Annotated in this window: 109 protein-coding genes and 1 other RNA gene (2 of these 110 only partly in view); 75 read left to right on the top strand and 35 right to left on the bottom strand. The window is 62.9% G+C overall.

From position 1 onward, the window contains the following. The 42 genes from JYG36_RS19595 to JYG36_RS19390 all read left to right on the top strand — a co-directional run. Positions 1-732, top strand: the 3' end of a protein-coding gene (locus JYG36_RS19595; RefSeq protein ID WP_213602063.1) for a glycosyltransferase family 2 protein. 2853 nt of this gene lie to the left of the window's left edge; only the last 732 of its 3585 coding nucleotides appear in the window; its start codon lies off the left edge, out of view; its stop codon occupies positions 730-732. 329 nt (positions 733-1061) lie between these two features. Then, entirely contained in the window at positions 1062-1991 is a 930-nt protein-coding gene (locus JYG36_RS19590) for a ketoacyl-ACP synthase III (protein ID WP_093385623.1), read from the top strand. Between the two features lie 256 nt (positions 1992-2247). Beyond that, positions 2248-3096: a flagellin domain-containing protein gene (locus tag JYG36_RS19585; protein ID WP_045200267.1), complete on the top strand. Its 849-nt coding sequence runs from the start codon at positions 2248-2250 to the stop codon at positions 3094-3096. A 71-nt stretch (positions 3097-3167) separates the two neighbouring features. Next, positions 3168-3533, top strand: coding sequence for a flagellar protein FlaG (locus tag JYG36_RS19580; protein ID WP_093385619.1), 366 nt, complete (start codon positions 3168-3170; stop codon positions 3531-3533). A gap of 71 nt (positions 3534-3604) precedes the next feature. After that, entirely contained in the window at positions 3605-5005 is a 1401-nt protein-coding gene (fliD, locus tag JYG36_RS19575; RefSeq protein WP_213602062.1) for a flagellar filament capping protein FliD, read from the top strand. A 133-nt stretch (positions 5006-5138) separates the two neighbouring features. Further along, positions 5139-5534: a flagellar export chaperone FliS gene (gene fliS / locus JYG36_RS19570; RefSeq protein WP_045200275.1), complete on the top strand. Its 396-nt coding sequence runs from the start codon at positions 5139-5141 to the stop codon at positions 5532-5534. Between the two features lie 9 nt (positions 5535-5543). Further along, positions 5544-5840 carry a flagellar protein FliT gene (gene fliT / locus JYG36_RS19565; RefSeq protein ID WP_045200277.1) on the top strand — a complete coding sequence of 99 codons (297 nt, stop codon included), beginning with the start codon at positions 5544-5546 and terminating at the stop codon, positions 5838-5840. Positions 5841-6010: 170 nt separating this feature from the next. Next, positions 6011-7486 carry a transcriptional regulator FleQ gene (fleQ, locus tag JYG36_RS19560; protein WP_038996385.1) on the top strand — a complete coding sequence of 492 codons (1476 nt, stop codon included), beginning with the start codon at positions 6011-6013 and terminating at the stop codon, positions 7484-7486. Between the two features lie 204 nt (positions 7487-7690). Next, positions 7691-8902, top strand: coding sequence for a sensor histidine kinase (locus tag JYG36_RS19555; protein WP_045200279.1), 1212 nt, complete (start codon positions 7691-7693; stop codon positions 8900-8902). Next, positions 8902-10281: a sigma-54-dependent transcriptional regulator gene (locus tag JYG36_RS19550; RefSeq protein WP_045200281.1), complete on the top strand. Its 1380-nt coding sequence runs from the start codon at positions 8902-8904 to the stop codon at positions 10279-10281. The genes JYG36_RS19555 and JYG36_RS19550 overlap by 1 nt, the downstream gene beginning before the upstream one ends. Positions 10282-10401: 120 nt before the next feature. Continuing rightward, entirely contained in the window at positions 10402-10728 is a 327-nt protein-coding gene (gene fliE, locus JYG36_RS19545) for a flagellar hook-basal body complex protein FliE (protein ID WP_045200283.1), read from the top strand. Positions 10729-10743: 15 nt separating this feature from the next. Then, a complete protein-coding gene (fliF, locus tag JYG36_RS19540; RefSeq protein WP_045200285.1) occupies positions 10744-12525 on the top strand; it encodes a flagellar basal-body MS-ring/collar protein FliF in 1782 nt (593 codons plus the stop codon). Then, positions 12518-13537, top strand: a complete 1020-nt coding sequence (gene fliG, locus JYG36_RS19535) for a flagellar motor switch protein FliG (protein WP_045189054.1) — start codon at positions 12518-12520, stop codon at positions 13535-13537. Before fliF ends, fliG begins: the two co-directional genes overlap by 8 nt. 84 nt (positions 13538-13621) lie before the next feature. Continuing rightward, positions 13622-14383: a flagellar assembly protein FliH gene (fliH, locus tag JYG36_RS19530; protein ID WP_093385609.1), complete on the top strand. Its 762-nt coding sequence runs from the start codon at positions 13622-13624 to the stop codon at positions 14381-14383. Next, on the top strand, positions 14373-15737 hold the full coding sequence (fliI, locus tag JYG36_RS19525) for a flagellar protein export ATPase FliI (protein ID WP_093385605.1): 1365 nt from the start codon (positions 14373-14375) through the stop codon (positions 15735-15737). Before fliH ends, fliI begins: the two co-directional genes overlap by 11 nt. 6 nt (positions 15738-15743) lie before the next feature. Further along, positions 15744-16196: a flagellar export protein FliJ gene (gene fliJ / locus JYG36_RS19520; RefSeq protein ID WP_045200290.1), complete on the top strand. Its 453-nt coding sequence runs from the start codon at positions 15744-15746 to the stop codon at positions 16194-16196. A 93-nt stretch (positions 16197-16289) separates the two neighbouring features. Beyond that, complete coding sequence (locus tag JYG36_RS19515; RefSeq protein WP_045200292.1) at positions 16290-16595, top strand: STAS domain-containing protein; 306 nt, start codon at positions 16290-16292, stop codon at positions 16593-16595. Then, the gene (locus JYG36_RS19510; protein ID WP_213602059.1) at positions 16592-18307 is read left to right on the top strand and encodes an ATP-binding SpoIIE family protein phosphatase; all 1716 of its coding nucleotides are present in this window, start codon (positions 16592-16594) and stop codon (positions 18305-18307) included. Before JYG36_RS19515 ends, JYG36_RS19510 begins: the two co-directional genes overlap by 4 nt. A gap of 25 nt (positions 18308-18332) precedes the next feature. After that, complete coding sequence (locus JYG36_RS19505) at positions 18333-18680, top strand: Hpt domain-containing protein (RefSeq protein ID WP_045200296.1); 348 nt, start codon at positions 18333-18335, stop codon at positions 18678-18680. Between the two features lie 79 nt (positions 18681-18759). Then, a complete protein-coding gene (locus JYG36_RS19500; RefSeq protein ID WP_213602057.1) occupies positions 18760-20058 on the top strand; it encodes a flagellar hook-length control protein FliK in 1299 nt (432 codons plus the stop codon). Positions 20059-20165: 107 nt separating this feature from the next. After that, complete coding sequence (gene fliL / locus JYG36_RS19495; protein WP_045200300.1) at positions 20166-20660, top strand: flagellar basal body-associated protein FliL; 495 nt, start codon at positions 20166-20168, stop codon at positions 20658-20660. A gap of 9 nt (positions 20661-20669) precedes the next feature. Continuing rightward, positions 20670-21638, top strand: coding sequence for a flagellar motor switch protein FliM (fliM, locus tag JYG36_RS19490; RefSeq protein ID WP_045200301.1), 969 nt, complete (start codon positions 20670-20672; stop codon positions 21636-21638). 46 nt (positions 21639-21684) lie between these two features. Further along, positions 21685-22155: a flagellar motor switch protein FliN gene (gene fliN, locus JYG36_RS19485; protein ID WP_093385593.1), complete on the top strand. Its 471-nt coding sequence runs from the start codon at positions 21685-21687 to the stop codon at positions 22153-22155. Continuing rightward, on the top strand, positions 22156-22608 hold the full coding sequence (fliO, locus tag JYG36_RS19480; RefSeq protein ID WP_082075484.1) for a flagellar biosynthetic protein FliO: 453 nt from the start codon (positions 22156-22158) through the stop codon (positions 22606-22608). Beyond that, on the top strand, positions 22608-23360 hold the full coding sequence (gene fliP / locus JYG36_RS19475) for a flagellar type III secretion system pore protein FliP (protein WP_038996372.1): 753 nt from the start codon (positions 22608-22610) through the stop codon (positions 23358-23360). Before fliO ends, fliP begins: the two co-directional genes overlap by 1 nt. A 21-nt stretch (positions 23361-23381) precedes the next feature. Continuing rightward, a complete protein-coding gene (fliQ, locus tag JYG36_RS19470) occupies positions 23382-23651 on the top strand; it encodes a flagellar biosynthesis protein FliQ (RefSeq protein ID WP_038996371.1) in 270 nt (89 codons plus the stop codon). Between the two features lie 7 nt (positions 23652-23658). Next, positions 23659-24435, top strand: coding sequence for a flagellar biosynthetic protein FliR (fliR, locus tag JYG36_RS19465; RefSeq protein WP_045200306.1), 777 nt, complete (start codon positions 23659-23661; stop codon positions 24433-24435). 2 nt (positions 24436-24437) lie between these two features. Continuing rightward, positions 24438-25574 carry a flagellar biosynthesis protein FlhB gene (gene flhB / locus JYG36_RS19460; protein ID WP_045200308.1) on the top strand — a complete coding sequence of 379 codons (1137 nt, stop codon included), beginning with the start codon at positions 24438-24440 and terminating at the stop codon, positions 25572-25574. Positions 25575-25706: 132 nt separating this feature from the next. After that, entirely contained in the window at positions 25707-27836 is a 2130-nt protein-coding gene (gene flhA / locus JYG36_RS19455) for a flagellar biosynthesis protein FlhA (RefSeq protein WP_045200310.1), read from the top strand. Positions 27837-27847: 11 nt separating this feature from the next. After that, entirely contained in the window at positions 27848-29158 is a 1311-nt protein-coding gene (gene flhF / locus JYG36_RS19450) for a flagellar biosynthesis GTPase FlhF (RefSeq protein ID WP_213602055.1), read from the top strand. A gap of 120 nt (positions 29159-29278) precedes the next feature. Beyond that, complete coding sequence (gene fleN, locus JYG36_RS19445) at positions 29279-30112, top strand: flagellar synthesis regulator FleN (protein ID WP_016393812.1); 834 nt, start codon at positions 29279-29281, stop codon at positions 30110-30112. Further along, complete coding sequence (gene fliA / locus JYG36_RS19440) at positions 30109-30849, top strand: RNA polymerase sigma factor FliA (RefSeq protein WP_010225024.1); 741 nt, start codon at positions 30109-30111, stop codon at positions 30847-30849. Before fleN ends, fliA begins: the two co-directional genes overlap by 4 nt. A 103-nt stretch (positions 30850-30952) precedes the next feature. After that, complete coding sequence (locus JYG36_RS19435) at positions 30953-31327, top strand: chemotaxis response regulator CheY (RefSeq protein ID WP_036990294.1); 375 nt, start codon at positions 30953-30955, stop codon at positions 31325-31327. 19 nt (positions 31328-31346) lie between these two features. Beyond that, complete coding sequence (locus JYG36_RS19430) at positions 31347-32135, top strand: protein phosphatase CheZ (protein WP_045200319.1); 789 nt, start codon at positions 31347-31349, stop codon at positions 32133-32135. 12 nt (positions 32136-32147) lie between these two features. Then, complete coding sequence (locus JYG36_RS19425; RefSeq protein WP_195883375.1) at positions 32148-34379, top strand: chemotaxis protein CheA; 2232 nt, start codon at positions 32148-32150, stop codon at positions 34377-34379. 45 nt (positions 34380-34424) lie between these two features. After that, positions 34425-35543: a protein-glutamate methylesterase/protein-glutamine glutaminase gene (locus tag JYG36_RS19420; RefSeq protein ID WP_045200324.1), complete on the top strand. Its 1119-nt coding sequence runs from the start codon at positions 34425-34427 to the stop codon at positions 35541-35543. After that, positions 35543-36283: a flagellar motor protein gene (locus JYG36_RS19415; protein WP_045200326.1), complete on the top strand. Its 741-nt coding sequence runs from the start codon at positions 35543-35545 to the stop codon at positions 36281-36283. Before JYG36_RS19420 ends, JYG36_RS19415 begins: the two co-directional genes overlap by 1 nt. Before the next feature lie 3 nt (positions 36284-36286). Then, the gene (motD, locus tag JYG36_RS19410) at positions 36287-37174 is read left to right on the top strand and encodes a flagellar motor protein MotD (protein ID WP_045200328.1); all 888 of its coding nucleotides are present in this window, start codon (positions 36287-36289) and stop codon (positions 37172-37174) included. 45 nt (positions 37175-37219) lie between these two features. Further along, positions 37220-38008, top strand: coding sequence for a ParA family protein (locus JYG36_RS19405; RefSeq protein WP_045200330.1), 789 nt, complete (start codon positions 37220-37222; stop codon positions 38006-38008). Continuing rightward, positions 38008-38865, top strand: coding sequence for a CheW domain-containing protein (locus JYG36_RS19400; RefSeq protein ID WP_213602053.1), 858 nt, complete (start codon positions 38008-38010; stop codon positions 38863-38865). The genes JYG36_RS19405 and JYG36_RS19400 overlap by 1 nt, the downstream gene beginning before the upstream one ends. A gap of 64 nt (positions 38866-38929) precedes the next feature. Further along, positions 38930-39409 carry a chemotaxis protein CheW gene (locus JYG36_RS19395; protein WP_010225041.1) on the top strand — a complete coding sequence of 160 codons (480 nt, stop codon included), beginning with the start codon at positions 38930-38932 and terminating at the stop codon, positions 39407-39409. A 1-nt stretch (position 39410) separates the two neighbouring features. Then, positions 39411-39803 (top strand): DUF2802 domain-containing protein, encoded by a 393-nt coding sequence (locus tag JYG36_RS19390; protein ID WP_038996358.1) that lies wholly within the window; start codon positions 39411-39413, stop codon positions 39801-39803. A 75-nt stretch (positions 39804-39878) separates the two neighbouring features. Here the strand turns inward: JYG36_RS19390 and JYG36_RS19385 are convergent, their stop codons facing one another. Next, entirely contained in the window at positions 39879-40211 is a 333-nt protein-coding gene (locus JYG36_RS19385) for an EscU/YscU/HrcU family type III secretion system export apparatus switch protein (RefSeq protein WP_045200334.1), read from the bottom strand. Continuing rightward, positions 40208-41776, bottom strand: coding sequence for a flagellar hook-length control protein FliK (fliK, locus tag JYG36_RS19380; RefSeq protein WP_213602051.1), 1569 nt, complete (start codon positions 41774-41776; stop codon positions 40208-40210). Before fliK ends, JYG36_RS19385 begins: the two co-directional genes overlap by 4 nt. Before the next feature lie 214 nt (positions 41777-41990). Here fliK and ccmA point away from each other — a divergent pair, with 214 nt between their 5' ends. From ccmA to JYG36_RS19320, 12 genes are read left to right on the top strand one after another with little or no spacing between them, the layout of a single operon-like run. Further along, a complete protein-coding gene (gene ccmA / locus JYG36_RS19375) occupies positions 41991-42572 on the top strand; it encodes a cytochrome c biogenesis heme-transporting ATPase CcmA (protein WP_249744446.1) in 582 nt (193 codons plus the stop codon). After that, a complete protein-coding gene (gene ccmB / locus JYG36_RS19370; protein WP_213602049.1) occupies positions 42569-43237 on the top strand; it encodes a heme exporter protein CcmB in 669 nt (222 codons plus the stop codon). The genes ccmA and ccmB overlap by 4 nt, the downstream gene beginning before the upstream one ends. A gap of 43 nt (positions 43238-43280) precedes the next feature. After that, on the top strand, positions 43281-44057 hold the full coding sequence (locus JYG36_RS19365; RefSeq protein WP_038996353.1) for a heme ABC transporter permease: 777 nt from the start codon (positions 43281-43283) through the stop codon (positions 44055-44057). After that, the gene (gene ccmD / locus JYG36_RS19360) at positions 44054-44230 is read left to right on the top strand and encodes a heme exporter protein CcmD (protein WP_038996352.1); all 177 of its coding nucleotides are present in this window, start codon (positions 44054-44056) and stop codon (positions 44228-44230) included. The genes JYG36_RS19365 and ccmD overlap by 4 nt, the downstream gene beginning before the upstream one ends. Then, positions 44227-44682, top strand: coding sequence for a cytochrome c maturation protein CcmE (gene ccmE / locus JYG36_RS19355; protein WP_045200340.1), 456 nt, complete (start codon positions 44227-44229; stop codon positions 44680-44682). The genes ccmD and ccmE overlap by 4 nt, the downstream gene beginning before the upstream one ends. Positions 44683-44693: 11 nt before the next feature. Then, entirely contained in the window at positions 44694-46667 is a 1974-nt protein-coding gene (locus JYG36_RS19350) for a heme lyase CcmF/NrfE family subunit (protein WP_176794336.1), read from the top strand. Further along, positions 46664-47197 carry a DsbE family thiol:disulfide interchange protein gene (locus tag JYG36_RS19345; protein ID WP_045200344.1) on the top strand — a complete coding sequence of 178 codons (534 nt, stop codon included), beginning with the start codon at positions 46664-46666 and terminating at the stop codon, positions 47195-47197. Before JYG36_RS19350 ends, JYG36_RS19345 begins: the two co-directional genes overlap by 4 nt. Then, entirely contained in the window at positions 47194-47670 is a 477-nt protein-coding gene (locus tag JYG36_RS19340) for a cytochrome c-type biogenesis protein (protein WP_045200346.1), read from the top strand. Before JYG36_RS19345 ends, JYG36_RS19340 begins: the two co-directional genes overlap by 4 nt. Then, complete coding sequence (gene ccmI / locus JYG36_RS19335) at positions 47663-48865, top strand: c-type cytochrome biogenesis protein CcmI (protein ID WP_045200348.1); 1203 nt, start codon at positions 47663-47665, stop codon at positions 48863-48865. The genes JYG36_RS19340 and ccmI overlap by 8 nt, the downstream gene beginning before the upstream one ends. Before the next feature lie 10 nt (positions 48866-48875). Then, positions 48876-49289 (top strand): lipoprotein, encoded by a 414-nt coding sequence (locus JYG36_RS19330; RefSeq protein ID WP_045200350.1) that lies wholly within the window; start codon positions 48876-48878, stop codon positions 49287-49289. A 47-nt stretch (positions 49290-49336) separates the two neighbouring features. After that, positions 49337-50275 carry a 2-hydroxyacid dehydrogenase gene (locus JYG36_RS19325; protein ID WP_045200352.1) on the top strand — a complete coding sequence of 313 codons (939 nt, stop codon included), beginning with the start codon at positions 49337-49339 and terminating at the stop codon, positions 50273-50275. A 46-nt stretch (positions 50276-50321) separates the two neighbouring features. Beyond that, entirely contained in the window at positions 50322-50729 is a 408-nt protein-coding gene (locus JYG36_RS19320; RefSeq protein ID WP_093385570.1) for a GFA family protein, read from the top strand. Here the strand turns inward: JYG36_RS19320 and JYG36_RS19315 are convergent. After that, positions 50722-51615 (bottom strand): LysR substrate-binding domain-containing protein, encoded by an 894-nt coding sequence (locus JYG36_RS19315; protein ID WP_093385566.1) that lies wholly within the window; start codon positions 51613-51615, stop codon positions 50722-50724. The genes JYG36_RS19320 and JYG36_RS19315 overlap by 8 nt on opposite strands. A gap of 153 nt (positions 51616-51768) precedes the next feature. Between JYG36_RS19315 and JYG36_RS19310 the strand changes: the two genes are divergently transcribed. The 3 genes from JYG36_RS19310 (at position 51769) to JYG36_RS19300 (ending at position 53997) form a co-directional block, all read left to right on the top strand. Further along, a complete protein-coding gene (locus JYG36_RS19310) occupies positions 51769-52707 on the top strand; it encodes a DMT family transporter (RefSeq protein ID WP_213602047.1) in 939 nt (312 codons plus the stop codon). A gap of 79 nt (positions 52708-52786) precedes the next feature. Continuing rightward, positions 52787-53125 carry an FKBP-type peptidyl-prolyl cis-trans isomerase gene (locus JYG36_RS19305; RefSeq protein WP_045200360.1) on the top strand — a complete coding sequence of 113 codons (339 nt, stop codon included), beginning with the start codon at positions 52787-52789 and terminating at the stop codon, positions 53123-53125. 209 nt (positions 53126-53334) lie between these two features. After that, positions 53335-53997 carry a hypothetical protein gene (locus JYG36_RS19300; protein ID WP_045200362.1) on the top strand — a complete coding sequence of 221 codons (663 nt, stop codon included), beginning with the start codon at positions 53335-53337 and terminating at the stop codon, positions 53995-53997. Positions 53998-54000: 3 nt separating this feature from the next. Here JYG36_RS19300 and JYG36_RS19295 read toward each other — a convergent pair whose 3' ends face one another. The 3 genes from JYG36_RS19295 to JYG36_RS19285 are packed head-to-tail and all read right to left on the bottom strand — an operon-like array spanning position 54001 to position 56401. Next, the gene (locus tag JYG36_RS19295; protein WP_213602045.1) at positions 54001-54687 is read right to left on the bottom strand and encodes a hypothetical protein; all 687 of its coding nucleotides are present in this window, start codon (positions 54685-54687) and stop codon (positions 54001-54003) included. Next, the gene (locus JYG36_RS19290) at positions 54684-55433 is read right to left on the bottom strand and encodes a hypothetical protein (protein ID WP_093385553.1); all 750 of its coding nucleotides are present in this window, start codon (positions 55431-55433) and stop codon (positions 54684-54686) included. Before JYG36_RS19290 ends, JYG36_RS19295 begins: the two co-directional genes overlap by 4 nt. Positions 55434-55477: 44 nt before the next feature. Then, the gene (locus JYG36_RS19285; RefSeq protein WP_213602043.1) at positions 55478-56401 is read right to left on the bottom strand and encodes a LysR family transcriptional regulator; all 924 of its coding nucleotides are present in this window, start codon (positions 56399-56401) and stop codon (positions 55478-55480) included. A 105-nt stretch (positions 56402-56506) separates the two neighbouring features. Here JYG36_RS19285 and JYG36_RS19280 point away from each other — a divergent pair, with 105 nt between their 5' ends. Both JYG36_RS19280 and JYG36_RS19275 read left to right on the top strand, forming a co-directional pair. Next, a complete protein-coding gene (locus JYG36_RS19280) occupies positions 56507-57748 on the top strand; it encodes a D-amino acid dehydrogenase (protein ID WP_213602041.1) in 1242 nt (413 codons plus the stop codon). 35 nt (positions 57749-57783) lie between these two features. Then, on the top strand, positions 57784-58695 hold the full coding sequence (locus tag JYG36_RS19275) for a transporter substrate-binding domain-containing protein (RefSeq protein WP_213602039.1): 912 nt from the start codon (positions 57784-57786) through the stop codon (positions 58693-58695). A gap of 14 nt (positions 58696-58709) precedes the next feature. Here the strand turns inward: JYG36_RS19275 and JYG36_RS19270 are convergent, their stop codons facing one another. Continuing rightward, the gene (locus tag JYG36_RS19270) at positions 58710-59147 is read right to left on the bottom strand and encodes an Lrp/AsnC family transcriptional regulator (RefSeq protein ID WP_045200368.1); all 438 of its coding nucleotides are present in this window, start codon (positions 59145-59147) and stop codon (positions 58710-58712) included. Between the two features lie 131 nt (positions 59148-59278). Here JYG36_RS19270 and JYG36_RS19265 point away from each other — a divergent pair, with 131 nt between their 5' ends. Beyond that, entirely contained in the window at positions 59279-60184 is a 906-nt protein-coding gene (locus JYG36_RS19265; protein WP_045200370.1) for a DMT family transporter, read from the top strand. Here JYG36_RS19265 and JYG36_RS19260 read toward each other — a convergent pair. Continuing rightward, positions 60171-60863 carry an alpha/beta hydrolase gene (locus tag JYG36_RS19260; protein ID WP_045200372.1) on the bottom strand — a complete coding sequence of 231 codons (693 nt, stop codon included), beginning with the start codon at positions 60861-60863 and terminating at the stop codon, positions 60171-60173. The two genes, JYG36_RS19265 and JYG36_RS19260, sit on opposite strands and share 14 nt — an antisense overlap. 101 nt (positions 60864-60964) lie before the next feature. On the opposite strand from JYG36_RS19260, the gene JYG36_RS19255 reads away from it, so the two are divergent. After that, a complete protein-coding gene (locus tag JYG36_RS19255) occupies positions 60965-61870 on the top strand; it encodes a LysR family transcriptional regulator (RefSeq protein WP_213602038.1) in 906 nt (301 codons plus the stop codon). Here JYG36_RS19255 and JYG36_RS19250 read toward each other — a convergent pair. Further along, positions 61867-62511 (bottom strand): DsbA family oxidoreductase, encoded by a 645-nt coding sequence (locus JYG36_RS19250; RefSeq protein WP_213602037.1) that lies wholly within the window; start codon positions 62509-62511, stop codon positions 61867-61869. The genes JYG36_RS19255 and JYG36_RS19250 overlap by 4 nt on opposite strands. A gap of 167 nt (positions 62512-62678) precedes the next feature. Here JYG36_RS19250 and JYG36_RS19245 point away from each other — a divergent pair, with 167 nt between their 5' ends. After that, the gene (locus JYG36_RS19245) at positions 62679-63608 is read left to right on the top strand and encodes a class I SAM-dependent methyltransferase (protein WP_045200376.1); all 930 of its coding nucleotides are present in this window, start codon (positions 62679-62681) and stop codon (positions 63606-63608) included. A 61-nt stretch (positions 63609-63669) separates the two neighbouring features. On the opposite strand, the gene JYG36_RS19240 is transcribed toward JYG36_RS19245, so the two are convergent. The 12 genes from JYG36_RS19240 to gcl form a co-directional block, all read right to left on the bottom strand. Beyond that, positions 63670-65133, bottom strand: a complete 1464-nt coding sequence (locus tag JYG36_RS19240) for a PepSY domain-containing protein (RefSeq protein ID WP_213602036.1) — start codon at positions 65131-65133, stop codon at positions 63670-63672. 10 nt (positions 65134-65143) lie between these two features. Next, positions 65144-67312: a TonB-dependent receptor gene (locus JYG36_RS19235; protein ID WP_213602035.1), complete on the bottom strand. Its 2169-nt coding sequence runs from the start codon at positions 67310-67312 to the stop codon at positions 65144-65146. A gap of 101 nt (positions 67313-67413) precedes the next feature. Continuing rightward, positions 67414-67800 carry a DUF2946 domain-containing protein gene (locus JYG36_RS19230; RefSeq protein WP_093385520.1) on the bottom strand — a complete coding sequence of 129 codons (387 nt, stop codon included), beginning with the start codon at positions 67798-67800 and terminating at the stop codon, positions 67414-67416. Positions 67801-67841: 41 nt separating this feature from the next. After that, positions 67842-69869: a mechanosensitive ion channel family protein gene (locus JYG36_RS19225; protein ID WP_213602034.1), complete on the bottom strand. Its 2028-nt coding sequence runs from the start codon at positions 69867-69869 to the stop codon at positions 67842-67844. A 137-nt stretch (positions 69870-70006) separates the two neighbouring features. Then, positions 70007-71008, bottom strand: coding sequence for a sulfate ABC transporter substrate-binding protein (locus tag JYG36_RS19220; protein WP_123568109.1), 1002 nt, complete (start codon positions 71006-71008; stop codon positions 70007-70009). A 93-nt stretch (positions 71009-71101) separates the two neighbouring features. Next, the gene (locus JYG36_RS19215; protein WP_045200389.1) at positions 71102-71926 is read right to left on the bottom strand and encodes an ion transporter; all 825 of its coding nucleotides are present in this window, start codon (positions 71924-71926) and stop codon (positions 71102-71104) included. 44 nt (positions 71927-71970) lie between these two features. Next, complete coding sequence (locus JYG36_RS19210) at positions 71971-72855, bottom strand: urea transporter (RefSeq protein ID WP_093385510.1); 885 nt, start codon at positions 72853-72855, stop codon at positions 71971-71973. 122 nt (positions 72856-72977) lie between these two features. Further along, a complete protein-coding gene (pyk, locus tag JYG36_RS19205) occupies positions 72978-74393 on the bottom strand; it encodes a pyruvate kinase (RefSeq protein ID WP_045200392.1) in 1416 nt (471 codons plus the stop codon). Between the two features lies 1 nt (position 74394). Beyond that, positions 74395-75663 (bottom strand): glycerate kinase type-2 family protein, encoded by a 1269-nt coding sequence (locus tag JYG36_RS19200; RefSeq protein WP_045200395.1) that lies wholly within the window; start codon positions 75661-75663, stop codon positions 74395-74397. Positions 75664-75835: 172 nt separating this feature from the next. Then, complete coding sequence (locus JYG36_RS19195) at positions 75836-76729, bottom strand: 2-hydroxy-3-oxopropionate reductase (protein WP_045200397.1); 894 nt, start codon at positions 76727-76729, stop codon at positions 75836-75838. A gap of 32 nt (positions 76730-76761) precedes the next feature. Continuing rightward, the gene (gene hyi / locus JYG36_RS19190; RefSeq protein WP_093385501.1) at positions 76762-77544 is read right to left on the bottom strand and encodes a hydroxypyruvate isomerase; all 783 of its coding nucleotides are present in this window, start codon (positions 77542-77544) and stop codon (positions 76762-76764) included. 57 nt (positions 77545-77601) lie between these two features. Then, positions 77602-79377, bottom strand: a complete 1776-nt coding sequence (gcl, locus tag JYG36_RS19185) for a glyoxylate carboligase (RefSeq protein ID WP_045200404.1) — start codon at positions 79375-79377, stop codon at positions 77602-77604. Positions 79378-79633: 256 nt separating this feature from the next. Between gcl and JYG36_RS19180 the strand changes: the two genes are divergently transcribed. After that, a complete protein-coding gene (locus JYG36_RS19180) occupies positions 79634-80074 on the top strand; it encodes a GlcG/HbpS family heme-binding protein (RefSeq protein ID WP_045200407.1) in 441 nt (146 codons plus the stop codon). Between the two features lie 111 nt (positions 80075-80185). Here JYG36_RS19180 and JYG36_RS19175 read toward each other — a convergent pair whose 3' ends face one another. Next, the gene (locus JYG36_RS19175) at positions 80186-80794 is read right to left on the bottom strand and encodes a TetR/AcrR family transcriptional regulator (protein WP_010225109.1); all 609 of its coding nucleotides are present in this window, start codon (positions 80792-80794) and stop codon (positions 80186-80188) included. Between the two features lie 147 nt (positions 80795-80941). Between JYG36_RS19175 and JYG36_RS19170 the strand changes: the two genes are divergently transcribed. Further along, positions 80942-81850 carry a DUF808 domain-containing protein gene (locus tag JYG36_RS19170; protein ID WP_213602033.1) on the top strand — a complete coding sequence of 303 codons (909 nt, stop codon included), beginning with the start codon at positions 80942-80944 and terminating at the stop codon, positions 81848-81850. Positions 81851-81865: 15 nt separating this feature from the next. Here the strand turns inward: JYG36_RS19170 and JYG36_RS19165 are convergent, their stop codons facing one another. Continuing rightward, positions 81866-83812 carry an LTA synthase family protein gene (locus tag JYG36_RS19165; RefSeq protein ID WP_213602031.1) on the bottom strand — a complete coding sequence of 649 codons (1947 nt, stop codon included), beginning with the start codon at positions 83810-83812 and terminating at the stop codon, positions 81866-81868. Between the two features lie 186 nt (positions 83813-83998). On the opposite strand from JYG36_RS19165, the gene JYG36_RS19160 reads away from it, so the two are divergent. Continuing rightward, entirely contained in the window at positions 83999-84316 is a 318-nt protein-coding gene (locus JYG36_RS19160; RefSeq protein WP_213602029.1) for a hypothetical protein, read from the top strand. Between the two features lie 104 nt (positions 84317-84420). Here JYG36_RS19160 and JYG36_RS19155 read toward each other — a convergent pair whose 3' ends face one another. The 7 genes from JYG36_RS19155 to puuE all read right to left on the bottom strand — a co-directional run bounded on the left by JYG36_RS19155 (position 84421) and on the right by puuE (position 91404). Then, complete coding sequence (locus tag JYG36_RS19155) at positions 84421-85209, bottom strand: outer membrane protein OmpK (RefSeq protein WP_045200414.1); 789 nt, start codon at positions 85207-85209, stop codon at positions 84421-84423. A 361-nt stretch (positions 85210-85570) separates the two neighbouring features. Continuing rightward, complete coding sequence (locus tag JYG36_RS19150) at positions 85571-86356, bottom strand: outer membrane protein OmpK (protein ID WP_045200416.1); 786 nt, start codon at positions 86354-86356, stop codon at positions 85571-85573. 133 nt (positions 86357-86489) lie between these two features. Continuing rightward, a complete protein-coding gene (locus tag JYG36_RS19145; protein ID WP_045200418.1) occupies positions 86490-87845 on the bottom strand; it encodes a nucleobase:cation symporter-2 family protein in 1356 nt (451 codons plus the stop codon). A 133-nt stretch (positions 87846-87978) separates the two neighbouring features. Beyond that, positions 87979-89304 carry a urate hydroxylase PuuD gene (locus tag JYG36_RS19140; RefSeq protein ID WP_045200420.1) on the bottom strand — a complete coding sequence of 442 codons (1326 nt, stop codon included), beginning with the start codon at positions 89302-89304 and terminating at the stop codon, positions 87979-87981. Between the two features lie 50 nt (positions 89305-89354). Further along, positions 89355-89858, bottom strand: coding sequence for an ureidoglycolate lyase (locus JYG36_RS19135; RefSeq protein WP_045200421.1), 504 nt, complete (start codon positions 89856-89858; stop codon positions 89355-89357). Positions 89859-89962: 104 nt separating this feature from the next. Continuing rightward, positions 89963-90478 (bottom strand): 2-oxo-4-hydroxy-4-carboxy-5-ureidoimidazoline decarboxylase, encoded by a 516-nt coding sequence (gene uraD, locus JYG36_RS19130; protein WP_045200422.1) that lies wholly within the window; start codon positions 90476-90478, stop codon positions 89963-89965. Beyond that, positions 90478-91404, bottom strand: coding sequence for an allantoinase PuuE (puuE, locus tag JYG36_RS19125; RefSeq protein WP_045200424.1), 927 nt, complete (start codon positions 91402-91404; stop codon positions 90478-90480). Before puuE ends, uraD begins: the two co-directional genes overlap by 1 nt. A gap of 398 nt (positions 91405-91802) precedes the next feature. On the opposite strand from puuE, the gene uraH reads away from it, so the two are divergent. Next, complete coding sequence (gene uraH / locus JYG36_RS19120) at positions 91803-92156, top strand: hydroxyisourate hydrolase (RefSeq protein ID WP_010225132.1); 354 nt, start codon at positions 91803-91805, stop codon at positions 92154-92156. A gap of 180 nt (positions 92157-92336) precedes the next feature. On the opposite strand, the gene JYG36_RS19115 is transcribed toward uraH, so the two are convergent. Then, complete coding sequence (locus tag JYG36_RS19115; protein ID WP_045200426.1) at positions 92337-93686, bottom strand: NCS2 family permease; 1350 nt, start codon at positions 93684-93686, stop codon at positions 92337-92339. A 360-nt stretch (positions 93687-94046) separates the two neighbouring features. Here JYG36_RS19115 and JYG36_RS19110 point away from each other — a divergent pair, with 360 nt between their 5' ends. Together JYG36_RS19110 and aqpZ are read left to right on the top strand one after the other, a co-directional pair. Then, positions 94047-94814 (top strand): GntR family transcriptional regulator, encoded by a 768-nt coding sequence (locus JYG36_RS19110; RefSeq protein WP_036994364.1) that lies wholly within the window; start codon positions 94047-94049, stop codon positions 94812-94814. 169 nt (positions 94815-94983) lie between these two features. Next, positions 94984-95676: an aquaporin Z gene (aqpZ, locus tag JYG36_RS19105; protein ID WP_401288245.1), complete on the top strand. Its 693-nt coding sequence runs from the start codon at positions 94984-94986 to the stop codon at positions 95674-95676. Here the strand turns inward: aqpZ and guaD are convergent. The 4 genes from guaD to xdhA all read right to left on the bottom strand — a co-directional run bounded on the left by guaD (position 95673) and on the right by xdhA (position 101792). Next, on the bottom strand, positions 95673-96977 hold the full coding sequence (gene guaD / locus JYG36_RS19100; protein ID WP_045200430.1) for a guanine deaminase: 1305 nt from the start codon (positions 96975-96977) through the stop codon (positions 95673-95675). The two genes, aqpZ and guaD, sit on opposite strands and share 4 nt — an antisense overlap. 10 nt (positions 96978-96987) lie before the next feature. Further along, the gene (gene xdhC, locus JYG36_RS19095) at positions 96988-97833 is read right to left on the bottom strand and encodes a xanthine dehydrogenase accessory protein XdhC (protein WP_045200432.1); all 846 of its coding nucleotides are present in this window, start codon (positions 97831-97833) and stop codon (positions 96988-96990) included. A gap of 115 nt (positions 97834-97948) precedes the next feature. After that, positions 97949-100345, bottom strand: coding sequence for a xanthine dehydrogenase molybdopterin binding subunit (gene xdhB / locus JYG36_RS19090; protein WP_213602027.1), 2397 nt, complete (start codon positions 100343-100345; stop codon positions 97949-97951). Beyond that, the gene (gene xdhA / locus JYG36_RS19085; RefSeq protein ID WP_093385476.1) at positions 100338-101792 is read right to left on the bottom strand and encodes a xanthine dehydrogenase small subunit; all 1455 of its coding nucleotides are present in this window, start codon (positions 101790-101792) and stop codon (positions 100338-100340) included. Before xdhA ends, xdhB begins: the two co-directional genes overlap by 8 nt. Before the next feature lie 272 nt (positions 101793-102064). Between xdhA and JYG36_RS19080 the strand changes: the two genes are divergently transcribed. From JYG36_RS19080 to JYG36_RS19050, 7 genes are all read left to right on the top strand, one after another. Beyond that, positions 102065-102724 carry a GntR family transcriptional regulator gene (locus JYG36_RS19080; protein ID WP_045200438.1) on the top strand — a complete coding sequence of 220 codons (660 nt, stop codon included), beginning with the start codon at positions 102065-102067 and terminating at the stop codon, positions 102722-102724. Positions 102725-102726: 2 nt separating this feature from the next. Then, entirely contained in the window at positions 102727-106215 is a 3489-nt protein-coding gene (gene smc, locus JYG36_RS19075; RefSeq protein WP_213602026.1) for a chromosome segregation protein SMC, read from the top strand. Positions 106216-106419: 204 nt separating this feature from the next. After that, positions 106420-107289 carry a cell division protein ZipA gene (gene zipA, locus JYG36_RS19070; RefSeq protein ID WP_045200443.1) on the top strand — a complete coding sequence of 290 codons (870 nt, stop codon included), beginning with the start codon at positions 106420-106422 and terminating at the stop codon, positions 107287-107289. Between the two features lie 80 nt (positions 107290-107369). Then, entirely contained in the window at positions 107370-109724 is a 2355-nt protein-coding gene (gene ligA, locus JYG36_RS19065) for an NAD-dependent DNA ligase LigA (RefSeq protein ID WP_213602025.1), read from the top strand. Between the two features lie 60 nt (positions 109725-109784). After that, positions 109785-110957 carry a zinc-binding metallopeptidase family protein gene (locus JYG36_RS19060; RefSeq protein WP_093385461.1) on the top strand — a complete coding sequence of 391 codons (1173 nt, stop codon included), beginning with the start codon at positions 109785-109787 and terminating at the stop codon, positions 110955-110957. A 116-nt stretch (positions 110958-111073) separates the two neighbouring features. Beyond that, an RNA gene (gene ffs / locus JYG36_RS19055) (signal recognition particle sRNA small type) lies at positions 111074-111170 on the top strand. A gap of 323 nt (positions 111171-111493) precedes the next feature. Next, a protein-coding gene (locus JYG36_RS19050; RefSeq protein ID WP_213602024.1) for a dermonecrotic toxin domain-containing protein crosses the window boundary here: on the top strand, positions 111494-112955 show its 5' end (the start). The gene runs 2864 nt beyond the window's last position; the window shows 1462 of its 4326 coding nt (coding positions 1-1462); the start codon lies at positions 111494-111496; its stop codon lies beyond the right edge, outside the window.

Here is a 112955-nt window from a genome sequence, read left to right as displayed (position 1 = left end):
GACTACCTGCCGGATCTGCCGGTGGGCAGTGCCCGCCGTGAGGGCCTGGGCGAGGATGTGTTCCACAGCCTGCAGCAAGCCCTGGGGTGCGTCGACCGCCTGGTGGTGCCGACGGCGGCGCTGGCACAGGCGTTTGCCGGCCTGCATGGCGATATCCGGGTGGTCGAGACGCGCTTGTCGATCGACGCCTGGCGCCATGTAAAGGGGCAGCGCCGAACGGCTGGCCGGCCTCGCCTGGGGTGGGTCGGCAGCAGCGAGCAGGCAAGTGACCTGGAGGTTATCGCGCCCGTTATCAAGGCCTTGACTGCGGATGTCGAGTGGGTTTTCTTCGGCTTCTGCCCCAATAGCCTGCGGCCCTATGTACACGAGTACCACGAGGGTGTCGAAGTTCAGCAGTACCCACAAAAGCTGGCAGGCTTGAACCTGGACCTCGCTCTGGTGCCGCTGCAGCAGACCCTGTTCAATGTTTGCAGAGGTAACCAGCGTCAACTGGAGTTCGGCGCATGCGCCGTGCCGGTGATCTGTAGCGACATCGGCCAGGAGCAGGACGACTTGCCCGTGTCCCGTGTGCACAACAGCTACGAGCACTGGATCGAGGCTATTGGCCTGCACCTGGCCAATCTTGATGCTGCCCAGCGCCGCGGTGATGAGCTCAGGGATGCCGTTCATCGGTGCTGGATGCTCGACGAGGATCATCTGCAGCGTTGGCGCAGCGCCTGGTTGCCCGCCTGATCCCCAGCTGACCCCGCGTCCACCGCGTTGCCCGAGTCGATCGGCAGCCCGGTGGATGGCGTGCTCGTCCCGTGTCGCCAGCCTCCCGGGGTGCCTTTCGCAGCGTCGACACCCGCCAAACTAGCAATCTTTGATAGTCACAAAGTGCCAATGGCTGACATTTGTGATGGGTAATCTTTGTGCAACAGTGACTTGGCAGTCGAAACGGGCATCTTTAATCTATTGAGTCGTCGGGCGGTACTGGCGGGCGGGGTGCGCGCAGGCTCGCAAGCCCTTGGTTACCAGGTTCCAGTGCCCGTGAAAATCCGCATATCTATCGGGAAGCCACAATGATTGGCATCAAAAGCATTGCGAGTTACGTACCTGTCGAGGGTGTGGACAACTACGCCCAGGGTGCGAAATTCGCCAAGGACCAGGAATTCATTCTCGGCAAGATCGGTTCGACCTTCCTGCCGCGCAAAGACGCAGGCCAGGAAACCTCCGACCTGTGTGTGGAGGCGGTAAAGGCCCTGTTCGCTGCCAATCCGAGCCTGGTGCCTGAGTCCATCGACGCCCTGATTGTCGTTACCCAGAACGGCGACGAAGAAGGTTTGCCGCACACTGCAGCCATCGTCCAGGACAAACTGGGCCTGCCGACCCACGTGGCGGCCTTCGATATTTCCCTGGGCTGCTCGGGCTATGTCTACGGCTTGTATGCCATGAAAGGCTTCATGGAGGCGGCGGGGCTGAAAAACGGTCTGCTGATCACCGCTGACCCTTACTCGAAGATCGTCGACCCTGAAGACCGCAACACCACCATGCTGTTTGGTGATGCCGCGACTGTTACCTGGATGGGCGAGGGCGCCCAGTGGCAGCTGGGCAAGGCCAAGTTCGGTACTGACGGCGGCGGCGCTGCGCACCTGAAGGTCAGTGACGGGGTGTTCTTCATGAACGGTCGCCAGGTGTTCAACTTTGCCTTGCTCAAGGTGCCGGCGCACCTGCATGAGCTGTTGGGCGAAAGCCAGTTGGCACCGGCTGACATCGACCTGTTCTGTATCCACCAGGGCAGTGCGGCGATTGTCGACGCCGTCGCCCGGCGCTTCGAAGATGACCCGGACAAATTCGTCAAGGACATGGTCGAGACGGGTAACACCGTGTCGTCGAGCATTCCCTTGCTGCTTGAGAAGCACGTGCTCGGTTCGCGCCACCAGCGCGTTGCCTTGAGCGGTTTCGGTGTAGGTCTTTCGTGGGGCTCGGCGATTATCGAGCGCAACGACTGATTTCTGCACCAGCCTGAAAATAGAGCGCTGCCGGTTGCCCGGTGGCGCTTTTTTTTATCTCCAGCATTTATGGGTAAGTGTTTTTTTGGCGTCAAACCCTTGATTTCATTGGGGTGGCAGGGTGCCATTAAAAAATTTGCAAAAACCCCTAAAGCAACCGCGCCAGACGACGATAACTATTACGAAGGTTCTCTAGGCCACACCCGGCGGATGCCAGGGCCGGAAGCCGCAGTATCCCAAACACGAGGAATTCGTCATGGCATTAACCGTTAACACCAACACTACCTCCCTGGGCGTTCAGAAGAACCTGAACCGCGCTTCCGACGCTCTGAGCACCTCGATGAGCCGTCTGTCCTCCGGCCTGAAAATCAACAGCGCCAAAGACGACGCCGCCGGCCTGCAGATCTCTACCCGTATGACCTCGCAGATCCGCGGTCAGACCATGGCAATCAAAAACGCCAACGACGGTATCTCGATCGCCCAGACCGCTGAAGGCGCGATGCAAGAGCAGGTCAACATCCTGCAGCGTATGCGTGAACTGGCTCTGCAATCGCGAAACGACTCGAACGATTCGACTAACCGTACCTCGCTGGACAACGAGTTCAAGCAGATGTCTGCGGAACTGACTCGTATCGCCCAGTCCACCCAGCTGAACGGCAAAAACCTGCTGGACGGTTCGGCTAGCACCATGACCTTCCAGGTTGGTTCCAACACTGGCGGCGAAAACCAGATCAGCATCGACCTGAGCGCCAAGTTCCTGGCCAGCGACCTGGGTATCACCAGCGCCATCACCATCGCCGGTAGCGACAGCACCACTGCCCAGACCAACTTCTCGGCTGCCATGGGCGCGATCGACTCCGCTCTGGCGAAGATCGGTACCGCTCGTGCTGACCTGGGTGCGGTGCAGAACCGTATGACCAGCACCATCAACAACCTGCAAAACATCAACGAGAACGCTGAAGCTGCTCGTGGTCGCGTACAAGATACCGACTTCGCCGCTGAAACTGCTCAGATGACCAAGCAGCAAACTCTGCAACAAGCTTCGACTTCGGTTCTGGCCCAGGCCAACCAACTGCCGTCGGCTGTACTGAAGCTGCTGGGCTAATCACTCGGTAGTTGTCGGCGGGGGAGTGCATCTACGGCACTCCTCCGCCTTTTGCATTGAGAGGTGGTGACATGGATATGAGCGTCAAGCTGAACCTGTCTTACCCGACGGTGAAGCCGGTCGAGCCGACCACCGAACGCCCTGCGGCCAAGCCTGTAGCGGCAGTTGAAGCCATCACGCCAGTCAAGGAAGCTACCGACAAGGGGCTGTCCGAAGCTGAGAAGGTCAAGAACGCGGTCAAGGATATCGAGAAATTCCTTGCTTCATCGCGACGTAACCTTGAATTTTCCACGGATGAAGAATCCGGCCGAATTATAGTTAAAGTCATCGCCAGCGAGACCGGAGAGCTGATCCGCCAACTTCCTTCGGAAGAGGCGTTGAAGATCGCTCACAGTCTGAGCGATGTAAACAGCCTGCTGTTCAACGCCAAGGCCTGATGCTGGCGGCTGAGCGGCAAGTTCGCTAGTCTGGCAAGGCTAGGGCGGCGCGCAACCATGAGGGAGTAGCAATGGCGAGTACAATTTTACCGAGTGTCGGTCTGGGTTCCGGGGTAGACATCAACAAGATCGTTGATGTGCTTGTCAAGGCGGACACCGGTCCCAAGGCGAACCAGATCAAACGCCAGACCGCCAACAACACGGCCATGCTTTCCGGGGTAGCGTCGCTCAAGAGTGCGCTTTCTGTTTACCAGGAAGCGATGAAAAAGCTCAACGATCCGAAGGCGCCAGCCTTCAGTGCCTACACCGCGACCTCCAGCAGTGACACCACGGTCAAGGCCACGTCGAACAACAAGGCGGTGCCCGGTACCTACACCGTTCTGGTCGACAAGCTGGCGACCGCGTCCAAGGTGGCCAGCCAGAACTTTACCGGCGGGGCCAGCACTTCGATCCCTGAAGGCGACCTGACCATTACCCAGGATGGCGTGGTCCACACTGTGAAGGTGGGGGCGGGTGCGACCTTGCAATCGGTTCGCGACTCGATCAACTCATCGCTTGCCGAGCAGGGCATCACTGCCAACATCGTCAATGGCAAGGACGGCTCGCGCCTGGTCTTCAGCTCGACCAAGACCGGTAAAGGTACCGATATTTCGGTCGACGGTATCGCCGAGCTGAAGATCAACGGTACTACCAAAATGAACGGTGATGGGGCCGGCTACATCGACGGCCTCGCCCAGGACGCCGAGCTGAGCATCGACGGCCTGAAGGTTACCAGCAAGTCCAATACCGTCGACGGCGCAATCAGTGGCATGAGCCTGGAGCTGCTGCAGGTTACTGCCGCAGACAAGCCTATCAAGGTAACGGTCGGTGAAAACACTGCCGGCCTGAAGGCCTCGGTGCAGAACTTTGTCGATGCCTACAACACCCTGGTCAAGGCGGCCAACAGCCTGACGGCGGTGTCCAAGGACGCTGATGGCAAGACTGTGCTCGGGCCGCTGACCAACGATCCGACCACGCGCTCGATGCTGTCGGACTTGCGCAAGCAACTGGCGACCGAGTCGGGCAGTGGTCGTCTGACCACCCTCAGCCAGCTGGGCATTAACACGGCAAAGGACGGTACCCTGGAGTTCAACTCCACCAAGTACGATGCCGCGATGAAGGACAAGAAGCTCGGCCCGGACGTGCAGGAGCTGTTCACCGGCACTGAAGGCGTGTTCGCGCACATGACCAAGGCGGTCGAGCCGTACCTGCAGACAGGTGGCATCCTCGACACCCGCAAGGCTGGCCTGGACAAGCTGCAAAAGGACCTCGACAACCAGCAGCTGGCCCTGGACCGGCGCATCACTTCGCTGACCGAATCCCTGACCAAGCGCTACGTGGCCATGGATACCCTGGTGGGCAAGCTCGAAGCCCAGCGCAAGAACATCGCCTCGATGTTCGCCTCGATCGAGGCGCAGCAGAAAAACTCCTGATTCGGCGTTGTGCCAGAAGCCCGGCAGTACCCCTAGGGGGACTCCGGGCTTTTTGCTGTACGCGCTAAAGTTTTTTGACGCGCAGGCGATACAAGCGGTATATGAAACCTTTTTTGCGGTGACGAGGTAGAACATGAATCCGATGTTGGCCCTTCGGCAGTACCAGAAAGTCAACGGCGTGGCCCAGACCTCCGTGGCCAGCCCGCATCGTCTGGTGCAGATGTTGATGCAGGGCGGTCTTGATCGCATTGCCCAGGCCAAGGGTGCCATGGCGCGTAACGACGTGGCCCAGCGCGGCATCCTGATCGGCAAGGCAATCGGTATTGTCGGCGGTTTGCGTGAAGGCCTGGACCTGGAAAACCACGCCGATTCGCTGACCGACCTGGATAACCTGTATTCGTACATGAGCAAGCGCCTGGTCGAGGCGAACGTGCAGAACGATCCGGAAATCCTCAACGAAGTGGCGCGCCTGCTGATTACCGTCAAGGAAGGCTGGGACGCGATCGGCGATCAACTCGCCGACGCCTAGGAGATTGCAATGAGTGTCGTGCTCGAACGTATCGAACAAACCCGCGAGGCATTGCTGGGTGCCCTGGCCAGTCGTGACTGGGAGGCGATCAGCGAGCTCGACGTCAGTTGCCGTCTGTGCGTGGACGATGTGCTGGCCGAAGCGTCGGTGGATGAGCTGACGCTGCGCAGCAAGCTCGAGGAGTTGCTGGGCGTCTACAAGGAATTAATTGAAGTTGCAAGTGGGGAGCGTCAATCAATAGTCGATGAGATGACGCAGATCCGACAAGCCAAAAACGCGGCAAAGGTATACCATTTGTTCAGCTGAAACTGGGCAAAACAAAAAGCAGTGCGCCATAAATTTGACTATGTACGGTTTTTTGACTTAACTAGTGGCTGTTTTCTAATTTCAGACGTCCGAACACTGACCGTTCAGTCGGAATGATGTCGAGCTTGCCCTTACAAGGGCGCCGAGATGACTAGGGAAGTTGTTATTGCATGTGGCGTGAAACCAAAATTCTCCTGATCGATGACGATAGCGCTCGCCGCCGTGATCTGGCGGTAGTGTTGAATTTTCTTGGCGAAGAAAATCTGCCCTGCTCGAGCCATGACTGGCAGCAGGTTGTCGAGTCGTTGTCATCCAGTCGTGAAGTGCTCTGTGTCCTGATCGGGACCGTGAATGCTCCGGCAAGTCTGATGGGCTTGCTTAAGACAGTGGCTGGATGGGATGAGTTCCTTCCGGTTCTGCTTCTGGGCGAAATTTCTTCTGCCGAGCTGCCGGACGACCTGCGCCGTCGCGTACTCTCCAACCTCGAAATGCCGCCGAGCTACAGCAAATTGCTCGATTCGCTGCACCGTGCCCAGGTCTATCGCGAGATGTACGACCAGGCCCGCGAGCGCGGCCGCCAGCGCGAACCCAATCTGTTCCGCAGCCTGGTCGGCACCAGTCGGGCGATCCAGCACGTGCGCCAGATGATGCAGCAAGTGGCCGATACCGACGCCAGCGTGCTGATCCTCGGTGAGTCGGGCACCGGCAAGGAGGTGGTTGCGCGTAACCTGCACTACCACTCCAAGCGCCGCGAAGCGCCGTTCGTGCCGGTCAACTGCGGGGCGATTCCGGCCGAGCTGCTGGAAAGCGAACTGTTCGGCCACGAGAAGGGTGCCTTTACCGGGGCGATTACCAGCCGTGCCGGGCGTTTCGAGCTGGCCAACGGCGGCACCCTGTTCCTCGACGAGATCGGCGACATGCCGTTGCCGATGCAGGTCAAGCTGCTGCGCGTGCTGCAGGAACGCACCTTCGAGCGCGTGGGTAGCAACAAGACCCAGAGCATCGATGTACGCATCATCGCCGCGACCCACAAGAACCTCGAAAGCATGATCGAGGTGGGGACCTTTCGCGAAGACCTGTACTACCGCCTCAACGTCTTCCCTATCGAGATGGCCCCGCTGCGCGAGCGCGTCGAGGACATCCCGCTGCTGATGAACGAGCTGATCTCGCGCATGGAGCACGAGAAGCGCGGTTCGATCCGCTTCAACTCGGCCGCGATCATGTCGCTGTGCCGGCACGGCTGGCCGGGCAACGTCCGCGAGCTGGCCAACCTGGTCGAGCGCATGGCGATCATGCACCCGTACGGGGTGATCGGCGTGTCGGAGCTGCCGAAGAAATTCCGCTACGTCGACGACGAAGACGAGCAACTGGTCGACAGCCTGCGCTCGGACCTCGAAGAGCGCGTGGCCATCAACGGCCATACGCCGAACTTCGCCAGCCACGCGATGCTGCCGCCTGAAGGCCTGGACCTCAAGGACTACCTCGGTGGCCTGGAGCAGGGCCTGATCCAGCAGGCGCTGGATGATGCCAACGGTATCGTCGCCCGCGCTGCCGAGCGCCTGCGCATTCGTCGCACCACCCTGGTGGAGAAGATGCGCAAGTACGGCATGAGCCGCCGCGAAGGGGATGAACAGGCGGAGGATTGACGCCTGGGTGGTCATGGTGAGTCGCGCAATGCGCTCATCATGGCTAATAACCCTATCTTTCAAAGGGCTGTAACGCCCGTCCCATCGGCTCTTGCAGCCATCGCACGGCCTTCCTGGCAAGCGCCCCCAAACTATCCGGCACGGCTATTGCTATATCGCTGGCAACACACCGTTTTATGACGGTCAGCCACGCGAGAGAGCATGATGCCCCAGGTCGCCACCATCTCCTGTGTCCCTGAACCGAAGGGGCCGAACGCCGCCGAACAGGAAAGCCGCCTTGGTCTTGAGCAGGCCTTTGCCATGTTCGACCAGGTTTCCAGCCAGCTTAGTGAGTCCTATAGCCTGCTCGAAGCCCGGGTTACCGAGCTCAAGGGCGAGCTGGCGGTGGTCAGCGCCCAGCGCATGGCCGAGCTTGCCGAGAAGGAGCGCCTGGCCAACCGCCTGCAGAACCTGCTGGCCCTGCTGCCGGGCGGGGTGATCGTTATCGATGGCCTGGGCCGGGTGCGTGAGGCCAACCCCGCCGCCAGCGACCTGTTGGGCGAACCGCTGGTGGGTGAGTTGTGGCGTGAAGTGATCGCTCGCAGCTTTGCTCCGCGCGAGGATGACGGTCATGAAGTGTCGCTGCGTGATGGCCGGCGCCTGTCGATTGCCACCCGCTCGCTGGATGCCGAGCCCGGGCAGTTGGTACTGCTCAATGACCTGACCGAAACCCGTCACCTGCAGGACCAACTGGCCCGCCACCAGCGCTTGTCGTCGCTGGGGCGCATGGTTGCGTCGCTGGCCCACCAGATCCGCACGCCTTTGTCGGCGGCCATGCTCTACGCCAGCCACCTGGCCGAGCAGAACTTGCCGGTGGAAACCCAGCAACGCTTTGCCGGCAACCTCAAGGAGCGCCTGCACGAGCTCGAGCACCAGGTGCGCGACATGCTGGTGTTCGCCCGCGGCGAGTTGCCGCTGACCGATCGGCTGACACCCAAGGCATTGTTCCAGGCCCTGCAGCAGGCGGCGCAGACCCATGTTCAGGGTCATGCGGTGCGCTGGCAGTGCGACAGTCACCTGGGCGAGTTGCTGTGCAACCGCGACACCCTGGTCGGCGCCATGCTCAACCTGATCGAAAACGCCCTGCAGGCCAGTGGCGAGCCTGCGCGGCTCAAGGTTCACCTATACCGGCGCGAGCAGGTCTTGCACCTGTGTATCAGTGATGCCGGCGCCGGTATCGACAGTGCCTTGCTGGCGCGCCTGGGCGAGCCATTCCTGACCACCAAGGCTACCGGCACCGGGCTCGGTCTGGCGGTAGTCAAGGCGGTGGCAAGGGCCCACCAGGGCAGTTTGCAATTACGTTCGCGACCCGGTCGCGGCACCTGCGCCCGGATCAGCCTGCCGCTGATCGGCGCGCAGTCGGTGGAGGCAGAGTAATGAAAGCAATCAAGGTGCTGCTGGTCGAAGATGACCGCGCCCTGAGGCAGGCACTGGCCGATACCCTGGAGCTGGGCGGCTTTGCCTACCAGGCCGTAGGTTCGGCCGAAGAAGCACTGGAAGTGGTCGCTGGCGAGGCGTTCAGCCTGGTGGTCAGTGACGTGAACATGCCTGGCATGGACGGCCATCAGTTACTGGCCCTGCTGCGCGCGCGCCAGCCGCAGTTGCCGGTGTTGCTGATGACCGCGCATGCCGCCGTCGAGCGCGCGGTCGAGGCCATGCGCCAGGGCGCGGCCGATTACCTGGTCAAGCCATTTGAGCCCAAGGCATTGCTTGAGCTGGTGGCACGCCACGCTCTGGGAGTGGCTGCGGCGGGCGAAGGCGACGGACCGGTGGCGCGCGAGCCTGCCAGTGCGCAGTTGCTGGAGCTGGCAGCGCGGGTTGCGCGCAGCGATTCGACCGTGCTGATCTCGGGCGAGTCCGGTACCGGCAAAGAGGTGCTGGCGCGCTACATACATCAGCAGTCCCTGCGCGCCGAGCAGCCGTTTGTGGCGATCAACTGTGCGGCGATCCCCGACAACATGCTCGAAGCCACCCTGTTCGGTCATGAGAAAGGCTCGTTCACCGGCGCCATCGCCGCCCAGGCCGGCAAGTTTGAACAGGCCGATGGCGGCACCTTGCTGCTCGACGAGATTTCCGAAATGCCCCTGGGCTTGCAGGCCAAGCTGCTGCGGGTGTTGCAGGAGCGTGAGGTGGAGCGGGTTGGCGGGCGCAAGCCGATTGCCCTGGACATTCGCGTGGTCGCCACCACCAACCGTGACCTGGCCGGCGAGGTGGCGGCGGGGCGTTTTCGTGAAGACTTGTTCTATCGCCTGTCGGTGTTCCCGCTGGCGTGGAAGCCGCTGCGCGAACGTAGCGCCGATATTCTGCCGCTGGCCGAGCGATTGCTGGCGCGCCACGTCAATAAAATGAAGCATGCCCCGGTTCGACTCTCGCCTGATGCTCAGGCGTGTCTGCAAGGTTATGCCTGGCCGGGCAACGTACGCGAACTGGACAACGCCATTCAGCGTGCCTTGATCCTGCAGCAGGGTGGGGTGATCGAAGCGGCGGATTTCTGTCTCGCCGGGGTCCTGCCGATGTTCGCTGCAGCGCCGGTCGCCGCAGTCGTGCCGAATATTGAAACCGAGGCGGCGGGCGGTCTGGGTGATGACATGCGTCGCCATGAGTTCCAGATGATCATCGACACCTTGCGCGCCGAGCGCGGTCGTCGCAAGGAGGCCGCCGAGCGCCTGGGCATCAGCCCGCGCACCCTGCGCTACAAGCTGGCGCAGATGCGTGATGCCGGCATGGATGTCGAGGCCAGCCTGTACGCCAGCTGAGCCATTAATGAATTAGAGTTTTTGTTCGGGCCGCGGGCAGAGCTGGCACTCTTGTTGCTATGTCCTGCCTATCCGCTGCGTGAGTGTCAAAAAAATGCGGGCCGTCGGAGAGAGAAGTCCATGAGCCAAGGTGTTGAATTTAATCGATTGATGTTGGACATGCGGGCCATGCAAATGGACGCCATGTCGATGCCGAAGGCTGCCGCTGCGCCTGAGGTCGGCTCCAGCAGTTTTGCCGACATGCTCGGCCAGGCCGTCAACAAGGTCAACGACACCCAGCAGGCTTCCTCGCAGCTGGCCAGCGCCTTCGAGATCGGCAAGAGCGGGGTTGACCTGACCGACGTGATGATCGCTTCGCAAAAAGCCACTGTGTCGTTCCAGGCCTTGACCCAGGTGCGTAACAAGCTGGTGCAGGCCTATCAAGACATCATGCAGATGCCGGTATAAGGGCGAGATTGAGTCATGGCCGAAGCAGTCGTCGATAACGTGCCCGCGAAAAGCAGCGCAGCAGCGCCCAAGCCGCCGTTGTTCGGCATGTCGTTCCTGGAAAACATCTCGCAGATGCCCATGCTGCGTCAGGTCGGCCTGCTGGTCGGTCTGGCCGCCAGCGTGGCGATCGGTTTTGCCGTGGTGCTGTGGTCGCAGCAACCGGACTACCGGCCGCTGTACGGCAGCCTGGCCGGCATGGACACCAAGCAGGTCATGGAGACCCTGGCCGCTGCCGATATCCCCTACAACGTCGAACCCAATTCCGGCGCCTTGCTGGTCAAGGCCGACGATATTTCCCGTGCCCGCCTGAAGCTGGCAGCCGCCGGCGTGGCGCCGAGCGATGGCAATGTCGGTTTCGAGATCCTCGACAAGGAGCAGGGCCTGGGCACCAGCCAGTTCATGGAGGCCACCCGTTACCGTCGTGGCCTGGAAGGCGAACTGGCGCGGACCATCTCCAGCCTCAACAACGTCAAGGGTGCACGCGTGCACCTGGCGATCCCGAAGAGTTCGGTGTTCGTCCGTGACGAGCGCAAGCCAAGTGCTTCGGTACTGGTCGAGCTGTACCCGGGCCGCGCCCTGGAAGCCGGTCAGGTGATGGCCATCGTCAACCTGGTGGCGACCAGCGTGCCGGAACTGAACAAGTCCCAGGTCACCGTGGTCGACCAGAAGGGCAACCTGCTCTCCGATCAGGTCGAGAATTCCGAGCTGACCATGGCCGGCAAGCAGTTCGACTACAGCCGCCGCATGGAAGGCCTGCTCACCCAGCGTGTGCACAACATTCTCCAGCCGGTGCTGGGCAACGACCGCTACAAGGCCGAAGTATCGGCGGACGTTGACTTCAGCGCGGTCGAATCCACCTCCGAGCAGTTCAACCCTGACCAGCCGGCGCTGCGCAGCGAGCAGTCGGTCAACGAACAGCGCTCCAGCAGCATGGGCCCGCAGGGCGTGCCTGGTGCGCTGAGCAACCAGCCGCCTGGCCCGGCCTCGGCGCCGCAAACCACCGGTGGCACGCAAACCGCCGCCAGCGCCATCCAGCCTGGCCAGCCGCTGCTCGATGCCAACGGCCAGCAGATCATGGACCCGGCCACCGGCCAGCCGATGCTTGCACCGTACCCGGCCGACAAGCGTCAGCAGTCGACCAAGAACTTCGAGCTTGACCGTTCCATCAGCCACACCCGCCAGCAGCAGGGCCGCTTGACCCGCCTGTCGGTGGCGGTGGTGGTCGATGACCAGCTCAAGGTCGACCCGGCCACCGGCGATGCCGCGCGCACCCCGTGGGCTGCCGAAGACCTGGCACGCTTTACCCGCCTGGTGCAGGACGCGGTGGGCTTCGATGCCAGCCGTGGTGACAGTGTCAGCGTGATCAACGTGCCGTTCGCCGCCGACCGTGGCGAGGTAATTGCCGAGATTCCGTTCTATTCGCAGCCGTGGTTCTGGGACATCATCAAGCAGGTCATGGGCGTACTGTTCATCCTCGTCCTGGTGTTCGGCGTGCTGCGTCCGGTACTTAACAACATCACCGGCAATGGCAAGCAAGGCGCCGGTGCCGATGGCGACATGGAACTGGGCGGCATGCTCGGTCTGGATGGCGAGCTGGCCAACGACCGCGTCAGCCTGGGTGGTCCGCAAAGCATTCTGCTGCCAAGCCCGAGCGAGGGTTATGACGCACAGCTCAACGCAATCAAGAGCCTGGTGGCCGAAGACCCGGGTCGCGTGGCCCAGGTCGTGAAAGAGTGGATCAACGCCGATGAGTGATAACCGAGCCCTTACCGCCAAACTGACCCGTGTCGACAAGGCTGCGATCCTGCTGCTGTCGCTGGGTGAAACCGATGCCGCGCAGGTGCTGCGGCACATGGGCCCCAAGGAAGTGCAGCGGGTCGGCGTGGCCATGGCGCAGATGGGCAACGTCCATCGCGAGCAGGTCGAGCAGGTGATGAGCGAGTTTGTCGAGATCGTCGGCGACCAGACCAGCCTTGGCGTCGGTTCCGACGGCTATATCCGCAAGATGCTCACCCAGGCCCTGGGCGAGGACAAGGCCAACGGCCTGATCGACCGCATCCTGCTCGGTGGCAACACCAGCGGCCTGGACAGCCTCAAGTGGATGGAGCCGCGCGCGGTTGCCGATGTCATTCGCTACGAGCACCCGCAGATCCAGGCCATCGTCGTGGCTTACCTGGACCCGGACCAGGCCGGTGAAGTGCTGGGCAACTTCGACCACAAGGTGCGTCTGGACATCATCCTGCGCGTCTCGTCGCTCAATACCGTCCAGCCGGCGGCGCTCAAGGAGCTGAACCAGATCCTCGAGAAGCAGTTCTCGGGCAACTCCAATGCCGCGCGCACCACCCTGGGTGGTATCAAGCGTGCCGCGGACATCATGAACTTCCTCGACAGCTCCGTCGAAGGCCAGCTGATGGACGCGATCCGCGACATCGACGGCGACCTCTCCGAGCAGATCGAAGACTTGATGTTCGTCTTCAACAACCTGGCCGATGTCGACGACCGCGGTATCCAGGCGCTGCTGCGCGAAGTGTCTTCCGACGTGCTGGTGGTGTCGCTCAAGGGCGCCGACGAGAAGGTCAAGGAGAAGATCTTCAAGAACATGTCCAAACGTGCCTCCGAGCTGCTGCGCGACGACCTCGAGGCCAAGGGGCCGGTGCGCGTCAGCGACGTCGAGACGGCGCAAAAGGAAATCCTCACCATCGCCCGCCGTATGGCCGAAGCCGGAGAAATCGTGCTCGGTGGCAAGGGCGGCGAAGAGATGATCTAAGACCTTATCGCGGGTCAAGCCCGCTCCCACAGCGCTCCTGTGGGAGCGGGCTTGACCCGCGATGCTTTACGAGTGCGTGCAATCATGTCAACCAACGAGCACCTGAGTGAACTGATTCGCGCTAACGACGTCGAGGGCTTCGACCGCTGGGCGCTGCCCAGTTTCGACCCGGAACCAGAGCCTGAGCCTGAACCGGAGCCCGAAGCGGTTCAGGACGAAATCGAAGAAGTGCCGCTGGAAGAAGTCCAGCCACTGACCCTCGAAGAGCTTGAAAGCATTCGCCAGGAAGCCTACAACGAAGGCTTTGCCACCGGCGAGCGCGAGGGTTTTCACAGCACTCAGCTCAAGGTTCGCCAGGAAGCCGAAGAGGCCCTGAGCGCCAAGCTGGCCAGCCTCGAACAGGTGATGACCCACCTGCTCGAACCCATCGCCGAACAAGACAGCCAGATTGAAAAAGCTGTGGTCCATTTGGTCGGGCACATCGCCCGCGAGGTCATCGGTCGCGAGCTGCGCAGCGATTCCAGCCAGATCGGCCAGGTACTGCGTGAAGCCCTGAAGTTGCTGCCGATGGGTGCCGAGAACATCCGCATCCATATCAATCCGCAGGACTTCGAGCAGGTCAAAGCCCTGCGCGAGCGTCACGAGGAGCGCTGGAAGCTGCTCGAAGACGAAGCCCTGCTGCCAGGAGGCTGTCGCATCGAGACTGATCACAGCCGTATCGATGCCAGCATGGAAACCCGTATCGAAAAGGCCATGGCGCAATTGTTCGATCAGCTCCATGACCAAAGCCTGCACCCGGCAGCGGCGGATGTGCAGGTTGAGCTGGATGCCCCTGATGCGCCTTGAACGAACCAGTTTCGGCAAGCGCCTGGGGGCGTATGCCGACGCCGTCAATTTGCCGTCTCAGCCGGTGGTCGAGGGCCGCCTGCTACGCATGGTCGGCCTGACCCTCGAGGCCGAAGGCCTGCGCGCGGCGGTTGGTAGCCGCTGCGTGGTGATCAATGACGACAGCTATCACCCGGTGCGGGTCGAGGCCGAGGTCATGGGTTTTGCCGGCGGCAAGGTGTTCCTCATGCCGGTCGGCAGCGTTGCCGGCATCGCCCCTGGGGCGCGCGTGGTGCCATTGGCTGACAGTGGACGCCTGCCCATGGGCATGAGCATGCTTGGCCGGGTGCTTGACGGCGCCGGTCGTGCCCTGGACGGCAAGGGCGGGATGAAAGCCGAAGACTGGGTGCCCATGGACGGCCCGACCATCAACCCGCTCAACCGCGACCCGATCAGCCAGCCGCTGGACGTCGGCATCCGCAGCATCAACGGTTTGTTGACGGTTGGCCGCGGTCAGCGCCTGGGCCTGTTCGCCGGTACCGGCGTGGGCAAGAGTGTGCTGCTGGGCATGATGACCCGCTTTACCGAGGCGGACATTATCGTCGTCGGCTTGATCGGTGAGCGCGGCCGCGAGGTCAAGGAATTCATCGAGCATATTCTTGGCGAAGAAGGCCTCAAGCGCTCGGTGGTGGTGGCCTCGCCCGCCGACGATGCGCCGCTGATGCGCTTGCGCGCGGCCATGTACTGCACGCGCATTGCCGAGTACTTTCGCGACAAGGGCAAGAATGTCCTGTTGCTGATGGATTCGCTGACCCGTTTCGCCCAGGCCCAGCGGGAAATTGCCTTGGCTATTGGTGAGCCGCCAGCGACCAAGGGCTATCCACCGTCGGTGTTCGCCAAGCTGCCCAAGCTGGTTGAGCGTGCGGGTAATGGCGAAGCCGGTGGTGGCTCAATCACCGCGTTCTATACCGTATTGTCCGAGGGCGACGATCAGCAGGATCCGATTGCCGACTCGGCGCGGGGCGTGCTCGACGGCCACATCGTGCTGTCCCGGCGCCTGGCCGAGGAGGGGCATTACCCGGCCATCGATATCGAAGCTTCGATTAGCCGGGTCATGCCACAGGTGGTCAGCCCCGAGCAGATGACCGAAGCGCAGCAGTTCAAACAGCTGTGGTCGCGCCTCTCGCAAAGCCGCGACTTGATCAGCGTCGGCGCTTATGTCGCCGGTGGAGACGCCGAGACCGACCTTGCCATTACCCTGCAGCCGCGCCTGGTGCACTTCCTGCGCCAGGGCCTGAACGACAACGTCGGCATGCAGCAAAGCCGCGAGCACCTGGCTGGCGTGTTTGCCCCCTTGCCTGCGGCAGGCGGCTGATAGGCCATGGCCCAGCCAAGCCGTGCCGCGCGTCTGGCGCCGGTGGTGGAGATGGCGGAAAACGCCGAGCGCCAGGCCGCCCAGCGCCTGGGGCAATTCCAGCAGCAAGTGAACATGGCCCAGGCCAAGCTCAGCGAACTTGACCGTTTTCGCGAAGACTACCAGTTGCAGTGGATCAACCGCGGTGGGCAGGGCGTGTCCGGTAGCTGGCTGGTCAACTACCAGAGCTTTCTCGGCCAGCTGGAAACTGCCATGACCCAGCAGCGCCAAAGCCTGGCCTGGCACCAGAACAATCTGAAGAACGCCCGCGGCACCTGGCAGCAGGCCTATGCCCGGGTCGAGGGCTTGCGCAAGCTGGTGCAGCGCTACATCGACGAGGCGCGCATGGTGGAAGACAAGCGCGAACAAAAACTGCTCGATGAACTGTCCCAGCGCCTGCCGCGCCACGACCGCTACTGATCTGCCCGTTGCTCGACAGCGCTTGCCGCCGGGGGGTGGGGCTGCTAAACCTTCTAGATGTCTGCAATCGTCGCAATGGAAGGAATCATCGACATGGCAGTTGTATCTGAAGTATCCCCGGATGGGAAAAAGCTGACGATCAAGGTCAGGGGGCGTTTTGACTTTGGCAAGCACCTGGAATTTCGCCAGGCTTACGAGCTCAAGCAGAACATGCCGGACTCAGTGGTCGTCGACCTCAAGGAGGCCACCTATCTGGACAGTTCGGCCCTGGGCATGCTGTTGCTGCTGCGTGACCACGTCGGCGGCGACGACTCGGAAATCCGTGTGGTCAACACCAGCTCCGATGTGCGAAAGATCCTCGCCATTTCCAACTTTGACAAGCTGTTCGACATCAGTTGAACCAGCCAGCCCATGTTTTCGAGGCGCTCACCATCCTGATCGCCGAGGATGGTGCTGCTGATCGTTTGTTGCTGGCCACCCTTGTGCGCAAACAGGGGCATCAGGTGCTCACTGCCGAAAATGGCGAGCAGGCGCTGGCGCTGTTCGCCGCGCAGCGCCCGCACATGGTCCTGCTCGATGCGCTGATGCCGGTCATGGATGGTTTCGAGGCGGCGCGCCAGATCAAGGCGCTGGCCGGTGAAGCGCTGGTGCCGATCATCTTTCTCACTTCGCTTAGCGAAGAACAGGCGCTGGTCCGTTGCCTGGAGGCAGGTGGCGACGATTTTCTGGCAAAACCCTACAGCCCGGTGATCCTGGCCGCCAAAATCAAGGCGATGGAGCGTATGCGCCGGCTGCAGGCCACGGTGCTGGAGCAGCGTGACCAGCTTGCCCGCCATCACACTCATCTGCTCAACGAGCAGCGGGTCGCCAAGGCGGTGTTCGACCAGGTGGCCCATGCCGGTTGCCTGAGTGCGCCGAACATCCGTTACCTGCAGTCACCTTATGCCCTGTTCAATGGCGACTTGCTGTTGGCCGCCTTCACGCCGGCAGGTGACATGCATGTGCTGCTCGGCGACTTCACCGGCCACGGCTTGCCGGCGGCGGTGGGGGCGATGCCCCTGGCCGAGGTGTTCTATGGCATGACAGCCAAGGGTTACGGCCTGGCCGAAACCCTGCGCGAGATGAACGCCAAGCTCAAGCGCATCCTGCCGGTGGACATGTTCTGTTGTGCATTGTTGCTCAACCTGAGTTTTCAGCGGCGGGTGGTCGAGGTCTGGAATGGTGGCATGCCCGACGGCTATCTGTTGCCCGCCGGTGGGGGTGAGCCTGTGGCGTTGGTGTCGCGCCATTTGCCCTTGGGTATCCTGGCGCCGGAGCGCTTTGATGATGCCACCCAGGTGCTGCCGTTGGCCCTGGGCGAGCGCCTGTTTCTGTTGTCTGACGGCGTGGTCGATACCAGTGATGACAATGACCAGCTGTTCGGTGTCGAGCGCCTGCGTCGGGTGCTGAGTGCCAATCGACAGCCGGCACTGTTGTTCGAGGAGGTGCTGCAGGCGCTGGAAGCGTTTCGTGGTCGCTCGCGCGATGATGTCAGCCTGCTGGATATCGAGGTGGTCGAACCGCAACTGTTGTCGCCGCTGCCGGTGATCTATTCTGACAGTGGGCAGTCCAGTCCGCTGGACTGGTCGCTGCAGTTCGAGTTTCGCGCCGACACGCTAAAACGTTTCAATCCATTACCTTATTTGCTACAGCTGTTGCAGGAAATACACGGTTTGCGGGCTCAGAGCGGGGCGTTGCACAGTGTCCTCACCGAGCTGTATTCCAATGCCCTGGAACACGGCGTGCTGGGGCTGGACTCGGCGTTAAAGCGCGATGCGCAGGGCTTTGCCGCCTACTATCAGATGCGCGACGAGCGCCTGCAGGCGTTGAACGAGGGCTTCATCCGCGTGTTCCTTCGGGTCGAGCCGGATCGCCAAGGCGGGCGTCTGAAGATTGAAGTCGAAGATAGCGGCAAGGGCTTCAATGTGAGTAAAGTGCTGGCCAGGCCTGTGTCCGAACAAGGGTTGTGCGGACGCGGTCTGACCCTCATACGCCGGTTGAGCCGGCGTGCCGAATGGGCCGACGAGGGGCGCCGCGCATGCGTGGAGTTCGCCTGGGAGGCTCTGGCATAATCCAACTTGATCAAGGAGTGAGCAAGTGTCCGACATTCACATCGATCGCAAGGTGCTCAGCGACTTGCAGGAGGTCATGGAAGATGGCTACCTGTACTTGCTGGAAACCTTTCTTGAAGATTCCGAAAAACGCCTCAGTCAATTGCATGAGGCGAAGAACGCCGACGAGCTGGCGCATGCCGCGCACAGTTTCAAGGGCAGTAGCAGCAATATGGGGGCGGTAGCGTTGGCCGAGTTGTGCAGGCAGCTCGAAGACCGCGTCAATCACGGCCCGCTGCAAGGCATCGAAGACCTGATCAACCAGATCGATCGCGAGTATGCGGCCGTTCGTGACCTTTACCACGACGAACGCCAGCGAGTATCGATTGGTTGAGCGCGAGGGCAAACCTGGCGCGAGTTTTGCGTAGTCTTCGCTAATTCACGATTACGACTTCTGTAGCGGAGACTCCTGCATGCCTGTCGCCTCCAACCCCCTGTTGCAAGCCAGTGCCGTGGCGAAGCCGTCGCGCGCCACTGCCGGTGCGCCGGATAAATCGCTGCAGGCCTCTAACGACAAGGCGTCTGGCTTTTCCGATGTGTATGCCAAGCAGTCTCGCGAGACGACTGCAGGCACCAAGGACGCGCCTGTGCCTGAGAAGGTCGTCACCGCCCCGGGCAGCGGCAATAAAACGGCCGCTGATTCGTCGAAGGTTGCCGACAGCGGCAATAGTTTGCCTGAGGAGCAGGACAGCACCGAGGTCGATCCGGCGCTGGTGGCTGATCCCACCCTGCTTGACCCCAGCCTGGTGGCGGGTCAAGTGACCGACGCCCAGCCCGGCGCGCAATTGATCCAGGCCCAGGCTGAAGCCGTGGCGCCGGTGATTCAGGCTGCGGCAGCACAATTGCAGGTGGCTGCGGCGCCGGCCCAGCCGGTAGCCGAAGCGCCCGAATTCGATCCTGAGGCCGATCCGCTGTCTGACCTGCCAGCCTTGCGCCTGGCCCTTGAGCAAAGTGCCCAGGCCCAGGGCACTACGTCTGCCCATGCCGCTGGCAAGGCCGGCAATGCCCAGCCTGAAGCGCCGACGGCGCAGCCTGCCGTCAATACACTGGCGGCCCTGCTGGACAAGCCAGGTGCCGATGCCGAATCAGGCGAGCCGGGTGAAAAAGCCTTCAGTGGCCTGCTCGATGATGGCCTCAAGGACCTCAAGAGCGCCTCCAGCGATACGCGTGTCGACAACTTTGCCGAGCGCCTGAGCAACCTGACCCTGGCCGCCACGGCCAAGACCGCCAATGCCGTGCCGGTGGCCACGCCGCTGCAGCAGCCGTTGGCGATGAACCAGGGCGGCTGGACCGAAGGCCTGGTCAACCGGGTCATGTACCTGTCCAGCCAGAACCTGAAATCGGCCGATATCAAGCTTGAGCCGGCCGAGCTCGGGCGCCTGGACATCCGCGTCAACCTGGCGCCGGAACAGCAGGCCCAGGTGACCTTTGTCAGTGGTCACGCCGGGGTGCGCGAGGCGCTGGAAAACCAGGTGCACCGGCTCAAGGAAATGTTTGCCCAGCAGGGGCTCGGCCAGCCGGACGTCAACGTCGCTGACCAGTCCCGTGGTGGCCAGCAGCAGGGCGCCCAGGATACGCCGAAACTCAGTGGCGTGGCCGCACGGCGTAATGAAGCTGGTGAATCCGCTGAGTCCGCTGAAATCGCTCCAGGTGCAATGCCGGTCGAGCAGCAGTCGGTTGTGGGTTCCAGCGCGGTGGATTACTACGCCTGATTGGCTGTGCTCTTTGTGCTGGCCGACCTTGCTTTTCCAGGTTGGCATAACACTTGCTCAACCCTCGCCATGTGACTGAAATCTCCGATGAATGACGGATTATTGGCATGGCGAAGAGCGAAGCAGAGAAAGACCCCGCCGCTACAGGCAAACTCAAGCTGATCCTGCTGTTGGTGCTGGCATTGCTGCTTGCCATCGGCCTGTCGGTCGGCGCCACCTGGTTCTTCCTGCACAAGTCCGAGGATAAGCCTGCGGTCGATCCGGCCCTGGCCAACCTCAAGCCGGCAGCGATCTACGAGCCGCTGGCACCGGCCTTCGTGGTCAACTTCAACCAGAACGGCCGCCAGCGCTACATGCAGGTGAGCATCACCATGCAGGGGCGTGACCAGGCAGCGCTGGATGCCCTCAAGGTGCATATGCCGGTGATTCGCAACAACCTGGTCATGATGTTCTCGGGCCAGGGCTTCGACACCCTGTCCAGCCCGGTCGGCCAGGAAATGCTGCGCCAGAAGGCCACTGCCAGTGTCCAGGAAGTGGCGCAGAAGGAAGTCGGCAAGCCGGTCATCGACCAGTTGCTGTTCACCAATTTCGTATTGCAGTAGGAGCCCCAGATGGCCGTGCAGGACCTGCTGTCCCAGGATGAAATCGATGCTTTGCTGCATGGCGTCGACGATGGTCTGGTGCAAACCGAAAGCAATGCCGAGCCCGGCAGTGTCAAAAGTTATGACCTGACCAGCCAGGATCGGATCGTCCGCGGTCGCATGCCGACCCTGGAAATGATCAACGAGCGGTTTGCCCGCTATACCCGCATCAGTATGTTCAACCTGCTGCGCCGCTCTGCGGACGTGGCGGTCGGCGGCGTGCAGGTGATGAAGTTCGGCGAGTACGTGCATTCGCTGTACGTGCCCACCAGCCTCAACCTGGTGAAGATCAAGCCGTTGCGCGGTACCTCGCTGTTCATCCTCGACGCCAAGCTGGTGTTCAAGCTGGTGGATAACTTCTTTGGTGGCGACGGTCGTCACGCCAAGATCGAAGGTCGCGAGTTCACCCCGACCGAGTTGCGCGTGGTGCGCATGGTCCTCGACCAGGCCTTCGTTGACCTCAAGGAGGCCTGGCAGGCGATCATGCCGGTCAACTTCGAGTACATCAACTCCGAGGTCAACCCGGCCATGGCCAACATCGTCGGGCCGAGCGAGGCGGTGGTGGTTTCGACCTTTCACATCGAGCTCGATGGCGGTGGCGGCGACCTGCACGTGACCATGCCGTACTCGATGATCGAGCCGGTGCGCGAGATGCTCGATGCCGGTTTCCAGTCCGATCTGGACGACCAGGACGAGCGCTGGATCAAGGCCCTGCGCGAAGACGTGCTGGACGTCAGCGTGCCGCTCAGCGCCACGGTTGCCCGTCGCCAGCTGAAGCTGCGCGACATCCTGCACATGCAGCCGGGCGATGTGATTCCGGTCGAGCTGCCGGATGAGCTGATCCTGCGGGCCAACGGCGTGCCGTCGTTCAAGGCCAAGCTGGGTTCGCACAAGGGCACCCTGGCCCTGCAGATTATCGATCCGATCGAGCGCCGCTGAGGCGCTCGTGGTTCCAACTCCGAATTGATTGCCCGTCGAGGACAAAATGGCTAACGAAAACGACATCACCTCCCCGGAGGACCAGGCCCTGGCCGATGAATGGGCTGCGGCCCTGGAAGAAACCGGCGATGCCGGCCAGTCCGACATCGACGCCTTGCTCGCTGCCGATAGCGCCGCCAGCGCACCGGCGTCCAGCCGCCTGGCCATGGAAGAGTTCGGCAGTTCGCCGCGCAGCAACGAACAGGTCACCCTCGATGGTCCGAACCTGGATGTGATCCTGGATATTCCGGTGAGCATTTCCATGGAGGTCGGCAGTACCGAGATCAACATCCGCAACCTGCTGCAACTCAACCAGGGTTCGGTGATCGAGCTCGACCGCCTGGCCGGCGAGCCGCTGGACGTGCTGGTCAACGGCACTCTGATTGCGCACGGCGAAGTGGTGGTGGTCAACGAAAAGTTCGGCATCCGCCTGACGGACGTGATCAGCCCGAGCGAACGCATCAAGAAGCTGCGCTGAGTGAGCAAGCTCCTGCGCAACGGCCTGGGCCTGGCCTGCGGCCTGTACGTGGATGTCGCCCTGGCTGCCACGCAGCCGGCGGCTGCGGTAGTGGCACCGGCAAGCAGTGGCAGCGCGGCAGGGCAGTTGACCCAGCTGGTGCTGGGGCTGCTGCTGGTGCTGGGGTTGATCTTCGTCCTCGCCTGGCTGCTGCGCCGGGTGCAGAACGCCGCGCCCGGCAGTGGCCAGGTGATCGAGATCCTCGGTAGCCGTTCGCTGGGGCCGCGTGATCGGCTGTTGCTGATCCAGGTCGGCAAGGAGCAGATCCTCATCGGCCATTCGCCAGGCACCATCGAGGCCTTGCATGTCATGGCCGAGCCGGTTGAAGTGCCCGCCAGTGCGCGCCAGGCAACACCAGAATTCGCCCAGCGGCTGATGGAGCTGATGGGCAAGGATCAGAAGGGAAGGTCGTGATGGGCGCGTTGCGCATGATGTTGACGCTGCTGCTGATGCTGGCGGCGCCGCTGGCCCTGGCGGCTGATCCACTGTCGATCCCGGCGATCACCCTGTCCAGCGGGGCCGACGGCCAGCAGGAGTATTCGGTCAGCCTGCAGATCCTGCTGATCATGACCGCGCTGAGTTTCATCCCGGCGTTCGTCGTGCTGATGACCAGCTTTACCCGCATCATCATTGTCTTTTCCATTCTGCGCCAGGCCCTGGGCCTGCAGCAGACGCCGTCGAACCAGATCCTCAACGGCATGGCGCTGTTCCTGACCCTGTTCATCATGGCGCCGGTGTTCGACCGCATCAATCAGGAGGCCGTGCAGCCCTACCTGGCCGAGAAGCTCAGCGCCCAGGATGCGATCAGCAAGGCCCAGGCGCCGTTGAAGAACTTCATGCTGGCGCAGACCCGCGAAAGCGATCTGGACCTGTTCATGCGCCTGTCCAAGCGCACCGACATCGCCAGCCCCGATCAGGCGCCATTGACCATCCTGGTGCCGGCCTTCGTCACCTCGGAGCTCAAGACCGCGTTCCAGATCGGCTTCATGATCTTCATCCCGTTCCTGATCATCGACCTGGTGGTCGCCAGTGTGCTGATGGCCATGGGTATGATGATGTTGTCGCCGCTGATCATCTCGTTGCCGTTCAAGATCATGCTGTTCGTCCTGGTCGATGGCTGGGCGCTGATCATGGGTACCCTGGCCGGCAGTTTCGGCGGCGTCTGACGCCGCGAGGAGAAGAAGTCCATGACCCCTGAAGTGGCTGTCGACCTGTTTCGCGATGCGTTGTGGCTGACCACCTTGATGGTTGCCATCCTGGTGGTGCCGAGCCTGCTGGTGGGGCTGATCGTGGCGATGTTCCAGGCTGCCACGCAGATCAACGAACAGACCCTGAGCTTCCTGCCGCGCCTGCTGGTGATGTTGGTGACGCTGATCGTGGTCGGCCCGTGGCTGGTGCAGAAATTCATGGAATACATTCTGTCGTTGTACGGCAGCATTCCGCAGCTGATCGGCTGACCCGGCGATGCTTGAGCTGACCGACGCGCAGATCGGCGCCTGGGTGGCCAGTTTCATTCTGCCGTTGATTCGCGTCACGGCGGTGCTGATGACCATGCCTATTTTCGGTACCACCCTGGTGCCGACACGTATCCGCATGTATTTCGCTCTGGCAATCACCGTGGTCATCGTTCCCGGCCTGCCGCCGATGCCGGTGGTCGAATCGCTGGATCTCAGGGCAATGTTGCTGGTGGCCGAGCAGATCATCATTGGCGCCGTGTTTGGTATGGCGCTGCAACTGTTCTTCCAGATTTTCGTGATCGCCGGGCAGATCGTCGCAATCCAGATGGGCATGGCCTTCGCCTCCATGGTCGATCCGGCCAACGGTGTCAACGTGGCGGTGGTCAGCCAGTTCCTGACCATGCTGGTGACCTTGCTGTTCCTTGCCATCAACGGCCATCTGGTGGTCTTCGAAGTGCTGACCGAGAGCTTTACCACCTTGCCGGTGGGCGGCGGTGTGCTGGTCAATCATTTCTGGGACCTGGCCGGGCGCCTGGGTTGGGTGCTGGGTGCAGCCATGCTGTTGGTATTGCCGGCGGTGACCGCGTTGCTGGTGGTCAACATTGCCTTTGGCGTGATGACCCGGGCGGCGCCGCAGTTGAACATCTTTTCCATCGGTTTTCCGCTGACCCTGGTGCTGGGGATGGTGATCTTCTGGATCACCCTGGCCGATATTCTTCCTCACTATCAGTCACTGGCTTCCGAAGCCTTGCAGTGGCTGCGTGAACTGGCACGGGCGCGCTGAGCATGGCAGAAAGCGAAAGCGGTCAGGACAAAACAGAAGACCCCACCGACAAGCGCAAGAAGGACGCGCGCGAGAAGGGCGAGATTGCCCGTTCCAAGGAGCTCAACACGGTCGCGGTGACCCTGGCGGGCGCTGGAGCGCTGCTGGCGTTTGGCGGTGGCCTGGCGCAAACCCTGATGGAGCTGATGCGCATCAATTTCAGCTTGTCCCGCGAGGTGCTCATCGATGAGCGGTCCATGGGCATTTTCCTCATGGCCTCCGGCAAGATGGCCTTGCTCGCGACTCAGCCGGTATTGCTGGTGCTGCTGATTGCGGCAATCATCGGCCCGGTGTCGCTGGGGGGGTTCCTGTTTTCCAGCAGCTCCCTGGCACCGAAGTTCAGCCGCATGAACCCGCTATCGGGGATCAAGCGGATGTTCTCGGTCAACGCCTTGTCCGAGCTGCTCAAGGCGCTGGCCAAGTTCTTCATGATTCTGATCGTCGCCCTGACGGTGTTGTCGGCTGATCGCGATGACCTGCTGGCGATTGCCAACGAGCCGCTGGAGCAGGCGATCATCCATAGCGTCCAGGTAGTTGGCTGGAGTGCGCTGTGGATGGCAGCGGGGCTGTTGATCATTGCCGCGGTGGACGTGCCGATCCAGCTCTGGCAGGCGCACAAGAAGCTGCTGATGACCAAGCAAGAGGTGCGCGACGAGTACAAGGACTCCGAAGGCAAGCCCGAGGTCAAGCAGCGCATTCGCCAACTGCAGCGCGAGGCTTCGCAGCGGCGGATGATGGCGGCGATTCCCGAGGCTGACGTGATCATCACCAACCCGACCCACTATGCCGTGGCGCTCAAGTACGACCCGGAGAAGGGCGCGGCGCCGCTGCTGCTGGCCAAGGGTGCCGACTTCATAGCCCTGAAAATTCGCGAGATCGCCAACGAGCACAAGATCCAGGTGCTCGAATCGCCGGCGCTGGCGCGTTCGATCTACTACTCCACCGAGCTTGAAGAAGAGATTCCTGCCGGTTTGTACCTGGCAGTGGCCCAGGTGCTGGCCTACGTCTACCAGATCCGCCAGTATCGCGCCGGCAAGGGCAAGCCGCCGGAGCCGCTCAAGGATCTGCCGATCCCGCCGGATTTGCGTCGCGATTCCTGATCGGCGCTGCCTGCGCGGCAGCCCTGAGCCACTCAAACCACCTCGTTTGGCAAAGTTGGAAAGCTTCTTGCAAAGGCAGCGCTGCGCGCCTCAAACGCGTCAAAGTTTTGCTTGAGCTAACGAGGAATACCGGTGGATCGCTCTCAGTTAATCAACAGTGCCCGTAGCAACCTGGTCGGTCTAGGCCGGGGTAACCTGGGTGTGCCGCTGTTGCTGCTGGTGATGCTGGCAATGATGATGTTGCCGATCCCGCCGTTTTTGCTCGACGTGTTCTTCACCTTCAACATCGCCTTGTCGATCGTGGTCCTGCTGGTCTGCGTCTACGCCCTGCGCCCGCTGGACTTCGCCGCGTTCCCGACCATCCTGCTGGTGGCGACGCTGTTGCGCCTGGCGCTCAACGTGGCGTCCACGCGGGTGGTGATGCTCCACGGCCATGACGGCCACGAGGCCGCCGGTAAGGTGATCCAGGCCTTCGGCGAGGTGGTGATCGGCGGTAACTACGTGGTCGGTATCGTCGTCTTCGCGATCCTGATGATCATCAACTTCGTGGTGGTCACCAAAGGTGCCGGGCGTATTTCCGAAGTGAGCGCGCGCTTCACCCTCGACGCCATGCCCGGCAAGCAGATGGCCATCGACGCCGACCTCAACGCCGGCCTGATCGACCAGGCCCAGGCCAAGGCGCGGCGCGCCGAAGTGGCCGGCGAGGCCGAGTTCTATGGTTCGATGGACGGTGCCAGCAAGTTTGTTCGCGGTGACGCCATCGCCGGCCTGTTGATCCTGTTCATCAACCTGATCGGCGGCATGGCCGTCGGTATGTTCCAGCACAACATGACCTTTGCCGACGCCGGCAAGGTCTATGCACTGTTGACCATCGGTGACGGTTTGGTGGCGCAGTTGCCCTCGCTGTTGCTGTCCACCGCGGCGGCGATCATGGTTACCCGCGCCTCGGGCTCCGAGGACATGGGCAAGCAGATCAACCGGCAGATGTTCGATTCGCCCAAGGCCCTGGCGGTGTCGGCTGGCCTGATGATCGTCATGGGCCTGGTGCCGGGCATGCCGCACATCGCCTTCCTGAGCCTCGGCCTGCTGGCCGCCGGCGGCGCCTACCTGGTGTGGCGCAAGCAGAACCAGGCCAAGCTCAAGGCCCTGGAAGAGGTGCAGCGCCAGCAGGACCTGCTGCCATCGCCACAGCGCGCGATGGAAACCAAGGAGCTGGGCTGGGATGACGTCACCCCGATCGACATGATCGGCCTAGAGGTCGGCTACCGGCTGATTCCGCTGGTCGATCGCAACCAGGGCGGCCAGTTGCTGGCGCGGATCAAGGGCGTGCGCAAGAAGCTGTCCCAGGACCTGGGTTTTCTTATGCCCACGGTGCACATTCGCGACAACCTCGATCTGGCGCCCAGTGCCTACCGCCTGACCCTGATGGGGGTGATCCTGGCCGAGGCCGAGATCTACCCGGACCGCGAGCTTGCGATCAACCCGGGGCAGGTGTTCGGTACCCTCAATGGTATTGCCGCCCGCGATCCGGCCTTTGGCCTGGAAGCGGTGTGGATCGACGTCAACCAGCGCAGCCAGGCGCAGTCGCTGGGCTACACGGTGGTGGACGCCAGTACGGTGGTCGCCACCCACCTCAACCAGATTCTGCACAAGCACTGCCATGAGCTGATCGGCCACGAAGAAGTGCAGCAACTGCTGCAGGTGCTGGCCAAGGCTTCGCCCAAGCTTGCCGAAGAGCTGGTGCCGGGCGTCATTTCCTTGTCGGGCCTGCTCAAAGTGCTGCAGGCATTGCTCGCCGAGCAGGTTCCGGTGCGTGACATTCGCAGCATTGCCGAAGCCATCGCCAACAACCCGGGCAAGAGTCAAGATACCGCCGCGCTGGTGGCGGTGGTGCGCGTCGGATTGTGTCGCGCTATCGTGCAAAGCATTGTCGGCGTTGAGTCCGAGCTGCCTGTGATCACCCTTGAGCCAAGATTGGAACAGATTTTGCTCAATAGTTTGCAAAGGGCTGGGCAAGGCCAGGAAGACGGTGTTCTTCTGGAGCCGAGCATGGCCGAAAAGCTTCAGCGTTCGTTGATCGAAGCCGCCCAGCGTCAGGAGATGCAAGGGCAGCCGGCGATCCTCCTGGTCGCAGGACCGGTACGAGCCATGCTGTCGCGCTTCGGTCGCCTGGCTGTACCGAATTTGCATGTTTTGGCGTATCAGGAAATACCTGACAACAAGCAAGTTACCATCGTCGCCACAGTGGGCCCGAACGGCTGAGGTAGTGGGTTATGCAAGTTAAGCGTTTTTTCGCCGCCGATATGCGTCAGGCCATGAAGCTGGTTCGCGATGAGCTGGGGGCCGATGCCGCCATCATTGGCAACCGACGGATTGCTGGCGGTGTCGAGCTGACGGCTGCGCTGGACTACAAGCTGTCCGCCCTGGCGCCACGGGTGCCGAATGTCGAGCTCGAAGACGAGCTGCGCAAGACCCAGTCGCGCATCGTCACCGCCCAGGCCGAGCTGAGCAGCCGTAGCGAGAGCGAAGATGGCAATCGCCAGCTGTTTGCCGGCTTGCCGCTGACCGCTTCCGAGCCGCTGGTCGACCCGCAGGTCGAAGCGCCGGCCGTGCCTGCTGCACCGGCCGCGGCACCCATCGACCCGCGCCTGTTCGACTCGATGCGCTCGGAGCTGTCGGGCCTGCGCGAACTGCTTGAAGTCCAGCTCGGCTCGCTGGCCTGGAGCCAGTTGCAGGGCAACAAGCCGCAGCAGGCCAACCTCTGGCGCCGCCTGCAGCGCATCGGCCTGTCCGGGCCGATTGCCCGCGAACTGCTCGAGCTGACCACCGAAATCGAAGAGCCGCGTCATGCCTGGCGCATGCTCCTGGCGCACCTGGCGCGGATGATCCAGGTGCCGGAAATCGAACCGATCGAAGAAGGCGGTGTCATTGCCATGGTCGGTCCGGCCGGCATGGGCAAGACCACCACCCTGGCCAAGCTCGCCGCGCGCTACGTGCTCAAGTACGGCGCGCAGAACCTGGCCCTGGTGAGCATGGACAGTTTCCGTATCGGCGCCCAGGAGCAGCTCAAGACCCTGGGGCGGATCCTCAACGTTTCGGTTACTCACGTCGACCCGGGCCAGTCGCTGGCCCAGGCCCTCGACCCGCTGCTGCGCAAGCGCGTGGTACTGATCGATACCGCCGGCCTGCAAGCCAGCGACCCGGCGCTGCGCATGCAGCTGGAAACCCTTGCCGGGCGCGGGATTCAGGCCAAGAATTACCTGGTACTGGCAACCACCAGCCAGAAACAGGTGCTGACCGCCGCCTACCACAGCTACAAGCGCTGCGGCCTGGCCGGTTGCATCCTGACCAAGCTAGATGAAACCGCCAGCCTCGGCGAAGTATTGAGCCTGGCAATCAGTCACGAACTGCCGGTGGCCTATCTTACCGATGGCCCGCGCATTCCTGACGACCTGCACCTGCCGCGCCGGCACCAGTTGGTCAGCCGCGCAGTGAGCGTGCAGATGCAGGACGAGCCCAGCGAAGAGGCCATGGCCGACATGTTCGCTGATCTCTACCACAGCTCCGGCAAACGCGTGGGCTGAGGGGAATATGAATACGTTGCAAAGTACCTACATCAATGGTCTGCCAGGCATTTTTCAGGTGTTGAAAGCGCAGCCCAGTCATGTGGCCTCGGTCTAAGTAAGACAAGGTAAAGAACAAACATGGGTAGCATGCATCCCGTACAGGTGATCGCCGTGACCGGCGGCAAAGGTGGCGTTGGCAAGACTAACGTGTCAGTGAACCTGTCATTGGCGCTGGCTGAGCTTGGCCGTCGGGTCATGCTGCTGGACGCCGACCTGGGCCTGGCCAACGTTGATGTGCTGCTGGGCCTGACGCCCAAGCGCACCCTGGCCGATGTCATTGAAGGCCGTTGCGAACTGCGCGACGTGCTGCTGCAAGGCCCCGGCGGTGTGCGCATCGTGCCGGCGGCCTCGGGCACGCAGAGCATGGTGCACCTGGCTCCGGCCCAGCACGCCGGCCTGATCCAGGCCTTCAGCGAGATCGGCGACAACCTCGATGTGCTGGTGATCGACACCGCTGCAGGTATCGGTGACTCGGTAGTCAGTTTTGTCCGCGCCGCCCAGGAAGTGCTGCTGGTGGTGTGCGACGAGCCCACTTCGATCACTGACGCCTACGCGCTGATCAAGCTGCTCAACCGCGATTACGGCATGAACCGCTTCCGCGTCCTCGCCAACATGGCCCAGAGCCCTCAGGAAGGGCGCAACCTGTTCGCCAAGTTGACCAAGGTCACTGATCGCTTCCTCGATGTCGCCCTACAATACGTCGGTGCGGTGCCTTACGACGAATGTGTGCGCAAGGCGGTGCAGAAGCAGCGAGCGGTCTATGAAGCCTTCCCGCGTTCCAAGTGCGCGCTGGCATTCAAGGCCATTGCCCAGAAGGTCGATAGCTGGCCGCTGCCTGCCAACCCACGGGGGCACCTGGAGTTCTTCGTCGAGCGCCTGGTGCAACCGACGAGTGCGGGTCCGGTGCTATGAACGCCAGTGGTTATCGGATGTACAGCAAGGCTTCGCGTGACGCCCAGTACGAACTGATCGAGCGTTACGCGCCGCTGGTCAAGCGCATCGCCTACCACTTGCTGGCACGTCTGCCGGCCAGTGTGCAGGTGGAGGACCTGATCCAGGCCGGGATGATCGGCCTGCTCGAAGTCGCCAACAAGTATGACGCCAGCAAGGGGGCCAGTTTCGAGACCTACGCCGGCATCCGCATCCGTGGCGCCATGCTCGATGAAGTGCGCAAGGGCGACTGGGCGCCGCGTTCGGTACACCGCAATACCCGCATGGTCAGTGACGCGATTCGTGCAATTGAAGCAAAAACCGGCCGTGACGCTAAAGATCACGAGGTTGCTGCCGAACTTCAATTGAGTCTCGATGATTATTACGGGATTTTGAATGACACCCTGGGCAGCCGCCTGTTCAGTTTCGACGACCTGTTGCAGGACGGCGAACATGAAGGCCTGCACGAGGACGGTGCCAGTGCCCAGCTCGAGCCTTCGCGCGATCTGGAAGACGAGCGTTTTCAGGCAGCCCTGGCCGATGCCATCGCCAACCTGCCGGAACGCGAGCGTCTGGTCCTGGCGCTGTACTACGACGAAGAGCTCAACCTCAAGGAGATCGGTGAGGTCCTGGGGGTGAGCGAGTCGCGTGTCAGCCAGTTGCACAGCCAGTGCGCGGCACGTTTGCGTGGTCGCCTGGGGGAATGGCGGGCGCGTTGAACGCAGGTTCGATGCAGTCGTGAAATGTAGTGCCGAATTGATTGAATGCGCGTTCCGCGCTGAACGCGTTAAAGACTGCTTGGAGGTCTAATTGAACAAAGACATGAAAATCCTCATCGTGGACGACTTTTCGACGATGCGGCGGATCATCAAGAACCTGTTGCGTGATCTGGGCTTTACCAACACCCAGGAAGCCGACGACGGCAACACCGCACTGCCGATGCTCGAAAGCGGTCATTTCGACTTTCTGGTGACCGACTGGAACATGCCTGGCATGTCCGGTATCGACCTGCTGCGCAAAGTGCGTGCCGATGAGCGCCTCAAGCACCTGCCGGTGCTGATGGTGACTGCCGAAGCCAAGCGCGAGCAGATCATCGAAGCCGCCCAGGCCGGGGTCAACGGCTACGTGGTCAAGCCGTTCACTGCCCAGGTGCTGAAAGAAAAGATCGAAAAGATCTTCGAGCGCGTCAATAGCTGAGGTACGCCACGGGGGCGCTATGGAGCAAACACAATCATCCTTGGGCGAGTTTGAGTCGACACTCAAGAAACACGCCCGGGAACTGGTCGACAGCCTTGAACGAGGCAAGTTCGGCGACGCGGTGCAACTGATCCATCAGCTGAACCAGACCCGTGACCTTGGCCTGTATCAGGAAGTCGGCAAACTCACCCGCGAGCTGCACAGCGCGATCGTCAGTTTCCAGATCGACCCGCACATGCCGCAAGCCGAGGAAGTGTCGCAGATCACCGATGCGACCGAACGCCTGTCCTACGTGGTCAAGCTGACCGAGGGCGCGGCCAACCGCACCATGGACCTGGTCGAAGCCAGCACGCCGGTACTCAACGAACTGAGCGACGAGGCCAAGGCGCTGAGTGTCGACTGGCAGCGCTTCATGCGCCGCGAAGTGGCGGCACCGGAGTTCCGTGAGCTGGCCAAGCGTGTCGACAGTTTCCTGACGCGCAGCGAGGAGGGCAACCGCAAGGTCGCCAGCCACCTCAATGACATTCTTCTGGCTCAGGACTACCAAGACCTGACCGGCCAGGTGATCAAACGCGTCACGGCGCTGGTCACCGAAGTAGAAAGCAATCTGCTCAAGCTCGTGCTGATGGCAAGTCAAGTTGACCGTTTTGCCGGTATCGAACATGACCACCAGCAGCTGCGCGCTGAAAAAGATCAAGAAAAACATCCGACTCGGGGTGAAGGTCCGCAGATTCATGCCGATAAGCGTGAAGACGTTGTGTCCGGTCAGGACGATGTCGACGATCTGCTGTCCAGTCTGGGTTTTTAGGGAGCACGTTTAATGAGCTTCGGCGCCGATGAAGAAATCCTTCAGGATTTCCTGGTAGAAGCCGGCGAAATTCTTGAGCAACTGTCCGAGCAATTGGTCGAGCTGGAAAGCCGACCGGATGATGCCGACCTGCTCAATGCGATCTTTCGCGGTTTTCACACTGTAAAAGGGGGCGCCGGCTTCCTCCAGCTCAACGAGCTGGTGGAGTGCTGCCATATCGCCGAAAACGTGTTCGACATCCTGCGCAAGGGTGCCCGACGCGTCGACTCCGAACTGATGGACGTGGTCCTGGAAGCCCTGGACACGGTCAACAGCATGTTCGGCCAGGTTCGCGAGCGCAGCGACATCACCCCGGCGACCCCAGAGCTGCTGGCGGCGCTGTCGCGCCTGGCCGAGCCTGCCGGGGAAGACGAGGCGCCAGCCCCTGCCGCTGAGCCCGAGGTGCTTGAAGCGCCGGCGGCCGAGGCCGAGGCGGACATCACCGACACCGAATTCGAGCAACTGCTCGACTCGCTCAATGCAGTCAAGGCCGAGGCACAAGCCCAGGACGCCGAGCCTGCCGGTGACGAAATCACCGACGCCGAGTTCGAGTCGCTGCTTGACCAGTTGCACGGCAAGGGCCAGTTCGCCGCCGACAACCTCGGCGGCGCGGCTGAAGCACCGGCTGCTGCAGCTGCCGCTGGCGATGTCAGTGGCGACATCACCGACGATGAATTCGAAGCGCTGCTCGACCAGTTGCACGGCAAGGGTACTTTTGCCGTCGATGCACTGCCGGGCGCTGCTGCCGCGCCTGTGGAAGCCTGCGCGCCTGCCGCGGCTGGCGATCACATCTCCGAGCACGAGTTCGAAGCGCTGCTCGACGAACTGCACGGCAAGGGCAAGTTTGCGCCGGACGCAGTAGCCACGGCTGCACCAGCTGCCAGCGCAGCACCTGCGAAAGCGGCGGCCAAGCCTGCGCCAGCACCTGCCGCCAAGCCAGCTGCTGCGCCAGCCCCTGCGGCCAAAGCAGCGGCTGCGGCGCCTGCACCTGCACGCCAGGCCGCTCCGGCTGCCGAAAAGCACCCTGCCAGCGAAACCGAAACCACCGTACGGGTCGACACCGCGCGGCTCGACGAGATCATGAACATGGTCGGCGAGCTGGTGCTGGTGCGTAACCGCCTGGTGCGTCTGGGCCTGAACAGTGGCGACGAGGCCATGTCCAAGGCCGTGTCGAACCTCGACGTGGTGACCGCCGACCTGCAGACCGCGGTGATGAAAACCCGCATGCAGCCGATCAAGAAGGTCTTCGGACGCTTCCCGCGCCTGGTTCGCGACCTGGCCCGGCAGTTGAAGAAAGAAATCAACCTGGAGCTGGTCGGCGAAGAGACCGACCTCGACAAGAACCTCGTCGAGGCCCTGGCCGACCCGCTGGTGCACTTGGTGCGCAACGCCGTCGACCATGGCGTCGAAACCCCGGAAGAGCGCGAAGCCTCGGGCAAGTCCCGCGGCGGCAAGGTAGTGCTCTCGGCCGAACAGGAAGGCGACCACATCCTGCTGTCGATCTCCGATGACGGCAAGGGCATGGACGCCGACGTGCTGCGCGCCATTGCGGTCAAGCGCGGAGTGATGGACAAGGACGCCGCCGATCGCCTGAGCGAGACCGAGTGCTACAACCTGATCTTCGCCCCGGGCTTCTCGACCAAGACCGAGATTTCCGACGTGTCCGGGCGTGGCGTGGGCATGGACGTGGTGAAAACCAAGATTTCCCAGCTCAACGGCTCGATCAACATCTACTCGACCAAGGGCCTGGGCTCGAAGATCGTCATCAAGGTGCCGCTGACCCTGGCGATCATGCCGACGCTGATGGTCATGCTCGGCAACCAGGCGTTCGCCTTCCCGTTGGTCAACGTCAACGAGATCTTCCACCTCGACCTGTCGCGCACCAACGTGGTCGACGGCCAGGAAGTGGTGATCGTGCGTGACAAGGCCTTGCCGCTGTTCTACCTCAAGCGCTGGCTGGTCAGCTCGGCCGCTCATGAAGAGCAGCGCGAGGGCCATGTGGTGATCCTTTCGGTGGGTACCCAGCGGATCGGCTTCGTCGTCGATCAACTGGTGGGCCAGGAAGAAGTGGTCATCAAGCCGCTGGGCAAGATGCTCCAGGGCACCCCGGGCATGTCGGGCGCCACCATTACCGGTGACGGGCGCATTGCGCTGATCCTCGACGTACCGAGCATGCTCAAGCGTTACGCCGCCCGGCGTATTTGATTCTGGTGGCGCGGCTCACATGCCGCGCCCCCTAATGGAGTGTTTATGGCAGTCAAGGTCCTGGTGGTGGATGATTCCGGTTTCTTCCGCCGCCGCGTCTCGGAAATTCTTTCAGCGGACCCGACTATCCAGGTCGTCGGTACCGCGACCAATGGCAAGGAAGCGATCGACCAGGCGCTGTCGCTCAAGCCCGATGTCATCACCATGGACTACGAAATGCCCATGATGGATGGCATCACCGCCGTGCGTCACATCATGCAGCGTTGCCCGACCCCGGTGCTGATGTTCTCCTCGCTGACCCACGAAGGCGCCCGCGTCACCCTCGATGCGCTGGATGCCGGTGCGGTCGACTACCTGCCGAAGAACTTCGAAGACATCTCGCGCAACCCGGAGAAGGTCAAGCAACTGCTGTGTGAAAAGGTTCATACCATTTCCCGCAGCAACCGTCGTTTCAGTGCCTACGCAAGCCCGGCGCCCGCGCCGCAGCCAGCCGCCCAACCTGCCGTCAGCAGCCTGGGCAGCACGCCTGCACCACGCGCCGCAGCACCTGTGCGCGCAGCGGCTGCGCCAGCATCGAGTGCTTCGCCGGCACCCAAGCGCAAACCCTACAAGCTGGTTGCCATCGGTACTTCCACCGGCGGCCCGGTTGCCCTGCAGCGGGTTCTGACCCAGTTGCCGGCCAACTTCCCGGCGCCGATCGTGCTGATCCAGCACATGCCGGCGGCCTTTACCAAGGCGTTTGCCGAGCGCCTCGACAAGCTGTGCAAGATCAGCGTCAAGGAAGCCGAGGACGGCGACATGCTGCGCCCGGGCCTGGCCCTGCTGGCCCCTGGCGGCAAGCAGATGATGGTCGACGGCCGCGGCACGGTGAAGATCCTGCCGGGCGACGAGCGCCTGAATTACAAACCGTGCGTGGACATCACCTTTGGTTCGGCGGCCAAGTCCTATGGCGACAAGGTGCTGTCGGTGGTGCTCACCGGCATGGGCGCCGACGGCCGCGAAGGTGCGCGCCTGCTCAAGCAGGGCGGTAGCACCGTGTGGGCCCAGGATGAAGCCAGCTGCGTGATCTACGGCATGCCCATGGCCATCGTCAAAGCCAACCTGGCAGACGCCGTGTATGGCCTGGACGAGATCGGCAAGCACCTGGTCGAGGCCTGCGTCTGATGGATGTCTTGAGCCTTATCGGGATCATCCTGGCCTTTGTCGCCATCGTTGGCGGCAACTACCTCGAAGGCGGCCACCTGTCGGCACTGCTCAATGGCCCGGCGGCCTTGATCGTGCTCGGCGGCACCCTGGCGGCGGCCTTGCTGCAATCGCCGATGAGCGCCTTCAAGCGCGCGCTGCAGATCGTGCGCTGGATCCTGTTCCCGCCACGGGTCGACCTGGCTGGCGGTATCGACCGGGTCGTCAACTGGTCGCTGACCGCACGCAAGGAAGGCCTGCTGGGCCTGGAAGGCGTCGCCGATGCCGAGCCGGACCCGTACGCACGCAAAGGTCTGCAGTTGCTGGTCGACGGCGCCGAGCCGGAAGCCATTCGCAGCATTCTCGAGGTGGATTTCTACACCCAGGAAAGCCGCGACGTGCAGGCCGCCAAGGTGTTCGAGAGCATGGGCGGCTATGCGCCGACCATCGGTATCATCGGTGCGGTGATGGGCCTGATTCACGTCATGGGCAATCTTGCTGACCCGTCGCAGTTGGGCAACGGCATTGCCGTGGCCTTCGTCGCCACCATTTACGGTGTTGCCAGTGCCAACCTGATCCTGCTGCCGATCGCCAACAAGCTCAAGGCCCTGGCCCTGCGTCAGTCGCGCTACCGGGAAATGCTTCTGGAAGGCTTGCTGTCGATCGCCGAAGGCGAAAACCCGCGCTCGATCGAGCTGAAGCTTCAGGGCTTCATGGAGTAACACATGGCGCGCCGTCGACAACCCGAAGAGCATGAAAACCACGAACGCTGGCTGGTGTCCTACGCCGACTTCATCACCTTGCTGTTTGCCTTCTTCGTGGTCATGTATTCGATCTCGTCGATCAACGAGGGCAAGTACAAGGTCATTTCCCAGGCGCTGATCGGCGTGTTCAACGACCCCGAGCGGAGCATGAAGCCGATCCCCATTGGCGACGAGCGCCCGCTCAGCGTCAAGCCGGCCGAGCCGTTGATCAAGGACAGCGAGCAGGTCGATGCGGGCCTGGCGCAAACCAGCAGCGACCCGCTCAAGACCATCACCGATGACGTGCGCGACGCCTTCGGCGACCTGATCAAGTCCGACCAGATGACCGTGCGCGGCAACGAGCTGTGGGTCGAGATCGAACTCAATTCGTCGCTGCTGTTCGGCAGCGGCGACGCCATGCCCAGCGACGTCGCGTTCAACATCATCGAGAAGGTGGCGAAGATCCTCAAGCCGTTCGCCAACCCGGTGCACGTCGAAGGCTTTACCGACGACCTGCCGATTCGCACCGCGCAGTACCCGACCAACTGGGAGCTGTCATCGGCACGGGCGGCGAGTATCGTCCGCCTGCTGGCGATGGAAGGGGTGAACCCGGCGCGCATGGCATCGGTCGGTTACGGCGAGTTCCAGCCGATCGCCGCCAACGACAGCGCTGAAGGCCGGGCGCGCAACCGACGGGTGGTGCTGGTGATCTCGCGCAACCTCGAAGTACGCCGCAGCCTGACTGGCACTGGCAGCGCCAATGCCACCCCGGACGCGGCGATGAAGCGGGCTGGCACACAAACTGCACCGCCAGCGGTAGCACCGACGGTGGGCGACAATCGCGTCAATTCCCCGTCACCGACCCTATAACCGATCCCGGCAGGGCAGGCTGCCGTACCGGGAGGAAGCAACGCAATGAGAGTCTGGGCAGTAGCCAATCAAAAAGGTGGAGTCGGCAAGACCACCACGTCCATCGCCCTGGCCGGCCTGCTGGCCGAGGCGGGCAAGCGTGTGGTTGTAGTCGACCTCGACCCGCACGGGTCGATGACCAGCTACTTCGGGCACAACCCCGATGCGCTGGAGCACAGTTGCTACGACCTGTTCCTGCACAAGGGCACCGTGCCCGAGGGCTTGCCCGGGCAATTGCTGTTGCCCACCAGCGACGAGAAAATCTCGCTGCTGCCCTCGAGCACCGCCCTGGCCGTGCTTGAGCGCCAGTCGCCGGGCCAGAGTGGCCTGGGCCTGGTGATCGCCAAGTCTCTGGCGCAGCTTTGGCAGGATTTCGACTACGCCATCATCGACAGCCCGCCGTTGCTCGGCGTGCTGATGGTCAACGCCCTGGCGGCCAGCCAGCAGTTGGTGATCCCGGTGCAAACCGAGTACCTGGCGGTCAAGGGCCTGGAGCGCATGGTCAGCACCCTGGCGATGGTCAACCGCTCGCGCAAGCAGGCCTTGCCTTACCACATCGTGCCGACCCTGTTCGACCGCCGTACCCAGGCCTCGATGGGTACCTTGCGGGTGCTGCGCGACGCTTACCCCGAGCATATCTGGCAAGGCTACATCCCGGTCGACACGCGCCTGCGTGACGCCAGCCGGGCTGGCTTGACACCCTCGCAGTTCGACGGCAAAAGCCGCGGCGTGGTGGCTTACCGCGCCTTGCTCAAGCACCTGCTGACGCAGAACCTCGCCTTGCAGGTGGCCTGATGAATCGTCCTCAACAGCTTGCCAGCCGGCCGCAGATGGCCCTGCAGAGCTACCTCGATGGCTTGCTGCAGGAGGCCACCGAAGAACTCGACGAAGTGCTGCCAGCTTCGGTTGAGCCCGACGAATTCCAGGCGGCTGTGCGCGAAGAGCAGGCCCGTGATGCCCAGGTGGCGGCCCAGGCCGCGGTAAAACCCGAACCACGGCCGTTTGCCGAGCCATCTCGGCCGGTATTGCCGCTGACCTTGCCAGCGGTTGTCGAGCCTGTGCTGGAGCCTGTGGTCGAAGTGCCTGAGGTTGCCCAGGTCGCACCGGTCGAGCCGCTGGTGGACGTGCACCTGCCGCCGGCGCCCAATCAACCGGTACCGCCGGCCACCATCGATGGCCGTCCGGCCTGGGCCGCCGAGCCGTTCGAATGCCTGCTGTTCGATGTTGCCGGCCTGACCCTGGCGGTACCGCTGGTGTGCCTGGGCTCGATCTACTCGCTGGCCGGCCATGAACTGACACCACTGTTCGGCCAGCCTGACTGGTTCCTTGGCATCCTGCCGAGCCAGAGCGGCAACCTCAAGGTATTGGACACCGCCCGCTGGGTCATGCCCGACCGCTACCGGGACGACTTTCGCCAGGGCCTGCAGTACGTGATTTCGGTCCAGGGCTACGAATGGGGCCTGGCGGTGCATCAGGTCAGCCGTTCGCTGCGCCTGGATCCCAACGAGATCAAGTGGCGCAGCCAGCGTGGCCAGCGGCCATGGCTGGCCGGCACCGTGATTGAACACATGTGCGCGTTGCTCGACGTCGCCGAGCTGGCCGAGTTGATCGCCAGTGGCGCAGTCAAGCAACTGCACAACACCCATAAATAATCGGCCGCATCTGCCGCGACCGCACTGAGCACACCGCCGATGGCGGAATTTGAGGGATAGGGGAATGAAAAAATCGTCTGCACAAGGTTCCGAAGATCCGATCCTGCAGTGGGTGACCTTCAAACTGGACAACGAGTCCTACGGCATCAATGTGATGCAGGTGCAGGAAGTCCTGCGCTACACCGAGATCGCCCCGGTCCCGGGTGCCCCGAGCTACGTGCTGGGCATCATCAACCTGCGCGGTAACGTGGTCACCGTGATCGACACCCGCCAGCGCTTCGGCCTGCTGTCCAGCGAGATCACCGACAACACCCGTATCGTCATCATCGAAGCCGACAAGCAAGTGGTCGGCATTCTGGTCGACAGCGTTGCCGAAGTGGTTTACCTGCGTCAGTCGGAAATCGAGACCGCGCCGAATGTCGGCAACGAAGAATCGGCCAAGTTCATCCAGGGTGTGTGCAACAAGAACAACGAACTGCTGATTCTGGTCGAGCTGGACAAAATGATGACCGAGGAAGAGTGGTCCGAGCTGGAGAACATCTGAGTTGATCCTCGAGGTTGCAGTCATATTTCTGGCGCTGCTCTGGGCGGTCAGCCTGTGGTTCTTCCTGAACTACAGCAAGCGCCAGCGCGAGCTGGCCGCGCAACAGGCCCAGGGCGATGCCGTGCGTGACCAGCGCATCAAGGACCTGGCCAAAAGCCTGGACGACTACCAGAACGGCAGCGTGCGTATGGGCGAAGCCCTGCACGAGCTGCGCGCGGTGGTTGCGCCCTTGCCGGACAAGCTCCTGCAACTGGAGCAGCGTGACCCCAACAGCCTGTCGTTTGCGCAAGCGGCGCGGCTGGTGGGCATGGGTGCCAGCGTCGATGAGCTGACCCAGTCCTGTGGTTTGACCCAGGCTGAGGCGGAGTTGATGAGCAAGTTGCACCGCAGCTGAGGGTTGCAGTGAATCAATCGCGGGGCAAGCCCGCTCCTACACTTTGTGTGGGAGCGGGCTTGCCCCGCGATGCTTTCAGGTACCCGGCAATCTCAGGTCGGTAGGGGTGATATCGCGCTCCTGCGGCCCCTCGTCGACAAACCCCACCGGCACCTTGCCCTTGAGCTGCCAGGCAAAAGCGATGATTTCGGCGATGGTCAGGTACAGGGCCTCGGGGATCTGATCGCCCAATTCCATGCGCGCCAACAGGCGCACCAGTTCGGCGTTCTCGTAGATCGGCACTTCATGCTCGCGGGCAATCTTCAGGATTGCCTCGGCCAGCTCGTCGTCGCCCTTGGCGCTGAGGGTCGGGGCCTGCTGACCGTCGTAAGTCAGGGCGATGGCCTGGCGTGGGTTCTTGTCGCTCATGCCTGTTCATCCACCCATCGTTGTTCCAGGTGCGTACGCGGCCCCTGGGGCGGTGTGCCGTGATGGCAGTGCAGTTCGGTAACGTTCAGGCCACGGGCCAGCAAGCGTTCGCGCAAGTTGCCAAGCTGGCTTTCGATCAATTGCGCAGTGCTCGGCCGTTCGGCCCATAGCTGGCTCGACAGGCTGCCCTGGGTGATTTGCGCCTGCACCTGCAGTGGCCCCAGTGGATCGAGATCGAAGGCCAGCTCAATGCGCCAGAGCATTTCCAGTGGATCGCGACGCTCGCGTTCCGGGTCGCTTTGCTGCTCCGGGGTTTCTTCGCGCTGCAGCTTCATTTGCAGCGGCATGAAGTCCTGACCGTTGCGCAGGGGGATTTCCAGTTGCCAGGTGGTCTGCAGGTTGCCATCGGCGGTGGTGCCGGTCTGCTCAAGGCTTGCCAGCTGATGGCTTTGCAGGCGCGAGATGGCTGAGGCGGCCAGGCGCAACAGGTGCTCGAGGTCGCCTTCCCCGTCCTGGCTTGGCAATGACCGTGAGGGCAGGGGGAAACCGCCGGGCTGTGGCCGCGGGCTGACCTGGCCGAGCATGCCCAGGGCGCTGCGGACCATGCCGGGCATGACCTGGGCCAGGGTACTGGCGGCCGCGGCGGGGTTGAAGGTGGCGTTGCCCGGCAGCCCCGGCAGCAGTTGCGCCACCAGGCGCGTCACCTGCGCCTTGAGGTCAGGTGCGAGTGTCGCGGGCAGCCCGGCCAGCAGCTTGGCCTCAAGAAACACGCCGCTGTTGCTCAGGGCCTGGGCCAGGCCTTTAGGGTCGCTGAGCTGACGCACATCCGGCAGGCTGGCCAGCAACTTGTCGACGTTGACGCGTACCTCGGCGGGCTGATTGTTATCGCTGCGCACCTGCTGCAGGGCGCTGAGCAAACCCTGCAGTGAGGCTTGGCGGCTCTGCTGGCTACTCAATTGCTGGCTGATTGCCAGTTGTTCCTGGCGGCCGCTGAGCGGCACGAAGTTCAGCGACTGATCGCCCTGCACCCGGGCACTGAGCAAGCTGCCCACCGTTAGCGGACGCGGGCTGTCGATGGCCAGGGTGGCGCCAGCCTGCGGGCCGCCGAGCAAAGTGACCAGCGAGCGAAACTGCGACAGTTGGCCGGCGTTTGCCGGCAATGCCTGGCTGGTAACGACCTTGCCTTGCAGCAGGGTGCCCACCGGCAGCTCGCGGGTGTCGATGCGGGTCAGGGTGGCGACGCTGCTGGCGATGGCTTGCTGCACTGTAATGCTCAGGTTGGCATTGCTGCTCTGGGTGACCGCCAGCTGGCTGCCCTGGGCCAGGGGCAGGGTACTGCTGGCCTGGACATTGGTTTGCTTGCCGTTGTCCTGGGTCAGCTTGAGCAGCATCTGGAAGTCCTGGCCGACCTGGCGCAGGGCCAAGACCTCGGCCTTGGCGGTTTCGCCCGGGGCCAGCAGGGCCTGCTGCGGTTGCAGCAGGCGCAGCAGTTCGCCGGTCATCGCCGAGCGTAGCTGCGGGCTGGCCGGAATCTGTGTGCCGAGGTTGTTGATTTCGCCTGTCATCCGCTCGCAACCTGTTGAAATAGCCCTCTTTGCAGTAGGACATCACATGTATAATGCCGCCCGATCTTTGGCGATCAGCGCGGCCGGGCCACATCGTCGTTGCCAGTATAACGGCAAGGCCGGGACCGACTTGAGACAGGCATCCCATGCATAAGGCGAAACCGTGACCCCTCATCTCCAAGCCGTGGGCCTGGCCTGCGAGCGCGACTGGCGAATGCTCTTCGAAAACCTCGAATTGCACCTGGGCGCAGGCGACATGCTGCAGATCAGCGGCCCCAACGGCAGCGGCAAAACCAGCCTGTTGCGCCTGATGGCCGGGCTCATGAGCCCGACCGCCGGGCAGATTCTAGTCAGCGGCAAGCCGTTGGCCGAACAGCGCAACGAACTGGCGCGGATCCTCCTGTGGATCGGCCACGCCGCCGGCATCAAGGATGTCCTCAGCCCCGAAGAGAACCTCGCCTGGCTCTGCGCCCTGCATCGCCCGGCAGCGCCGGCGGCGATCCGCACGGCCCTTGAAGCGGTCGGCCTGCGCGGCTTCGAAGACGTCCCCTGCCACACCCTGTCGGCCGGCCAGCAACGCCGCGTGGCCCTGGCCCGGCTGTACCTGGACAGCCCGCCGCTGTGGATTCTCGACGAACCGTTCACTGCCCTCGACAAACAGGGCGTGGCCCAGCTCGAAGCGCACCTGGCCGCCCATTGCGAGCAGGGCGGCATGGTCGTGCTGACCACCCACCACACGCTGGAGCGCAAGCCGTCCGGTTACCGTGAACTGAACCTGGGGCAGTGGGCCGCATGAGTGTCTTTGTGCTGTTGTTGCGCCGTGAAGCGCTTCTGTTGTGCCGACGTCCCGCCGAGCTTGCCAACCCGCTGGTGTTCTTCGCCATCGTCGTTGCGCTGTTCCCGTTGGCGGTCGGACCCGAGACTCAATTGTTGCAAACCTTGTCTCCGGGGCTGGTCTGGGTGGCAGCGCTTTTATCGGTTCTGCTCTCGCTGGACGGGCTTTTCCGCAGTGATTTCGAGGATGGCTCGCTCGAACAGTGGGTCCTTTCGTCGCACCCCCTGCCTCTTCTGGTGCTGGCGAAAGTGCTGGCACACTGGGCCTTTTCCGGCCTGGCACTGGTATTGTTGGCACCCTTGCTGGCACTGATGCTAGGTTTGCCTGCGGCGTGCCTGCCGGTACTGCTGGCATCGCTCTTGCTCGGTACCCCGGTACTGAGCCTGTTGGGCGCCGTGGGTGCGGCCCTGACAGTCGGCTTGAAACGTGGCGGCCTGCTGCTGGCGCTACTTATTTTGCCGTTATATATCCCGGTATTGATCCTGGGCAGTGGCGCCTTGCAGGCGGCACTGCAAGCTATGCCGGCGACCGGTTATCTGCTCTGGCTTGGCAGCCTGACCGCCCTGGCAGTAACTCTGGCACCCTTTGCAATAGCGGCTGGCCTGAAGATCAGCGTCGGCGAATAATGAGGTCTGGGCCCAGCCCAGCAAAGACCCTGGATGTACCGTGATGAAAAGCAGCGCAATCAGCTGGACGTGGTTTCACAAACTGGGTTCACCCAAATGGTTCTATTCCATCAGCGGGCGGATGCTGCCGTGGCTGGCGATTGCCGCCATCCTGCTGATCGGCATCGGCGTGGTCTGGGGCCTGGCCTTCGCGCCCCAGGATTACCAGCAAGGTAACAGCTTCCGGATCATCTACATCCACGTGCCGGCGGCGATGCTTGCCCAGTCCTGCTACGTGATGCTGGCGGTGGCCGGGGTGGTGGGCCTGGTGTGGAAGATGAAGATCGCCGACGTCGCCCTGCAATGCGCGGCGCCCATCGGCGCCTGGATGACCGCCGTGGCGCTGGTCACCGGCGCCATCTGGGGCAAGCCGACCTGGGGCAGCTGGTGGGTCTGGGATGCGCGACTGACGTCGATGCTGATCCTGCTTTTTCTGTACTTCGGTCTCATTGCCCTGAGCCATGCCATCAGCAATCGTGAGAGCGCGGCCAAGGCCTGCGCGGTGCTGGCCATCGTCGGGGTGATCAACATCCCGATCATCAAGTACTCGGTGGAGTGGTGGAACACCCTGCACCAGGGCGCCACCTTCACCCTCACCGAAAAGCCGGCGATGCCCGCCGAGATGTGGCTGCCGCTGCTGCTGACGGTGCTGGGTTTCTACTGCTTCTTCGGCGCCGTGCTGTTGTTGCGCATGCGCCTTGAAGTGCTCAAGCGCGAGGCGCGCGCCAGCTGGGTCAAGGAGGAGGTATTGAACAGCCTGGGTCGGGAGATGGCGCGATGAGCTTTGCCTCCTTCAGTGATTTTCTCGCCATGGGCCATCACGGCCTGTACGTCTGGTCGGCCTACGGCATCTGCCTGCTGGTGCTGGCCCTCAACGTCGCCGCGCCGGTGCGCGCCAAGCGCCGTTATTTGCAAGAACAGGCGCGCCGTCTGCGCCGGGAGAACAAACCGTGAATCCGCAGCGTAAAAAGCGTCTGTTCATCATCCTCGGCCTGCTGGCCGGGATTGGCATTGCCGTGGGCCTGGCCCTGAGTGCCCTGCAACAGAACATCAACCTGTTCTACACCCCGACCCAGATCGCCAACGGCGAAGCGCCGCTGGACACCCGCATCCGCGCTGGCGGCATGGTCGAGAAAGGCTCGCTGCAACGCTCCGGCGACTCGCTGGACGTGCGCTTCGTGGTCACCGACTTCAACAAGTCGGTGCCGATCACCTACCGCGGCATCCTCCCCGACCTGTTCCGCGAAGGGCAGGGCATCGTCGCCCTGGGCAAGCTCAACGCCGAAGGCGTGGTAGTGGCCGATGAAGTGCTGGCCAAGCACGACGAGAAATACATGCCGCCAGAGGTCACCAAGGCCCTCAAGGAAAGCGGCCAGGTCGCCACCGATGCCGGAGCCAAGCCATGAATTCGGCACTGATCATTCCTGAACTGGGCCAGCTGGCGATGATCCTGGCGATCTGCTTCGCCTGCGTCCAGGCCACCATCCCGCTGCTCGGCGCCTGGCGCGGCGACAGCCTGTGGATGAGCCTGGCGCGCCCGGCCGCCTGGGGCCAGTTCGCCTTCCTGGCGTTCGCTTTCGCCTGCCTGACCCACGCCTTCATGACCGACAACTTCTCGGTCGCCTATGTGGCCAACAACTCCAACAGCGCCTTGCCCTGGTACTTCAAGTTCAGCGCCGTGTGGGGCGCCCACGAGGGCTCGCTGCTGCTGTGGGCGATGATCCTCGGCGGCTGGACCTTTGCCGTGTCGATCTTTTCCCGGCAATTGCCGCAGGTGATGCTGGCGCGGGTGCTGGCGGTGATGGGCATGATCAGCGTCGGCTTCCTGTCGTTCCTGATCATCACCTCCAACCCGTTCAAGCGCCTGCTGCCGCAGATGCCGAGTGACGGCGCCGACCTCAACCCGCTGCTGCAGGACATCGGCCTGATCGTTCACCCGCCGATGCTGTACATGGGCTACGTGGGCTTCTCGGTGGCCTTCGCCTTCGCCATCGCCGCCTTGCTTGGCGGGCGCCTGGACGCCGCCTGGGCGCGCTGGTCGCGGCCGTGGACCATCGTCGCCTGGGCCTTCCTCGGTATCGGCATCACCCTCGGTTCCTGGTGGGCCTATTACGAGCTGGGCTGGGGCGGCTGGTGGTTCTGGGACCCGGTCGAGAACGCCTCGTTCATGCCCTGGCTGGTCGGCACCGCGCTGATTCACTCGCTGGCGGTCACCGAGAAGCGCGGCGTGTTCAAGAGCTGGACGGTGCTGTTGGCCATTGCCGCGTTCTCCCTGAGCCTGCTGGGTACCTTCTTGGTGCGTTCCGGGGTACTGACCTCGGTGCATGCCTTCGCCTCCGACCCTGAGCGCGGCATCTTCATCCTGATCTTCCTGCTGTTCGTGGTCGGCGGTTCGCTGACCCTGTTCGCCCTGCGCGCGCCAGTGGTCAAGAGCCAGGTCGGCTTTGCCCTGTGGTCGCGGGAAACCCTGCTGCTGGCCAATAATCTGATACTGGTGGTGGCGGCGTCGATGATCCTGCTCGGCACCCTTTACCCGCTGATTCTCGATGCCCTGACCGGGGCCAAGCTGTCGGTCGGCCCGCCGTACTTCGATGCGCTGTTCATCCCGTTGATGGCGCTGTTGATGGTGGTCATGGCGGTGGGCGTGCTGGTGCGCTGGAAAGACACCCCGAGCAAATGGCTGCTGGGCATGCTCACCCCGGTGCTGATCGCCAGCGCCGTGCTGGCACCGATCGGCGGCCTGCTGGTGGATGACTTTGACTGGCAGGTGCTGACCACCTTTGCCCTGGCTGCGTGGATTGTCCTGGCCGGGGCCCGCGACATCCTCGACAAGACCCGCCACAAAGGCTTGTTCAAAGGCCTGCGCGGCCTCAACCGCAGCTACTGGGGCATGCACGTCGCCCACCTGGGCCTGGCGGTGTGCGCCCTGGGCGTGGTGCTGTCGAGCAACAACAGCGCCGAACGCGACCTGCGCCTGGCGCCGGGCGAGTCGGTGGAGCTGGCCGGTTACCAGTTCATCTTCGAGGGCGCCAAGCATTTTGAGGGGCCGAACTTCACCTCCGACAAGGGCACCGTGCGGGTGGTCGAAAACGGTCGTGAGATCAGCGTGCTGCACCCGGAAAAACGCCTGTACACCGTGCAGCAGTCGATGATGACCGAAGCCGGCATCGATGCCGGTTTCACCCGTGATCTCTACGTCGCCCTCGGCGAGCCGCTGGATAACGGCGCCTGGGCGGTGCGGGTGCACGTCAAGCCGTTTGTGCGCTGGATCTGGCTGGGCGGCCTGCTGACCGGCCTGGGCGGTTTGCTGGCGGCACTGGATGGTCGCTATCGCGTCAAGGTTAAAACCCGTGTGCGTGAGGCACTGGGCATGTCTGGAGCTACTGCATGAAGCGTTGGATCATGGTGCTGCCGCTGGCGGTGTTTCTGCTGGTGGCGGTGTTTCTCTACCGCGGGCTGTTCCTCGACCCGAGCGAACTGCCCTCGGCGATGATCGGCAAGCCGTTCCCGGCCTTTGCCCTGCAATCGGTCGACGGCAAGCCGCTGACCGAGGCCGACCTGCTCGGCAAGCCGGCGCTGGTCAACGTCTGGGCCACCTGGTGCCCGTCGTGCAAGGTCGAGCACCCGTACCTGAACAAGCTGGCCGAGCAGGGCGTGGTGATCCACGGCGTCAACTACAAGGACGACAACGCCGCCGCACTGAAGTGGCTGGCCGAGTTCCACAACCCCTACCAGCTCGACATCCGTGACGAGCAGGGCAGCCTGGGCCTGGACCTGGGTGTTTATGGTGCGCCGGAAACCTTCCTGATCGATGCCAAGGGCGTCATCCGCTACAAGCACGTCGGGGTGGTTGACGCCACCGTTTGGCGCGAGCAACTGGCGCCGCAGTACCAGAGCCTGGTCGATGAGGCCAAGCCATGAAGCGCTGGCTGGCGGCCGCCGTGCTCGGCCTGAGCCTGGCCGGGGTAACCCAGGCGGCGATCGATACCTACCAGTTTGCCGATGAGGCGGAACGCGCGCGTTATCACGAGCTGACCAAGGAACTGCGCTGCCCCAAGTGCCAGAACCAGGACATCGCCGACTCCAACGCACCGATTGCCGCCGACCTGCGTCGGGAGATCTTCCGCATGCTCGGCGAGGGCCAGAGCAATCAGCAGATCATCGACTTCATGGTCGATCGCTACGGTGATTTCGTCCGCTACAAACCGGCCCTGAGCGCCCGCACCTGGCTGCTCTGGTTTGGCCCTGGCGTGTTGCTGCTGGGCGGCTTCACCGTGCTCGCGCTGATCGTGCGCAAGCGCCGTGGCCAGGCGGCAGCAGGCAACGCCGACCTTTCGTCCGAGGAGCGTGAGCGCCTCGCCAAATTGCTGGACAAAGAACAGACCCATGACTGATTTCTGGCTTGCTGCAGGCCTGCTGTTGCTGGTGGCCCTGAGCTTTTTGCTGATCCCGGTGTTGCGCGGCCGTCGTGCGCAACAGGAAGAAGACCGTACCGCCCTCAACGTCGCCCTGTATCAGGAGCGCGTCGCCGAACTGGCAAGCCAGCAGGCCGCCGGGGTGCTCGATGCCGAGCAGTTCGGCAAGGGCCGCGACGAGGCCGCGCGCGAGCTGCTGGCCGACACCGAGGGCGCTGAACCGCAGCGCCTGGGCCGCCTGGGCAAACCCTTGCCGCTGCTGGCGGCGGTGCTGGTGCCGCTGATGGGCCTGGGCCTGTACCTGCACTTTGGTGCCAGCGAGCAGGTCGAGCTGACCCAGCAGTTCGCCAAGGCGCCGCAGTCCATGGAAGAAATGACCCGCCGCCTGGAGCTGGCCGTCAAGGCCCAGCCGGATTCGGCCGAAGGCTTGTACTTCCTTGGCCGTGCCTACATGGCCCAGGAGCGTCCGGCCGACGCCGCCAACGTCTTCGAGCGTGCCGCCGCGGTTGCCGGGCGCCAGCCGGAGCTGCTCGGGCAGTGGGCGCAGGCGCTGTACTTTGCCAACAACAAGCAATGGAGCGGGCAATTGCAGGCCCTCACCGACGAAGCGCTCAAGGCCGACCCCAACGAAGTCACCAGCCTTGGCCTGCTGGGCATCGCTGCGTTCGAGGCCGAGCATTACCAGCAAGCCATCGATTATTGGAACCGCCTGCTGGCGCAACTGCCCGAGGGCGACGCCTCGCGGGCAGCGCTGCAGGGCGGTATCGAGCGCGCCAGCGACAAGCTCAAGGCCGGCGAGGGCAAGGCCGCACCGGCAGTTGCCGAGCAGGGCACGGCACGCCTGAAGGTTCGGGTCGAGCTTGCGGCGGCGCTCAAGGACAAGGTCAAGGCCGATGACACTGTATTCATCTTTGCCCGTGCAAGTTCCGGCCCGCCGATGCCGCTGGCGGCCAAGCGGGTAACCGTGGCGCAGCTGCCGATCGAGGTCGAGCTGAGCGACAGCGACGCGATGATGCCGAACATGAAACTGTCGAGCTTCCCTGAAGTCCAACTGGTTGCGCGCATCTCTCGCGCTGGCCAGCCGACCCAGGGCGAATGGGTTGGCAAGGGTGCTCCGCTGGCCAGCAGCACGACCGCTGCGCAGCACCTGACCATCGACAGCCCGGACCAGTAAGAGACCGACTATGAACAGCATTGCACGCCTGACCCTTCTTTCCCTGGTTGTGGGCTTGAGTGCATGTACCGTTCACCAGCCCTCCGAACCCACCGCGCCGCCAATCGAAACCCTGCCACCGGGCCCGGGCAGCAAGCCTGCGCCCAAGCCGGGCGCGGTGCCGAGCAAGCCGGCCGTGACCCCGGTGCCCAAGCCAGTGCAGCGTACCTCACCGAGCTTTGCGCCTCCGCCCGGTGGCGCCAGCCACTGGGACCCGCGCCTGGGCGTGTATGTGCTCGACGGCAAGACCAACACCTTCTATCGCCAGCGCACCTACTACCGCTGGAACAACGGCTGGAGCTGGTCGACCAACCTCAACGGCCCCTGGCAGGAAACCGACAGCAGTGGCGTGCCGGGCGGTCTGGGCCGGGCTTTCGCCCAGTAACCTGAGCTGCGCATAATGCCCCCTCGCCAATAGCCTGGGAGCAAGGCATGACACAAACGGTACTGGTGCTGGTAGAAACGGTCGACGACTACCTTCCCCTGTTGGAACACAACGGCTTTCGCCTGATCCGCGCGCAGACCCCGGCCTTGCGCGCCGAGGCCATTGCCCGCCATGGCAGCCAGATCGATGCAGTGCTGACCCGGGGTCCGCTGGGCCTGTACGCCGATGAAATGGCCGCGTTGCCCGCCTTGAAAATCATCTGTGTGATCGGTGCCGGTTACGAGCAGGTCGACCTTGCGGCCGCTGCTGCCCGGGGTATTACCGTGACCAACGGTGCTGGCGCCAATGCCACGGCGGTCGCCGACCATGCCATGGCCTTGCTGCTGGCGGTGGTGCGCGATATTCCCCGCGCCGATGCCTCGACCCGCCGTGGCGAGTGGAACCGGGTGATCAGCCCGTCGGTCAGCGGCAAGCGCCTGGGCATTCTCGGCCTCGGCGCGGTCGGCCTGGCGATCGCCAAGCGGGCGGCGCAGGGCTTCGACATGCCGGTGAATTACCACAACCGCACGCCGCGTAGCGACGTCGCTTATCACTATTGCGACAGCCCCCTGGCCTTGGCCCGGGAATCGGACTTTCTGATTGTCGCCACCCCGGGCGGCGCCGCTACTCGCCAGTTGATCGACAAGCCGGTGCTTGAAGCGCTGGGGGCAGAGGGCTTTCTGGTCAACATCGCCCGGGCCAGCGTCGTCAGCACGGCGGACCTGGTCGATGCCTTGGAAAACGGCGTGATCGCCGGTGCCGGGCTGGATGTGTTCGATGACGAACCGGCAGTGCCCGAAGCCCTGAAGGCCTTGCCCACGGTAGTGCTGACCCCGCACGTCGCCGGCCAGTCGCCGGAAGCGGCGCGCGACACCGTGGAACTGGTGCTACGCAACCTGCAGGCGTTTTTTGCCGGCGAGCCGGTGCTGACCCCGGTCACGGCCTGACAGCTGCTAGACTTGCCGGCTCTTCTCCCAGCAAGGAGCCTTGATCATGTCCCTGGAAAAACACGGTAGCTGCCTGTGCGGCGCCGTCAAACTCAGCGTCAGCCTTGAGAAAGCCAGCGTCAACGCCTGCCATTGCGGCATGTGCCGGCAGTGGGGCGGCGGGCCGTTTTTGTCGGTGCACTGCGCGCAGCCGGTGAAGTTCACCCGCGGCCAGCCGGTGTTCCATGACTCCTCCGACTGGGCCCAGCGCGGGTTCTGCGGCGCCTGTGGCACGCACCTGTTGTACCGGCTGAAATCCGGCAATTTCGACGCGGTGTCGGTGGGTGTACTTGAGGGTGACACCGACTGGGTGTTCGACCTACAGGTGTATGTCGACAAAAAGCCGGGCTACTACTGCTTCGCCAACCAGACTGAAGAAATGACCGCGGCGCAAGTTGAGGCCATGTTCAGCTAAGCGCCAGCAACCAGTCCTCGAACACCTGCGCCGCCGGCGAGCGCAGGGCCTGTTTGTCGTGCACCAGGTAGTCGGCTTGCCCGGTGTGCACGACAAACTCCGAGACCTGGCGGATCAGGCCGTTGTCGATCCGCTCGCGGGCCATGAACTCCCAGCCAAGGCCCACGCCCATCCCCTGCATCACCGCATCGAACACCAGGTTGACCTGGTTGAAGGTCACCGCATTGGCCGGCGCCTGGTAGCGCAAGCCCTGATGGCCGAACCAGTCCTGCCAGTCCAGGCAGTTCCAGGCCGAGGCATCCAGCTGGATCAACGGCAAGGCTTGCAACTCACTCAGTGACTGCACAGCGGGCAGGGCACGTTTGACGCTGGCGATCGGGTAGATGGCCTCATCGAACAACTTGCTGGCCTTGAGCGAGCTCCAGTGGCCATGGCCATAGAGAATGCCGAAGTCGTAATTGCCAATATCGCTTTCGCTGATTTCGTTGCTGGCATGAATGTTCACCGTCAGCTCCGGGTGCTGTTCGTTGAAGCGCAGCAGGCGCGGAAACAACCAGTACTGGGCCACCGCATGGGTGCAGATGACGCTGACGTTGCGGCTGCCGTGGCCGCTTTTAAGACGCAGCACATTGGCCAGCAGGCTTTCCAGCATGGGCTCGACGATGGCATTGAAGCCGTCGCCGGCCGCCGTCAGCGCGATGCCCCGGGCGCGCCGCTCGAACAGCAGCGCGCCGAGGTGTTCTTCCAGCAGCTTGATCTGTTTGCTCACCGCGCTCTGGGTCAGGTACAGCTCGCTGGCCGCGCGGGTAAAGCTGCCGGTACGCACCACTGCCTCGAACGCGATCAGGGTGTCCAGGGGCGGCAGGTGACGGCTGAAGCGGCTCATGTGACGGTCCGGTCTGGGGAATGTCTGAATCATAAGGTCGATGCTTTCAGCGTGAAAGGTATTCCTGCAGGGAATGCCTGCATGCCGAATGATCTTTTGTCCAGGCGCTGTCCAGGCGTTAGCCTGCGCTCTTCTTAGATCAGGAGCAGGCACGTGAAACGGGGTGTGGCGTATGCCGGGGTAGCCGGTGCGATGTGGGGGCTGGTATTGATGGTCCCGCAGCTGTTGTCGGAGTTCAGCCCGGTGCTGCTCAGCTGCGCGCGTTTCGTGCTGTTCGGCCTGGTGACCTTGGTGCTGGCGATCCCCATGCGCAAGGCCCTCGGACGCCTGACCCTGGGCAACCTGTGGATGATCGGGCGCCTGGCGCTGATCGGCAACCTGCTGTACTTCATCTGCCTGGTGGCGGCGATCCAGCGCCTGGGTGTAGCGCCGGCGTCGTTGATTGTCGGCGTCCTGCCGCTGACCATCACCCTGTATGGCCGTCACGACAGCGGCGGGGTGGCGCTGCGTCAGTTGTTGCTGCCGCTGGGCCTGATCCTGGCCGGCATGCTGTGCATCAACCTGCAGACCTTTGCCCTCGAGCCGGGAGCGGTGGCCGACAAACTGGCCGGGGTGCTTTATGCCCTCGGCGCGCTGGCCTGCTGGACCTGGTACGCGGTGCACAACAGCCGTTACCTCAAGCAGTGCGGGCATTTCGACAGCCATCAATGGTCGGTGCTCAACGGGGTGATGACCGGCGTGTTGAGCCTGGTGCTGGTGGCGCTGCTGGCGCTGTGGCAGCCGGCGCAGTTGCAGGTCGAGGCGGCGCCTGAGCGCTGGACGCTGTTCTGGCTGTACAGCCTGGGTTGCGCGGTGTTCGGCTCGTGGCTGGCGGCGCTGCTGTGGAATGCCGCGTCCAAGCGCATGCCAGTGACGTTGAGCGGCCAGTTGATCGTCTTCGAGACCCTGTTCGCTTTGCTCTACGCCTTCATCTGGCGTCAGAGCGGCCCGAGCCTGCTGGAGGGCCTGGCGATTGTCCTGGTGATCGGCGGCGTCTGCTGGTCGATGCGCCAGCACGAGCCGGGCAGGGTGGTGGTGACTGCCCAGGCTTGATCGCTGGCCTTGCAAAACCTCGCCAACCCTGCGAAAACGCTGGCCACCAAAGGCATATCCCGCTTCAACGAGGTCAAGCATGAGCAGCGAACTGCAAATCATCGATATCCAGCCAGGCGACGGCAAGGCCGTGGTCAAGGGCGCGCTGATCACCACCCAGTACACCGGCTGGCTCGCCGACGGCACGGAGTTCGATTCCTCCCACAGCCGCGGCAAGCCGTTCCAGTGCGTGATCGGCACCGGCCGGGTGATCAAGGGTTGGGACCAGGGCCTGATGGGCATGCAGGTCGGCGGCAAACGCAAACTGCTGGTGCCGGCGCACCTGGGCTATGGCGAGCGCAGCCTGGGCAAGATCCCGCCCAACTCCGACCTGACCTTCGAGATCGAGCTGCTCGAAGTCCTTACCCGCGACGATTGAGCGCCGTCGGTCTTAATTCAGCAACATCAAGGCGCTACAGTAGCTCTGGCTCAGGGCCGAGCGCTCAGGGATCGAACCAAATGGCATTCTTGCACTCTGAAGCATGCCCGATTCCACGGATGGAGCATCAGACAGGGATCCCCCCGCGGCTTCGGCCGCGGGGTGGCACAGGCGGGTCAGCCTCAACCCTTTTTGCTGTGAAGAGCCCTATGAAGTTGCCCTCCCTGTTCAAGCGTCACCGTCACGCTGCGTTGTCCCTTGCCCTGCTTGCCGGTGTCGGCCTGCTGGCCGTCGAGGCGCTGGAAAGCCGCGCAGCACCTGTGGACGGTGTGCAGACCCTGGTGTTCCTGCGTCATGCCGAAAAGCCCGGCGAGGGCCTGGGGCAGCTCAACTGCCAGGGCCTGAACCGCGCCCTGGACCTGGCCACCCTGCTGCCGGAGAAGTTCGGCAAGGCTGACTATGTGTTCGCGGCCAACCCGTCCCGGCACGTCGAAGAGGGCAGCAACGACGACGCCTACAGCTATATCCGCCCGCTGATGACCATCAGCCCCAGTGCCATCAAGCTCGGCCTGCCGGTGAACATCGACTTCGGCGCCAACGATACCGGCGATCTGGCCGACGAACTGCTGCAGGACAAGTACCGCAACGCCACCGTCTATACCGCCTGGTCCCACGGCTACCTGCCGGAACTGATCAACACCGTGGCCGGCAAGGCCCTCGGTGAAAAACGGGTGATCACCGACGACTGGGACGGTGAGGATTTCGACTCGATGTACGTACTGACCCTGACCTGGCACGACGGCAAGGCCAGCCTGCTCAGCCGCAACTACAAGCAGGGCCTGAACAACGGCGAGCACAGCTGCCCGAGCTGATACTCAGTTCAGCGCTTCGAACTGCCCCTTGGCCTCGCGCCATTCAAACACCTTGCCCAGGCAATAGCTGTTGGCTTCTAGCAGCACCTGGGTACTGCCGCCTTCAAGACGCACCTTGACGCTGTCGATACCCTGGCTGTAGCAACCGGGCAGGCCTATGTCGAGGGTTTGCACGCGCTTGCCGCTGGCCTTGTCGATGACCTCGATGGTCTTCACCCGGTCGTGGTCATCGGCCAGCGGAATCTGGAAATAGAAACGCTCGGTAGAGGCCGCCTGGGGCAGTGACGCAGTGCCGGCAGGCCAGACCTGTTGATGACCGAAGTCCGCTATCAGGCGCAACTCCAGGGGAAGTTGCCGGGCATTGGCGTAGGCCGTCCAGGTGCCGAGTATCGGCTTGGTGGCGGCGTTGTCATCGGGGTTGTAGAACTTCAGCCGAGCGGTGGGCAGACCGGCGCTGTCCAGTTCGTCCATGAACAACTGGCGGCCGGCGTTGACCGAGCGCTTGAGGCGGATCGGCGTGCGGTAGCGGTCGTAAAAGTAGAAACCGTGCTTGTAGTCATTGGTTTTCTCGATCACCAGGGTGATCGCCTGCTTGCCCAGGGTGCCCTGGTAAACGGACTGGTAAGCCTGGGCGCCCAGGCTCAGGCCGAGCAACCCGGCGCCCAGCAGGCATTTGCCCAAGGTGTTCATTGGTTGCGCTCCCTGGCTTGTTGCTCGGTCTTGAGCTCATAGCGATTGCTGTCGGCTTGATACACGTAGTACTGCGGGTCTTGCCCTGCAGCACCGCCGCTGGCCAATTGCCCGACCGGGATGGCCTTGAAATCGGTCACACCGTCAGCGTTGAAGTCGGCAAAACTCAGGCTCGCAGTGCCCTGGAAAAACAGCGCCAGGTTATCGATGACCTGCACCGGCTGGCCGCTGGTGCGATCGAGGACAGTGATGCGATCGATGGTGCCGACATACTCGCCGGCGGCCTTGTGTGCATGCACGCGAAATAGCCGGCGGCCGTCCAGCGGCAGTTGCAGCAGTTCGCCCTGCCAGGACGAATCCTGACGGTCGCTGAAGCGGGTCACGCGCTTGAGCGCCAGCGCCTGTCGTTCGCGGTTGCGCAGATCAACCCGGGTGCCGGTTAGCTCGCGGTCGTGGCTGAAGGCAAACGGCTGAATCAGCAGTGCAGCGGACGGCAGCTCCGGGTTGTTGAAGATGTTGATCAACAGCGGCAAGCGATAGTCATGGGGCGTGCGCTCAAGGGGGATCAGCCACTGGCGCTGTTCATCAAGCCAGTAACCCTCGAGGGTCTTGTGCTGGGCGTCGTAGGTCAGGGCGACTTCAATGGCGGTGTCGCCCTGGGTGCCGCGATAGACGTGCACGGGCGGCACGGCCAGGACAGTGGCACTGGCGAACAGCGCGGCAAACGCAATGAAAAGTCGAACCATGCTGCGATCCTTGCAAAGGTGGGGGCGCAAGGATGGGCTGCTTGTCAGCGCTTTTCAAGGCGAGACGCGCGGCTGACGTGGGCGATCTGTTCTTCGGCCCGTTCGCTGAACAGTTGCAAGAGGTCGTCGAGCGTGTGCGGCTGGCTTTCGTTGGCGCGGGTCAGGGCGTACAGGGTAATCGGCAAGGCCGGATCCAACGGCCGCACCAGCGTTTGCGCCGAGCCTTGGGCGGTGAACGGATCGATCAAAGCCAACCCCGCTCCGGATTCGACCATGGCCCGGGCCAGGGAGTAGGTCTGCACCCGGATGCTGGTGCGCGGCGCCGGCTCAAGGTTCTTCAGGTACTGGCCGACCTGGGCGGCCAGCGGGTCGCTGCTGCTCAGGCCGATCAAGGGCGCATCGGCCAGTTCTTCAACTGCCAGCGCCAAGCCCTGGCTGTCTGCGCTCCAGTAGCCTTTGGGGGCCAGTGCCACCAGCTTGCCATGGGCCAGGGGCTGGACATTCAGGCCAGGGTGTTCGGGGTGGCGCAAGGTCAGGGCGACATCGATTTCGCGCATCAGCAACTGCTGCACCAGCTCGCGGCTGTGCAGGCTCGACAGCTCGCATTCGGACTGCGGGTGGCGCTCGGCCCATTGGCGGATCACCGGCGCAAACAACGCCAGGGCCAGCGCCGGCGTCGCCCCGATGCGCAGGCTCATGCCCGGTTGCCGGCGCAGGCTGGCGGCCAGGCGCCGCACCCCTTCAACGCTGTCGCTGACCTTGTCGACTTCGCGTTCCAGGGCCAGGGCCTCGGGGGTGATCTGCAACTTGCCGCGCACCCGCAGGAACAGCGGGAAACCCAGCTGCGCTTCGGCGTGCTGGAGTATTTTCGACACCGCCGGCTGGGTGACGTGCAGCAACTGCGCGGCGCCGCTGATGGAGCCGGTCTGGCGGATGGCCTGGAACACTTCGATATGACGCAAGCGCATGGGGTAGCCCATAACCTTTGTTTATGGTCTGCCCATTTTTATTCATTATCGTCAGGCTGTCACCGGGCCTAGTCTGAAGGCCTTCAGATTGGCGGATGAAAGCACATGGCACAGCGGGTAACGGTGATCGGCGGCGGCGTGATTGGTTTGGCAACGGCCTACGCGCTGGTGCGCGAAGGCTTTGCCGTCGATCTGGTCGAGGCACGCGAGGGCCTGGCGGGCGGCACCAGCTTTGCCAATGGCGGGCAGTTGTCCTATCGCTATGTCGCGCCGCTGGCCGATGCCGGGGTGCCGTTGCAGGCGCTGGGCTGGCTGCTGCGCAGCGAGTCACCGCTCAAGTTACGCCCGCGCCTGGACCTGGCGCAGTGGCGCTGGATGGGCGCGTTCATGGCGGCGTGTCGCAGTTCGGTCAATCGCACCAATGCCGCACATCTGCTGCGCCTGGCCTTGCTCAGCCAGGGTACGCTCAAGCAATGGCGCGAGGACGATGGCCTGGACGGCTTTGCCTGGCGGCGCAATGGCAAGCTGGTGACCTTTCGTAATCGCGCAACCTTTGCCCATGCCCGCCAGCACCTGCTCGACCCGCAGGGCCAGCAGGTGCTGGATGCGCAGGAGATCCGCGCGCTGGAACCGGCCCTGGCCGATGCGCCGTTCATTGGCGGGGTGTTCACCGCGGATGAAGAGGTCGCCGATTGTCATCGTTTCTGCCTGGCCCTGGTCGAGCGCCTGCAGGCGTCGGGGCAATGCCGCCTGATGCTCGGGCAGGCAGTGACGCGCATCCGCCACAGTGGTGGGGTAGTGCAGGCGCTGGAGCTGAGCGAGCAGGTCGTGCCGGTGGAGCGCCTGGTGCTGTGCGCCGGGCACCGCAGCGCCAGCCTCAGCCTGCCGGGGCTGCAGTTGCCGATCTATCCGCTCAAAGGCTACAGCCTGACCGCACCGATCAAGGCCGGGCAGCGGGCACCGCAGGTAAGCATCACCGACTACGATCGCAAAATCGTCTATGCCCGCCTCGAAGACCAACTGCGCGTCGCCGCCATGGTCGACATCGTCGGCTTTGATGAATCGCTCGATCCGGCACGGCTGGCGAGCATGCGCCAGTTGGCCGGGGCGACCTTGCCCGATGCCGCCGACTACGCCCAGGCCCGCGAATGGGCCGGCATGCGCCCGGCCACCCCCAGCGGCGTACCGTTGCTCGGGGCCACGGCGTACCGCAACCTGTGGCTCAATCTTGGCCATGGCGCCCTGGGTTTCACCCTGGCCTGCGCCAGTGGCCAGCTGTTGGCCGAACTGATCGCGGGTCGCGCGCCGTCAATCGACCTGCACGGCCTGACCCCACGGGCGGCCTGAACCGAACAAGAACAACAACCGCAAGGAGTGTCCCGATGTCGATTCCCCGTTTGCACCGTCCTGCTCTGCTTGCCCTGTCATTGTGTTTTGCCCAGCCGCTGCTGGCGCAAACGCCGACGCTCAGCGGCAGCCTGAAGAAGATCGCCGAATCCGGCAGCATCACCCTCGGCTATCGCGACTCGTCCATTCCGTTTTCTTATGTGGGCGACCACAGCGGCAAGCCCATGGGCTATTCGGTCGATCTTGCGGCTGAGATCGTCAAGCACCTGCAGGCCAAGCTGGCGGTGCCGCCGCTCAAGGTGCGCTACAACCTGGTGACTTCGCAGACGCGCATCCCGCTGGTGCAGAACGGCACGGTCGATCTGGAGTGCGGCACCACCGGGGTCACCGCCGAGCGGCAGAAGCAGGTGGATTTCTCCTATGGCTTTATTTTCGTCAAAGGCCAGTTGCTGACCAAAAAAGACAGCGGCATCCAGGGCCTGGATGACCTCAAGGGCAAGAATGTGGTCAGCACCGCCGGCACCACCAACGAGAAGTACCTGAAGAACTACAACCTGGAGCACCAGTTGGGGGCTTCGGTGATCAGTGCCAAGGACCACGGCGAGGCGTTCATGATGCTGCAGTCCGGGCGCGCGGCGGCGTTCTACATGGATGATGCGCTGCTGTACGGCGAGCGGGCCAAGGCGCGCAACCCGCACGACTGGGTGGTGGTGGGCGAGGCGCAATCGAAGGAGATCTACAGCTGCATGGTGCGCAAGGGCGATGACGGCTTGCTGGCGCTGGTCAATGAAGCGTTGGCGGATGTCTATCGCAGCGGGCGCATCGAGGCGATCTACAACCGCTGGTTCCAGCAGCCGATTCCACCCAATGGCCTGAACCTGGAGTTTGCGATGACCAGTGAACTGAAGGGCCTGATTGCCAGGCCGTCGAGCGAGCCGGTGCAGTAGTTTCTGCGCTGTTATCAGGCCATCGGCGGCAAGCGCCGTTTCACCGGGGTCTTCTTGACGATCGCGGTGTTGGTCTCGGCGTGGCTGTTGAGCTTGTCCAGCACGGTGTCGAGCTCTTCCATCGAGCGCACGTGCAGGCGCGCGATAAAGCAGTCATCGCCGGTGACCTTGTCGCACTCGGTGAACTCGGGGATGGCCATGATCTGCCGCTCCACTTCCTGCAGTTGCCCGGGCAGCGGCCGCACGCGGACGATGGCCTGTAGCTGGTAGCCGAAGCAGCGCGGGTCGATCTCTACCGTGTAGCCCTTGAGCACGCCACGCTCTTCAAGGCGGCGCAGGCGTTCGCTGACGCTCGGTGCTGACAGCCCGCTGAGCTGCGCCAGGGCCTTGAGCGAGCGCCGCGAGTCTTCCATCAGTGCCTTGATCAACAGTTGGTCGATATCGTCGGTCATACAGGCCTCGTTAGGCAAAATGCGAAAACTGCCTTGATAGTAAAGGTACAAGGTCAGTCTAGCCTGTTTTATCCACTGGAACGGTCGCCGCTGCCCTTGCCATAATTTGCCCATCGTCAAGGAGGTGAGTGATGGACAGTTCAATCCGCCGTGGGTCGTTCGAGATGGTCGCCGCGATGTTGATATCCGGGACCATTGGCTGGTTCGTGCTGGTGTCCGGGCAACCGGTACTGGATGTGGTGTTCTGGCGCTGTGTGTTCGGTGCTGGCACCTTGCTGCTGATCTGCCTGGCCATGGGCTTTCTCAAGCCCGGTATCCTGACCCTGGCCACCTTCGCCCTGGCGGTACTCAGCGGCGTGGCCATCGTCGGCAACTGGGTGCTGCTGTTTGCCTCCTACTCACGCGCCTCGATTGCAATCGGCACTGCGGTATACAACGTCCAGCCGTTCATGCTGGTGGGCCTGGCGGCGCTGTTTCTCGGTGAGAAAATCACCGCGCCCAAGCTGTTCTGGCTAGCGGTCTCCTTTGCCGGCATGCTGGCGATCGTCAGTGCCCATGGCAGCCAGGGTGGCACTGGCAACGACTACCTGCTGGGCATCGCCCTGGCCCTGGGCGCGGCGTTTCTGTACGCCGTGGCGGCGCTGATCATCAAGCGCCTGAGCGGCACGCCGCCGCACCTGATCGCGCTGATCCAGGTGTGCACCGGCATCCTCCTGCTGGCGCCCTGGGCCAATACCAGTGGCCTGCCGGGCGACGTCGGTGCGCTGGCCAGCCTGGTGACCCTGGGCATCGTCCACACCGGGGTGATGTATGTGCTGCTGTACGGCGCGATCCAGAAGCTGCCGACCGCCTTGACCGGGGCGCTGTCGTTCATCTACCCGATCGCAGCGATTTTCGTCGACTGGTTCGCCTTTGGCCATCGCCTGGCGCCGCTGCAATGGCTGGGTGTGGCCGCGATCCTGCTGGCCGCGGCCGGCATGCAGCAAGGCTGGTGGTTCAAGCCTGCGCTCAAGGCCCCGGCGGTCAAGCCAGACTGACGGCTGCGCGATCGATCAGGGCGGCCACTTCGGCGGCCCTGGACACCAGCGAGGCATGGCTGGCCTCCAGGGTCAGCAGCTCCTTGGGCTGCAGGCGTTCTGCCATGAGTTTCTGGTTGTCCGGGTGGATCATCCGGTCCTGGGTCGAGAGCTGGTACCAGCTGGGTTTGTGCTTCCATGCGGGCTCACCGATGGTGTCACCGAAGGTGCTGGCCAGTGGCGCCTTCTGGGTCACGCTCATCACCAACCCTTCATCCTTGCTCAGGTCCTGGCAAAAGCTTTCGTGCAGTTTGTCGGGTTTGATCCACAGGTAGCCATCGCCATCCGGTTGCAGGTTGGCTGCCGCTTGCGGCGGGTTCTTGGCGGTGATGGCGCCGGGGCTTTCGCCGCTGTCGGGGGCGAAGGCGGCGATGTACACAAGGCCGGCGACATTGGCCTGGTTGCCCATCTGGGTAATCACCGCACCGCCGTAGGAATGGCCGACCAGCAGCACCTTGCCGGGTATCGAGGCGACCATCTTGCGCGTGCGTTCAGCGTCATCGGCAAGCGAGGTCAAGGGCATCTCCACCGCATGCAGGTTGCGGTGGCCCAGGCGTGACAGTTCGAGGATGACCCGGCTCCAGTGGGCGGCGCCGCCCCAGAAACCATGGACCAGGACTATGGACGGAGTGTCGCTCATGATCGTTCTCCAGCACAGGGGTGGAATGCTAGTGTAGATGCTTGTGCTTGGCCCCGTTGCGGGGCGCCGCGCAACGCTGAAACGCAGACAGGGAGGTAGGCATGTTTTCCAGAATCAGTCTCGAGCAGTGGCGCGCGTTTGTCGCCACGGTCGAGTGCGGCGGCTATCTGCAAGCTGCCGAGCATTTGTTCAAGTCCCAGTCGGCGGTCAGCCATTCGGTCAATCGCATGGAGGCGCTGCTTGGCCAGGAGTTGTTCATCATTGAAGGTCGCAAGGCGGTGTTGACTTCCTTGGGCCAGGCGTTGCTGCCCCAGGCCAAGCATTTGCTCGGCGCGGCGCAAAAGCTTGAACAATTGGCCAACCAGTATCAGCCGGGGGTGCTCAGTGAGCTGGCGCTGGCGGTCGATGTATTGTTCCCGCTGGAGCTGCTGCAAGCAGGGTTGCAGGGGTTTTCGGCGACCTTCGAAAACTACCGGATTCGCCTGTACGAAACCGCGCTGTCCGGTGCGCGCGAACTGTTGGAAGACGGCAAGGTCGAGCTGGCGATCGCCAGCAGCCTTCCTGCCGGTTATGTGCACGAGTTGCTGCTGAACGTCAGGCTGGTTTGCGTGGTCGGCGCCGATCACCCGCTGGCCGCCAGCCGGGGCGAGCTGGGCCTGGCGGATTTGCATGCGCATCGGCAGGTGGTGATTCGTGACTCGGGCACCCGTTATCCGCAGAACAGCGGCTGGCTCGGCACCTCCCAGCGCTGGACGGTCAGCAGCCTGGCGGCGGCCTGTACCCTGGTCGAGCGCGGCATGGGGTTTGCCTGGCTGCCCGAGCACGCGATCATTGATGCGCTGGCTGCCGGGCGCTTGCATCGGCTGGCGTTGCAGCATCAGCGCCAGCGGGACGTGCCCTTGTACATCGGTTACCCCGAAGCACTGCGGCACAGTCCCGAGGTGCAGTTGCTGGTGCGGGTGATTGGTGAACACTGCCAGCAGTGCAACAGTCGTGCGCTCGCCTAGCCCTCGCTGTTGTCCAGGTTGGCGCGAATATCGCTGAAGACCTGGCGCAACTGCTCCAGGGTCATGCATTCAGACAAGCGAAAGCGCTCGGCGATCACCAGCGAAGGCACCGAACGCAAGTTCAGTTCACGGCCTTGCTGCAGGTCGCGCTCCAGCAAGGCAGGGGCGTCGTGTTCGAGGCTGTGGGCAAAAGCTTGCGGCTCGAAGCCGGCCTCTGCAGCGATGGCCAGTACAGTGGCCTTGTCACCGATATTGCGGTTCTTGACCAGGTGCGCCCACTGCAGGCGGTCGAACATCAGTTCGTGACCGGCATTGCCAGCCAGTGCGTGGGCCGCCTGGCAGGCGGTGGCGGCGAGCAGGCCGTTGGGGTATTCGAAGCTTTGCTCGCGCATGCCCGGGATATTGATGCGCTTTTCGTCCTCGGCGCGGGCGCAGGCCTGCCAGTGATCGAGGATGGTTTCCTTGGCCTGGGGCATCGAGCCGAAGCGCTGGATCATCGCCTCGCGGCTGCTTTGCAGGATGAAGCTGCGGTGCTGGATATCCAGCTCGAACTCAGCTTGCAACTGCTTGAGGCGCGGGGCCAGGACAAAGCACCAGGCGCAAACGACGTCGTGGAAGAACTCGATTTTCAGGGCAGGCATGGCAAGATTCCGTTAGTGAAGGTGCAGGCACTATCGGCAACGGCGTCGGGTAAAAAAAGCGACAAAAACCGGTCACATTCACCCATCGTGTTCATCAAAGGCCGAACGGCCTGTTGTCACCGGCGGGGCAAGGTAGAATAGGCGACTTTACCCGATTGAATCTGCCCATGACCTCTGTGATCGACACCCTCCAGCAGCACCTGCTCGCCGCCCTCGACCCGGCGCCGAGCGAAACCCGGCGCCTGTTCCATGGCCGCGGGCGCTGCTGGCCGGGGCTTGAGCAGATCACCGTGGACTGGCTGCAGGGGGTGTTGCTGGTGTCGCTGTTTCGCCAGCCGCCCGAGGGCCAGTTGCCGGCCCTGGAGCAGATGCTCCTGACGCTTGCCCAGGCGCCAGGCTGGCGCGGCCAGGCCATTCTGATTCAGCACCGCTACCTGCCGGACAGCCCCGGGCAGTGGCTGCTGGGTACCCCCAGCGAGCACTGGTTGATCGATGAGGACGGCTTGCGCTATCAGCTGGACCTGGGCCTCAAGCAGAACACCGGTCTGTTCCTCGACATGCGCTATGGTCGGCGCTGGGTGCGTGAGCAGGCGGCGGGCAAGCGCGTGCTCAACCTGTTCGCCTACACCTGCGGTTTTTCGCTGGCGGCGATTGCCGGTGGCGCCGAGCAGGTGGTCAACCTGGACATGGCGCGCTCGGCATTGAGCCGCGGGCGCGATAACCATCGGCTCAACGGCCATGACCTGGGCAAGGTGAGTTTTCTTGGCCATGAGCTGTTCAAGTCGTGGGGCAAGGTGCGCAAGTCCGGGCCCTATGACTTGATCATCATCGACCCGCCAAGCTTCCAGAAGGGCAGCTTTGTCCTGACCCAGGACTACCGCAAGATCCTGCGGCGCCTGCCGGAGTTGTTGAACGCCGGCGGCACGGTGCTGGCCTGCGTCAACGACCCGGCCGTTGGCCCGGACTTTCTCATCGAAGGCATGGCTGAGCAAGCACCGGAGCTGAGCTTTGTCGAACGCCTGGCCAACCCGCCGGAGTTTCCCGACAGCGATCCGGCGGGTGGCTTGAAGGCGCTGGTGTTCAGGGCCCTTGTGTAGGAGCGGGCTTGCCCGCGATGCGATGTGGCGGACAGAATGCTATCGCGGGGCAAGCCCGCTCCTACTTGGCTAAGCGCCGCCAGCCCAGCACCACACCGCTGACACTGAGCACCAGCCCGCCCAGGCTGAAGGCGATCATCCAGGCATCCCACAATGGCCGCCGTTGCAACAGCGGTAGCCAGTCCCAGCTGTGCAGCAACGAGAACAACCAGCGCGACACGCGCCGCGGCTGGTCCAGTACACCCAGCACTTCGCCGGTGTACAGGTCCAGGTGCAGCCAGGTCTGTTGCGGGTCTGCAAAGCGTACGCGCAACACTGGCAAGCGCTTTTCCAGGTGGCCGAGCATGCTTTGCTCGGCCCGGGCGTAGTAGTAGAAGTCGTAGGCTTCAAGCTGCTCGCTGTACATCTGGCCCTGGGGCAGGATCGCTTGTGCGGCGCGCTCCAGCACCTCCCGCGGCAGGCGTTCGAGCACCTGGCCGTCGGCCATCGACAGCACCCGCGTGCGCCCGGCGCCATCATGACCGACCAGGTACCCCGCACCCGCAATCAAGCGCCATTCCAGCTCACGGGCCTTGAAACCTTGCTGGTCGAACCGCGCCAGCGCCTCAGAGGCCGACAGCGGAAAAGCCGCCGCGGTCAACGGCCCGCCTTGATAGGCCGCAACATTCAACGGCATTGAGCTGCTGAACAGCCGCCACGGGTTCATCGACATCAAGCCACTGAAAATCCAGGTAATCGCCAGCACGCCAAACAGCAAGCCGCCAATATGGTGCCAGCGGGCAAAGCCCCGGTAGGGCGAACGCGAGCCACTGCGGTAGGGCTTGCGCAGGCGCCAGCGCAGGATCCCGATCACCGCGCCAAGCAACGCCATCAGCGTGCCGGCCAGCGACAGGCTGATCACCAGGTTGCTCCACAGGCCGTCGACGCCAATGCCGCGTAATGGATACAGCCAGTGCAGCCAGGCGCCGACCAGGTTCCAGCCGCGCTCCAGGGCGCTGGCATCGCGCACCACTTCGCCGGTATGGCCGGAGATGTACAGCAGGGTGCGTGCGCCATCGTCGAGCTGCACCCGCTGCAGCGGGCGCTCGGCGTCGAGGGCGCGCGAGTGGCTCCACAGGTCTTCGGTCACCACCCCGGCATAACGGGCTGTTGCCTGCGGATCGTATTGATGCGCACTGGCCAGGGCCTGTTCGCGATCGATCGCCTGCAGGCGCTGGCCCGTGCGGGCGTCCACCGCCACGCTGGCCCGGCTTGGATAGCTGAACAGGTAGCGCGGCGTGCCGGCCACCGTGCTCAGGCGGATGCTGGCCGGGGTGCGCTCGGCATCGGCACTGCGCAGGGCAGTGCCGAGGTCGACGCAGCAATCCTGAACGCGCAACTGCGGCAGGTGAGCGTAGTGCTCGCGCGGGGTCAGCTTGGGGTAGCCGACATACAGCATGACCATCCCCGAGAAGAACCACAGGGCCATGAACAGGCATAAGCCGATGCCCAGCCAGCGGTGCCACAGGTACAGGTAACGTTTCATCGGCGGCGTCCTAGAAGCGCGTCTGCACGGCCAGCTCCAGGGTGCGCGGGGCACCGAGGTAGAGCATGCTCGAGGAGGTCCAGCGGGCATACACCTCGTCGGTCAGGTTGCGCACCCGGGCCGTGATGCGCGTGTCGTCATCGACCTTGAAACCGACGAAGGCACCGAAGATCGTGTAGGCCGGCGCGTAGCGGGTGTTGGCTGCGTCGGCATACACCGAAGACACGTAGCGGCTGTCGGCACCGATTTGCCAGCTCGGGTCGATGTCGTAGGTCAGCCACAGGTTGGCGACCCGCTCGGGGATGTTGGTCGGGGTATTGCCCTTGCGCGAGATCGAGCGACCGCCGACGTTCTCGTTGAACTCGTCGTACTGGGCGTCGACGTAGGCAAAGTTGCCCTCGGCCAACAGCTTCGGTGTGACGTGCAGCGAGGCGGCCACTTCTACCCCGCGCGAGGTCTGCTTGCCCACCGGCTGGGTGACGCTGGGGTTGGCGGCATCGGCGGTGGCGAGGTTCTTGCGCTCGATCTGGTAGGCGGCAACGGTGGCGGCGCCGCGGCCATCGAGGAAGCTGAACTTGCTGCCCACTTCCAGCTGCTTGCCGGTGCTCAGGTCGAAGTCGCGTACGGTGGCAAAACTGGCTGTGCTGAGCATGCCCGAGGGCGGGTCGGCGGCGGTGCTGTACTGCACATAGACGTTGGCCGCCGGGGTCAGCTCGTAGACCAGGCCGATGCGCCCGGTGGTGGGCTCGTAGCTGCGCTGGAAGTCCAGCGGGTTGTTGGCATCGACCGTGCGGTAGTTGTGCACATCGAGGTCGATATGGTCATAGCGCAAGCCGGTCAGCAGCGACAGGCGCTCGGTCAGTTGCAGGCGGTTCTCGACGAACGCTGCCCAGGTGTCGACGGTGTTCTCGCGGTTCTTCTGAAAGCCCGGGACCATGCCCTTCAGGTCATAGAAATGCCCGGGTTCGAAGCTGGCCGGATCGACACTGTCGAAAATACCGGTGATCGAGCGCGGGTAGGTCATCTGCACGTTGTGGCTGTAGTCCAGGCCCGCCGACCACTGGCTGTTGAGGCCCAACATCTGGCCCTCGTGCAGCAATTCGAAGCGGTTGCCGTTGAGCTCCTGGTCATGGCGTTGCAGCAGCGCGTTGGAGCGGTTGACCCGGCTGTTGTCCGCGTTGTAGGCGTAGGTTTCGAGGTTACGAAAATCACGCTCGGTGTTGTAGTGGTAGAGGGTGTTGCGCAGCGAGGTGTTGTCGTTGAAGCGGTACTCGGTGATTGAGCGCAGCCAGCGAACGCGCTGCTCGTAGCGGCCGTCCTCGACGTTGTAGTTTTCGAAGCGGCGGCTCTCGTCGACCTTCATTTCGCCGCCCAGCGGGTTGAGCACCGGGCTGCCCCAATAGGGGCTGTCGACCGTTTCGTTCTGGTACTCCACGGCCAGGGTGTGGGACAGCTGGTCGTTGATGTCGGTGAGCAGCGAGAACGCCACGGTCCAGGCATCGCGCTCTTCGCGATCGACATAGCCGTTGCTCTTGCTGTGGCTGAAATCCAGGCGTGCGTAGTTGCGGATGCCATCGCCGTCGTTGAGCGCATGGTTGAAGCCGAACGAGGTCTCGCTGCTGTCGTAGGAGCCGTACTTGATTCTGCCTTCGTTGAAGTTCTCGTCGCGGCTGGCCAGTTTGCTGATGTAGTTGATCGAGCCGCCGACGGCGCCAGCGCCAAACAGGAAGCTCGACGGCCCGCCGACGGCTTCGACGCGGTCATAGATCCAGCTGTCGACCGGGCGCGCGGCAACCGAGTCGTACTGCACGCTGATGCCGTTGAACAGCTGGGTAATCTGCCCCCCGGAAAACCCCCGGTAAGCCACCGAGCCTGCCGAGCCCGGTGGTGAGGCGGCGGTCATGCCGGGCACGCCGTTAAGTGCGTCCTGGGTGGTCTGCGCGCCGCGTTGCTCGATCTGCTGGCGGTTGACGATGCTCACCGAGGCCGGGGTTTCCCGCGGGGTGAGGCCAAGGCGCGAAGCGGTTTGCGACGGGGTGTCGAGCAGCACGCCGTCTTCGGCGTCGGCGCGGCTGTTGATACGCAGGTCGGGCAGGGTCAGCGGCGCCTCGGCCACAGCGTGGAAGGGCAACGCGCACAGCAGCGCCGCGCAACCGTAAAGGCGATAGGAGTAGGGCATGAATCACACTCTGGAAATTGAGCCAGCGGCCGCCTGCACCTGTCAGGCAGGCACAGCAAAAAACGGCCGGTTTCGGGCAGCCCAAGCGGCTGCCAGGAGGTTCAAGCCAGAAGCGGGGAGGCGCGGGGGTTGGCGGCCGGCCAGCAATATCGCGGCGGCGCTTTGCTGCGCAGTTCACGGTGATAGCGACGTACCCGGGTAACCGCCAGCAGCCAGCCGATGACCAGCACCAGGCCCAGGCAGACCACGGCGGCAGCGCACACCGGGCAGGTCTGCATGCTGTCCCAGCCGGCCACCGTCTGATCGCCGAAATCGCTTTTCAGCGTCGGCCCGGCGCTGCCCATGGCCGAACAATAGGCGCCGCCGATACCGTTGAGTTGCAGGCCCATCATCTGCCCGTGACCGATACCGCAGGCGAACAGATTGAACAGGACACAGAAGTACAAGGTCCAGGCAATCAGCGGGCGGTCGGCGGGGGCGCGGTTCATGGCCGCGACTTTAGCACCGATGGCCGCTGGGGTTAAAGCAATCAGGCCGGTTCTTCAGCGACTTTTTGCGGTGGCGGATTGTATTGCGCAAAGCTCACGTCGTCGGTCTGGTCGACGCGCTTTTTCAGCCGTTCGTTGAAGGCGCGATTGACCGCATATTGCCCGCCGGAGCTGGTGCGAAACTGCGCGGTCAAAGTGATGCCGTTGAGGTTCATGCTGTCGACCCCGAACACCTGCAGCGGCCCTTGCAGGCTGTGGCGCAGCAGCGGGTCTTCGCTGATCGACTGGCCGACTTCGCGGATCAGTTTCAGCGCGCTGTCGACGTCGGTCTGGTAGCTGAACTGAACCGAGAAGAACGCATAGGCGAACTGCCGTGACTGGTTGGTGACCGCCTTGATCTGGCCGAACGGTACCGAGTGCACGAAGCCCTTGCCATCACGCAGGCGCAAGGTGCGGATGGTCAGGCTCTCGACCGTGCCGGCATGCCCGGAATCGAGCACCACCCAGTCGCCGATGGCTATGGTGTCTTCGATGAGGATGAACAGCCCGGTGATCACGTCCTGCACCAGTTGCTGGGAGCCGAAACCGATCGCCAGGCCGACCACCCCGGCGCCGGCCAGCAAGGGCGCGACGTTGATGCCCAGGTTGGCCATGGTGGTGATGGTGCAGATCACCACCAGGATGATCTTGATGGCATTGCGCAGCATCGGCAGGATGGTCCGCACCCGGGTGCTCGGCTGGCGCGACGAGCGCCGCCCCACCGTGGGCTTGAGGGCTTCCTGGATCGCCGTGTCGATCACCACCCACAGCAGCCAGGTGACCAGCAGGATCAGGCCGATGCTGCTCAGTGAATCACTGATCGCCCGGCCCAGGCTGTTGCGCAGGGCAAAATCGAGCACCGAAAAGCCCCAGATGCGCCCCAGCAGCTCGATGAAGGCCACTGCCATGGCGATGCGCAGCAGCGCGTGGGCAAGGTTGCGCAGCAGTTCCTTGTACGGACGCAGGCGTTGCCCGGGTTCGATGTCGTGGGCCTTGAACAGGTGCTGCAAGGTGGTGCTGAGAAACAGCGTGGCGATCAGCAAAATGGTGGTCAGCAACGCGTTTTGCAGGGCCTTCTGGCTCTCTTCGCCGGCGCCGATCAGGGTGATGGCCGAGACCAGGATCATCATCAGGATCGGCAGGTACCAGAGCCAGGAAAAGATCCGCAGGGTTTCCTGCACGGCGCGGTGCTGCAAGCGCTCCTTGAGCGCGCGGTTGCGGATCAGGTGCGCCACCGGGCGGCGCAGGCGAATCACCAGGACGGCGAACGCCAGGGTCGCCAGCAGGCCGGTGATTACCGCCACGCTGCTGGTGATGTTGCCGCCCAGTTGGCGGGTGATCTGCGGGCTGGTCAGGGCATCGCTCCAGGCCGCCAGAAAGCCGATCATGAACAGCGGCCGAGGCGCCAGCTGGCGAATGATGCGCACCGCCGCGCGCTTGTGGCCGGTGTCGAACAGGGTGATCAGGCACAGGATGATCGATGTCGAGAAGATACCGCTGCTGGTGGCATAGGCCAGGCTCAGGCCCAGGGCGCGGCCTACCGACGGCTCCAGATAGTGGCTGACGTACAGCGTGGTCGGCAGGCTGGCCAGGGCCGGCAGGGTATAGGGCAGCAGGTAGCCGAGCAGTTTCTGCAGGCGCGGGCGTTGGCGCAGCGGGCGGCTGTTGTTGCTGCGATGGGCCAGCAGGCGGCCGAGGTTGGTGAGCACCGCGAAGGCGACCAGCCAGGTGATGCTCAGCAGGGCGAAATCGCCGAGCAGGTCGAGGCCATCGCGACCGGCGTGGCGGTTGACCAGTTGATCGACTTCATTGACGGCGCGGTCGGCGCGCAGGCGCCAGCTGTCGAACAGGTGGCTGTCGATATCCAGTTCCTGGCTGACATCGTCCAGGCCATCGGCAATGGCGCCGAGCAGGCCGCCCTGGACCACGGGTTCAGGTTCAGGTGTTGGTGCGGCGGGCGAAGGTTCGGCGGCGAACAGCTGGCTGCTCAACAGACAACTGAACAGCAAGGTGAGTAAAGATCGGGTCACTGGGCACTCCTTGAGCCGTGGATGACGGAAAGGGTAGTCAATGAACTGATCAGCAAATGGGAGGGTAAGTTCGATAGGGGGTGAAGCAATCGCGGGTCAAGTCGAGGCGTCACCTCGACTGACCCGCGATGAGGCCATTACTGCCCGGTGTAGATCTGGTCGAAAATCCCGCCATCGTTGAAGTGGGTTTTCTGCACGGTGCGCCAGTCACCGAAGGTCTTCTCGACCGAGAGGAAGTCGACTTTCGGGAAGCGGTCGGTGTACTTGGCCAGCACCGCTGGATCACGCGGACGCAGGTAGTTGTTGGCGGCGATTTCCTGGGCCTCAGGCGACCACAGGTATTTCAGGTATGCCTCGGCGGTGGCGCGGCTGCCTTTCTTCTCGACCACCTTGTCGACCACACTCACCGGTGGCTCGGCTTCGGCGGAGACGCTTGGGTAGATGACTTCGAACTGGTCACGACCGAACTCGCGGGCGATCATTTCGGCTTCGTTCTCGAAGGTCACCAGCACGTCGCCGATCTGGTTGGTCATGAAGGTGGTGGTGGCGGCGCGGCCACCGGTATCGAGCACTGGCGCCTGCTTGAACAGCTTGCCGACAAAGTCCTTGGCCTTGTTCTCGTCACCGCCGTTCTTCAGCACATAGCCCCAGGCCGAGAGGTAGGTGTAGCGGCCGTTACCGGAGGTTTTCGGGTTTGGCACAATGACCTGGACGCCGTCTTTGAGCAGGTCGGGCCAGTCTTTCAGGGCCTTGGGGTTGCCCTTGCGCACGATGAACACAGTGGCCGAGGTGAACGGCGCGCTGTTGTTCGGTAGGCGCGTGACCCAGTTGTCCGGCACCAGCTTGCCGTTGTCGGCCAGGGCATTGATGTCGGTGGCCATGTTCATGGTGATGACGTCAGCCGGCAGGCCGTCGATTACCGAACGGGCCTGCTTGCTCGAGCCACCGAACGACATCTGCACGGTGATCTTCTCTTTGTGCTCGGCTTCCCAGTGCTTCTGGAACGCGGCGTTGTAATCCTTGTAGAAGTCGCGCATCACGTCGTACGAGACGTTCAGCAGCGGCGCCGGAGCAGCCTGGGCCACGGAGCCGAAGGCGAGGCTTGCGGCCAGAAGCGAGGCACTGAAGAGTTTTTTCACTGCGCATTCCTTGTTCGAGTTAGCGTTAAAGGCATTATGCCAGCGACTATAACGGTTGGGCTTTAGGCGCTAAAAGATTAAAAAGTGCTTTGCTTATTCCATTTTTTTAAACAGCGCATTGCCGCAGCGCGAGCAGAACGCCGCGCCGTGCTCGTGGCTGTTTTTCCGGCACACCGGGCAGTCGTGCTGTAGCTGTTCGCCGCGCATGGCGTTGGCAAGCTCGGCGGTGAAAATCCCGGTGGGCACGGCGATGATCGAGTAACCGGTGATCATCACCATCGACGACAACACCTGGCCCAGCGGGGTTTTGGGCACGATGTCGCCAAAGCCGACCGTGGTCAGGGTGACGATCGCCCAGTAGATGCCCTTGGGGATGCTGGTAAAGCCATGCTCGGGACCTTCGACCACATACATCAGGGTGCCGAACACGGTGACCAGGGTCGAGACGCTGAGCAGGAACACGATGATCTTCTGCTTGCTGCCGCGCAGCGCCGCGAGCAGGTAATGGGCCTGCTTGAGGTAGGGGCTGAGCTTGAGCACGCGAAAGATCCGCAGCATACGTACGACGCGGATGATCAGCAGGTATTGGGCGTCGCTGTAGTACAGGGCGATGATCCCCGGGACGATCGCCAGCAGGTCGACCAGGCCATAAAAACTGAAGGCGTAGCGCAAGGGCTTGGGCGAGCAATACAAGCGGATCAGGTACTCGACCAGAAAGATCGCGGTAAAGCCCCACTCGACGGCCGCCAGCAACCCGGCATAACCCTGGTGCACCTCGTCGATGCTGTCGAGGATCACCGTTACCAGGCTGGCGAGAATGATCAGCAGGAGGATCTTGTCGAAGCGCCGGCCGGCCGTGGTGTCGGTTTGAAAGACGATGACGTAGAGCCGCTCGCGCCAGCTCGAAGGGGTGTCCATAGGCTCGTTCCAAAGGCAGATGGGCAGAGCCTAGGGGCTGCACCTCAGCTGTGCAAGCGACGCCGGCTGTGGGATAGCGGCAGGCGCAGCAGGCGGCCGCCGGCATGCAGCAGCCAGCAGGCGAGAATGAACGGCGCAGTCAGGCCGGCGACCGGCAGCAGGCTCACCGCTGGTTGCAGGGCAATTGCCAGGACGATGGCCAGCAGCGGCAGCCAGGGCCGCTGGCGTTCCTGGCTGAAGGCCAGGGCGGCGAGGGCGGCATTGAAACCGAACAGGCCGTTGTAGGCCGCCGTGGCCTCGCCACCGAGCAACGCCACGCTGCCGCCGATGGCCGAGCCGAGCAGGGCCCAGACGGCGGCGTAGCGATTGGAGATCAGCAGGCCGAGGGCGATCAGCACGCCGGCCAGCGGCTGGTCGAGCAAGAAGATCTGCCCAAGGCCGCGGGCCAGGGCGAACAGCGGGTTGGCCTCGACACTGGTGCTGGTGGCGCTGGCGGGTTCGGCCATGGCCAGGGCGGCCCAGCCGAGCAACACGAACGGCGCGGTATAGGCAGGCAGCAGTTGCCTGGGGCCGCGCTTGAGCCACTGGTGCACGAGCATGCTGCTCAGGCCGCCAGCGGCGATGATCAGTGGCGGCAGAATCGCCGACCAGGGCAGGGCATAGCTGATCAGCAGACCAATCAGCACGCCGTTGTAGCTGTACAGGCCGGCCTGGCGGTCAGTGCGGTTGTAGCCACGGCGCTGGGCAGTCAGCAGCCCGGCGAGGGCCCCGAGCAGCGCGCCGCCGACCAGGTCGGGCGCGGTCAGGGTGATAGCCAGCAGGCAGCACAGGCCACACAGCGGATTGCGCTGCAGCAGCACCTGGCTGAAGCCGTTGAGCAAGGCAGTGGCCCAGTCGGGGCACGGGTTGACGAAATTCTTGGTGTACATGGGGGCAGTCTGGGTTGATGTGGAGTGGGGAGCCTCTTTGGGCCGGGTTGTCCCACCTGGGGTTTGTGTTGCATTCATCGCGGGTCAAGCCCGCTCCCACAAACCTGTGGGAGCGGTCTACCTCAGATCAAGGTCTCGATCCGCAGCGTGTTAGTCGACCCCGGCTTGCCAAAAGGCACACCGGCAGTGATCAACAGCGTGTCGCCGCGGCTGGCCATGCCCTGGGCCTGGGCGATCTCCAGGGCGGTGGAGCAGATCTCGTCGACCTGGCGCAAGCGATCGTTGACCACCGAATGCACACCCCAGGCCACGCTCAGGCGCCGGGCGGTGGACAGGTTGGGCGTCAGGTTGAGGATCGGCGCCCGTGGCCGCTCGCGCGCAGCGCGCAGGGTCGAAGCCCCCGATTCGCTGTAGTTGACCAGCACCGCCACCGGCAGGATGCCGCTGATGCGGCGGATCGCGCAGCTGATGGCATCCGACACGGTGGCCTCGGCTTTCGGCCGGCCGACGTCGAGTTGCGCCTGGTAGTCCGGGCCGTTCTCCACCTGGCGGATGATCTTGCTCATCATCTGTACCGCTTCCAGCGGGTAGTCGCCCGAAGCGGTCTCGGCCGAGAGCATCACCGCATCGGCGCCTTCGGCCACGGCGTTGGCGACGTCGGTGACTTCGGCGCGGGTCGGGGCCGGGGAGAAGCGCATCGATTCGAGCATCTGCGTGGCCACCACCACCGGTTTACCCAGTTCGCGGCAGGTGTTGATGATGCTCTTCTGGATCTGCGGCACGCTTTCGGCCGGCACTTCCACGCCCAGGTCGCCACGGGCAACCATGATCGCGTCGCTGAGCTCGGCAATGGCGCGCAGTTGGGTCACCGCCGAGGGCTTCTCGATCTTGGCCATCAGGTAGGCACGGTCACCGATCAGCTGGCGCGCTTCGACGATGTCTTCCGGGCGCTGCACGAACGACAGTGCCACCCAGTCCACGCCCAGCTCCAGGCCGAAGCTCAGGTCGCGGCGGTCCTTGGCGGTCAGCGGGCTGAGGTCGAGTACCGCTTGCGGCACGTTGACGCCCTTGCGGTCGGACAGCTCGCCGCCGTTGAGCACTTCGGTCTCGATTGCGTCGCTGTGCTTGGCGGTCACCCGCAGGCGCAGCTTGCCGTCGTCGAGCAGCAGGTCCATGCCCGGCTCCAGCGCAGCGATGATTTCCGGGTGCGGCAGGTTGACCCGCTCAAGCGTACCCGGGGTGCTGTCCAGGTCCAGGCGCAGGGCCTGGCCGCGTTGCAGCTGGACCTTGCCCTCGGCAAAACGGCCGACGCGCAGTTTAGGCCCCTGCAGGTCCATGAGGATGCCCAGCGGGTAGTTGAGCTGGCTCTCCACCTCGCGGATCCACTGGTAGCGCAGGGCGTGGTCTTCGTGCTCGCCGTGGCTGAAGTTCAGGCGAAAGATGTTCACCCCGGCCTCGACCAGTTGGCGGATGTCATCGATGCCCTTGATCGCAGGACCGAGGGTGGCGAGGATTTTGACTTTTTTATCAGGCGTCATGTCAGGCACTCTCGAGAATCAGGATGGCGCGAAAATCGTTGACGTTGGTCCGCGTCGGCTCGGTAACGATCAAGTCATCGAGCGCGGCGAAGTAGCCGTAGCCATTGTTGTTGTCCAGCTCGTCACTGGCCGACAGGCCCAGGGCCGCGGCGCGGGCGTAGCTGTCCGGGGTCATCAGTGCGCCGGCGTTGTCTTCGGAGCCGTCGATGCCATCGGTGTCACCGGCCAGGGCATAGACCCCGCGCAGGCCCTTGAGGCTTTCGGTCAGGCTCAGCAAAAACTCGGCGTTGCGCCCGCCACGGCCATTGCCGCGCACGGTCACGGTGGTTTCGCCACCGGAGAGGATCACGCAGGGTGGCGACAGCGGCTGGCCGTGCTGGACGATCTGCCGGGCGATGCCGGCATGGACCTTGGCCACCTCGCGCGACTCGCCTTCGAGGTCGCCAAGGATCAGCGGGCTGAAGCCGGCCTGGCGGGCTTTGACCGCTGCCGCTTCCAGCGACTGCTGGGGCCGGGCGATCAGCTGGAAGTGGCTGCGGGCCAGGGCCGGGTCGTCAGCCTTGACGGTCTCGGAGGCCGGGTTGTTGAGCCAGGCGGTGACCGCAGCAGGCGCTTCGATGTTGTAGCGCTTGAGGATCGCCAGGGCTTCGGCCGAGGTGCTCGGGTCGGCCACGGTGGGGCCGGAGGCAATGACCGTGGCCAGATCCCCGGGTACATCGGAAATCGCATAGGTATAGACGGTGGCCGGCCAGCAAGCCTTGGCCAGGCGCCCGCCCTTGATCGCCGAGAGGTGCTTGCGCACGCAGTTCATCTCGCCGATGGTGGCGCCGGATTTGAGCAGGGCCTTGTTGATCTGTTGCTTGTCGGCCAGGGTCAGGCCTTCGGCAGGCAGCGCCAGCAGCGCCGAACCACCGCCGGAGAGCAGGAAAATCACCCGGTCGTCAGCCGTGAGGTTGCTGACCATTTCCAGTACCCGCTTGGCCACGGCCAGGCCGGCGGCATCCGGGACCGGGTGGGCGGCTTCGACCACTTCGATTTTCGAGCAGCTGGCGCCATGGCCGTAGCGGGTAACCACCAGGCCGGAAACCGGGCCCTTCCAGGCGCGCTCGACGACTTCAGCCATGGCCGCGGCAGCCTTGCCGGCGCCGATGACGATGACGCGACCGCTGCGGTCGCTGGGCAGGTGGGCTTCAAGGACCTGGCGGGGATGCGCGGCATCGATGGCCGTGGCGAACAGCTCGCGCAGAAAGTGTTGCGGATCGACCGACATGGCAGGCTCCAATCTTATTGTTTTTCAGAATCAAAAACGCCCCTGGGCCCGCCTCCGTGCAGGCCGACCCAGGGGCGCTGAAAGCGGCAAGCTTCAAGCTCCAAGCCGCAAGAGAAAGCGGATCGACGCGCGGCCTGCTTTTACTTGCAGCTTGAAGCTTGCAACTGGCCTCTTACTCTTCACCGCGGATCGAGAAGTTGGCCATGTGCTCAAGGCCCTTGATCAGCGCCGAGTGGTCCCAGTTGGCGCCGCCGATGGCCGCGCAGGTGCTGAACACTTGCTGGGCGTTGGCGGTGTTGGGCAGGTTGATGTTCAGTTCCTTGGCGCCTTGCAGGGCCAGGTTCAGGTCTTTCTGGTGCAGGCTGATACGGAAGCCCGGGTCGAAGGTGCCCTTGATCATGCGCTCGCCGTGCACTTCGAGGATTTTCGACGAAGCGAAGCCGCCCATCAGTGCTTCACGCACCTTGGCAGGGTCGGCGCCGTTCTTGGCGGCGAACAGCAGCGCTTCGGCCACCGCCTGGATGTTCAGGGCGACGATGATCTGGTTGGCGACCTTGGCAGTCTGGCCGTCGCCGCTGCCGCCGACGCGGGTGATGTTCTTGCCCATGACCTGGAACAGCGGCAGGGCGCGTTCGAAGGCGTTCGGGCAGCCGCCGACCATGATGCTCAGGGTCGCGGCCTTGGCACCGACTTCACCGCCGGACACCGGCGCGTCGAGGTAGGTGGCGCCGGTGGCCTTGATCTTCTCGGCGAAGGCTTTGGTGGCGGTTGGCGAGATCGAGCTCATGTCGATCACCACCTTGTTCGGGCCGACGCCCTGGGCCACGCCGTTGTCGCCGAACAGCACCGCTTCAACCTGCGGGGTATCGGGGACCATGACGATGATGAATTCAGCTTCCTGGGCCACTTCTTTCGGGTTGGCCAGGGCTACGGCGCCGGCGGCGACCAGGTCGGCAGGGGCAGCGTCGTGGTGGGTCGAGAGGAACAGGCTGTGACCGGCTTTTTGCAGGTTCTGCGCCATTGGGCGGCCCATGATGCCGGTGCCGATAAATCCGATTTTAGCCATGAGAAATGCCTCTTGTAATTGTTGGATGCAGGTCAGATCGCGTTATGGGTCTTCAGCCAGCCAAGGCCCGCTTCGGTAGTGGTCAGCGGCTTGTATTCACAGCCCACCCAGCCCTGGTAGCCGATGCGGTCCAGGTGTTCGAAGAGGAAGCGATAGTTGATCTCGCCAGTACCCGGCTCGTTGCGGCCGGGGTTGTCGGCCAGCTGGATGTGGTTGATCTTGGCCAGGTTGCTCTGCACGGTACGGGCAAGATCGCCCTCCATGATCTGCATGTGGTAGATGTCGTATTGCAGGTACAGGTTGCTGCTCGCCACCTCGGCCTGGATCTCCAGCGCCTGTTTGGTGGTGTTCAGGTAGAAGCCCGGGATGTCGCGGGTGTTGATCATTTCCATGACCAGCTTGATCCCGGCGGCCTGCAGCTTGTCGGCGGCAAACTTGAGGTTGTCGACGAAGGTCTTGCGCACCGTGGCGCAGTCCGGGCCTTGTGGACGGATGCCGGCCAGGCAGTTGACCTGGGTGTTGCCCAGCACCTGGGCGTAGGCGATGGCCAGATCGACACCGGCGCGGAATTCCTCGACACGGGCCGGGTCGCAGGCGATGCCGCGATCACCCTTGGCCCAGTCGCCGGCCGGCAGGTTGAACAGCACCTGGGTCAGGCCGTGGGCATCGAGCTGCTGCTTGATTTCAGCCGAGCTGAAGTCGTACGGGAACAGGTACTCGACACCGCTGAAGCCGGCGTCGGCAGCAGCCTTGAAACGGGCGAGGAAGTCCTGCTCGGTGAACAGCATGGACAGGTTGGCGGCGAAACGTGGCATGGTTGTCTCCTTGCAAAAAGGGGCCCTGTGCACCCGGCAGCAGGGCCTTCGCAGCGATCAGTCGAGCAGGGAAATCGCGGTTGGCGCGTCGTTGCCGACCAGGGCCAGGTCTTCGAATTCGTTGACCGCGTTGATTTCGGTGCCCATGGAAATGTTGGTCACGCGCTCGAGGATAACCTCGACCACCACCGGTACCCGGAACTCTTCAGCCAGCTTTTGCGCCTTGAGCAGGGCCGGGGCGATCTCGCCAGGCTCGGTCACGCGCAGGGCCTTGCAGCCCAGGCCTTCGACCACGGCGACGTGATCGACGCCATAACCGTTGAGTTCCGGCGCGTTGACGTTCTCGAACGCCAGCTGCACACAGTAATCCATCTCGAAGCCGCGCTGGGCCTGGCGGATCAGGCCCAGGTAGGAGTTGTTCACCAGCACGTGGACGTAGGGCAGGTTGAACTGCGCGCCCACTGCCAGCTCTTCGATCATGAACTGGAAGTCATAGTCGCCCGACAGTGCCACGACCTTGCGAGTCGGGTCGGCCTTGACCACGCCCAGCGCCGCAGGAATGGTCCAGCCCAGCGGGCCGGCCTGGCCGCAGTTGATCCAGTGGCGCGGCTTGTAGACGTGGAGGAACTGTGCGCCGGCGATCTGCGACAGACCGATGGTGCTGACGTAGCAGGTGTCCTTGCCGAACACCTGGTTCATTTCCTGGTAAACGCGCTGCGGCTTGACCGGCACGTTGTCGAAGTGGGTCTTGCGCTGCAGGCTCGACTTGCGCTGCTGGCAGTCTTCGAGCCAGGCGCTGCGGTCCTTGAGCTTGCCGGCGGCTTTCCACTCGCGGGCCACTTCCAGGAACACGTCCAGGGCGGCGCCAGCGTCGGAAACGATACCCAGGTCCGGGGTGAACACGCGGCCAATCTGGGTCGGCTCGATGTCGACGTGAATGAAGCGGCGGCCTTCGGTGTAGACGTCAACGGAGCCGGTGTGACGGTTGGCCCAACGGTTGCCGATACCCAGCACCACGTCGGACTTGAGCATAGTGGCGTTGCCGTAGCGGTGCGAGGTCTGCAGGCCGACCATGCCGACCATCAGCGGGTGATCGTCAGGGATGATGCCCCAGCCCATCAGGGTCGGGATCACCGGGATACCGGTCAGCTCAGCGAATTCCACCAGCTTGTCGCAGGCATCGGCGTTGATGATGCCGCCACCGGCAACCAGCAATGGACGCTCGGCAGTGTCGAGCATGGCCAGGGCTTTCTCGACCTGGACACGGTTGGCCGCAGGCTTTTGCACCGGCAGCGGCTGGTAGGCATCGATGTCGAATTCGATCTCGGCCATCTGCACGTCGAACGGCAGGTCGATCAGCACCGGGCCTGGGCGGCCGGAGCGCATTTCATAGAAGGCTTTCTGGAACGCATATGGCACCTGGCCGGGTTCCAGAACGGTGGTCGCCCACTTGGTCACCGGCTTGACGATGCTGGTGATGTCGACGGCCTGGAAATCTTCCTTGTGCATGCGGGCACGCGGCGCTTGGCCGGTGATGCACAGGATCGGGATGGAGTCGGCCGAGGCACTGTACAGGCCGGTGACCATGTCGGTGCCGGCAGGGCCGGAGGTGCCGATGCACACGCCGATGTTGCCGGCCTTGGTGCGGGTGTAACCCTCGGCCATGTGCGAGGCGCCTTCAACGTGACGAGCGAGGACGTGATCGATACCGCCGACTTTCTTCAGGGCCGAGTACAGGGGGTTGATGGCTGCACCCGGAATGCCAAACGCGGTTTCCACACCTTCGCGGCGCATCACCAGAACGGCTGCATCAATTGCTCTCATTTTGCTCATGGTTTTGTGCCTCTTTGATTTTGTAATTGTATACAAATGGCTTTTCACCAGAGTGTATTCACGCCAGGCGACTCTGGTCAATCCATTTTCATCGGCGATCGGCGCTTTCGTCGGGAAGCCTTTAAAAATGGCGTTTCGTCAGAATTGGTTCATCGCGTCGAAATTATTGTATACAAAAATATTCGCCATTGTGTTCTATTTGTTCTATTGATTTTTACACCTGCCCTCGGGCTTCTAACAACAAGAGGACCTTTCCATGAACGCTTTGACCCTGAAAGTCGCTGTCAGCCTGGTGAACGCTGCGCTGGTGGCCGGGCGCAAGATCTCCTCCGCGCCGCTGACCGTGGCGGTGCTGGACAGCGGCGGTCACCTGCTGGCCCTGCAGCGTGAAGACGGCGCCAGCCTGCTGCGCCCGCAAGTGGCGATGGGCAAGGCCTGGGGCGCAATTGCCCTGGGCAAGGGCTCGCGCCTGCTGGCGCTGGACGCGCAACAGCGCCCGGCGTTCTTCGCCGCGCTCAATGGCCTGGGTCAAAGCCCGGTGGTGCCGGCGCCGGGTGGGGTGCTGATTCGTAATCAGCAGGGCGTGGTGCTGGGGGCGATCGGTATCAGTGGCGATACGTCGGATATCGACGAGCAGTGCGCGATCAGTGCGATCGAAGAGGCGGGGTTGACGGCGGATGCCGGTGTAGCGGCTTAAAATGTATCGCGGGTCAAGTCGAGTCGTCGCACCGCCGCTCCCACAATCACCTGACCCTGTGGGAGCGGCGGTGCGACGACTCGACTTGACCCGCGATGGATGCACTACCGATCAAGCGTCCGGCTCACAGCCCTTGAGCACCAAACGAATGATGGTCTGCGCCGCCGCTTCATAATCGCTGTCATCGAGCTTGGCCTTGCCGGTGACCACCGAGATCTGCCAGTCGAAGTCGGCGTAGGTCTGGGTCGCGGCCCAGATGCTGAACATCAGGTGGTGCGGGTCGAGCGGGGCGATCTGGCCGCGGTCGATCCACGCCTGGATGCACTCGATGTTGTGCCGGGCCTGGTCGTTGAGCTGCTCGACCTGGCTCGGGCTCAGGTGCGGCGCGCCGTGCATGATCTCGCTGGCGAACACCTTGGAGGCGAACGGCAGATCGCGCGAGATGCGCACCTTGGAGCGGATGTAGGCGCTCAGCACTTCTTTGGGATCGCCGTCGGCATTGAACGGTGTCGACGCCTGCATGATCGGCTCGATGATGCTTTCCAGGACCTCGCGGTAGAGGTTTTCCTTGGACTTGAAGTAGTAATAGACGTTGGGCTTGGGCAGGCCGGCCTTGGCCGCGATGTCGCTGGTCTTGGTGGCAGCGAAGCCCTTGTCGGCAAACTCTTCACTGGCCGCGCGCAGGATCAGTTCTTTGTTGCGCTCGCGAATGCTGCTCATGGTTGACGCTGTTCCTCGTGTCTGGCCGCTGGCGGCACCCGGGCCTGGGAGGGCGGTTGCGCATGGTAGCACCGGGTTCGCAAGCGGCTCAAGGTGGCGACTTTGAGCTAGACTGTGGCCCTCTCAACCCGCTGGAATCAGGCAAACATGGCAGGAAGCAGTCTTCTGGTATTGATCAACGATATCGCTACGGTACTCGACGATGTCTCGGTAATGACCAAGGTCGCGGCAAAAAAGACCGCAGGGGTGCTGGGCGACGACCTGGCGCTCAATGCCCAGCAGGTTACCGGCGTGCGCGCCGAGCGGGAAATCCCGGTGGTCTGGGCGGTGGCCAAGGGCTCGTTCCTCAACAAACTGATCCTGGTGCCGGCGGCGCTGTTGATCAGCGCCTTCATCCCCTGGGCGGTGACGCCGCTGCTGATGGTCGGCGGTGCGTTCCTGTGTTTTGAAGGCTTCGAAAAGCTCGCGCACAAGTTCCTCCACAGCAAGGAGCAAGACCAGGCCGAGCATGCGGCGCTGACCGAGGCGGTGGCGGACCCAGCAGTCGACCTGGTGGCCTTCGAGCAAGGCAAGATCAAGGGCGCGGTGCGCACCGACTTCATCCTTTCGGCCGAGATCATCGCCATCACCCTGGGCGCGGTCGCCCATGCGCCGCTGACCCAGCAGATCATCGTGCTCTCGGGCATCGCCATTGTCATGACCATCGGTGTTTATGGCCTGGTGGCCGGCATCGTCAAGCTCGATGACCTGGGCCTGTGGCTGACCCAGAAGGCTTCCAGCGCCGCCAAGGCGATCGGCAACGGCATCCTGCGCGCGGCGCCGTACATGATGAAAAGCCTGTCGGTGATCGGCACGGCGGCGATGTTTCTGGTCGGTGGCGGGATTCTGGTGCACGGCGTGGCGCCGCTGCACCATGCCATTGAAGCCTTCAGCGCAGGCCGCGGCGGCGCCTTGACCGGCGCCTTGCTCAACGCCGGCGTCGGTATCCTTGCCGGCGCCGCGGTACTGGCGGTGGTGGCGGTCATCGGCAAGCTCTGGCGTGCTGCCAGAGCCTGATGCCGCGAGGTTCGATCAGTTCTTCAGTGCTGTGCGCTCGTTGGCTGCGGGCAGCCAGTCGAGCAGGTGGTGGGTGAAGCCGTAGCTGGCGACCTGGTAGTAGGCGATTGCGCGCTGGATCAACGGGTCACTGGTGCTGCTGTTCACTTCCTGGCTTTCACCCAGCGCCTGGTTGTGGCGGCGCAAGCCGTCACGCGGGCTGAGGATGGCCAGGTCCTGGCCGTTGAACAGGCCCAGGTGCTGGTAGTTGCCGATCAGCACCCGCGGTGGCAGGCGGTCATCGAGCATCAGGTCGCGACCGAAGAAGGTCGAGGTGTAGCTCATGTTCAACAGGCCCAGCAGGGTCGGTGCGAGGTCGATCTGGCTGGCCAGTTTTGACTCCTCGCGCGCTTCGATCAGCTTCGGGGCGTAGATGAACAGCGGGATCTGATAGTTGCTGACCGGCAGGTCCTCCTTGCCGGCGCTGCCCGCCGTGTGATCGGCGACAAAGATGAACAGGGTGTTGTCGAACCAGGGTTTGCTGCGGGCCTGTTGCAAAAAGCGCCCGATGGCATGGTCGGTGTACTTCACCGCGCCGTCGCGGCCATTGCCTGATGGAATATCGATACGGCCATCGGGGTAGGTGTAGGGACGATGGTTGGAGGTGGTCATCAGTTGCAGGAAGAACGGCACCTGGTTGTCGTGGTCGGCGTCCGCCAGTTTTAGCGCTTGGGTGTACAGGTCTTCATCGGACATGCCCCAGGCATTCTTGAAGCTGATGTCGGCTTCGGCAACGCTGCTCTGGTCGACGACCCGGTAGCCGTTGCCGCTGAAAAACGCGTTCATGTTGTCGAAATAGCCGCGCCCGCCGTAGACGAACACGCTGTCATAGCCGACTTCGGCCAGTTGCTGGCCAAGGCTGGCGAAGCCGCTTTCACGGCCGATGCGCTTGACGATCGAACGCCCGGGCGTTGGCGGCATCGACAGGGTGATCGCCTCCAGACCGCGGTCGGTGCGCGTGCCGGTGGCATAGAAGTTGTTGAAGTACAGGCTCTGCTTGCGCAGTGCGTCGAGGTTGGGGGTAAGGTTGCGAGTATCGCCGTTGCTGCCCAGGTACTTGGCGCTCAGGCTCTCGATGGTAACCAGGACGATATTCGGCGTGCGCGGGCTGCCCGAGGCAGTAATTTCCCGGCGAATGCCCATGGGTTCCTGATCGACGAAGCGTGCATTGGGTTCTTGCAGTTCGGCGCGGATCAACTGGGTGGATTCGCTTTCGCTGAGGCTGCCGTAGAACTGTGAATAGTCCAGTTCGTTGTTGCGAAACGCGGCAAAGAACTGGTACGGCCCGTTGCTTGCCAGTTCGCGGGCGTAAGCATTGCCACCCTGGCCGCGAGGCATGTCCTGGTTGATCAACAGCGCGCAACAGCCAACCAGCAGTGCCAGGCCAGCAAGGTTGGCAAGGCGTTTACGCCAACTGGGCAAAGGTGCATCCAGGGCCTGGCGCAGCGGTTTGGCAATTGCCAGGGTCACTACCAACGCGACCAGTGCCAGTACGCTGAGAATCAGGCCGATGGGGTAGGACTCGAGGATGTTGTTCAGTACCTCATCGGAGTACACCAGGTAGTCCACGGCGATAAAGTTGAAGCGCACGCCGAACTCGTCCCAGAACAGCCATTCGGCAACGGCGACGAACAACATGATGAATACGCTGGCGAACATCACCACTCGCAGCAACCCGCGATGCGCCCGCAACCGCCATAGCGGCGCCGGGCACAGCAGCAGGTAGACGGCCAGGGGCAGGGCGGCATAAATCAGAAAGCCCAGGTCATAGACCAGGCCGGTGGTAAAGATCGAGAAAAAATGCCCCCCGGCTTCACTCAGGTGAGTGAAGTACAGGGCGCTTCTTGTCAGTAAGAAAATAACCAACCACAACGACGTTAATAGCAGTAGATAGCGCACCGGCGCTGAGCGTGTAGCGTGCATGGCGTTTGCCTTGTTATTGCAGGGGAAGTGGGGCGGCAAACTAACGCTTGAAATGAGAAAAAATTGTCAAATAAATGCAGTGAAGAAGTTTGTCTGTAGTTTATAGTGATGGTTCTTTCATGCCGCAAGGATGCGCACGAGGCGCTAATGATAATCGCCCCTGATAACTAAATAAGGAGCCCATGAATGCCCTTCAGAACATTGACCTACGATGTCTTTCACCTGGGCTTGTACATGGCCACTGCATTGGCCTGGACCAGCCTGTGCGTCATGGTTTTGCTTTGCGCGCGCAGGCGTCGCTTTGCTACTGTGCCGGGCAGTTGCCTGGGCGTGGCTGGGCTGGGCGTGCTGGTCTGCCTGGGAATCCTGTTGGCAGATGTACTGCGCCTGATCGATCACCGGGCGGTGTTATTCAGTCTGTTGGTTTTTGGGGTAATTGCACCGGGGCTTGCGGCTGCTGGTTTGTATCTGCGTCTGAATCTGCGGCGCGCGAGTATCGGTTGAATTCGTTTGTAGGAAAACACCTTAGTTGATGTAAGAGATTTCCGAAGTTTGACTTGCTTATAAAAGTTGCGCCCATGCAGGGCGCAACTTTGTATTCGTGCAGATCAGAAGTGCGCTTTGACCAGGAAGCTGGCCGTGTTCTGATCGGTATCAAAGGCATCGCTGTCCTTGATGCCGTATTTGTTCTTCCAGTAGTCGTATTCGAAACCGACATACAACTGCTTCTCGCCCCAGTTCAGCGCCTTGCCCAGGTCGTATTTGACCTGCGGGTTGAAGTGCAGGTTGGCGTGGTAGGTACCACGGCGGCTGGTGGCATCGTTGTCGACGACCCAGTCCATGAAACCATCGATGAGGATGTCGGACTTGCCCACGGGAATGGTGTAGGACCATACCGGGGTGATCTGCCAGACGTTGTCACCGGCGCGGCTGCCTTCGGTGTGGCGCTGGTAGAAGTTCAGCTGGAAGTAATCAAAGCCCGGGATGTCCAGGTCGAAACCCGGGCCGATCAGGTAGGACTCGGTGTCACCTTCGCCAAACTCGTAGGTCATGGCCAGCAGCACGTCCTTGACCGGGCCGAAGGCCAGCTTCTGGTCGAAGATCTTGCCGAAGGACAGGCGCGGGCTGATCTCGCCGTAGTAGGTGTTGGGGCCGTTGTTGAAGTCCTTGTCGCCGTTGTAGAAGATCTTGTCGACGAAGATGAAGTTGTCGCCGTACTTCCAGGCATCGGCGTGCTCGAAGGTCACGGTCTGCTGGATCGACGGGTTGACGGCGAAGTTCTTGCCCCACAGGTAGGTCAGGCTGTTGTTCTGCCATTGCAGCAGGTCACCGGCGCTGGCGCCGGTGCTGGCCGCCAGCAGGCCGCTGGCGAGGATCAGGCTGTTGGTAATACGCATCGCGTAGTTGCTCCCTTGATTGATTCTGTGTCGGTGCTCTGGTGTGGCACCTTTTGGGTAATTACTTGTCTTCTGAGTCAGTTTTTTTCGATTGGCCACAGCTGTTTGGCAAGAGCTGGGCCAACTTTTTGGGGCTGGCTCAACAATCCTGCTCGACGTCAGACTGAACAGATGAAAAGGGTATTGCTGGATGGCGTGACGCTTGCCAACCGCCCGAATTCATTGACTGAGCGGTCAGCAAACGCAGACAGGATCCGTCCTGCCCTGAGCGAGGGGGCGCGCAGATTACTGGCTTGCGCGCCGGTCCTCAAGTGCTCCGTCCTGGAGCAGGTGTGGCAAAAACTGTGCGTTTGGTCAGCTTTTAGAAGTGAACCTTAACCAGGGCGCTGGTAACGCTCTGGTTGGTGTCGAGCTTCCCACTGTTCTCGATACCGTATTTGTCTTTCCAGTAGCTGTATTCGATACCTACGTACAACTGCTTGGCGCCCAGGTTCAGGGCCTTGCCCAGGTCGTATTTGACCTGCGGGTTGAACTGCAGGTTGGCGTGGTAGGTGCCGCGCCGGGTTTGATCGTTGTCCACCACCCAGTCCATGTAGCCATCGATCAGCACGTCGGACTTGCCCACGGGGATGGTGTAGGAAAAGGTTGGGGTAATCTGCCAGACACGATCACCTGGGCGGCTGCCTTCGGTGTTGCGCTGCATGATGTTGAGGGTGAAGTAGTTGAAGCCGGGAATCGCCAGGTCAAAGCCGGGGCCGATCAGGTAGGCCTCGTTGTCGCCTTCGCCCGACTCGTAGGTCATGGCGATCAGTACGTCCTTGATCGGACCGAACTCGAATTTGCGATCGAAGATCTTGCCTAGCGACAGCCGCGGGCTGAACTCACCGTAGTAGGTGTTGCTGCCTTTGTTGCGGTCGGTACCGCCGTTGTAGAAGATCTTGTCGATGAACAGGAAAGTGTCGCCGTACTTCCACTTGTTGGCGTGTTCGAAGGTCAGCGTCTGCTGGATCGCCGGGTTGACCTGGAAGTCCTTGCCGTAGAGGTAGGTGAGGCTGTTGGTGTGCCAGAGCAGCAAGTCCCCTGCGGCGGCTGGCAAGGTGGCCAGCAGACTGCTACCCAGCAGGAGGGAAGTGGTGATGCCTTTCATGTTGTGATTCCCGGCTTTGTTATTGTTGGTTTTCGGTTTTTTGGCGCGAAGCGCCCCGGCCGACCCGCTCCCACGGGTCGACGGCCTTGCATGTTGCTCGGGTGACGCCGGGCGGCAAGCGCCGCCCAAAGGCTCAGTGCTGGTGGGCGGTATCGTTGTGGGCAGCGCGCTCGGCGCCACCGAGGATGTTGAACAGCAGGTTGAGGATCAACGCGCTGACGGTGGCCATGGCAATGCCGCTATGGGTGATCGGTTCCATCCACTGCGGCATCTGTGCAAAGAATTCGGGGCGCACCACCGGGATCAGGCCCATGCCGACGCTGACGGCCACCAGCAACTGGTTACGACGGTCGGCGATGTCGGCTTCCTGGAGGATCTTGATGCCGGTAGCGGCGACCATGCCGAACATGGCAATCGAGGCGCCGCCGAGTACTGCTGGCGGAATCGAGGCAATCAGGAACGCCGCTTTTGGCAGCAGACTGAGCAGGATCAGAAAACCTCCGGCAACTACCGTAACGTAGCGGCAACGCACGCCGGTCATCTGCACCAGGCCGATGTTCTGGGCGAACGAGGAGTGGGTGAAAGTGTTGAAAAAGCCGGCCACGAACGATGCGCCGGCATCGCACATCAGGCCGCGGCGCAGCATGCCCGGGGTGACTTCACGGTCGGTGACCTTGCCCAGGGCGAGGAACATGCCGGTGGACTCGACAAAGATGATCACCACCACCAGGCACATCGACAGGATCGGCGCCAGGCTGAAGGTCGGCATGCCGAAGTGCAGCGGGGTGACGACCTGGACCCAGGGCGCTTCGCTCAGGCCGGTGAGGTCGACCATGCCGATGGAGCCGGCAATGATGTAGCCCAGGCCCATGCCGATCAGCACCGAGACATTGACCCAGAAGCCACGCATGAAGCGGTTGATCAGCAGGATGGTGGCCAGCACCAGGCCGGCGACGATCAGGTACACGGGGGAGCCGAAGGGTGCGGCATCGGCGCCGCCGCCGGCCCAGTTGACGGCAACCGGGAACAGCGACAGGCCGATCGAGGTGATGACTGTGCCGGTCACCAGGGGCGGGAAGAAGCGCACCACCTTGGACATGAACGGCGCGATGATCATGCCGAAGAAGCCGGCGGCGATGGTCGCGCCGAAAATCCCCTGCAGGCCGACGCCGGGCATGCCGGCCATGGCCACCATGCTGCCGACCGCGGCAAAGCTTGCGCCCATCATCACCGGCATGCGGATGCCGACAGCACCAATGCCGAACGACTGGACGATGGTGGCGACACCAGCGACCAGCAGGTCGGCATTGATCAGGAAAGCGACTTCTTCACGAGAAAGTCCGGCGGCTTGACCGATGATCAGCGGCACGGCAATCGCGCCTCCGTACATCAGCAACACATGCTGCAGACCCACCAGGAACAGTTGGAACAGGGGCAGTGGCTGTCGTGGGGGCGCAACAGGGATGTACGCCTTGCGTGACTCGGACATGCAACACCTCGGTTTTGTTTTTATTCTTGGAGCTGCAAGCTTCAAGCGCCAAGCTTCAAGAAGAAGCAGGAGGTCGCGCTTGGCTTGCAGCTTTTTTTTGCTTGCCGCTTACAGCTGGCAGCTTGCGGCTGCCTTAGTTGGTCGGTGCTCCCTTGGCGACCCAGGCGCCAATCAGTTCACGTTCCTGCTGGGTCATCTGCGTGATGTTGCCCAGGGGCATGATCTGCGTGGCTACCGCTTGCGCCTGGATGCGCGCGGCCTGTTGCTGGATCTGCTGCGGGGTATCGAGCATCACCCCGGCAGGGGCGGCGCTGAACAGCGGGCTGGTCGGCTTGGCCGAATGGCACACCGCGCAGCGTTCCTGGATGACGCTGTGGATCTTGTCGAAACCGGCATCGTCGAGCTTGGCGGTGGCCTCGGCCGGGGCAGCAGCAGGGGCGGCTGGCTGGGCAGGGGCGGCAGCTTGTTCGGCGGCTTTCTCGGCAGCGGTCTTGCCACCCAGGGCGGTTTCCGGCAGCGGCTGGTACTCAACCTTGGCGGCGGCCTGCTGTGGCGCAGTCGGCATCGGCGCAGGGCCGGTAACGTAAGCCAGGCAGATCATCGCCAGGGCGCCGACCGGCAGGGTCCAGGCGTACTTGTTGCTGTCATGACGGGTGTTGAAGTAGTGACGCACCAACACCGCAGCCACCGCGATACCGCCCAGGATCAACCAGTTGTACTGGCTGCCATAGGTGCTCGGGAAGTGGTTGCTGATCATGATGAACAGCACCGGCAGGGTGAAGTAGTTGTTGTGTCGCGAACGCAGCAGGCCCTTGGCCGGCAGCAGCGGGTCGGGGGTCTGGTTGGCTTCGATGGCGGCCACCAGCTGACGCTGGGCCGGCATGATGATGCGGAACACGTTGCCGACCATGATGGTGCCGATGATCGCGCCGGTGTGCAGGTACGCGCCGCGGCCGCTGAACACCTGGCTGAAGCCGTAGCAGGCGGCAATGACCAGCACGAACAGGACCAGGCCGAGCAGGCCAGGGCGCTTGCCCAGTGGCGAGTCACAGAGGAAGTCGTAGATGAACCAGCCGGCGATCAGCGAACCGACACCGATGGCAATCCCTTCACCACCGCTCAGGGTGCTGCCAGGGGCCAGCAGGTAGAGGGTCGGGTTCCAGTAGAACACCAGGCACAGCAGGGCGATACCCGACATCCAGGTGAAGTAGGCTTCCCATTTGAACCAGTGCAGGTTCTCCGGCATTTTTGGCGGAGCCAACTTGTACTTCTCCAGGTGGTAGATCCCGCCACCGTGAATCGCCCAGAGATCGCCGGACAGACCGTCGCGCGGGTTAGCCCGGTTGAGGTTGTTTTCCAGCCAGACAAAGTAGAACGACGCGCCAATCCATGCCACGCCAGTGATCATGTGAACCCAACGCACGCTCAGGTTCAGCCATTCCAACAGATGTGCTTCCACAGTCTTTACCTCTACCCTGGCACCCTGTAGCCGGGCGCTCAGGTCTTCTCTTATTGGTGGGGGGCGAGGATCAATTGCTCATCCTCATTGAAAAAATGCTCATCGCAGTTGTTGCCAGTGCCACTGCGATCAACCACCAGGAAGTCATCCCGCTTTTCGATCGTCAGCACCGGGTGGTGCCAGACGCCGCGATGGTAATTGATGCCCTGCCTTCCATTACTGATGAAGGCACGGACCAGGCCTGATACAGGTGCATCGCCAACGGGCGCGACCACGATCAGAAAGGGGTTGCCGAGCAGCGGAATGAAAGCCTGGCTGCCCTGCGGATGGCGCTCCAGCATGCGTACGGTCAGGGGCATGTCCTGCGCATCGGCGCGGAAGATGCTGATGATCGCCTTGTCGTCGGGTTGTGCGGTTTCGACCGTGGCCAGACGATGGAAGCGCATGGTCGAGCCGTTGTTGATCATGAAGTGGTCGCTGCCGTCGGTTTCGATCACGTCACCGAAAGGGGCGAAGGCTTCTTTGCTCAGGGGCTCAATCACTAAAGTGCGCATGCGGATTCTCTTTATTCTGTGTTGTGGAGGGTGCCGTTGTGGCGCCGGTCAGGCCCTGGGTACGCTCGCGTCGCGCACTCGGGCCAGCCCGGCGGTCGACGCCCTTAAAGCTGCAGCAGGCGGAACAGGGCAATCAGGTTGATCTGCGCCAGCGCTTCCTTGAACTCGGCCTCGACCGAGTTGTGGATGCGCTTTTCAAAGGCGGCGAGGATCTGGTGCCGGTTACTGCCTTTGACCGCCATGATGAACGGGAACTTGAACTTTTCTTTGTAGGCATCGTTGAGTTCGGTGAAACGCTCGAACTCTTCGGCGGTGCACTGGTGGATACCGGCGCCGGCCTGTTCATTGGTGCTCGATTCGGTCAGCTCACCCTGGATCGCGGCCTTGCCGGCGAGGTCCGGGTGAGCATTGATCAGCGCCAGCTGGGCGGCGTGGTCGGCGCTCAGGAGGATGTCGCTCATGCGCTGGTGCAGGGCTTCGATCTGGTCGGCTTCGTGCAACTGGCCGAGGTCGTAGGCCTTTTCGGCAACCCATGGCGAGTGTTCGTAGATGTCGGCGAAGGCTTCGACAAACGCTGTGCGGTCCAGGGTCGAAGGCTTCAGGGTCTTGAATGCGGTCATTAGGCGTTCTCGGCTTGGAAAGGGTGGGTGGCATGCCAGTGACGGGCGATGTCCACGCGCCGGGCGAACCAGACCTGGTCATGGCTCTTGGCGTACTCGACGAAGCGCTTGAGCGCAGCCAGGCGCGCCGGGCGACCGATCAGGCGGCAGTGCAGGCCGATCGAGAGCATTTTCGGCGCCTCGGCGCCTTCTTCGTAGAGCACATCGAAGGCGTCCTTGAGGTACTGGAAGAACTGCTCGCCGCAATTGAAACCCTGTACCTGGGTGAAGCGCATGTCATTGGTGTCCAGGGTGTAGGGGATCACCAGGTGCGGCTTGTCGGTGGGGTTGTTGCGTTCCCAGTAAGGCAGGTCGTCGTCGTAGGTGTCGCTGTCGTAGAGGAAGCCGCCTTCCTCCATCACCAGGCGCCGGGTGTTCGGCCCGGTACGGCCGGTGTACCAGCCCAGCGGCCGTTCACCAGTGAGTTCGGTGAGGATGCGGATGGCTTCGAGCATGTGCTCGCGTTCCTGGGCCTCGTCCATGTTCTGGTAGTCGATCCAGCGGTAGCCGTGGCTGCAGATCTCGTGGCCGGCTTCGACCATGGCGCGGATCACGTCCGGATGGCGCTGGGCGGCCATGGCCACGGCGAAGATGGTCAGCGGCACGCCGGTGTCCTTGAACAGCTTGAGCAGGCGCCAGACGCCGGCACGGCTGCCGTACTCGTACAGCGATTCCATGCTCATGTTGCGCGCGCCCTGCAGCGGCTGGGCGGCGACCATTTCCGAGAGGAAGGCTTCGGACTCTTTGTCACCGTGAAGGATGTTGCGTTCGCCACCTTCTTCGTAGTTGAGCACGAAAGACAAAGCAATGCGGGCATTCCCCGGCCAGCGCGGATGAGGTGGGGTGTTGCCGTAACCGATCAGGTCGCGAGGGTAATCAGCGCTCACTGCAGTCTTCCTTCTTGTACGTGAATACGGAGGGCGTGGGTACCCGGGTAGGGTATCGGCCACGACGATGGAATGATTGTATACAACTTTGTTTGCGATTTGTAAGCCTGTTTTTTCGCTTTTCTTTGCCTTTTTGGCCACTCCCACCTCTATAAGGAGCCCTGCAAGAAACCTGCCTGATCGGTCAGCTAATGACGGATGCGTCGGCTATTGGCGTGGTTTTGCGACTGATGGCCTATTTACAGGGGATGAGCGGCGTGCCAGGAAAGAATACCGAATTATTGTGTACAATTTCATAGAAAAATGTCTTAATAATCCGACAGCCGCACGTTGTCGGGCTTCCTGACGCTGGCGTGCGGGTATTTTTTGCCCACAGATAGAACAGAGGCGAGCAAGCAATGGGACGTTTGACCACGCATGTACTGGATGCCGCTCATGGCTGCCCTGGCAGCTCGATCAAGGTCGAGCTCTACCGGGTCGAAGGCCAGCAGCTGGAACTGGTGAACACTACCCTGACCAACAGCGATGGCCGTTGCGACGCACCGCTGCTGCAAGGCGATGATTACCGCAGCGGCGTTTACCAGCTGCAGTTCAGCGCCGGCGACTACTACCGTGCCCGCGGCGTACAACTGCCCGAGCCTGCTTTTCTTGACGTGGTGGTACTGCGTTTCGGCATCAGCGCCGAACAGGATCACTACCACGTGCCGCTGTTGATCTCGCCGTACAGTTACTCGACCTATCGTGGAAGCTAGTTGGTCGCTAGAAGAATCTTCGTAGGTCCCTTGCCCGCTCACACTGCGGGCTTTTTTTTGCCTGTGATTTTTCTGCGGCCTCATCGCGGGTGTAGGAGCGGGCTTGACCCGCGATAGGTCCCTCACACACAACAAAAAGCCCCACCCGAAGGTGAGGCCCTGTTGTCGCAGTGTGCCGTGTTAGAGGAACACGAACTTGGCAATGAAGATCGCCGTCAGCACCCACAGGCTGGCCGAGATCTCCTTGTAGCGTCCGGTCCCGGCCTTGAGCACCACATAGGTGATAAAGCCCAGGGCGATGCCGTCGGCGACCGAGAAGGTCAGCGGCATCATGATCGCGGTGACGATCGCCGGGATGCTGTCAGTGGCTTCATCCCAGTTGATGTGGGCCATGCTGCCCATCATCAGCATCGCCACATAGATCAGCGCGCCAGCGGTGGCGTAGGCAGGAATCATCCCGGCCAGCGGGGCGAAGAACATGGCGGCGATAAAGAACAGGCCGACTACCACCGCAGTCAGCCCGGTACGGCCGCCGGCGGCGACACCTGCCGCGCTCTCTACATAGCTGGTCACCGGCGGTACACCAACCACCGCGCCGAACACGCTCGAGGCGCTGTCTGCTTTAAGCGCCCGCGACAGGTTCTCGATGCGCCCGTCGGCATTCACCAGGCCGGCCCGCTGGGCTACGCCCATCAGGGTGCCGGCGGTGTCGAACATGTGCACGAAGAGGAAGGCAAACACCACCGCGATCATGCTGACGTTGAACACCCCGGCAACATCCATGGCCATCCAGGTCGGTGCCAGGCTCGGCGGCAGCGAGAACAAGCCGCCGTACTCGACCAGGCCCAGGCCCCAGCCGGCGAGGGTGACGCTGATGATGCTGATCAGGATCGCGCCGAACACCCGGTGGTAGCTGAGCACCGCGATCATCAGAAAGCAGATGGCTGCCAGCAGCGGGCCGGGCTCGTGCAGCGAGCCGAGCTTGATCAGGGTCGCCGGGCTGTCGACGACAATCCCTGCGGTTTTAAGACCGATCAGTCCGAGGAACAATCCGACGCCGGCACCCATGGCATGGCGCAGGCTGACCGGAATGCTGTTGAGCAGCCATTCGCGCACCCGCGACAAAGTCAGCAGCATGAACAGCACCCCGGAGACAAATACCGCGCCCAGCGCGGCTTCCCAGGTGTAGCCCATGGTCCCGACCACGGTGTAGGTAAAGAAGGCGTTCAGGCCCATGCCCGGTGCCAGGCCGACCGGCCAGTTGGCGTACAGGCCCATCAACAGGCAGCCGAGGGCGGCAGCGATGCAGGTGGCGACAAATGCCGCACCGTGATCGATGCCGGCATCGGCCATGATGTTGGGGTTGACGAAAATGATGTAGGCCATGGTGATGAAGGTGGTCAACCCGGCGATCATCTCGGTTTTGACGGTGGTGCCATGTAGCTTGAGTTTGAAAATCCGCTCCAGCCAGCTCGTTTCGAGCGGTGGGGCAAGATCCAGCGTAGGGGCGTCGGATTTGCGGCTTTCCACAGCGTGTACTCCTCAAGTCTTTTCTTGTTTTCCAGAACCAGTCCTGCGCACGCACTGGGGGGGCTCTGTGAGGCGGATGGGATGGCAGGCCACCGGACCGTTTGTTGACTTCTGGGTCAGGAAGTTGCACGGATGGATTATGCGTTTGTATACAAAGAATGCAAATAATGTTTTCGTTGTTGTGGCCAGATAATTTGCAGGCGTAGCTATAAAGGCCATCGGCACCTGCAGAAATCCCTGCGGCTGTGTACAATGTGCCAATACCTTAATCGTTTAATTTTCTTACCAGGACTTGCCATCGCCCCTCTGGCTGGTATTACAGTCAGGGTCCGACTGGCGGATCTCCGTGCTCGAGTGCCCATGAACGAACAGCTGCAACCTCTCAAGAAACCAGTGCGTACCGGCAAGGCCGGTCGTAGCGGAACCCAGGACGATATCGTCTACGCGCACATTTTCGAGGCCATCCTCGAGCAGCGTCTGGCGCCGGGTACCAAGTTGAGCGAGGAAGCCCTGGGCGAGATCTTCGGCGTCAGCCGCACCATCATCCGTCGCGCGCTGTCGCGCCTGGCCCACGAAAGCGTGGTGCTGCTGCGGCCCAACCGCGGCGCGGTAGTGGCCAGCCCGACGGTCGAAGAGGCCCGCCAGGTGTTCTTCTCGCGGCGCATGGTAGAGCGCGCGATCACCGAGCTTGCGGTCGAGCACGCCACCGCCGAGCAACTCAACGAACTGCGCCAGATGGTCCGCGAAGAGCGCGACAGCTTCTCCCGTGGCGATCGCGGTGCCGGCATTCGCCTGTCTGGCGAGTTCCACCTGAAACTGGCGGAAGCGGCGGGCAACGCCCCGTTGATCAGCTTCCAGCGCAGCCTGGTGTCGCAAACCTCGCTGATCATCGCCCAGTACGAAAGCGGCAACCGCTCGCACTGCTCCTACGACGAGCACATGCAGCTGATCGACGCCATCGAGGCCCGTGACGTCAACCAGGCGGTGAGCCTGATGATGCACCACATGGACCACATCGACAGCAAGCTCAACCTCGACGAAGACAGCGCTTCGGATGACCTGCACGCGGTGTTCTCGCACCTGCTGCAAACCAAGAAGCGGGGTGGGGTTGCACCGCTCAAGGGTTGAAGGCCAGTAACATCAAATAGCGGGGCTTGCCCCGCGATGCGTTTCAGGCCACTGGCAGGTTATCCAGCCTCTGCTAGATTCTCACCTGATCCACCGCAAACCTTCATCAAGCAGTTGGGCTTGCGCGCTTTGCGTAGAACTTCAACTACTTGAGGACTGGTATATGTCGATGCCCCTGAGCAAACGCATGGGTGCTGAACTGATCGGGACGTTCTGGCTGGTGGTGGGTGGCTGCGGCAGTGCGGTGATTGCCGCCTCGTTCCCCATTGGTATCGGCCTGGTCGGAGTGGCCATGGCCTTCGGCCTGACCGTGCTGACCATGGCTTTCGCCATTGGCCATATTTCCGGATGCCACCTCAACCCCGCAGTGTCGGTCGGGCTGGTGGTGGGTGGGCGGTTTCCACTCAAAGACCTGCTGCCCTACGTCATCGCCCAGGTGATCGGGGCAATTCTCGGTGCGGCGGTGATCTACTTCATTGCCAGCGGCAAGGCCGGTTTCGAGTTGTCGGCGGGGCTGGCGTCCAACGGCTATGCCGAGCATTCCCCCGGCGGCTACTCATTGGCGGCAGGCTTTGCCAGTGAAGTGGTGATGACCGCGATGTTCATCCTGATCATCATGGGCGCCACCGACAGCCGTGCCCCGGCAGGCTTTGCACCGATTGCCATCGGCCTGGCCCTGACCTTGATCCACCTGATCTCGATACCGGTCACCAATACCTCGGTGAACCCTGCGCGCAGCACCGGCCCGGCGATTTTCGTCGGCGGCTGGGCGTTGCAGCAGCTGTGGCTGTTCTGGGTGGCGCCGCTGATCGGGGCGGTGATCGGCGGCGCGCTGTACAAGGGGCTGTTCCGCGAGCCTTAGCGCTGATGCACGCAGCGCCCGGCAGCGAAGGTCTGCTTGACGGTGCGGTCATCGCCCAGGGTCATCAGCACGAACAGCGTCTCGTCGATGCTGTTCGACTGCTGGATGCGGTAGTCCATCAACGCCGTGGCCTTGTAGTCGAGGACCACGAAGTCAGCATCGTTGCCCGGCTGCAGGCTGCCGATACGGTCATCCAGGCTCAGCGCCCGGGCGCCGCCCAGGGTTGCCAGGTACAGTGACTTGAACGGGCTCAGGCGCGCGCCCTGCAACTGCATGACCTTGTAGGCTTCGTTCAGGGTATTGAGCAGCGAGAAGCTGGTGCCGGCGCCGACGTCGGTGCCCAGGCCGACCTTGACCTTGAACTTCTCGGCCTGCGGCAGGTTGAACAGGCCGCTGCCGAGGAACAGGTTGGAAGTCGGGCAGAAGGCCACGGCCGAGCCGGTTTCGGCCAGGCGCTGACATTCGTCGTCGCACAGGTGTACGCCGTGGGCGAACACCGAGCGCTGGCCGAGCAGCTTGTAGTGATCGTAGACGTCGAGGTAGCCCTTGCGCTCCGGGAACAGCGCCTTGACCCAGTCGATCTCCTTGAGGTTCTCGCTCAGGTGGGTGTGCATGTACAGGTCGGGGTATTCGCCCAGCAGCTGGCCGGCCAGGGCCAGTTGCTCCGGGGTGCTGGTCGGCGCAAAACGCGGGGTCACTGCGTAGTGCAGGCGGCCCTTGCCATGCCAGCGCTCGATCAGCGCCTTGCTTTCTACATAACCGGATTCGGCGGTGTCGGTCAGGTAGTCCGGGGCGTTGCGGTCCATCATCACCTTGCCGGCGATCATCCGCAGGTCCAGGCGCTCGGCTTCTTCGAAGAAGGCATTGACCGATTCCGGGTGCACGCTGCCGAACACCAGGGCGGTGGTGGTGCCGTTGCGCAGCAGTTCCTCGACGAAGATTTTCGCGACTTTGTCGGCATGCGCCTTGTCGGCGAACTGCTTTTCGCAGGGGAAGGTGTAGGTGTTGAGCCAGTCCAGCAGCTGCTCGCCGTAGGAACCGATCATGCCGGTCTGCGGGAAATGGATATGGGTGTCGATAAAGCCCGGGGTGATCAAGGCGTCCTGATGGTGCTCGACCTCGATGTCGGCGGCCAGGCTCGGCAGCAGGTCGCGGGCATGGCCGACAGCGCTGATCTTGCCGTTGTCGATCACCAGCAGGCCGTCTTCGAAATACTGATAGGAGGCTTCGACGCCTACTTCAGCAGGGTCGGCGATGCTGTGCAGGATGGCGGCACGGTAGGCTTTGCGGGTTGCGCTCATAGGGCTCTCGTCATATGGCTTGGCTGCGCCGTGATGGCGGCAGCAATTGGGCAATGGGGCCGGCGTTGGCAGCGTTGTTGTGCTGGCCAAAGCTTGCGTTGTAGGTGGCAATGATTTCTGCGGCAATCGACACGGCGATCTCGATCGGCAGCTTGCCCTTGACCTCGGCGATGCCCATCGGGCAACGCATGCGCTGCAGGCGTTCCTCGGCAAAGCCGCGCTCGCGCAGGCGATGCTCGAACTTGACGCGTTTGGTCTTCGAGCCGATCAGGCCGAACCAGGTGAAATCATTGCGCTTGAGGATCGCCGCGGTCAGTTCCAGATCCAGTTGATGGTTATGGGTCATGACGATGCAGTAGCTGCCAGCGGGCAGCTCATCGACTTCATCCACCGGCTCTTCACTGACGATCTTGCTGACCCCGGCGGGAATGCTCTCGGGGAATTCCTGCTCGCGCGAATCGATCCAGCGCACCTTGCAGGGCAGGGCGGCGAGCAAGGGTACCAGAGCGCGGCCGACATGGCCTGCGCCGAAGACGGCAATCTGCGCCTGAACCTGGCCCATCGGCTCAAACAGCAGCACGGTGGCACCGCCGCAGCACTGGCCGAGGCTGGCGCCGAGGCTGAAGCGCTCCAGGTGCGGCGCTTCGCGGCGCTCGGCGAGCATTTGCCGGGCGATATGCATGGCCTTGTATTCCAGGTGGCCACCGCCGATGGTGTCAAACAACTGCTCGGCGCTGACGACCATCTTCGAGCCGGCATTGCGCGGCGTCGAGCCGCGCTCTTCGATGATGGTCACCAGTACGCAGGGCTCGCCGCGGGACTGCAGGTCGGACAGGGCGTTGATCCAGGTGTGCATGTTCAGTTACCTATGTGGTGCCTGTTCTGGCCTCATCGCGGGTCAAGTCGAGTCGTCGCACCGCCGCTCCCACAGTAGTCCACTGTGGGAGCGGGCTTGACCCGCGATTGGCGCCCTACGGAGCGACTGTCTCAACCTCGGCAGCAGCCTGCTGCGCCGCCAGCGCCTTGCGCATCTGCTCGCAGCCCCAGAGCACCCGCTCCGGCGTCGCTGGCGCATCGATCAGCGGATGCACGCGGTAATCGCCAAGGCTGGCCACGGCGTCCTTGATCGCGCACCAGGCGGCAATGCCGAGCATGAACGGCGGCTCGCCCACGGCCTTGGAATGGAACACCGTGTCTTCCGGGTTCTTGCGGTTTTCCACCAGTTTCACCCGCAAATCCACCGGCATATCCGCTACCGCCGGGATCTTGTAGCTGGCCGGGCCGTTGGTCATCAGCTTGCCCTTGGCGTTCCACACCAGCTCTTCGGTGGTCAGCCAGCCCATGCCCTGGATGAAACCACCCTCGACCTGGCCGATGTCGATGGCCGGGTTCAGCGAGGCGCCGACGTCGTGCAGGATGTCGGTGCGCAGCATCTTGTACTCGCCGGTCAGGGTGTCGACGATCACCTCGGCGCAGGCTGCGCCGAAGGCGAAGTAGTAGAACGGCCGGCCGCGGGCCTGGCTGCGGTCGTAATAGATCTTCGGGGTCTTGTAGAAGCCGGTGCTCGACAGCGACACCTGGGCGAAATAGGCCTGTTGTACCAGCGCTTCGAAACTGAGGATTTCATCGCGCACGCGCACATGGCCGTTACGGAATTCGACGTCCTCTTCACTGACCTTGTACTGGCGTGCGGCAAATTCGGTCAGGCGCTGCTTGAGGATCTCGGCGGCATTCTGCGCCGCCTTGCCGTTCAGGTCGGCGCCGCTGGAAGCCGCGGTCGGCGAGGTGTTGGGCACCTTGTCGGTGTTGGTCGCGGTGATCTGGATACGCTGGAAATCCACCTGGAACACTTCGGCTACCACCTGCGCGACCTTGGTGTTCAGGCCCTGGCCCATCTCGGTGCCACCGTGGTTCAGGTGAATGCTGCCATCGGTGTAAATATGCACCAGGGCGCCGGCCTGGTTGAGGAAGCTGGCGGTGAACGAGATGCCGAATTTTACCGGGGTCAGCGCCAGGCCTTTTTTCAGGATCGGGCTGTTGGCGTTGAAGCGGCGGATCGATTCGCGGCGCTCGGCGTAGTCACTGCTGGCTTCGAGCTCGGCAGTGATCTCTTCGAGCATGTTGTGCTCGACGGTCTGGTAGTAGTGGGTGACGTTGCGCTCGGTCTTGCCGTAGTAGTTGGCCTTGCGCACCGCCAGCGGGTCGAGGGCCAGGTGGCGGGCGATATGGTCCATCACCTCCTCGATGGCGACCATGCCTTGCGGGCCGCCGAAGCCACGGTAGGCAGTGTTGGAGGCGGTGTTGGTCTTGCAACGGTGGCCGTGGATGGTGGCATCGCCGAGGTAATAGGCGTTGTCGGCGTGGAACATCGCACGGTCGACGATAGAGGCCGAGAGGTCCGGCGAGCAACCGCAGTTGCCGGCCAGGTCGAAATTGATGCCATGCAGGCGGCCGTTGTCATCGAAGCCGACGTCGTACTCGATGTAGAACGGGTGGCGCTTGCCGGTCATCAGCATGTCCTCGACCCGCGGCAGGCGCATCTTGGTCGGCTGGCCGGTGAGGTGGGCGATGACCGCGCACAGGCAGGCGGGGCTTGCCGCCTGGGTTTCCTTGCCGCCGAAACCGCCGCCCATGCGGCGCATGTCGACGACGATGTTGTTCATCGGCACGTCGAGCACTTCGGCCACCAGCTTCTGCACTTCGGTGGGGTTCTGGGTCGAGCAGTAGACGATCATCCCGCCGTCTTCGGTGGGCATCACCGAAGAGATCTGGGTTTCCAGGTAGAAGTGCTCCTGGCCGCCGATGTGCAGGCTGCCCTGCAGGCGGTGCGGGGCGCTGGCCAGGGCGCTGACCGAATCGCCGCGCTGGTGGGTGTGGCTGTCGAGCACGAAGTGCTTCTTGCGCAGTGCCTCGACCACATCCAGCACCGGCTCCAGGTCTTCGTACTCGATGATCGCGGCCATCGCCGCGCGGCGCGCGGTATCCAGGTCACGGGCGGCGACGGCAACCACTGGCTGGCCGACGAATTCGACGGTGTCGATCGCCAGCAGCGGGTCGCCGGGCAGCAGCGGGCCGATGTCCTTGAGGCCCGGCACATCTTCATGGGTGATGGCGATGCGCACGCCCTCGAAGGCGTAGCAGGGGCTGGTGTCGATGCTCAGCACCCGGGCGTGGGCGCGGTCGGACAGGCGCGCATACACATGCAACTGGTTGGGAAACTCCAGACGGTCATCGATATACACCGCTTCGCCCGACACATGTTTGTCGGCACTGTCGTGCTTGAGGCTGCGGCCGACCCCGGTGGTCAGGTCCTGGCTGAACAGTTCTGCCATTTCGGCCTGGCTTTTGGCGACGTGATGGTTAGACATAAGCGGTCACCCGAGTTTCGATGTGCGGCGTTTGCAGTTCGATGAAGTACTTGCGCAGCAGGTTCTGCGCGCTGAGCAGGCGGTATTCCTTGCTCGCCCGGAAATCCGAGAGCGGCGTGAAGTCTTCGGCCAGGGCCTGGCAGGCGCGCTCGACGCTGGCCTGGTTCCAGGCCTTGCCGACCAGCGCCGCTTCGCAGGCGCGGGCGCGCTTGGGAATCGCCGCCATGCCGCCGAAGGCGATGCGCGCTGCGCCGACAACACCGTTCTCGATACGCAGGTTGAATGCCGCGCAGACTGCCGAGATGTCATCGTCCAGGCGCTTGGACACCTTGTAGGCGCGGAACGCCCAGTCGGCGCGGGCCCGTGGCACGATGATCTTCTCGATGAACTCGCTTTCCTGACGCGCGGTGATCCGGTAGTCGATGAAGTAGTCTTCCAGGGCCAGGGTGCGGGTGTTGTCACCTTTGCGCAGGACGATCTGCGCATCCAGGGCAATCAGCAGGGGCGGCGAGTCGCCGATCGGCGAGGCGTTGCCGATGTTGCCGCCCAGGGTGCCCTGGTTGCGGATCTGCAGCGAGGCGAAGCGGTGCAGCAGTTCGCCAAAATCCGGGTATTCGCGGCTCAGGGCGTCGTAGCAGTCGGTCAATGGCGTGGCCGCGCCGATTTCCAGGTGTTCGGCTTGAGTGTCGATGCGCTTGAGTTCGGCGACGTTGCCGACATAGATCATCACCGGCAGAGTCTTGTGGAACTGGGTGACTTCCAGCGCCAGGTCGGTGCCGCCGGCCAGCAAGCGGGCTTCGGGGTGCGAACCGTACAGCTCGGCCAGGTCGGCCACGGTCAGCGGCACCAGACAGCGCTTGTCGCCGCTGTTGAGCTCGCCGGTTTCGCTTGGGGCGATGGCTTTGAGGCGGGCGATGGTCTGCGCTTGGCCGCTGTCGAACTGATCCGGCTGGGCCTGGCAGCACGACTGCTCGGCGGCGGCGAGGATCGGCCGGTAGCCGGTGCAGCGGCAGAGGTTGCCGGCCAGGGCTTCCTGGGCCTTGTGCAGATCGGGTGCGTCGCTGTTCTTTTGCAGGGCGAACAACGACATGACAAAGCCCGGAGTACAGAAGCCGCATTGCGAGCCGTGGCAATCGGCCATGGCCTGTTGCACGCTGTGCAGCTTGCCCTGGTGCTTGAGCCCTTCGACGCTGATCAGCTGTTTGCCGTGCAGCGAGGAGACAAAAGTCAGGCACGAGTTGAGGCTGCGGTAGCGAATGTGCTCGCCGCCGTCCTCGCCCTCGGCCAGCTCGCCGACCACCACGGTGCAGGCGCCACAATCGCCGCTGGCGCAGCCTTCCTTGGTACCGGACTTGCCCAGGTGTTCACGAAGATACTCGAGCACGGTCAGGTTGGGGTCCAGGGCATGCTCACTGCGCAGCTCCTGGTTAAGTAGAAACTGGATCACGGGAAGGCCTCACAAGCGACTTATTGTTGTTGAGCGGACTGTAAGCAGACTTGATTTTCAGGTCAACAATTTTCTGACCTTTGGGTCAGGAAATTTCTCGTGGCGCTTCCGCCCTTTCACAGGTGCTCTGTTATGAGCATAGTTGGCCCTGCGTGATCCGAATCTTTTGCGCCAATCGTGCCAACTTCTGCTGCATGGCCACTGCGCGGCGCGGGGGCAAGTGCGCTACAATTCGGCGCTTGTGCACAGTTCAATGATTTTGAAGGAAAACCATGACGTTCAAGGCGCCGGACAGCCTCTCCGAGCAAATTGCCCATTATCTGGCCGAGCGGATCATCCGCGGCGAGCTCAAGCCCGCCGAGCGGATCCAGGAGCAGAAGGTCACCCAGGCATTGAATGTCAGCCGTGGCTCGGTGCGCGAGGCGCTGTTGATCCTCGAACGCCGCCACCTGGTGACCATCCTGCCGCGCCGTGGCGCCCATGTGACCGAGCTCAATGAGCACAATGTGCGCAGCCTGTGCACGCTGATGGGCGAGCTGTACAACCTGCTCGGCAACGCCGTGGCCCTTAACTGGCGCAACGATGGCGATTTGCATCCGTTCCTCAAGATCCAGCAGCGCCTGACCGGCGCGTTCGAGCGCCAGGACATCCGCGCCTTCGTCGATGAAAGCTTCGCGGTGATGCGCGCCGCCTATCCGTTTGCCAACAATCCGTACCTGCAGGAAACCGTCGAGAACCTGCAGCCGGCCATGAGTCGTACCTATTACCTGGCGCTGGACCAGCGCAAGGCCAACATGAACGACTTCCTGGTGTTGTTCGCCAACCTGCTCGAAGCCGTGGTGGCCCGAGACCAGGTGCGTATCCGCACGGTATTGGCCGAGTACTGCCAGCGCAGCTGTGAGCTGGTGCTGGCGGCGCTGGCGACTGCCTGAGCATGCGCTTAAAGTGCATTCGCCTGGCCGGGTTCAAGTCGTTCGTCGACCCGACCACGGTCAACTTCCCCAGCAACATGGCAGCGGTGGTCGGGCCCAATGGCTGCGGCAAGTCCAACATCATCGACGCGGTGCGCTGGGTGATGGGCGAAAGCTCGGCGAAAAACCTGCGTGGCGAGTCGATGACCGACGTCATCTTCAATGGCTCGACCAGCCGCAAGCCAGTGAGCCAGGCCAGTATCGAACTGGTCTTCGACAACTCCGACAGTACCCTGGTCGGTGAGTACGCGGCGTATGCGGAAATCTCCATTCGCCGCAAGGTGACCCGCGACGGGCAGAACACCTACTACCTTAACGGCGCTAAATGCCGGCGCCGGGACATTACCGATATCTTCCTCGGCACCGGCCTGGGCCCGCGCAGCTATTCGATCATCGAGCAGGGGATGATCTCCAAGCTGATCGAAGCCAAGCCCGAGGACCTGCGCAATTTCATCGAAGAAGCGGCGGGCATCTCCAAGTACAAGGAGCGCCGGCGCGAGACCGAGAACCGCATCCGCCGTACCCACGAGAACCTCGAACGCCTGACCGACCTGCGCGAAGAGCTCGAGCGCCAGCTCGAACGTCTGCATCGCCAGGCCCAGGCGGCCGAGAAGTACAAGGAATACAAGGCCGAGGAACGCCAGCTCAAGGCGCAACTGGCAGCCCTGCGCTGGCAGGCCCTGAACGATCAGGTCGGCCAGCGCGAAGCGGTGATTGGCGATCAGGAAGTGGCCTTCGAAGCGCTGGTGGCCGAGCAGCGCAATGCCGATGCCAGCATCGAGCGCCTGCGTGATGGCCATCACGAGCTGTCCGAGCGTTTCAACCTGGTGCAGGGGCGTTTCTATTCGGTTGGCGGCGATATCGCCCGGGTCGAGCAGAGCATCCAGCACGGCCAGCAGCGCTTGCGCCAGTTGCAGGATGACTTCAAGGAAGCCGAGCGCGCGCGCCTCGAAACCGAGTCGCACCTGGGCCACGACCGCACGATGCTCGCCACCCTGGGCGAAGAGCTGCAGATGCTCGAACCCGAGCAGGAGCTGACCCTGGCCGCCGCCGAAGAGGCCGCCGCCACCCTGGAAGACGCCGAAACCACCATGCACGGCTGGCAGGAGCAGTGGGACAGCTTCAACACCCGCTCGGCCGAACCGCGGCGCCAGGCCGAAGTGCAGCAGGCGCGCATCCAGCAGCTGGAAACCAGCCTCGAGCGCTTGGCCGAGCGCCAGCGCAAGCTTGGCGAAGAGCGCGACCAGCTCAGCGCCGACCCGGAAGACGCCGCAATCCTCGAACTGGGCGAGCAGGTGGCCAGCAGTGAATTGCTGCTCGAAGAACTACAGCTAGAAGAGCTGCAGGTCGTCGAGCAGCTAGAAACCCTGCGCGAACAACTGCAGCAGGCGGTGCAGGCCCAGCAGCAAGCCCAGGGCGAATTGCAGCGCCTGGGCGGCCGCCTGGCTTCGCTCGAAGCCTTGCAGCAGGCGGCGCTCGACCCCAGCACCGGCACCGCGCAATGGCTGCGCGAGCAGGGCCTGGAGCAGCGTCCGCGCCTGGCTGAAGGCCTGCGCGTCGAGCCGGGGTGGGAGCTGGCGGTGGAAACCGTGCTCGGCGCCGACCTGCAGGCGGTAGTGGTCGAAGACTTCAATGGCCTGGACCTCGGCGCCTTCGATCAGGGCGAGTTGCGCCTGCTCGCCAGCCGTGGCGAAGGCGTGCGTATTCCCGGCAGCCTGCTCGACAAGGTCGAGGGGCGCATCGACCTGGCGCCCTGGCTCGGCCAGGTCAAACCGGTGGAGAGCCTCGATCAGGCCCTGGCCTTGCGCGCTCAGCTGGCAGACGGGCAAAGCCTGATCAGCCGTGACGGCTACTGGGTTGGCCGGCACTTTTTGCGTGTCAGCCGCGCCAGCGACGCCCAGGGTGGCGTACTCGCCCGTGGCCAGGAACTGGAGCGCCTGGGCCAAGAGCTGCAAGAGCATGAAGCGGCGCTGGAGCTACTGGAAACCAGATTGCAGGAACTGCGCGAGCAGCAGCAAGAACTGGAAGAGCGCCGCGAGCAGTTGCGTCGCAGCGCCCAGGACCAAGCGCGCCAGCAAAGCGAACTCAACGCCAGGCTCTCGGCCGGCAAGGCCCGCGCCGAGCAGTTGAGCCTGCGCCGCCGGCGCCTGGAAGAAGAGCTTGCCGAGCTGCTTGAACAACGCAGCATCGAGCACGAAAACCTCGGTGAGTCGCGCCTGCAGCTGCAGGAAGCCCTCGACCTGATGGCCCAGGACACCGAACAGCGCGAACTGTTGCTGGCCCAACGCGACAGCCTGCGCGAGCGCCTCGACCGGGTGCGCCAGGAAGCCCGCCAGCACAAGGACCACGGCCACCAGCTGGCCGTGCGCCTGGGGTCGCTGCGCGCCCAGCACGATTCCACCCGCCAGGCCCTGGAGCGGCTGGAGCTGCAGTCCGAGCGCCTGAGCGAAAAACGCGAACAGCTGACCCTGAACCTGGAGGAGGGCGAGGCACCGCTCGAAGAGCTGCGCCTCAAGCTTGAAGAGCTGCTGGAAAAACGCATGAGCGTCGACGACGAGATGCGTCAGGCGCGCCTGCACATGGACGAAGCCGACCGCGAGCTGCGTGATGCCGAAAAACGCCGCACCCAGGCCGAACAGCAATCGCAACTGTTGCGTGGCCAGCTCGAGCAGCACCGCCTGGAGTGGCAAGGGCTGAGCGTGCGGCGCAAGACCTTGCAGGAGCAACTGCTCGCCGACGGTTACGACCTCGACGGGGTGCTGGCGACCCTGGGCGAGCAGGCCAGCGAGCAGGAAGCCGAACAGGAGCTCGAACGCATCGATGCGCGTATCCAGCGCCTGGGTGCGATCAACCTGGCGGCCATCGACGAGTACCAGCAGCAGTCCGAACGCAAGCGCTACCTGGATGCCCAGGACGCCGATCTGGTCGAAGCCCTGGATACCCTCGAGAACGTCATTCGCAAGATCGACAAGGAAACCCGCAACCGCTTCAAAGATACCTTTGATCAGATAAATGCCGGATTACAGGCACTTTTCCCAAAAGTTTTCGGTGGCGGCAGCGCTTACCTGGAACTGACGGGCGAAGATCTACTCGATACAGGGGTGACGATCATGGCGCGGCCACCGGGCAAGAAGAACAGCACCATCCACCTGCTCTCGGGCGGTGAGAAAGCGCTGACCGCCCTGGCCCTGGTATTTGCCATTTTCAAGTTGAACCCGGCACCGTTCTGCATGCTCGATGAAGTCGATGCGCCACTGGACGATGCCAACGTCGGGCGTTACGCCCGGCTGGTGAAAGAGATGAGCCAGACGGTGCAGTTCATCTACATCACCCACAACAAGATTGCCATGGAGATGGCTGATCAACTGATGGGCGTGACCATGCATGAACCGGGGTGTTCACGGCTGGTGGCGGTGGATGTGGAGGAGGCGATGGCCATGGTCGACGCCTGATTTGAAGCAATAACGCGTGAACCTGCGGTAAATGGCCCTGTCAGTTGCGACAGACGGTGTAAAGTTATCTTTGGTCGTGCTAGCTTAATGTCACTTATTTTTTTGCGTGGGTAAAACGCCTGTCAGAACATAGAGTTGGCGCCACGTTTTAAAGGGGTTTAAACCCTTTATTTTTCAGCATTTTTTACAGAGGCACGGGATTACATGGAAATCGGTCTGCGCGAGTGGCTGATCGTCATCGGCATTATTGTCATTGCCGGTATTCTTTTTGACGGCTGGCGCCGCATGCGCGGCGGCAAGGGCAAGTTGAAATTCCGTCTGGACCGCAGCTTTTCCAACCTGCCGGACGATGACAGCTCCCCTGAAGTGATCGGTGAGCCGCGCGTGCTCGACAACCACAAAGAGCCAGCGCTGGACGAGCACGATCTGCCGTCGATGAGTGCCGGGCGTGAGCGTGAGCGTGAACCCAAGGTCGGCAAGAGCAAGCGCAACAAGCGCGGCAGCGAGCCTCAGCAGGGCGACCTGAACCTGGCCGCCGAACCGCGTGAGCCGGACCTGTTTGGCAATGCCGACGACGACTTCCCGGATGAAAGCCCGAAAACCAGCGGCTACGGTTCCGCGCCGGACAAAGACCTGCCGCCGGTTGAAGAAGTACTGGTGATCAGTGTGATTTCCCGCGATGAAGGCGGCTTCAAGGGCCCGGCATTGCTGCAGAACATTCTTGAAAGCGGTCTGCGCTTTGGTGAAATGGATATCTTCCACCGTCACGAAAGCATGGCCGGTAATGGCGAAGTGCTCTTCTCGATGGCCAACGCGGTCAAGCCCGGTGTGTTCGACCTCGACGACATCGATCACTTCAGCACTCGCGCGGTGAGCTTCTTCCTCGGCCTGCCAGGCCCGCGTCACCCCAAGCAGGCCTTCGACGTGATGGTGGCGGCAGCGCGCAAGCTGGCCCACGAACTCAATGGCGAGCTCAAGGATGACCAGCGCAGCGTGATGACCGCGCAGACCATCGAGCACTACCGCCAGCGCATTGTCGAGTTCGAGCGCCGCGCGCTGACCCAGAAGCGCTAGTAGGAGCGGGCTTGCCCCGCGATAAGAAACACGCAAGAGCAGCCAAGGCTGCTCTTTTGCTTTGCAAGAGACGACACACCATGACCGCCGAATCCCGAATCCTTGAACTGCGCGCCGAGCTCGACCAGCACAACTATCGCTACTATGTGCTCGATGAGCCGAGCGTGCCAGACGCCGAATACGATCGCCTGTTCAATGAACTCAAGGCCCTGGAAGCTGAACACCCGGAACTGGTGACCGCTGACTCGCCGACCCAGCGTGTCGGTGGCTCGGCGCTTTCGGCGTTCAGCCAGGTGCGTCACGAAGTGCCGATGCTCAGCCTGGGCAACGCCTTTGAAGAAACCGACCTGCGCGAATTCGACCGCCGCGTGGTCGAGGGCCTGGACCTGCCGGCCGGTGACCTGCTGGGTGATGGCGCCGCCGTCGATTACAGCTGCGAACCCAAGCTCGACGGCCTGGCGGTCAGCCTGCTGTACCGCGACGGGCAACTGGTGCAGGGCGCCACCCGTGGCGATGGCACCACCGGCGAAGACATCAGCGTTAACGTGCGCACCGTGCGCAACATTCCGCTCAAGCTGCAGGGTGAGGGCTGGCCGACGGTGCTGGAAGTGCGCGGCGAGGTGTTCATGTCCAAGGCCGGTTTCGAGCGCTTGAACCAGGCGCAGATCGACGCCGGCGGCAAGACCTTCGCCAACCCGCGCAACGCTGCCGCCGGCAGCCTGCGCCAGCTTGATTCGAAAATCACCGCCAGCCGCCCGCTGGAGTTCTGCTGCTACGGCGTCGGCCAGGTCTCGGCGCCGATTGCCGACACCCATATCGGCACCCTGGAGCAGCTCAAGGCCTGGGGCATGCCGATCAGCCGCGAGCTGCGCCATGCCGCTGGCGTTGCCGAGTGCCTGGAGTACTACCGCGATATCGGCGCCCGGCGCAACGAGCTGCCTTACGAGATCGACGGCGTGGTGTTCAAGGTCAACAACCTGGCTTCCCAGCGCGAGCTGGGCTTCCGTGCCCGTGAACCACGCTGGGCGATTGCCCACAAGTTCCCGGCCATGGAAGAGCTGACCGAAGTGCTGGATGTCGAGTTCCAGGTCGGCCGTACTGGCGCGGTAACTCCCGTGGCCCGGCTCAAGCCGGTCAAGGTGGCGGGTGTGACGGTGTCCAATGCCACCTTGCACAACATGGACGAAGTGGCGCGCCTGGGGTTGATGATCGGCGACACGGTGATCATCCGCCGCGCCGGCGATGTGATCCCGCAGGTCATGCAGGTGGTCACCGAGCGTCGCCCTGAAGACGCCCGTCCGGTGCACATTCCTACCGCGTGCCCGGTGTGCGGCTCGCAAGTCGAGCGCACCCAGCTGGTCAAGCGCAGCAAGGGCAAGGAGACCGTCAGCGAGGGCGCCGTGTACCGTTGCGTCGGGCGCCTGGCCTGCGCTGCGCAGCTCAAGCAGGCGATCATCCACTATGTATCGCGGCGGGCCATGGACATCGAAGGCCTGGGCGAGAAGAGCGTCGAGCAACTGGTGGATGAAGGCCTGATCCGTTCGCCAGCCGACCTCTACCAGCTGACGTTCGAGCAGATTGTCGACCTCGAGGGCTTTGCCGAACTGTCGAGCAAGAACTTGCTGGCGGCGATCGAGGCGAGCAAGCAGCCGGCCCTCGCGCGTTTCATCTATGCACTGGGCATCCCGGACGTGGGCGAGGAGACCGCCAAGGTCCTGGCGCGCTCGCTGGGTTCGTTGCAGCGGGTCATGGCGGCGTTGCCGCAAGTGCTGACCTACCTGCCGGATATCGGCCTGGAAGTCGCCCACGAGATCCACAGCTTTTTCGAAGACCAACACAACCGCACAGTGATCGCCCAGTTGCTTGAGCGCGGCCTGCAATTGCAGGATGAAGGCGAGCTGGGCGCCGAATTCGCTGCGAGTACCACCTTGGCCGGGCTGATTGCCAAACTGGATATTCCCTCGGTCGGGCCCACCGGTGCCGAGAAGCTGGTGGCCAAGCTCGACAGCCTGGAGAAGATCATCGCCGCTGATGGCATCGACCTGCGCCAGGCCCTGGCGGCCAAGCCGGCTGAAGCGGTGCGCGCGTTCTTCCAGGTGCCTGAGAATGCCGCCCTGGCCCTGGCTATCGAAGCGCAACTGCGCGACTTCGGCATGCACTGGTCGAGCGAGAAGAAAGTCGCCGAAGGCTTGCCTCTGGCCGGCCAGACCTGGGTGCTGACCGGTTCGCTGGAGCGCATGAGCCGCGACGTGGCCAAGGACAAGCTGGAAAGCCTGGGGGCCAAGGTTGCGGGCTCGGTCTCGGCCAAGACCCACTGCGTGGTCGCCGGCCCCGGCGCCGGCTCGAAGCTGGCCAAGGCCAATGAGCTGGGCCTGAAGGTGCTGGATGAAGATGCTTTTGTCAGCTTCCTGGCCGGGCAGGGTATCGAGGTCTAAAGGCGGCACTGGTGGCGTTCGCCATGGTCTAGTCTTGGCAGGCAGCCAGGAGGGATCGCCATGTACCGTTTTTTCGAACAGCTGGGCGCCAGGATCGCGGCGCCCTTCGTCAGCCAGCAGCAGCGTCCGGATCGGGTCTGGCAATGCCGGTGTGGGCAGTCGGTGTTCTTTCGCAACAGCCAGTGCCTGGCCTGCCAGTCGGCACTGGGCTACTGGCCGCTCAGTAACCGTGTCGCCAGCCTGTCGCCCGGCCCTGCAGAGGGGCTCTGGCTGCTCGATGGCGAGCCTGAAGCCGGGCCGCTGCGTCGCTGTGCCAACCTTGACACCCCGGCGGCCTGCAACTGGCTGCTGGCCGAGCATGAGCCCGACAACCTGTGCCTGGCCTGTCGCCTGAACCGCACCATCCCCGACCTTGGCATTGCTGAAAATCACCCGCGCTGGCGCAAGCTGGAAACCGCCAAGCGCCGGCTGACCGCGCAGCTGTTGCACCTGGGCTTGCCGGTGGAGCCGAAAAGCGCGCAGGACGGCCCGGGCCTGGCCTTTGATTTCATCGGCGTCGATCTTGAGGGCAACGCGCCCATCACCGGCCATGCCAATGGCCTGATTACTCTCGACGTGCGCGAGGCCGATGATGACTGGCGCGAGCGGGTGCGCGTGCAACTGCACGAACCCTATCGCACCCTGCTGGGCCACCTGCGTCATGAAGTCGGTCACTACTATTGGGATCGTCTGATTGCCGACAGCCATTGGCTCGACGGCTTTCGTGACCTGTTCGGTGACGAGCGCGAAAGCTACAGCGAGGCGCTGGAACGTCACTATCAGCAAGGGGCGCCAAGTGATTGGGCGGCTGCTCACGTCAGTGCCTATGCGACCATGCACCCCTGGGAAGACTGGGCTGAAACCTGGGCACACTACCTGCACATGACCGATGCGCTCGACACCGCGCTGGCACTGGGCATGAATGCCAGCAGCCTGGAGCTGGACTTCCCGCCGTTCACGCGTGAGGACCTCTATCGCCCGGACGACCCCGGGGCAAAGGAGTTTCTCGCCTTTATCAATGCCTGGGTCGAGCTGTCAGCAATGCTCAATGAGCTGTCGCGCAGCATGGGCCAGGTGGATCTCTATCCGTTCGTGCTGGGCAAAGCGGTGGTTGCCAAGCTGCACTTTATCCACCTGCGGGTCACCCAGCCAACGTCACCGATAGCCGACCAAGCGGGTGCTGCGCTCCCGTGAAGCAATGCCAAGTCATTGAGTGGTGATGGTTTTTTTAAATTTAGTGGTTGTATCTTGAGTTGATGCCGGTACAATGGCGCGGCTCGTCGCCAGATGAGCATGCGTTATGGTGACCCCATCGGTCCCCCCGCAACGATTACCCGTGAACCTGGTCAGATCCGGAAGGAAGCAGCCACAGCGGGAACATTGTGTGCCGGGGTGTGGCTGGTGGGGTCGCCACCCATCTTGCCTGTTGGCGCTCTGCATCACCTCCTCTCTAAGATTTTTCCAAAACGCTGGCGCAACAACCTACGTTGCCGTTTTTCGCGCGCGTGCGATAACCCTGTAGTGCCGTGGCTGCTCGACAGCCCCGTAGTGTCTGTGGTTTTGGACCTACAGGGAGAGTATTCATGTCAGCCCCCGAGCAAGTACCTTCAGCGGCCACATCACCTGCGGATTTTTCCGCCGCCAGTCTCAATCTCGAATTCCTTCGCCAACAGCTACCTGCCTGGTTGCGTTCTGCTGCGCCAGCACTGTTGGCAAAGCTGAGTGTCAGCATGCGTGCCTGCGAGGCCAGTCGGGCGGCGCGGGCCCGCTTGCTGGCGCCGCTGCAGTCGGTTCAGGTGTTTGCCCAGGCGCGATTCGACGAGGCGTTGCGTCGACGCTTCGGTTCGAGACTAAAGCCCACGGGTGATCGTTTGATTCGCGTCAATCGGCTCCTTGGCGCCTGGCAACCCCCTGGCCTGGATTGGCTATGGAAGCGTAACTATAGCGAGCAGGGATTGCTGCAAGCGGCCTTGCACAATTTCACTGCCGCTGAGCAGCAGAGTGATAGCGCCCTGGTCAGGATGTCATCCTTTCGCCATGCCGGTAGGCGAGTGCAGGGCGTCAGTGTTTTGGATTTCGTCAGGTTCTGCCGCGAACTGGATCTGGGTGGGCAGTATCAAAAACACATTGACTCGGTGTTCGATCCCGATGGCGTTGTCGGCATTCCCCAGTCGACCCGTGAGCTGTTCCGGGAGTGTGACCGTTACGCCTTGCAGGTCGATGCTCATGTGGCGCTGATGCGCGGGGCAATCAGCGCGCCAATGTACAAGCAAGTGCTTGAAATCAGTGAACTCAAGACCGGGATCCGGGAGCAGGGCGTGCCGCTACGGCTCAAACGGCTGAAGCTGGCGGGGATCGAACTGCGTGGGGTCAGTGTTTTCGAGTTCAGTTTTCAGCCGCTGGGGCATCTGGCCGCGATTCAGCGGTCCTGGGTCCGCTTGCTGGTGCACATCCCCCAGGACCCGTTTTCACCTCTCAAGGAGTACGCCGGTTGGGATGAGTTCGAGCAGGACCTGGCCGGCAAGCTGTCCCGGGACAGCTACCGGCAGTTCGTTGTGCGTTTGGCATTGCGTCGTCAATGGCCGGCGCTTCATACGCAGTTGCAAAACCGGCTGTTTGAGCAGCGCAATGGCCAGCGAGTGGCGCTGTCCAGCCCGTCCTTGGCGCTGGATGCCATCCTGCGGCCGGAGCCGCTGTTCGAGGACTTGTTCAATCAGTGCCTGGAGCAGCTTCAGGATGATGCCCGTTTCATCGCGGTGCCCACCGCAACGCTGGATGCCAGCGAACGCCAGGCCGCGCTGGACAATGCGTTGGAAATTGGCCTGGATGTGCTGGGTCTGGCGGCCTTTGTGGTGCCAGGTGTAGGTGAGGTGCTGTTCGGGGTGGTGGCCAGCCAATTGATGAAAGAGGTGTTCACCGGGCTGGATGATTGGGCTGAAGGTGATCGTCATGAGGCGTTCAATTGCCTTACCCATGTTGTTGGCGAAGTGGCCGGGCTGGCGGCCGGGGCAGTCGTTGTCGGCACGGCGGCAACGCTGGTACGCAACTCGGCACTGTTCAAGGCGCTGGCCCTGGTGAGAAAGGATAATGGCGCGCTACGTCTTTGCTTGCCTGACCTGAAGCCCTATGCCCTTGACCTGGACTCGACGATTGCCGGGACGGCGTCCGAGCAAGGTATTTACCAGATCGGTG

Source organism: Pseudomonas sp. SORT22, assembly GCF_018417635.1.
In the GTDB taxonomy this organism is placed as follows: domain Bacteria; phylum Pseudomonadota; class Gammaproteobacteria; order Pseudomonadales; family Pseudomonadaceae; genus Aquipseudomonas.
Note: the sequence above shows the minus strand (reverse complement) of the source record. Positions and strands in the feature narration are given on the sequence as shown.

Bases quoted from the DNA above. Each gene is read 5' to 3' on its own strand.
- fliE (WP_045200283.1), top strand. From the start codon at position 10,402: ATGAGCCAAGGTGTTGAATTTAATCGATTGATGTTGGACATGCGGGCC.
- JYG36_RS19585 (WP_045200267.1), top strand. From the start codon at position 2,248: ATGGCATTAACCGTTAACACCAACACTACCTCCCTGGGCGTTCAGAAG.
- pyk (WP_045200392.1), bottom strand. From the start codon at position 74,393: ATGACGCCTGATAAAAAAGTCAAAATCCTCGCCACCCTCGGTCCTGCG.
- hyi (WP_093385501.1), bottom strand. From the start codon at position 77,544: ATGCCACGTTTCGCCGCCAACCTGTCCATGCTGTTCACCGAGCAGGAC.
- xdhB (WP_213602027.1), bottom strand. From the start codon at position 100,345: ATGTCTAACCATCACGTCGCCAAAAGCCAGGCCGAAATGGCAGAACTG.
- JYG36_RS19240 (WP_213602036.1), bottom strand. From the start codon at position 65,133: ATGAAACGTTACCTGTACCTGTGGCACCGCTGGCTGGGCATCGGCTTA.
- JYG36_RS19325 (WP_045200352.1), top strand. From the start codon at position 49,337: ATGACACAAACGGTACTGGTGCTGGTAGAAACGGTCGACGACTACCTT.
- JYG36_RS19415 (WP_045200326.1), top strand. From the start codon at position 35,543: ATGGATGTCTTGAGCCTTATCGGGATCATCCTGGCCTTTGTCGCCATC.
- JYG36_RS19230 (WP_093385520.1), bottom strand. From the start codon at position 67,800: ATGAACCGCGCCCCCGCCGACCGCCCGCTGATTGCCTGGACCTTGTAC.
- JYG36_RS19250 (WP_213602037.1), bottom strand. From the start codon at position 62,511: ATGCCTGCCCTGAAAATCGAGTTCTTCCACGACGTCGTTTGCGCCTGG.
- JYG36_RS19580 (WP_093385619.1), top strand. From the start codon at position 3,168: ATGGATATGAGCGTCAAGCTGAACCTGTCTTACCCGACGGTGAAGCCG.
- smc (WP_213602026.1), top strand. From the start codon at position 102,727: ATGCGCTTAAAGTGCATTCGCCTGGCCGGGTTCAAGTCGTTCGTCGAC.
- fliK (WP_213602051.1), bottom strand. From the start codon at position 41,776: ATGACAGGCGAAATCAACAACCTCGGCACACAGATTCCGGCCAGCCCG.
- fliS (WP_045200275.1), top strand. From the start codon at position 5,139: ATGAATCCGATGTTGGCCCTTCGGCAGTACCAGAAAGTCAACGGCGTG.
- JYG36_RS19215 (WP_045200389.1), bottom strand. From the start codon at position 71,926: ATGGACACCCCTTCGAGCTGGCGCGAGCGGCTCTACGTCATCGTCTTT.
- ccmA (WP_249744446.1), top strand. From the start codon at position 41,991: ATGCTCTTCGAAAACCTCGAATTGCACCTGGGCGCAGGCGACATGCTG.
- JYG36_RS19145 (WP_045200418.1), bottom strand. From the start codon at position 87,845: ATGTCCGAGTCACGCAAGGCGTACATCCCTGTTGCGCCCCCACGACAG.
- fliJ (WP_045200290.1), top strand. From the start codon at position 15,744: ATGGCCCAGCCAAGCCGTGCCGCGCGTCTGGCGCCGGTGGTGGAGATG.
- JYG36_RS19170 (WP_213602033.1), top strand. From the start codon at position 80,942: ATGGCAGGAAGCAGTCTTCTGGTATTGATCAACGATATCGCTACGGTA.
- JYG36_RS19315 (WP_093385566.1), bottom strand. From the start codon at position 51,615: ATGAGCCGCTTCAGCCGTCACCTGCCGCCCCTGGACACCCTGATCGCG.
- JYG36_RS19385 (WP_045200334.1), bottom strand. From the start codon at position 40,211: ATGAGCGACAAGAACCCACGCCAGGCCATCGCCCTGACTTACGACGGT.
- JYG36_RS19590 (WP_093385623.1), top strand. From the start codon at position 1,062: ATGATTGGCATCAAAAGCATTGCGAGTTACGTACCTGTCGAGGGTGTG.
- JYG36_RS19150 (WP_045200416.1), bottom strand. From the start codon at position 86,356: ATGAAAGGCATCACCACTTCCCTCCTGCTGGGTAGCAGTCTGCTGGCC.
- JYG36_RS19165 (WP_213602031.1), bottom strand. From the start codon at position 83,812: ATGCACGCTACACGCTCAGCGCCGGTGCGCTATCTACTGCTATTAACG.
- fliI (WP_093385605.1), top strand. From the start codon at position 14,373: ATGCGCCTTGAACGAACCAGTTTCGGCAAGCGCCTGGGGGCGTATGCC.
- JYG36_RS19180 (WP_045200407.1), top strand. From the start codon at position 79,634: ATGAACGCTTTGACCCTGAAAGTCGCTGTCAGCCTGGTGAACGCTGCG.
- fliH (WP_093385609.1), top strand. From the start codon at position 13,622: ATGTCAACCAACGAGCACCTGAGTGAACTGATTCGCGCTAACGACGTC.
- fliD (WP_213602062.1), top strand. From the start codon at position 3,605: ATGGCGAGTACAATTTTACCGAGTGTCGGTCTGGGTTCCGGGGTAGAC.
- fliQ (WP_038996371.1), top strand. From the start codon at position 23,382: ATGACCCCTGAAGTGGCTGTCGACCTGTTTCGCGATGCGTTGTGGCTG.
- JYG36_RS19155 (WP_045200414.1), bottom strand. From the start codon at position 85,209: ATGCGTATTACCAACAGCCTGATCCTCGCCAGCGGCCTGCTGGCGGCC.
- JYG36_RS19255 (WP_213602038.1), top strand. From the start codon at position 60,965: ATGTTTTCCAGAATCAGTCTCGAGCAGTGGCGCGCGTTTGTCGCCACG.
- ligA (WP_213602025.1), top strand. From the start codon at position 107,370: ATGACCGCCGAATCCCGAATCCTTGAACTGCGCGCCGAGCTCGACCAG.
- JYG36_RS19340 (WP_045200346.1), top strand. From the start codon at position 47,194: ATGAAGCGCTGGCTGGCGGCCGCCGTGCTCGGCCTGAGCCTGGCCGGG.
- JYG36_RS19290 (WP_093385553.1), bottom strand. From the start codon at position 55,433: ATGGTTCGACTTTTCATTGCGTTTGCCGCGCTGTTCGCCAGTGCCACT.
- JYG36_RS19270 (WP_045200368.1), bottom strand. From the start codon at position 59,147: ATGACCGACGATATCGACCAACTGTTGATCAAGGCACTGATGGAAGAC.
- JYG36_RS19400 (WP_213602053.1), top strand. From the start codon at position 38,008: ATGAATCGTCCTCAACAGCTTGCCAGCCGGCCGCAGATGGCCCTGCAG.
- JYG36_RS19285 (WP_213602043.1), bottom strand. From the start codon at position 56,401: ATGCGCTTGCGTCATATCGAAGTGTTCCAGGCCATCCGCCAGACCGGC.
- JYG36_RS19295 (WP_213602045.1), bottom strand. From the start codon at position 54,687: ATGAACACCTTGGGCAAATGCCTGCTGGGCGCCGGGTTGCTCGGCCTG.
- JYG36_RS19330 (WP_045200350.1), top strand. From the start codon at position 48,876: ATGAACAGCATTGCACGCCTGACCCTTCTTTCCCTGGTTGTGGGCTTG.
- ccmB (WP_213602049.1), top strand. From the start codon at position 42,569: ATGAGTGTCTTTGTGCTGTTGTTGCGCCGTGAAGCGCTTCTGTTGTGC.
- JYG36_RS19280 (WP_213602041.1), top strand. From the start codon at position 56,507: ATGGCACAGCGGGTAACGGTGATCGGCGGCGGCGTGATTGGTTTGGCA.
- fleN (WP_016393812.1), top strand. From the start codon at position 29,279: ATGGGTAGCATGCATCCCGTACAGGTGATCGCCGTGACCGGCGGCAAA.
- fliN (WP_093385593.1), top strand. From the start codon at position 21,685: ATGGCTAACGAAAACGACATCACCTCCCCGGAGGACCAGGCCCTGGCC.
- JYG36_RS19110 (WP_036994364.1), top strand. From the start codon at position 94,047: ATGAACGAACAGCTGCAACCTCTCAAGAAACCAGTGCGTACCGGCAAG.
- fliM (WP_045200301.1), top strand. From the start codon at position 20,670: ATGGCCGTGCAGGACCTGCTGTCCCAGGATGAAATCGATGCTTTGCTG.
- JYG36_RS19195 (WP_045200397.1), bottom strand. From the start codon at position 76,729: ATGGCTAAAATCGGATTTATCGGCACCGGCATCATGGGCCGCCCAATG.
- JYG36_RS19320 (WP_093385570.1), top strand. From the start codon at position 50,322: ATGTCCCTGGAAAAACACGGTAGCTGCCTGTGCGGCGCCGTCAAACTC.
- JYG36_RS19080 (WP_045200438.1), top strand. From the start codon at position 102,065: ATGACGTTCAAGGCGCCGGACAGCCTCTCCGAGCAAATTGCCCATTAT.
- gcl (WP_045200404.1), bottom strand. From the start codon at position 79,377: ATGAGCAAAATGAGAGCAATTGATGCAGCCGTTCTGGTGATGCGCCGC.
- fliR (WP_045200306.1), top strand. From the start codon at position 23,659: ATGCTTGAGCTGACCGACGCGCAGATCGGCGCCTGGGTGGCCAGTTTC.
- zipA (WP_045200443.1), top strand. From the start codon at position 106,420: ATGGAAATCGGTCTGCGCGAGTGGCTGATCGTCATCGGCATTATTGTC.
- uraD (WP_045200422.1), bottom strand. From the start codon at position 90,478: ATGACCGCATTCAAGACCCTGAAGCCTTCGACCCTGGACCGCACAGCG.
- JYG36_RS19365 (WP_038996353.1), top strand. From the start codon at position 43,281: ATGAAAAGCAGCGCAATCAGCTGGACGTGGTTTCACAAACTGGGTTCA.
- xdhC (WP_045200432.1), bottom strand. From the start codon at position 97,833: ATGCACACCTGGATCAACGCCCTGTCCGACCTGCAGTCCCGCGGCGAG.
- JYG36_RS19175 (WP_010225109.1), bottom strand. From the start codon at position 80,794: ATGAGCAGCATTCGCGAGCGCAACAAAGAACTGATCCTGCGCGCGGCC.
- JYG36_RS19160 (WP_213602029.1), top strand. From the start codon at position 83,999: ATGCCCTTCAGAACATTGACCTACGATGTCTTTCACCTGGGCTTGTAC.
- fliL (WP_045200300.1), top strand. From the start codon at position 20,166: ATGGCGAAGAGCGAAGCAGAGAAAGACCCCGCCGCTACAGGCAAACTC.
- flhB (WP_045200308.1), top strand. From the start codon at position 24,438: ATGGCAGAAAGCGAAAGCGGTCAGGACAAAACAGAAGACCCCACCGAC.
- JYG36_RS19555 (WP_045200279.1), top strand. From the start codon at position 7,691: ATGCCCCAGGTCGCCACCATCTCCTGTGTCCCTGAACCGAAGGGGCCG.
- JYG36_RS19420 (WP_045200324.1), top strand. From the start codon at position 34,425: ATGGCAGTCAAGGTCCTGGTGGTGGATGATTCCGGTTTCTTCCGCCGC.
- motD (WP_045200328.1), top strand. From the start codon at position 36,287: ATGGCGCGCCGTCGACAACCCGAAGAGCATGAAAACCACGAACGCTGG.
- JYG36_RS19435 (WP_036990294.1), top strand. From the start codon at position 30,953: ATGAAAATCCTCATCGTGGACGACTTTTCGACGATGCGGCGGATCATC.
- guaD (WP_045200430.1), bottom strand. From the start codon at position 96,977: ATGAGCGCAACCCGCAAAGCCTACCGTGCCGCCATCCTGCACAGCATC.
- JYG36_RS19425 (WP_195883375.1), top strand. From the start codon at position 32,148: ATGAGCTTCGGCGCCGATGAAGAAATCCTTCAGGATTTCCTGGTAGAA.
- flhF (WP_213602055.1), top strand. From the start codon at position 27,848: ATGCAAGTTAAGCGTTTTTTCGCCGCCGATATGCGTCAGGCCATGAAG.
- fliT (WP_045200277.1), top strand. From the start codon at position 5,544: ATGAGTGTCGTGCTCGAACGTATCGAACAAACCCGCGAGGCATTGCTG.
- fliP (WP_038996372.1), top strand. From the start codon at position 22,608: ATGGGCGCGTTGCGCATGATGTTGACGCTGCTGCTGATGCTGGCGGCG.
- JYG36_RS19550 (WP_045200281.1), top strand. From the start codon at position 8,902: ATGAAAGCAATCAAGGTGCTGCTGGTCGAAGATGACCGCGCCCTGAGG.
- JYG36_RS19265 (WP_045200370.1), top strand. From the start codon at position 59,279: ATGGACAGTTCAATCCGCCGTGGGTCGTTCGAGATGGTCGCCGCGATG.
- JYG36_RS19300 (WP_045200362.1), top strand. From the start codon at position 53,335: ATGAAGTTGCCCTCCCTGTTCAAGCGTCACCGTCACGCTGCGTTGTCC.
- ccmI (WP_045200348.1), top strand. From the start codon at position 47,663: ATGACTGATTTCTGGCTTGCTGCAGGCCTGCTGTTGCTGGTGGCCCTG.
- fleQ (WP_038996385.1), top strand. From the start codon at position 6,011: ATGTGGCGTGAAACCAAAATTCTCCTGATCGATGACGATAGCGCTCGC.
- fliA (WP_010225024.1), top strand. From the start codon at position 30,109: ATGAACGCCAGTGGTTATCGGATGTACAGCAAGGCTTCGCGTGACGCC.
- fliF (WP_045200285.1), top strand. From the start codon at position 10,744: ATGGCCGAAGCAGTCGTCGATAACGTGCCCGCGAAAAGCAGCGCAGCA.
- JYG36_RS19345 (WP_045200344.1), top strand. From the start codon at position 46,664: ATGAAGCGTTGGATCATGGTGCTGCCGCTGGCGGTGTTTCTGCTGGTG.
- JYG36_RS19430 (WP_045200319.1), top strand. From the start codon at position 31,347: ATGGAGCAAACACAATCATCCTTGGGCGAGTTTGAGTCGACACTCAAG.
- ccmD (WP_038996352.1), top strand. From the start codon at position 44,054: ATGAGCTTTGCCTCCTTCAGTGATTTTCTCGCCATGGGCCATCACGGC.
- JYG36_RS19245 (WP_045200376.1), top strand. From the start codon at position 62,679: ATGACCTCTGTGATCGACACCCTCCAGCAGCACCTGCTCGCCGCCCTC.
- JYG36_RS19135 (WP_045200421.1), bottom strand. From the start codon at position 89,858: ATGCGCACTTTAGTGATTGAGCCCCTGAGCAAAGAAGCCTTCGCCCCT.
- JYG36_RS19200 (WP_045200395.1), bottom strand. From the start codon at position 75,663: ATGTCGGTCGATCCGCAACACTTTCTGCGCGAGCTGTTCGCCACGGCC.
- JYG36_RS19260 (WP_045200372.1), bottom strand. From the start codon at position 60,863: ATGAGCGACACTCCGTCCATAGTCCTGGTCCATGGTTTCTGGGGCGGC.
- JYG36_RS19515 (WP_045200292.1), top strand. From the start codon at position 16,290: ATGGCAGTTGTATCTGAAGTATCCCCGGATGGGAAAAAGCTGACGATC.
- JYG36_RS19275 (WP_213602039.1), top strand. From the start codon at position 57,784: ATGTCGATTCCCCGTTTGCACCGTCCTGCTCTGCTTGCCCTGTCATTG.
- JYG36_RS19395 (WP_010225041.1), top strand. From the start codon at position 38,930: ATGAAAAAATCGTCTGCACAAGGTTCCGAAGATCCGATCCTGCAGTGG.
- JYG36_RS19060 (WP_093385461.1), top strand. From the start codon at position 109,785: ATGTACCGTTTTTTCGAACAGCTGGGCGCCAGGATCGCGGCGCCCTTC.
- aqpZ (WP_401288245.1), top strand. From the start codon at position 94,984: ATGCCCCTGAGCAAACGCATGGGTGCTGAACTGATCGGGACGTTCTGG.
- JYG36_RS19305 (WP_045200360.1), top strand. From the start codon at position 52,787: ATGAGCAGCGAACTGCAAATCATCGATATCCAGCCAGGCGACGGCAAG.
- JYG36_RS19405 (WP_045200330.1), top strand. From the start codon at position 37,220: ATGAGAGTCTGGGCAGTAGCCAATCAAAAAGGTGGAGTCGGCAAGACC.
- JYG36_RS19500 (WP_213602057.1), top strand. From the start codon at position 18,760: ATGCCTGTCGCCTCCAACCCCCTGTTGCAAGCCAGTGCCGTGGCGAAG.
- uraH (WP_010225132.1), top strand. From the start codon at position 91,803: ATGGGACGTTTGACCACGCATGTACTGGATGCCGCTCATGGCTGCCCT.
- fliG (WP_045189054.1), top strand. From the start codon at position 12,518: ATGAGTGATAACCGAGCCCTTACCGCCAAACTGACCCGTGTCGACAAG.
- JYG36_RS19235 (WP_213602035.1), bottom strand. From the start codon at position 67,312: ATGCCCTACTCCTATCGCCTTTACGGTTGCGCGGCGCTGCTGTGCGCG.
- JYG36_RS19210 (WP_093385510.1), bottom strand. From the start codon at position 72,855: ATGTACACCAAGAATTTCGTCAACCCGTGCCCCGACTGGGCCACTGCC.